Source organism: Nannocystis bainbridge (assembly GCF_028368995.1).
Taxonomy (GTDB): domain Bacteria; phylum Myxococcota_A; class Polyangia; order Nannocystales; family Nannocystaceae; genus Nannocystis; species Nannocystis bainbridge.
The window spans coordinates 2,475,313-2,590,655 of the sequence record NZ_JAQNDL010000003.1; the positions used below are offsets into that span (position 1 = coordinate 2,475,313).

Consider the following 115,343-nt stretch of genomic DNA (forward strand, 5'->3'; position numbering starts at 1 on the left):
ACGCCGGCGACGCCGTGAGGCTCGGTGCGTTCGGGTACGAGCGGGCAGACAGAAATTTTCGGGCTCGGCGTGTCCGCCGTGCCGCTCTCGGCTGACGGCGGTCTCGCCGCAGGACCGTCGGCCGCGGGCTCCCGGGGCGGCGGCTCACCCCGGCAGGCGAGCGTGAGGGCGAAGACGGCGGCGCAGATTCTCCTGAGCATTCGGCCTGCTTTCGGGGAACAAGGTTCAGGCGACAAAGGCCTCGATGCTCAATCTTCCATCACGTTCTCGATCGTGCAAGCCCAGGTCAGGTTGTTCGTGCCGATGATGAGTCCCACGGGACGTTTGCTCAGCGACACCAGCAGCGAGCCAGAGTCGCCGGGTAAGGCGAAGGGCCCCAGATTGCCCGTGGGACTTATCACATAGCACGGCTTGAACCGGTAACCGCTGCCGTTCAAGGAGAAGTCCTTGCTCTCATTCACCCCGACGATGACACCCTGACGCACGCCCGAAGTGCCGCCGCTGATCTTCAAGCCCGCGTTGAGGGCCAGCGTCGCCAGAGTTGGATTCAGCGCGCCACGACGGCGACCAGGGCGCCGATTACCTCATGCCGCAATTCGAGCCGATGTGGGTCGGCTGGTGGCTCTACCAGGGCAACCCGACCCCGCGCAATACGACGTGTGGATCGACGAGGTCGCCATCGACGGCACCCGCATCGGCCGCATCCTCTGAGTCGATGATTCACTGTGTCAGACATCACCACAGCTCCCATGTCTCTCCTTTCATGGCACCGCGCGCTCGTGAAGCACCAATCACCATACTCGGCTCCAGTCGCTGTTCGCGGCCGCGACGTCTCGTTCCTCGCGGTCGCCCCGACCATCCGGCCCCGTGCAGGCGTCTGCGCGACAGAACATGCCTTGCGATCCGCCTTGCGCGCCGGACGCGAGCGGGTCGGAGCCGGACGGCAGTCAGCAGCTTGCGCGGGGCGTATCGCACCGTCGCCGTACATCCCCCCGCGAATCTGCCGACGCGTGCGCGCGCGTCTGCGCGCATCGTCGATTAATCCGGCGCATGTCTCCATCGTCATTGTGAGGTGGCAATCGTTCGACTCGGCGCTCGCATCGCACCTGCCCGTTCATGGCGCGCGAAAGCGGCGCTTGCAGCCTTGCGCCGATCCGGTACCCTCGCTCGATGTCTAGCATGCAATCTCGCGGGGGCGTCTCGACGCTCCTGGTGGCGATGACCTTGACCGTCGCGTGTGGCGACCCGGAGGTCCAGGGGACCGGCACCGACACCGGCACGGGTACCCTGGGCACGGTCGGCACCGACGGCACCGACGGCACCGTCGGCCCGACCGACGGCACCGCCTCCGGCACGGTCACCGACGGCACCGACGGCGGCACGGACAGCGGCTCCGACTCGACCCCGACGACCACCCAGCCCGTCACCTCCACCACCGACTCGACGGCCAGCGAGACCTCGGACACCGTCACGACGACCCCGGTGACCTCGACCACCGAGGACACCATCGGCGAGACCACGGTCGACGAGACGACCACGACGACCGACGGCGAGACCACCGACACCACGACCGACGGCACCACGACGACCGACGGCGAGACCACCGACACCACGACCACCGGCGAGCCGCCGCTCGAATGTGGCAACCTCCAGGTCAAGTACCGCGACTTCAAGCCGCTGCACACCGACTTCGGCTGTCACATGAGCGGCAACATGGCCCGCCCGGGCCTCGTGCAGCAGATGCTGGGCGGCGACCAGACCCCCGTCTACAACCCCAACCCGCCGCCCCCGCCCCCGAACTACACCGGCACCAACCCGCAGATCACCTCTGCCGCCTCCTACGACGACTGGTACCACACCAAGGCCGACATCAACTTCGAGGTCGCGGGCGAGCTCGAGTTGACCGAGATCATGCCGGGCATCTGGAGCTTCCAGAGCAACTCGTTCTACCCGCTGACCGGCCAGGGCTTCGGTAACAACGTCACGCCGAACTGGGCGAACCAGACCTTCCCCGACCGCAACGGCTCGTTCACCACCGAGATCCACACCAACTTCATCTACGAGGCCGGTCAGACCTTCAGCTTCAGCGGTGACGACGACGTGTGGGTCTTCATCGACGGCAAGCTGGCGATGGACCTCGGCGGCCTCCACGGCCCCGTCAACGGCACCATCAACCTCGACACCCTCGGCCTCGTCGCCTTCCAGAGCTACACGCTCGACGTGTTCCACGCCGAGCGCTGCGACAGCGGCAGCAACTTCCGCATCGATACCTCGATCAATTGCTTCATCCCGATGTGACCGTTCGCCCTCCGGCGAATGGCCACACCCCGCGGCCGCTCACGCCTCGTCGTGAGCGGCCGCATGCTTTTCCTGCGAACAATCGCCGCAGCTACGGCCCCGCCCGATTCGCGCCTCCGGCCGCCGCGGCGCTTTGCAGCCGCGAGCCCGATCCGCTACCTTCACGGGATGTCTAGCATTCCTTCTCGCGGCTCGCTCCTGATGGTGATGAGCTTCTCGGTCGCGTGCGGCACCCCGGTCACCCAGGGCACCGGCACCGACTCCGACTCCGACACTGGCACCGGCTCGACCGCCTCCACCGACGGCACCGCCACCACCGTCGACCAGCCCACGGCCGGCACCGCCTCTGACGGCACCGACAGCGGCACCGCGAGCGGCACCGAGTCGACGTCGACCAGCACCACCGCGCCGACCAGCACCACCGATCCGTCCGGCACCAGCACGAGCACCACCGACTCCACGACGATGCCGGTGACCTCGACGACCGAGGGCGAGACCACCACCCAGGGCGAGACCACCACCACCGACACGACCGCCGGCGAGACCACCGATACGACGACCACCAGCACCACCGGCGAGCCGCCGCTCGAGTGCGGCAACCTGCAGGTCGTCTACCGCGACCTGAAGCCGATGCACGTCGATTTCGGCTGTCACATGTGGGGCAACGGCGCCCGGCCGAACCTCGTCATGCCGACGCTCGGCGGCGACAACAAGCCGACCTACAACCCGCAGTCGGGCCCGAACCCGCCGGGGTACGGCGGCTCGAGCCCGCAGATCACCTCGGGCTCCTCCTTCAGCGACTGGTACAACACCAAGGACGGCACCAACGTGGAGATCGCCGGTGAGCTGGAGCTGACGGAGATCCAGCCCGGCATCTGGAGCTTCGAGAGCGACTCGTTCTTCCCGCTCACGGATCAGGGCTTCGGCAACAACATCACGCCGAACTGGGCGGGCGAGCTCTACCCCGACCGCAACGGCTCGTTCACCACCGAGATCCACACCAACTTCGTCTACGAGGCCGGTCAGACCTTCAGCTTCAGCGGCGACGACGACGTGTGGGTCTTCATCGACGGCAAGCTGGCGATGGACCTCGGCGGCCTCCACCCGCCCGTCAACGGCACCATCAACCTCGACACCCTCGGCCTCACCGTCAACGAGACCTACTCGCTCGACGCGTTCCACGCCGAGCGCTGCGAGGCCGGCAGCAACTTCCGCATCGACACCTCGATCAATTGCTTCATCCCGATGTGATGCGCCCGCGAATCACCGCACCGCGGCCGCTCATGCCTTGAAGGTCATGAGCGGCCGCATGCGGGCGACGACGTCGCACAGCCCGGCCTCGACCTGGCACGCGACCACCGGGCCGATCGGCTTGTAGGCGGCAGGCGCCTCCTCGATCCGCCGCTCCTCACGGAGGGTGATGCAGTCGACCCCGGCGAGCCCGAGGTCCCCGGTCTCGCGCCCGCGCCGACCCATCTCGAAGCGAGAGGTCGCGCGCCCGGCCCCGTGCGACGCCGAGCCGAGCAATTGCGGCGACCCGCGCCCGACCAGCAGATACGAGGCCGCGCCCATCGACCCGGGGATGATCACCGGCTGCTCGACCCCGGCCGGGCACGCGCCCTTGCGGGTGATCCATCGCTTCGCCGCGCCTTCCACGGGCAGCGTGATGTTGTGCGGCAGGTCGTACACGAGCGGCGCGGCGACCTCGCCGAACAGCTCGCGCAGGCGCTGCCGCAGCAGCTCGGCCAGCAGCAGACGGTTGAGGAACCCGTAGTTCGCTGCCGTCGCCTCCGCCTGCATGTAGCCGGCGACGGCCTCGGGCTGATCCGCCAGCGACAGCGAGAACAGCCCCTCCGGCGGGAACTTCTGGCCCTTCGGCCACAGGCCGCGCGCCCGGTCGCGCCACAGCGCGCCGACGTGCTTGCCGACCCCGCGCGAACCCGAGTGGATCATGATCGCCACCTGCCCTGCGCGCACGTTCCACTGCCACGCGCGGGCCCGGTCGACCACCTCCTCGACCACCTGGATCTCGACGAAGTGATTGCCGCCGCCGATCGTCGCCAGCCCGCCGTCGCGCACCACCCCCTCCTCCGGCACGATGTCCTCGGGCGCCCAGCGCGGATCGCCGTCCAGCCCGCCGCCCAGGTGCACGCGATCGATCTCCCGCTCGAGCTGATCCAGGTCGCACCGCGCCAGCTGCCCCAGCGGCCGCCGGCGCACCGCCGACAGCCACCCGGCCAGCCCCTCGCGGAACAGCCCCTGCATCGCCTCGGCCGTCATCGGCAGGTCGCGCGACGAGAAGAAGTAGTCGCCCTTGAGCCGCTCGACCAGCACATCGCGCTTGGCCAGCAGCTGCTCGGCGGTCAGATCGACCACGTGCAGCCGCATCCCGCAATTGATGTCGGTGCCGACCGCCGCGGGCACGACGATCCCCTCGGTCTCGACGATCGAACCGATCGCCACGCCGGCGTCGCCCGGATGAAAGTCGGGCGACGCGCGTACCGTCGTCACGCCGCCGCCCGCCGGGTGGCGCAGCGCGGCCAGTCCGGCCAGCTGGCGCAGCGCCTTGGCTTCGATCGGGAAATCGTCGGGGAGCAGCACCTCCCCCGCCGGCGCATCGGCGACGTCCTTGAGCCGCACCCGGTACACTCGACCGTCGCGCTCGACATGGAGGCCCTCGCGCGCGAGCGCGGCGAAGACCCGTTGCAAGTTCTTTGGCTGCATAGACACTGGGCTCCTGCGCACGCGTCGGCCCACGCGCGAGCATTGCGTCGCGTCGCCTCTCGCGGCGCGCGACGTGCCTGTGCGACCTGACCCTCGGGGCCGTGTCGTGACGCACAGGTCCAATCCACCCCGACGCGACGGACAGCCGTGCATCAGGGCCCAGAGAATTCCGAGCAGCAGCCGCGGAACGGCGAGGAAGTTACGAGCAGCCCTCCTCGAAGTCAAGCCCGATCGCGGCAGCGCGACCTCGAGCCCGACCACGACCTCTCGCGAATCAATCTGTCCTTCGAGACACATCAAAACCGCGACTCGCCGCTGCCCTCTCACCTTCTGCCTCCGCGTGTCTCACCACCCGACATCGAGGCATGACTCTGCGGCTCGCGCTTCGGCACCAACGACCTCCTCTTCGCCTCAGCGCATCGCGCATGCCCGCGGAGCATCGCTTCCATCCCGCACGACGCGTCACCGCCCCACCGCTTCGCCCCTGCACCAATCAGCCGCGAGCTCTCACCGCGTCGCCTGTCCCTTCGCACACGCCTTCACCAGCTCGGGCGCCGCCGGCTCGCGGCGCCACCACCCGGCCTCGCCCGGGCGCGTGAACGTGTAGCGCCAGAACTGCACCCGCACGTGCGACGGCCCTTCCAGCAGCGGCGTGGCGAAGAAACCCTGCGCTCGCTCCGGCTCCTCGCACAGCGTCGTCAGCAGCCGGCGCACGTACCCCGGCGGCGCACGTCGAGCCCGCAGCCCGTAGAACCACAGCATGAAGTCGAGCCGCGGCTGATGCGGCGCCACCCACGGCGGAGCCCGATCGAGCGGACCCGGCTTGTAGAACATGCCATACGTCCGCCACGCCCCGGCCTCGAAGCCCGCGAACTCCGGCTCGACGCGCACGCGGGTGATCTGCGCGAACAGGTGATACGCGTTGAACACGTGCCACGGGGCCGCGCACCGCTGCAGCGCCGTCGCCCACCGCCCGGCCCCGGCGCCGAGCTCGACCCGCGCCGTCGCCAGCGACAGCGTCACGTACACCAGCGCGAACGCGGCCACGAGCCCGGCGCGCAGCCGCGGCCACGCCGGCGCGCGCACCTCCTCGCGCGGCAGCAGCACCCGCCCCCACACCGAGCGCCCCGGCAGCCGCGCGTACAGCCACAGTAGGTCCGCGTCGCGCAGCATGAAGAGGTGCAGCGTCAGCGCCAGCCACACGAAGAACCCGTAGTTCGCGGTCGCCAGGTTCAGCGCCTGAAACCCCGTCAGCACCACCAGCGCGATCAGCCGCCCGCGCCGGCCGCAGAACAGCAGCACCGGCGCCACCAGCTCGGCCACCAGCGTCGCCCGGCTCTCGAGCGCGTGCCACCAGCCGGGCAGGTGATGGGCGAACCACGCCACTGGCGTCGGCAGCGGCGCCGTCTCGTAATAATAGGACATGGCGCTGCCGTCCAGCCAATCGCCGAGCGGCGAGCCCCACTTGGCCAGGCCTGACTCGAAGTACAGCTTGAACGCCGCGAACAGCAGCAGCAGGTGCGCCGTCGCCTGCGGCCGGTCGCGCGGCAGCAGCAGCGCCAGCACCCCGCACTCGACCAGCAGGCTGTCCCACTGGAACTGCAGGAACGGCGCGCCGACGCTGACGAACGAGAGATACAGCAGCGTGGCGATCGCCAGCCCCACACGCGGCCACACGCCGACGAGCGCCAGCGCCCCCGCGAGCATGCCGACGGTCGCGGCCCCGCGCAGCGCCGCGTCGCTCGTGCCCCACCACAAGAAGATCGTCGGCGTCGCCAACCACCCGCCCGGGCGCGCGCCCGCGACGGCCTCGGCGATCGGCGACAACCCCCCTGTGCCCAGCAGCGGCGCGATCTGTGCGCGCAGCGATCCGAACGCGATCACGAACACCAGGCCCAGCAACGTGTGAAACAGCCGCGCCACCACCGGACCCGAGTCGGGCGAGACCCAACCGATGCAGCCAGTGGGCGCGGCGCGGTCCGTCACCCTTCGACACTACGAGCCAGGGCCGAGCATGACAACCGCGCGGCTTGACCTGCGCCGCGCTTTCGCGTCACCTTTCGACCATGACGCTTATCCGCACTTCCTTAGACCCCGTCCGCACCTCCCTCTTCGTCGCCCTCGGCCTGCTCGCCGCCTGCGCCCCCGGCAAGAACGAGACCGAGACCGACGCCACCTCGCTGTCCGAGACCGGCGCCACCACCGACACCGGCAACACCAGCTCGGTCACCGAGGCCACCACCGATCCCGGCACCGGCAGCGAGAGCGGCGGCCAGACGACCTCGACCCCGACCACCGAGTCGCCGACCTCGACCACCGGCGTGATGCCGTCGCCGGTCTGCGAGGGCACCGTCACCGAGATCGCGCAAGCCTTCGTCGATCCGCCGACGCCCTCGGGCTTCGTGAAGTGCGACGACGGCGTCATCCACCGCCCCGAGCCGCGCGAGTGCCTGTCGCCGAGCACGCCGAGCACCTGCCCGGCCGACGCGTCGCCCGACGGCGAGTGCCTCACCGACGCCGACTGCACCGGCAAGCCGTTCGGCTCGTGCCAGCTCAACCAGGTGTTCGGCGGCATCCTCGCGCCCGGCGATAGCTGCAGCTGCGTGTTCGGCTGCCAGACCGACAGCGACTGCGACACCGGTGAAGTCTGCCGCTGCGCCGGCGACGGCCTCGGCCTCCACACCGAATGCATCCCCGCGACGTGCATCACCGACGCCGACTGCGACGGCGAGCTGTGCGGCTTCTCGCCCGACATCTGCGAGCCCGGCGTGTTCTCCTCGCACTGCACCACCCCCGCCGACAGCTGCGCCGGCGACGGCGACTGCGACAGCCCGCCGTGCAGCTTCGACGGCAGCGCGTGGGCCTGCGCCAACGCGGCCTGCGGCCGGCCCTTCCTGGTCGACGACGAAGCCGTCACCGCGCCCGCGTGCGCGCGCGACGACTGGCGCGGCCTCGTGCTCGCCCCCGTCGCGCTGCCGCCGACGCGCGCGCGCCTGGCCGCGTACTGGCAGCAGATCGGCCTGTGCGAGCACGCCTCGGTGGCCTCGTTCGCGCGCTTCATCCTGCAGCTGCTGGCCGTCGGCGCGCCGGCCGATCTGGTGGAGGGGGCGCAGCGGGCCCTGGCCGACGAGATCGAGCACGCGCGCCTGTGCTTCGCGCTGGCGAGCCTGTACCAAGGGGCAGGTGTCGGACCGGGCCCGCTGATGGCCGCCGACGCGCTCGGCGAGCTCGACCTCGACGCGGTGGTCGCCGCGGTCATCCGTGAAGCCTGCGTCGGCGAGACGCTGTCGGCGCTCGAGGCCCGCGAGGCGGCCCTGCGCGCCGAGGACCCGGCCCTGCGCCGTCCGCTCGAGCGCATCGCCGCGGACGAGCAGCGCCACGCCGAGCTCGGCTGGAGGTTCGTCCAGTGGGCCCTCGCGCGAGCGAGCGCGGATCAGCGCGCGCGCGCCGAGGCGGTGTTCGCCGCCGCGATCGCCGACGCCGAGGCGACGATCGCCACGCTCGCGGCCCAGCCCGGCGAGCCCGAGCTGCACGCCCACGGGGTCATCGACGCCCCGCTGCGCGCCGCGCTGTGGCGCGAGGGCCTGCGCGAGCTCGTCCGCCCGACGCTCGCCGCCCTCCACCACGCCGCCTGAGTTCTCTCTCGACTTAAAGGGAGAGCAGCGGCGCGCCTCGACGCGCCACTGCGGACTCGCTTACGCGCGCTCTTCCACGCGAGCGAGACCGCAGCGGTGCGCCTCGACGCGCCGCTGCGGACTCGCGCGCTCGTCCGCACGAGCGAGTTCGTCGCGCCGAGCTCGCCCGCACGAGCGCCTTCGCCGCCAGGAACTCGCGCTGAGCGGCTCTGCCTCGCGGCGAAAGTGACAGTGCCCGCCGCCCTCATGCGCACCCGCGCCCGATCCGCTCCTGCTGTCCCACACGCGGCCGGCGACAGCGCCTCCGTGACCGGGTTCCCGGCCGACGCGATCGCTGTCACTTTCTCCCCCGCCGACATCGCCCCGGCGTCCGGGTTCCCGCCGCGGCGCACCTGCTTCGCCCGCGACAACGGCCCCTGACGCAGGTTCCCGGGCGAGTTCGTCGCGTGCTGCCCACACATTTTTTCGCGACCCGAGGAACCGCGACCCCGGGCCTCTGTCTGTAGCCGCGTCGACGGTGCTGCGACGGCGAGGCGGGAGGCGGCTGCGAACCAGCCCATCCGCCGCCGCGACGGACCCCCGCGCGGCGAGACGAGCCTGCTCGTCGAGACAGTACCCAAAGAACATGTCCCTTCGGTCATTTCATTTTGCCGAGAAAGTCAGTGACGCCATGACCATCCGCGACCAGCGTAACGAAGTCAGCTCTGTCAACAACGAGTCCGAGGTGCAGGACGGCGGCCGGGTCGCCGAGGTCGTGGCGATGTACAACGACACCGTCCTCGACGTGCAGCACCTCGGCCAGACCCGCGACGGTCGGCGCAGCGCGCCCAAGTGGCTCGCCGTCGGCGGCGCCCTGGTGCTCGGCGGCCTGGCCCTCTTCGGCCACGACGCCGCCCAGGACTGGGACGGCCACGCCGAGGCCATGAAGGCCGCGGCCGAGGTCAGCGCCCCGGCGCCGAAGGCCCCCGGCACCGGCCTCGGCGGCCTCGGCTTCGGCCTGGCGATGCTCGGCCTGATCCCCTTCGGCGTCGCCGCCATGCGCATGCAGGATCGCTCGCGCACCGCCTACACCCTCGGCGAGGGCCACGACGCCGCCTTCCACGTCGTCGTCCCCGGCCACCGCGATCTCCCGATCGTCCTCGGCGACCGCGAGCACAGCCTGCAGTTCACCGCCGACATGGCCGGCGAGGTCCGGATCGGCGACACCCACGTGACCCTCGCGGAGCTGATCCAAAACGGCCTCGCGCGGCAGGTCGAGGCCGGCGTCTACAGCTACCCGCTGGCCGCCGGCGCCAGGGCGCGGATCCGCTGGCAGGGCCTGACCTTCTTCATCCACTCGGTCGCTCCCGGCCGCGTGATCGCTCGCAAGAGCGAGATCGACAAGCCGTTCTGGTTCCACAACGGCCTGTCCGCCGCCGCGATCGGCAGCCTCATCCTGCTCACGCAGATGATCCCGAACGAGGCCGGCGCGCTGGCGCTGCAGGAGGAGCTCGCGGAGAGCCGCTTCGTCGGCTACCTCGCCCAGCCGAACGAGCAGAAGGACGAGGCGCTCCCGACCGACGAGGAGCAGGCCGACGAGCCCGGCGGCGCGGCCGGCGAGCGCCACGTCGGTGACGAGGGCAAGGCCGGCAAGAAGGAGAGCAAGCAGGTCTCCGGTCGTTACGCCATCAAGGGTCCGCCCTCGGCGGTCCCCAAGCTGGCCCGCGCCTTCGACCCTGACATGGACGCGCGCAACACCGGCGTCCTCGGCCTGATGAAGGCCGACTCGGGTCACTTCATGGCCTCGCCCTTCGGCGACGCCTTCGCCGTCGGCAACGACAGCGACGACGTGTGGGGTCAGCTCGTCGGCAAGGACATCGCCGAGTCCAACGGCGTCGGCGGCCTCGGGCTCGTCGGCTCCGGCCGCGCGGGCGGCGGCACCGGCGAGGGCACGGTGGGCCTGACCTCGGTCGGTCTCATCGGCCACAACCGCCCCGGCGACGGCGAGGGCGGCCTGCGTCGCCGCGTGTCCGGCTTCGACGATCGCAAGGGCCGTACCCCGCAGGTCCTCGCCACCAAGGCCGAGGTCATCGGCGGGCTCGACAAGGACCTCATCCGCCGCGTCGTGCGGGCTCACATCAACGAGGTGCGCTACTGCTACAACCAGGGGCTGGCCAAGGACGCCAACCTCAAGGGCCGCGTCGCCGTCCAGTTCACCATCGGCGGCACCGGCAAGGTCACCTCGGCCGTCGTCGGCGAGACCGACCTCAAGGACCGCGCCGTCGGGTCCTGCATCGCCCAGGCGGTCAAGCGCTGGTCCTTCCCCAAGCCGGCCTCGGGCGGCGCCGCGATCGTGACCTACCCGTTCATCCTCCAGCCCGGCTGACCTTAAAGACAGCCCATGCCCGACCGGGCGGCGCCCTCGCGGCTCCGCCCGGTTTTCTTTTTACTCGAGCCCGTCGTTCAGCCCCGCGTCCGGGTCGCGTCGCAGCTTCAAGATCTTCTCGAGCCGCTCGAACAGATCGATGCGGTCGACCAGGTCGTGGAGATAGTCGAGCTTGTCGGTCTCGATCGTCACCGTCTCCGACAGGTCGTAGCGCGAGAACCACGCGTCGTAGAGCTCCTGCAGCCGCCGCAGATAGGCGGTCGGGATCGCCTGCTCCTCCGGCCGCCCGCGCAGCGCGATCCGCTTGCGCAGCGTCCGCATCGAGCACTTCAAATAGATCATCAGGTCCGGCGGCGGCAGCTGGTGGACGATGGCCTCGTACAGCTCGCGGTAGGTCTGATAGTCGCGCCGCGTCATCTGTTTGCGGCGGTACAGGTTCTCCGCGAAGATCTCCGCGTCCTCGTAGATCGTGCGGTCGCCGATCACCGGCTGCGTGGCCCGGATGAGCTCCTGGTGGATGCGAAACTTCTTGGCCAGGAAGAACACCTGCGAGTGGAACGCCCACCGCGGCATGTCCCCGTAGAAGTCGACCAGGTACGGGTTCTGCTCGTTCGGCTCGAAGTGCGGCGTCAAACGAAACTGCCGCGCGAGGAACGTGACGAGCGTCGACTTGCCGACGCCGATGTTGCCGGCGACGGCCACGAACCTGCGGGGGCGGGCAGCGTTCACCCAGGCCGGGTACCGCGATCGCGTGCCCATGTCGAGTGCGCGAACCCGCGCGATCGCCTCCGCGTGCCGCCGCCGGCCCAGCCGTCGCCCCAACCGCCGCCATCGACTCGTCGGCCCCGCAGATCTGCCACGCCATCGCTCGCAGCGCCGACGTAGCGAGGTGCCCGTCGCATCGACCCTCCGATCGTCCTCAGCGACGAACTCGCCGAGCCACGACTCGCCAGCCGAGCCCACATCCCTCGACTCGCCTCACCGTCCGGGCCCGGGCCATCGGCGGCCGACACGCGACGGCCCGGAGCGGCGCCTCGCTCGATGACGCGCCGGACCCGTTTGTTTTCTCGTATCATCCGCGCCCGCATGCCCGCTGTCGACGACCCTGCCGCGCGCCCGTCCGGGCCCGAGCCATCGGGGTCGTCTGCGCCGGAGCGGCCCGTGCGGCTCGTCTTCGCCGCCCTGCTGATCCTCGCCTTCCATCTCGGGTGGTTCGCCTATTTCGTCCCGCTCGAGGTCTGGTGGACCGACACCCCGATCGCCGGCGTCGACTTCGAGACTCACGTCGGCCAGACCTGGCGCTTCATCGAGGCCATGGACGGCTGGGGTCACAGCTGGATGTACGACCCGCGGCTGCTCGCCGGCTACTTGCAGGGCGTCATCTTCGACGCCGACAACAAGGGCTGGGAGGTCTGGACCTGGCTCTTGAGCCATGCTGGTCTGTCCGCCGGGTTCGCCTTCAACCTGTTCGCCGCCCTCGCCCACCTCGGCGTGCTGCCGGTCGTCTACGCCTCCGCGCGGCTGTTCGACCTCACGCGCCGCGGCGCCTTGCTCGCCGCCGGCCTCGCCTCGGCGCTGTGGTTCTTCGACTCCTTCTCGCACTGGTGCTGGTGGATCGGCATGGTCGCCTACGCCTTCTGCGCCTACCTCGCGCTGCTGCCGCTGGCGCTGTTCTACCGCTGGACCCGCGAGCGCAAGCCGTGGCAGGGCGTCGCCGCCGGGCTCACCCTCGGCCTCGCCCACCTCGTCCACCCCTACACCTTCGTCATCCTGGTCGCGCCGATGCTCGCGCTGTGGCTCCGCGAGCTGCGTCGCCTCGGCGCGCGCGGCCACTTCGCCGTGCTGGCGATGGTCGTCTTCACCCTCGTGCTCAACACCTGGTGGCTCGCCGTCGCCGCCCGCTTCTGGCACTACATCCTCGACTCCGGCTTCTTCGGTCAGTCGGGCCCGCAGTGGCTGCTCGCCGACTACCTCGGCCTCGTGCTCGACACCGCCACCTCCGGCCTGCTCGGCACCCGCACCGGCTTCCGCTTCCTCGTCCTCGGCGCCGCGCTGGTCGGCCTGTGGCGCTGGCGACGGGCCCGCGACCCGCGGACCTTGCCGCTGGCGACCGCGGTGGTGGCGATGCTCCTGCTCGCCTACGCCGCCGGTTACATCTGGCTCTTCAGACAGATCCAGCCGTACCGCCACGTCCTCCCGCTCGCCTTCCTCGCCGTCATCCCCGCCGCCGCCGCGCTCGAGTCGACCCGCCTGCGCGCGCTGTGGCGCGAGCTGACCCCGCCCGCGCGCCTGCTGACGTTCGCCCTCGCCCTGCCGGCCGGCCAGCTGCTGCTGCGCGACATCCTCTACTTCACGCCCGCGCACCTGCCCGAGGTCGCCCCGCTGTACAGCGGCGAGAAGGTCCTGCTGGCCGCCAGCGGCTACCCGGCGCACCCGGACTACCGGCTGTTCGCCGCCCGGCCCGAGCACGGCGAGATGACGAAGTGGGTCCGCGAGGTCGACGACGGCCAGAGCCGCTTCCTGGTCGAAGAGCCAGCCGTGGGCGAGCGGCTGCACTGGCAGACCGACGCCCAGATCATCGGCGGCTTCCGCTTCCGCAACCTCGAGCACAGCATGGCCAACCTCTACCGGCGCCACAAGTTCGGGGTCGCCGGCGAGGACCAACTGCGCACCTACTTCGAGACCTACGCGGTGCGCTGGGTGATCGTCACCAGCAACGCGACCTGGTGGAACCAGCGGCCCGACCTGCTCGTACCGGCCGGCAAGGTCGGCCACCACCGGATCTTCCGCACCACGATCGAGCCGCACCTGATCCAGCAAGGCGGCGGCACGGTGGTCGCGGGGCCCAACCTGCTCCGCGTCACCGGCAGCGACCCGAACATCGACCTCGTGCTGCGCTTCCACTGGATGGAGTACCTGGTCTGTGAGCCAGGTTGCGAGCTCCGGCGCGAGAAGATCGACGACCTCGACCACGTCGGCTTCATCCGCGTGCCCGCGCCGCACCCCGCCGACCTCGACATCGTCAATCGCTACGGAGAGGCCCCATGATCGCGGCGCTGCGGATCCTCTTCAACGTCGCGCTGTACCGGCTGCGGCGGCTCGAGATGGCCAACATGGGCGGCGCGCTGCTCATCATGCTCGCGCTGCGCTTGTCGCCGCTCGACGTCGTGGTCCGGCTCGGCTTCGCCTTTTTGCTCAACCTGCTCGTCTACCTCAACAACGACTACCTCGACCTGCCGACCGACCTGCGCTCGCCCGAGCGCGACGACGCCAACACCCGCTACCTCCGCGACCACCGGCGCGCGGCCCTCGGCGCCCAGCTCGGCCTGGTCGGCGCGCTGCTGGTCGTCGCCTTCGCCTGGGACCTCGGCCTGCTCATCCCGCTGGTCGTCGGCGGCGGCGTGTGCTGGCTGTACTCGGCGCGGCTCAAGCACGTCGCCGGGGCCGACATCGCCGCGATGATGGTGTGGGGCGCAGCGATGTTGACGGTCGCGTTCCCGCCGACGCACGCGCTCGGGTGGGCGCTGGCCGGCCTGCTCGCGCTCGACTCGGCGGTGTTCGAGACGATCCAGGTCATCCGCGACCACGACGCCGACCGCGACACCGGCGTGCGCACGACCGCCGTCGCGCTCGGCGTCCCGCGCACCCTCGCGCTCGCGCGCGGCCTGCTGGTCCTCGGCGCTGGCGCCGCCGCGCTGGCGATCCACCCGCTCGTCGCCCTGCCGCCGTTGATCGGCGTCACCCTGCCGCTCGGTCGCCCGGAGCGCTACTGGAACCTCATCCGCGTGCTCCTCGGCGTCGCCTTCTTGTTCGCCGCCGGGTGGGTCTACGTCCACGGCGCGACCGCGGGTCTGCTGGTCCGCTGCGCCCTGGACGGCTGTACGGCGTCACCTGGCCTTTCGGCCATGTCGCAATAATCGTGTGGCGAGCGGTCGCCTTCCGCCGACATCTGGGGCCGCCCTGCTCCATTTTCCGACCTAGGGTGTGTAAAATCTCCTGAAGGTTTTTCGTTGAACTGGACGACCCCGTCCCATATGCTGAACAGCGCTTCAGTCTAGCGAAGTTTTGTCGGAGCGGCCGCACATGTCCCAAGAAGCACGTTATGACACCCACTTCTCGAGCCCCGCGGACGTCGAGGAGTTCGTCTCGGTCCTCGAGCGGTTCGAGCGCGGCGAGATCTCGTCGGAGGACTTTCGCACCTTCCGCCTGAAGCGCGGCGTCTACGGGCAGCGGCAGATGGAAGTGAACATGCTGCGGGTCAAGTTCCCCGGCGGCATCATGAGCGCGGCCCAGCTGCGGACCGCGGCTGGCGTGGCCCGCGAGTACACGCAGTTCCACAAGGGCCACATCACCACCCGGCAGAACATCCAGTTCCACTTCGTCAAGCTGGCCGACATGCCCGAGGTCATGGGCCGCTTCGACGTCACCGGCGCGACCACCCGCGAGGCCTGCGGCAACACCGTCCGCAACGTCACCGGCTGCCCGTACGCCGGCGTCAGCGGCACCGAGGCCTACGACATCACCCCGTACATGCACGCGCTCGTGCGCATGTGCCTGCGCGAGGAGTGGGCCAACAACCTGCCGCGCAAGTTCAAGATGGCCTTCGAGGGCTGCACCCACGAAGACCACGCGCAGACGGCGATCAACGACGTCGGCTTCCGCGCCAAGAACAAGGACGGCGTGCGCGGCTTCGAGGTGTTCGTCGCCGGCGGCCTGTCGACCAGCCCGCGCCCGGCCTATCGCCTCCACGACTTCATCCCGGCCGACGAGATGCTGGCGCGGACCGAGGCGATCATCCGCGTGTTCGACAAGCACGGCAACCGCAAGAACCGCGCCCGCGCCCGCCTCAAGTACGTCATGAAGGCGCTGGGCGAGGCGGGCTTCGTCGCCGCCTACGAGGAGGAGGTCGCCAAGCTGGTGGCCGCCGGCACGCTGCAGCGGCCGATCGAGCTGCCGCCCGAGGAGACCGCGCCGGCGTGGAACGACCGCGCCCTGGCCGGCCCGCGCGCCAGCGACGACGACCCGCAGTACAAGGAGTGGCTGCGCACCGTCGACCCGCAGAAGCAGCCGGGCTTCGCCGCCGTGACGATCAAGCTCGACCGCGGCGACATCGCGGCCGACCAGTTCGACCAGCTCGCCGAGCTCGCCGAGACCTTCACCGACGGCACCCTGCGCGCCGGCAACCGCCAGAACCTCATCGTCCGGTGGGTCCGCACCGAGTACCTGCCGCACCTGTTCGTCGCGCTGCAGCAGATCGGCGTCGCCGACCTCGGCTCCAACACGATCCACGACGTCGTCAGCTGCCCGGGCGCCGACAGCTGCAACCTCGCCGTCACCCACAGCATGAGCCTGGCCAAGCACCTGACCCGCTTCCTCAAGAACGCGGGCCAGTCGGCGGACAGCGTCGAGCTCGCGCGCACCGCCGACATCAAGATCTCCGGCTGCCCCAACTCGTGCGGCCAGCACCACGTGGCGGCGATCGGCTTCCACGGCACCGTGCGCCACGTCGGCGACGGCAAGCAGGTCCCCGAGTACCAGCTCCACCTCGGCGGCGGCTTCGACGCTGACGGCGTCCAGTTCGGCCGTCACATCGTCAAGATCCCCGCGCGCCGGGCCGGCGAGGCCCTCCTGCGCCTGCTCGACCTCTACCGCGACGAGCGCGAGGACGGCGAGGAGGCCCGCGCCTTCTTCCGTCGCGTCGCCAAGGAGGACGTCGTCGCGGCGCTCGGCGACGCCCTGCTCGACAGCCAGTTCACCAACCTGCGCGAGGACGACGTGTTCGACCTCGGCCAGGAGCGCACCTTCGACGTGGCCATCGGCCGCGGCGAATGTGCCGCCTGAGTTCGCCCCCCCCGCTCCGCACCGACCGACCAAACTGGCGACAGGCTCCCGGGCCTGTCGCTTTTTTATGTCCCGACACCGCCGCGCGGAGTCACATGTCCATCCGGACATGTCCTCGAAGACAGCAATGAACGCTCACTCGATGTCGAGCGGCGGCTCGACCTGCACCGGCGCCGACCACGGCTCGGGCGGCGGCGGGGCCAGCCAGCCGAACAGCTCGCGCTGCGGCGGGTACCTCCGCGGCAGCCGGCGCTCCAGCTCGCTCGCGCAGAACTCGACCGACGCGTCGGAGTAGGCGAACACCACCGCCTTGTCGAAGCAATAGGCGAGCGCCTGCGTGGCGAGGTCTTCGTCCGGCCGCGTGTAGTCGCGGAGCGCCCCGCAGTAGGCCTTGATCGCCTGCTCGGAGCCGAGGCCGCGGGGCACCTCGGCGGCCAGCAGCGTATCGACCTGCGCCTGCGCGACCACGGCCACCCGGGCCGCCGCCGCGAACCCGCCGCGAGCGCTGCGCCTGAGCTGCGCGACCTTCTCGTAGCGGCGGGTCAGGTCGTTGGCCTGCTCGCGGGCCTTCCCCCAGTAGTCGAGGAAGCGCCGCCGCGAATCCTCGTTCTTGCGCCTCTGCTCGGCGTACTTCTTGCGGTCGCGTGGGTCCGCCGAATATTGAAGGATCTCCTCGACCGTGAAGTTCATGTCCGCGGGCGGTCGCACTGTCAGCGCCGCCTCGAGCTCGCGGTCGGCGATCAGCAGCTCCGCCAGGTCGAGCGCCTCGCCGACCTTCAGCCGCAGCCATGGGTCCTCGACCGGCGGCAGCGCCTGGCCGAGCTCGACCACCTGTTGCAGCCGCCGCTGCGCCGACTCGGCCAGCTTGCGATCGCGCGGGTGCACGGTCACCGCCTGCGCCGCCGGCCCGGCGCACGTCAGCGTCGGCGGCTTGCCGCGCTTCGGCGTATCGATCGGCGCCGGCTTCGAGGTCACGCACAGGTCCATAAGCCCGCCCTGCTGCTTGCAGGAGCGCCGCCACTCGATCGCCGCGTACGTCACCTCGGCGACGATCCGCCGCCCCGGGCCGCCCTTGCTGCCGTGGCGCGTGAGGTAGTCGAGCGCGTGCTTCTGTCGCGCCTGGTCGTCGGGCAAGGTCTTCGGCAGCAGGTCGGCGCGGGCCCAGTGGACGATCGCGCTGCGCAGCGGGTCCTTGGCGCCGTAGAGCTTCTCGACCTTCTCGAACAGCGCCAGCGCGCGCGCGTCCTGCCCGAGCTGCGCGCGCAGCAGGCCGGCCTCCTGCAGCAGTTCGCTCGCCTCGGCCTCGCCGGGGTAACGCTCGGCGAACCGCTCCATCGCCGCCGCCGCCCGCTCGAACGCCAGCGTCGCCCGCAGGTGACGCACCAGCGCCAGCAGGGCCACGCGAGCCACCGGCAGCCCGGGGAACTTCTCGATCAGCCGCTCGCGCGTCGCCACCATCGCGTCGTACTCGCCCGCGGCCTCGTGACAGCGCGCCGCGTACTCGAGCGCCTCGGCGGCCCGCTCGTGACGGTCGCCGAGCCGCGCCGCCAGCTGCTCGAGCTGCTCGGCGCAGGCACGCCCGCGGGCCGGGTCACCGGTCTGCGCGGTCGCTACCCCGTCTTGAAGGATCTGCGCGTCGGTCGGTGACAGCGGCTCGCCCGGGGCCATCGCCGCCAGCACGCCGACGCCCACGCCCAGGCAACGCAGCCATGAGCTCCAGCGCCTCGCCATCGCCCCTCAACGCCGGCGGCGCCGCGCCAGCAGCACCAATCCGGCGAGCAGCCACGAGCTGTCTCGAAGGACAGGTTGACCCGAAGCGCAGGAGCAGCCGCGCTCGGCCAGCTCGCCGCCGTCGGCCCCGGCGCTGTCGTCGTCGCCGCTGTCGTCCCCGCCGTCGCTGCTGCTGCCCGGATCGCTCGGCCCCGGGGGCTCGGGCTGCGGCTGCGGCTGCGGCTGCGGCTCGGGCTGCGGTGGCGGCGGTTCGGGCTCGGGTTGCGGCGGCGGCGGCTCGGGCTCGGGTTGCGGCGGCGGCGGTTCAGGCTCGGGCTCCGGCTCCGGCTCCGGCTCGGGATCAGGCCCGGGGAACGGTCCCTGGCCGAACGGCTCGCCGCACATGGCGCTCCAGCCCCCTGTCAGCGTCGTCGAGCAGCCGTCGCCCCACGTGCTCTGCGGGTCCATCAATTCGCCCGGGAACCCGCCGCAGTTGGCCGTCGGCGTCCAGTTGCCGTCGATGTCGAAGCACGGCGAAAGATCGACCCCCGCCGCTTGCTCGAGCCAGGCCATGTGCGGCCAGAACATCTCGTAGACCGTCCCGAACCCGCACACTTCCTCGTTGGGGCCCGGCGGCGGATCGTCGAGGTGCAGCGTCGAGGCTGCGCCGAGCAGGCGCCACGTGCCGTCGCCCAGGCGCAGGTACGCCGGCCCGCCCGAGTCGCCGAAGCACCCCCCGTGGTCGGGCCCGACCATGATGATGTCGTTGCCGTCGAGCGACACCTCGATGACGCTCTGCTGCGTGAACCGCTTGGTGCCCCCGCCGATCGGCTGCGGGTTGCCCTCTCCGTCGAGCACGGCATTGGTCGCGCCGAAGCCGACGATCGTGACCTCCGAGCCCACCAGCGGCGCGATCTCGCAGCCCATGATGAGCGGCACCATCGGCACCCCGAGCACCGCCTGCTCGAGCGTGCAGAACGCGAGGTCGTTGACCAGCGCGCCCGGGTCCCACTGCGGATGCGTGAAACACTCGGCGACCGGCACCTGGCGCACCGGCGCTGCGACGTCCTCCCCGAACATCACGCTTCCGGGCACGGCCCACGACAGCAGCGGGTCCATGCAGTGCGCCGCGAACACGACGACGTTGGGATGGACCAGCGAGCCGGTGCAGAAGAAGCCCTCGGTGTCGCGGTCGAGCATCGCCACCGCGCTCGGGAAGTCGCACTCGCCCGCGACCTCACCGTTGAAGATCGGCTGCGGCCGCGAGCTCGGGGCGGCCAACTCGAAGGCCGACGCCTGACCCGTAACCAGCGCCACGAGCCCGCCGACCGCCACCGCCGCGAATGCACGCATGCGGCCGAGGCTCCCATTCCGGCCGGCCGCGCGCAAGCGTGAACGGGTATCATCGCGCGCGTGTACGCCCCCCTCCTCGCGCTCGGACTCGCTGCCGCAGCCCCCGAGTCGGTCACGAGCCGCGACCGGGCCGCGCAGACGCCCGACCCCGACCAACCTCTCGTCGACACGACCGACGCACCAGCGTCACCGCCGGAGATCGAGCCGGCGACGTCGACCCCCGTCAGCGCGAGCGACGAACCCGTCACGACCGAACCCGCCGCACCGCCCGTAGCGATCGAGCCCGCCACACCCGCGCCCCCCGTCGCAGCTGCACCGCCGCCGCCGCCCGCAGACCCGCGCCCGCGCTGGTGGGGCCCCGACCCGCGCCCGAAGGTCAGCGGCTACGGCGGCCCCGCCCTGCGCCTGTCCGGCCTCAACGGAGCCTTCGCGGCCTTCGTCGGGCTCGAGGGCGGCATCAACATCCTCCAGCGCGTGACGATCGGCGCCTCGCTGCAGTGGCTGCTCAACCCCGTCGACGCCGGCCCGTTCTCCCGCGGCGCCGCGACCCGGATCAACATCAACTACGGCGGCCTCGTGGTCGACGTCGCCTACGTCCGCGGCAAGCGGGTCGCCGGCACCGTCGGCGGCCTGCTCGGCGGCGGCGGCGGCTGCGTGCAGAACCCCGAGAACGGCCGCTGCGCCGACCGGACCGCCTTCTTCGTCGGTGAGCCGCGCGCCGGCCTGCGCGTGGTCCTGGCCCCGATCGTCCGCCTCCACCTCGCGCTCGGCTACCGCCTGGTCGCCGCCCGCACCTGGACCGGCCCGGCCAACCTCGGCGGCCCGACAGGCACGATCACGCTCGAGTTCGGCTGGTTCTGAAGGCATGTCCTCGAGGACATTTCTTTAAAGAAATGTACTCGAGAACATTTCCCTACGAACATGTCCTCTCAGACTTGTCCACGGACGGGCGCTCCGTGGTGAGCATCGATCTCTCGCCCGATCTACCCGCTGCACACACGTCAGTCTGCAGGAAAGGCGCGACCAGGCTCCGATCCCGGTCGACGCGGACCGCCGCGATCACCAGGCGGGTCGAGCTGCGGCCGCTCGCGCATGCACCACGTGGCCCGGAGCACGACCTCGCAGCGGCCGCTGCCTGGCCACTCGCCTCACGCCCCGGCCTGGCTGGCGTAGAGCTCGCGGGCCTCGGCCCGCTGCAGCTCGCCGCCGATCGTGCGCGGCAGGGCGCCCACCGGCACCTGGACCAGCGCGGCGACGCGGAGCCCGAGCGCTGCCTGGATCCGTCGGCGCAGCGTCGCGGCCATGGTGTTGAACACCGCCCGGTCGACCGCGCGGCCCTCTGCCACCACCACCAGCTCGTCGCTGAGCTTGCCCGGCCGCGCCAGCGCGACCACCTGGCCCGCGCAGATCCCCGGCACCCGCGCTGCCTCGCGCTCGATCGGCTGCGGATCGTAGCTACAGCCCTGGACCACGATCACGTCGATCGCCTCCGCTCCGGTTTGCTCGCCGCGGGCGAACGCCACCTCGCCTGCCCCGTCCTCGCCGCGGAAGCGCCACACGATCACCCCGCCCGCCGGCGCCAGCGTCGAGCCGGGCTCCGCGTGCGCCGGTGACAGCGGCGTGCGCCGCTCCCTGCCGATGCTCCACGGCCCGCTCGGCGCGCGCACGACCGGCCTCGCGCTCCCGGACATGTCCTCTTCGCCATGTCTCATCGACCAGCCGATCGGCTGCGCCGGCGACACCGTGGGACGCGACATGTCCTTTACGCCAGGTCCGCGGCTCGCCGCCGTTGGCGTCGAAACGCCCGTCTCGCCGGGCCCGCGGCTCGTCGTCGTCGGCGCCGACATGTCCTTTACGCCATGTCCCATCGCACCGCCGCTCGAGGCCCCCGCGCTGGCCGTCTCGGCCGCGGTCGCCGACATGCTCGCCTCCACCGCCACCGTCGCCGCACGGACCTCCGCCTGCGCCGTGTCCTCCGCTCGGGGCTCCGTCCCCTCGCCCGTCGCCGCCAGCTTGCGAACCACCGGCACCTCGTCGTGGGCCAGCACGCGCACCCCTGGGAGTTGGGCCCGCTTGTCGGCCCGCAGGAGCGTCGGCCGCTCCGCGATCGTGATCGTCGCTCCGAGCTGATCGACGAGCCGCAGCCAGCGGCCCGCGTCGAGGCGATCCGGGCGGGCGATCACGAACGGCAAACGCGCTCGCAGCGGCGCCAGCACCCCGGAGACGAGGCCGCGATCGAGGCCCACCCACGACAGCAGCTTGTCGCTCGCCTGCGTCTCGCCGAGCGCCGCCTCGGCCGCTTCGGCCAGCGTCGCGTGGGTGTAGCTGGTCGCCTGTGCCGCTCCCGTGCGGTCCATCGTGCACGCGACCAGCGCCAGATCGTCATCTTTAAAACTCGCCGGGTTGGCCAGGAACACCGGGCCCAGCGGGTGCTCGCCGAGATCGTCGACCGCCACCTCGCGCAGCTCTCCGAGCAGCGGCATCGACCCTCGCACGGACGGCCGGATCACCCGCTGCGCCTCGCTCGCGCGCATCACCTCCATCACACCGGCGCGCCACACCTCCGCCGTCTGGCCGTGCGGATCGGTGAGCACCACCGGCACCAGCCCTGCGCGCAGCGCCCCCAGCGTCGCGACGACCAGGTACTCCGGGTCGGGTGCAGCGATCGCCACTCGCTCGCCGCGTCGGACCCCGCGCGACACCAGCCGGGCCGCGAAGCCCTCGACCGCCACCACCAGCTCACCGTAGCTGCGGGTCCGCGTCGCCCCGTCGTCGCCGACGATCACGAGGCCGGGGAGAGCGCACCCGCGGAGAGCCACGAGCGAATGAACCAGAGTCGCCACGCTTCATTGTGCGACATGACGGGCCGACTCGGATGATCGCCGCGCATACAACCATCACAATCGTCATGGAGCCGCGGCTCCTCGGTCCCCCGACGAAGAACTGCGCCCCCCGCCGATCCGGGTGATCGCCTCGAGGTCGCACTGCCGTGGACACAGGCGGCGGAACCGCCGCCCGACGACGACGACGACGACCTCGACGCCTCGACCCGCGCTGCCGTGGCTGCACCTGCACCTCTCGCCCGACGCCGATCACCGCGACGACCGGCTCGCCCGATCGCTGCGCCGGCGCCGCGAAATCAGCCGTGGGATCGGCACGATCGCTGAGCCTGCCCCCTATGGCGTCGTGTATGCCGCTCTGCGAGCCCGCGGCGTCGACCTCGTCGAAGGCCCTGATCAGCACTTGCAGGCGATGGAGTTCGATCGGCTCGCGGCGCATCGGGTTCACACCGACCAGCCTAGACATCACCGATCTCGCTGAGGTTCGAGGCCGCGGCGACCTGCCTCGCGCAAGCATATCGACTGGCGCCACCGCGTCGCCGGCCCGATCGCCGCGCCGCGCAGCCGGTTTCACTCCCGCCACCCGGCGATCGTGCGGACGCTCGCTGCTCTCCGACAACCCCGTCACCGGCACCTGCTGTCCGCCGAGACATGCCCTTGAGGACATCCTCTTGAGAACCGCGGCGCCGGCGCATCCGGGCGAGAATCACTTTTGAAAGATCGCCTCCCTGGGGTCCGGGGTCGTCACTCCTTGCGACCGCAGGGTCCAGCGACCTCACACCTATCCCTTAACACATGTCTTCTTGAACATGTCTCATGGAACATCGACGTCATCCAGGTAAAACTGCCCCGACTTCACCAGCACCGCTCGTCCCGTGATCAGCACCCGGTCGCCGGCCAGCTCGCACGTCAGCTCGCCGCTGCGGCGCGACACCTGGCGGGCCCGCAGCCGCTGCTTGCCCAGGCGGTCCGCCCACAGCGGCGTCAGCGTGCAGTGGGCCGAGCCCGTCACCGGGTCTTCGGGGATCCCCTGCGCCGGCGCGAAGCAGCGCGACACGAAGTCGACATCCGCGTCGGGCTCGCCGCCGGGCGCCGTGGCGATCACCGCGAACACATCGGGCAGGCGCAGCATCGCCGCGAAGTCGGGGCGCAGCGCCCGGACCTCCGCCGCGCTGGTGAACACCGCCACCAGGTCGCGCGCCACCAGCACCTCCGCGGGCCGGCGGCCGAGCGCCGCGAATAAACCTTCGGACATGTCCCCGGGGACAGCCGGACGCGACAGCAGGTCGAGCGTGAACGCCTCGCCGGTGCGGGTCACCGTGAGCGGGCCTGACATCGTCCAGAAGCGCAGCCGGTCCGGCGCGTCCGCGCGCACGTGCGAGTGGACGAACGCCGCGGCCAGGGTCGCATGACCACACAGATCGACCTCGACCTCCGGGGTGAACCAGCGCAGGTCGAAGTCGTCCGTGCCGGGGCGCGGCGCGTAGAAGGCCGTCTCGGACAGCGCGTTCTCGGCCGCGATCTGCTGCAGCAGCGCATCGGGCAGCCACGCCTGCAGGGGGCACACGGCGGCAGGGTTGCCGGCGAAGCGGCGGCTCGTGAACGCGTCGACGTGGAAGCAGGCGATCTCGGTCACGCGGGTCAATCTACCGGAGCGCTGACGGACCGTCATACTGAGGAAGTGGAATCCCGTTCGCCCATGCGGATCGCCGTCGAGTCGCTCGCCGAGGCTCGCGCCGCCGCCGGCAGCGGCGACCTCGAGCGCGGCCTCGACCTCGTCGACGACGGCCTCGCGGCTCTCGGGCCGCACTACCAGCGCTCCGGGCTCATCGACGACTCGGGGCTCAAGCTGACCCTCGCCGCGGTGCGTCGGCGCCAGGGCGACGCCGCCGGCGCGTTCGCGGCGATGGAGCGCGTGCTCGAGGATCGCATCGCCACCTACGAGGGCCGCAGCGGGGACGTCTCCTGATCGCCGCCTCGCGGCATCTGTGCTGTCATCGCCGCATGTCCGCCGCGCCGCCGTCCCCGAAGCGCTCGCGCCTGTCCATCGCCTCGGCCACGCTCGCGACGATCCCGTTGCTCGCGTTCGGCATGCGGCTCGCGCTCGCCGAGCTCGCCGCCATCTCCAGCTCGAGCATCACCGGCAACATCCTCTCGTCGACCTTCGAGCTCAGCCTGCTGTGCGTCCCGCTGGCCCTGCCCATCGGCCTGGCCGCGCTGTGGCGTCACGCCGGCGGCCCCTCGCGCCCGGGCATCGGCCTCGCGCTACTCGGCACGCTGCTGTCCGGCGCCGAGTTGGTGCTGCTGTTCATGATCGCCAACGCCGAGTTCTGAGGCGACCTCGGCTCGCGCCTCACCGCGCCTCGAAGCAGTCGCGGCCCGACGCGCAGCTCTCGGGCACGCTGAGGCCCCCGTCGGGGCCCGTCACGAATTGCGTGCGCAGGCAGTGGTAGTGGCTCGACCGGCTGGTGCTGAACGCGTCGGGCGTCTCGCGCCCGTACACGTGCATCGCCTTGGTCCGCAGGTGGCGGCAAACGGGCTGGTCGGGGTCGAACACGCGCAGAAACGTCGGCATGGCGGGCTCGCTTTCTCTCACTCTGGCAGCGGCACCCCGGCGACCCGGTGCAGCACCTCGCGGAGCAGCCCCTGGGTCAGCGGGATCTTGTAGGCGTTGTCGCGCAGCGGCTTCGCCCCGGCCAGCGCCGCCTTCGCCGCCTCGGCGAACAGCGCCTCGCTCGCGGGCTTGCCCTCGAGCACGGCCTCGGCCTCGCGGCTGCGCCAGGGGATCGGCGCCACGTGGCCGAGGGCCACGCGCACGTCCTTCATCACACCTGACTCGAGGGACATCCTGACCGCCGCCTCCGCGAGCGGCCAGTCGTGCGACTGCTTCTCCTTGACCGCCGCGTAGCCCGAGCGCTGCCCGGGCGACGGCTTCGGCAGCAGCGCCCGCACCAGCACCTCGCCCGGCTGCAGCGCGTGCTCTCGCTTCGCGTCCTGCTTCGGCGTCACGAACAGCTCGGCCAGCGCCAGCGTCCGCGGCTCCGGCCCGCGGATCTCCACCTGCGCGTCGAGGGCCGTCAGCGCGCACGCCAGCGTCGAAGGGTGCACGATGAAGCTCGGACCGCCGCCGAGGATCGCGTGGAATTTGTTCTCGCCGCCGACCGCCAGGCAGGCCGAGCCGCCCTTCTTCAGGCACACCAGGTCGGCGTGGCGGAAGTACCAGCAGCGCGGCCGCTGCAGCAGGTTGCCGCCGAGCGTCGCCGCGTTGCGGATCGTCGGCGTCGCCGCCGAGCCGGCCGCCTCGCGCAGCGCCACGTGGGCCTCGCCGAGGCCCTCGTGGGCCGCCAGCTGCGCCAGCGTCACCAGGGCGCCGATCTGCACGCCCTCGCCGTCGGGCCCGAGCGCGCGCATCACCTCGCGGTCCGCCTCGCCCAGCCAGCGCAGCTCGATCAGCCGGGCCGGCGCGTCGAGGCCCTCCTTCATGCGGTCGATCAGATCGATCCCCCCGGCCCGCAGCGCGCTGTCCTGCGGGCGCGCGCGCGCCAGGTCACCGGCGTCGACCAGGGTCTTGGGGCGGCTCAGCACGAACGGTTGCATGGTCTTTCCATCATGGTTGAAAGGACATGTCCCGAAGGTAACCTCGGAGGTCGGCCCTCAGCTGGCCCCGCGGGTCGGCACCGCGCCGAGCGCCGCGAGCACGCGGTCCGGGGTGAGCGGGAGGTCGCGGACGGCCACGCCGAGCGCGTCATGGACGGCGCAGGCGATCGCGGCCGCGGTCGGGATCGTCGACGGCTCGCCGATGCCGATCGCCCCGGTGTTGTTGGCGCCGGTGTCGACCGGCGTGAACACCACGTCGATCTCGCGCGGCACGTCGCGCACGCCGGCGATCTTGTAGCTCTCGAGGTTGGGGTTCAGCATCACCCCGCGCACGCGGTCCATGATCCGCTGCTCGGTCAGCGCGTAGCTGGTGCCGAGGATCACCCCGCCCTGCACCTGCGAGCGGGCCGTCAGCGGGTTCATCACCTTGCCGCAGTCGTGGATCGCCAGCACCCGCTCGACCGCGACCACGCCGGTCCAGGTGTCGACGCGGACCTCGGCGAACTGGACCCCGGCGATCTGGTAGCTGCTGCCGCCCATGAACTTGACCGGGTAGGCGCCGTAGGTGTCGGGCCGCGTGCCGGTGGCGACGACCGCCTCGCCCTCGATCTTCTTGCACAGCTCGGCCCACGCGATCGCCTTGGTGCCGGCGCGGACCTGGCCTTCGGACCAGGTCAACTCCTCCGGCTTGCGCCCGAGCTGCTTGGCCGCCAGCGCCGTCAGCTGGGTCTTGACCGCCTCGGCCGCGGCGCGGACCGCCGGGGTCACGCTGGCCGTGGTGACGCTGCCGCCGCTGCCGACCGACGGCCCGAGCTCGCTGTCGCCGAGGCGCACGCGGACCGCCTCGACCGGGCGCTGCAGCACCTCGGCGACCACCTGCGCGACCACGGTGGTGATGCCGCCGCCGATGTCCTGCAGGCCGTTCTTGACCTCGACGCTGCCGTCGCGGGCCACGCTGACGGTGGCGACGACCGCCTTGCCGCGGCCGAAGTCGCCCCAGATCGACGCGGCCACGCCGAAGCCGCGGCGCACCCGGGTCTGCCTGGTGCGCAGCGCCGCCGCCTGCTTGCGCCCGGCGTCCCAGCCGAACTGCTTGCGCCCGAGCTCGAACTGATGCCGCCGCACCGGGTGCTCGTCGTGCTGCAGGCGCAGGTCGAGCGGGTCGAGCTTCAGCTTGGCCGCCAGCTCGTCGAGCGCCAGCTCGAGCGCGAACGCCCCCTGCGGGTGCCCCGGCGCGCGCATGGCCGTGGCCGGCCCGCCGTGGGTGAACACGTCGTGGCTCTCGACCAGGATGTTGGGGCAGCGCGAGTAGATGCCGAACGCGTTGCGCCCGACCCCCGCGCCGGTGCCGATGCCCGCGGTCCCGTGGGCCTGGACGTGGATCGCCGTCAGCTTGCCGTCGGCGCCGGCCCCGAGCTTGACGCGCTGGCGCGAGTCGGGGCGGTTGCCGGTGCACAGGTGCTCCTCCTTGCGATCGAGCAGCAGCCGCACCGGCGCGCCGGCCTTGCGCGCGAGCTCGCCGGCGATGAAGCCCATGCGCGAGCCCGGGGCCGAGGCGCCGAACTTGGCCCCGAAGCCGCCGCCGAGGAAATCGGTGTGCACGCGCACGTCGGCCGGCTTGAGCTCGAACACCTCGGCGAACTCGTCGCGCACGCTGAAGATGCCCTGCGTCGAGCACCACACCGTGGCCTGCTTGGGCCCGTCCCACTGCACGACGATGCTGTGGGTCTCGAGCGCCGAGTGCGTGTGCACCTGCGTGGTGTACGTCGCCTCGTGCGAGACCTTGGCCATGCGCAGGCCCTTGTGCGCGTCGCCCTTCTTCATCGACGGCGTGGTGCGGACGTTGCCGCGCTGGCCCGCGCTGCCGCCCGCGCCCGGCTCGTCGCCCTCGGTGCTGCGCTCCTGGACCTTGCCGCGGTGGACCTGCGGCGCGCCGTCCTGCATCGCCGCCGCGGTGTCGACCACGAACGGCTCCGGCTTGTACGTGACAGCGATCGCCCGCAGCGCCGCCTCGGCCTGCTCCGGCGTCTTCGCGGCCACGGCGGCGACGTCCTGACCGGCGAAGATCACCCGCTCGCCCGGCTTGACCAGAGCCAGCGCCGCGCTCACCCCGGGCTGCGCCCGCGCCGGCTCGACGTCGATCGCCTCGACCACCGCGCACGGGTGCGGGCTGCGCAGCACCGCCGCCCACAGCGCGTTGGTCGGCACGATGTCGTGGGTGTACTTGGCCGCGCCCGAGACCTTGAGCGGCGCCTCGACCCGCGGGTGCGGCTTGCCGATCACCTGCAGCTCGCTGCGTGCGTCCCACGGCTTCGGCTCGCCCGCCGGCAGCTGCACCTCGATGTCGCGCAGCTGGTCGGCGAACCCGACCCTGAGCGTTACCTTGCGATCGTCCGGCACGGCTACGCGCTCCCTTTCGCGGCGTCGAGCACCGCCGCCACGACGTTGGGGTAGGTCCCGCAGCGGCACAGGTTGCCGGCGATCGCGGCCTCGACGTCCTCGCGCGCCAGCTGCTGCCCGCGCGACCGCTCGAGCAGGCCCTGGCACGACATCAACATGCCCGAGGTGCAGAACCCGCACTGCAGCGCGTCATGGCGGATGAACGCCTGCTGCAGCACCGACAGCTTGCCGCCGCTCGCGAGGCCCTCGACCGTCGCCACGGTCGCGCCGGCGACGTCGTGCGCCAGCGTCATGCAGCTGTTGCGCGCGACCCCGTCGATCAGCACGGTGCAGGCCCCGCAGGCCCCGCGGTCGCACACCACCTTGGTGCCGGTGAACCGCAGCTGCTCGCGCAGCGCCGCCAGCAAGGTGACGTGCGGCGCGACCTCGAGGGTGCGCGCCTCGCCGTTGAGCGTGAAGCTGACCGGCGCGGGCCCCGGCCCGAACGCGGCCTCGCCGTGCCCCGGCCCGGCGGCGTCGCCGTGCTCCTCGGTGGTGGTGGGCGGCCGCTCGCCCGGCTTGCAGCCGGCGATCAGTCCCGCGGTGCCGATGCCGCGGAAGAGGCCGCGACGGGTAATGCCAGCCCGATCGGACATCAGGCCCACGGTACCACGCCGCCCGGGCCGCGTATACTCCCGCCTGCTGCATGCAGAACGACCCCTCGCTGCAACCTCTGAAGCCGCTGCTCGATGCCCTGGCGTTCACCACCGAGTTCGGCCGTGAGCTCGGCGAGCTGGCGCCGACCGAGGCGCTGCGGGCCGGCCTGTCTCTCGGGACATCCACGCCGCTGCCGCCGGCCGACGACCGCGTCCGCGCCGCCGTGCGTGACCTGCTGCGCAAGGCCGGCTTCAAGCCGACCGGGCGCTCCAAACCAGCCTCGGAGTACCTGCTCAAGGCGGCCGGCGACGGCTCGCTCGGCAGCATCAACGCCGCGGTCGACGCCTGCAACGTCGCCTCGCTCCACAGCGGCCTGCCGATCAGCGTCGTCGACCTCGACCGCGCGACCGCCCCGCTGGCGCTCGGCGTGCCGGCGCCGGGCACCAGCTACGTGTTCAACGCCAGCGGCCAGGTCATCGACATCGGCGGCCTGGTGTCGCTGCTCGACGCCGAGGGCCCGTGCGCCGGCCCGGTCAAGGACTCGCAGCGGACCAAGACCCACCCCGGCACCCGCCGCACCCTCTCGATCGTGTGGGGCACCACCCAGCTGCCCGGCCTCGCCGCCGCCACCGCCGCGTTCTACCGCGAGCTGCTGCACGGCCTCGGCGCGACCACCGAGACGGTCACGTTCGAGTAGCCTCTCGGGACATGTCCTGTAGAGCATGCCCTCACGGACATGCTCTTGAGAGCATGCCCCTCAGGGCACCTGGATCCCCTGCACCCCGGCGAGCACCGTCAGCTCGGCCTCGGTCTCGACCCCGGAAGTCTCGGCCTCGATGGTGTCGACGATGCGGAAGCGAGCCCGCATCTCGGTGCGAGTGAGGTCGATCGTGACGTAGCCGCGCGAGTGGGCGTTGAAGTATTTAATTTGGGGGATCGTGCTGACGAGCTGCTCGATGGTCTCGGGCGGGACGTCGGTCTCCGAGCTCGAGGTGATCGAGGTGGTGACGATCTCGACCGCGACCACCGGCGCGTTGGTGTCGCCCGCGGTGGCGTTGAGGTCGGCCATGCCGCCGACGTGCAGGTCGCCGGCCAGGATCACCACGTTGCCCAGCTCCTCGGCGGCGAGGAAATCGAGCATGCGCTGGCGCGCCTTCGGGTAGCCGTCCCACTGGTCCCAGTTGATGAGCAGCCCGCTGAAGTCGACCTTTGAAAACACGATCTGCTGGGCGATGAGCTTCCAGATCGCCGGCGACGCCACCAGCCCCGCGGTCAACCACGCCTCCTGCTCCGGCCCGAGCATGTCGCCGTCCTCGGTCTCGAGCTCGCCGCAGTCCTCGCCCGGGTCGTCCATGCAAAGCTGGTCGGTGCGGTACTGGCGGGTGTCGAGCAGGAACAGCTCGGCCAGGTCGCCCCATGCGAAGCTGCGGTAGATCGTCAGCCCCTCCGGCGTCGGCGGGGCCACGCGGATCGGCATGTGCTCGTAGAAGGCCTGGTAGGCGGCGGTCCTGCGGGCCAGGAATTCGGGATCGTCGACCGCCGAGATGTCGGCCACGTAGTTGTTGTCGACCTCGTGGTCGTCCCAGATCACCGCCCACGGGAACCGGTGGTGCGCCGCCTGCAGCTGGGTGTCGCCGCGGTACAGCGCGTAGCGATTGCGATAGTCGAGCAGCGTGCGGCACTCCTCGCTCATGTGCGAGCGCACCGGGCCGCTGTCGCCGTTCTCGTAGATGTAGTCGCCGAGGAACAGCACCAGGTCGAGCTCCTCGGCGGCCAGGTGAGCGTAGGCGGTGTAGTAACCGGTGGTGAACCGCTGGCAGCTTGCCGAGGCCAGGCGCAGCCGCTCGGGCGCGCTGTCCGGGGCCGGCAGGGTGCGCGTGCGGCCGACCGGGCTGGTGAATTCGCCGACGTGGAAGCGATAGAAGTACCAGCGGTCGGGCTCCAGGCCGGACGCGTCGACGTGCAACGAGTGGGCGAAGGTCGGGTCGGCGATCGCCTCGCCGCTGGCGACGATGTCGGCGAACGCGTCGTCGGTGGCGACCTCCCATGCGACCGCGAACGCGACTTCGGGCATGCCGCCGCCAGTCCGCGGATCGGGCGCGAGGCGGGTCCAGAGGATCACGCGATCGGCGAGCGGATCTCCCGACGCGACCCCGAGCGTGAACGGCGGCCCCGGCAGCGCCGGCTCGCCGGTGGTGCCGGTCGTCGTCGGCGCGCTCGTCGTCGGCTCGCCCGCAGTGGTGCTGCCGCCGGTGGTCGAGCTGCTGTGCCCGCCGGTGCCCTCGGTGCCCCCGGCGACCCCGCCGCACGCGCTCGCCGAGGCCGCGGCGACCACCTGCCACAGGAATTCACGGCGCGTCGGCGCGGTGCGAGGTCGCGGGCGGGGCGGGCGCGGCGGAGAGCTCATGCGCCGCCAGGATAGCGGAACGCGCGCCCCGCCGGTCCCGGGCGCGTCGCGGCCGCGTGACAACCGCGAGCGCGCCCGCCTCGCTGCCTCGGTACACTCGCCCGGCATGCGTGTCTCGCCGCTCCTCCTCGCCCTCGCGCTCGGGGGCGCGTGTGCGACGGCCGTCGCTGCCCCCGCGCCGACGTCCGCCGAGTGGTCGGCGCGCGAGCGCAAGCAATTGGTGCAGTACGAGGTGGCCCTCGCCGCTCCCGAGTCGCGCTGGCTCGAGATCGTCATGACCGTCGAGCAGCCTCGCGGTCGTCGCAGCGACGTCGCCCTGCCGGCGTGGATCCCCGGCTCTTATTTGATCCGCGACTTCGCCCGCAACCTCGACGGGATCGAGGTCACCGACGTCGCCGGGGTGTCGCTGCCGGCCGAGCGCCTGGACAAACAGACATGGCGCATCGGACATGGCGGAAAGAGCTTCCGCGCCCGCTACCGGGTGTGGGCCGACGAGCCCGGGGTGCGCACCAGCGTGGTCGACGACCGCCACGCGACCCTCAACGGCGCCGGCCTGTTCCTCTACCTCGTCGGCGAGACGGCGCGCCCGGCCGAGCTGCGCTTCACCGGCCTGCCGAAGGACTGGACCGTGCACGCCGCCCTGCCGCAGCCGACCCCTGGCACCCTGCGCGCGGCCTCCTACGACGTCCTGGTCGACTCGCCGCTCGAGCTCGGCACGCCGGTGGTCCACGCGTGGGACGAGGGCGGCGCGCGCATCGAGCTGGTGTTCTCGGCCCCGGCCGGCAGCAACGCCGACCCCGAGCGGCTGGCCCGCGAGCTCAAGCCGCTGGTCCACGCCTTCGCGGTGGCGATGGGCGGCCTGCCGACCTCGCGCTACGTGTTCTTGATGCTCGCCGACGAGAAGGGCGACGGCGGGCTCGAGCACGCCGACAGCACGCTCATGCGTGTCCCGAGGGACATGTTCCAGGACGACGGCGGCTACCGCCGCGCGCTCCACCTCGCCGGCCACGAGTTCTTCCACCTGTGGAACGCCAAGCGACTGCGCGACGCGGCGCTGGTGCCCTACGACTACGCGCGCGAGGATTACAGCCGGCTCCTGTGGTTCCACGAGGGCTTCACCGAGACGATCGAGAACCAGATGCTGGTGCGCGCCGGGGCGACCACGCCGGACGAGTTCTTGCGCGAGCTCGCGGGCGCGTGGACGGCCTACTTGCAGAAGCCCGGGCGCAACCACGTGCCGCTGACGCAGGCCAGCGTCGAGGCGTGGGTCAAGCAGTACAAGCCGTCGCCGGGCCACCACGACACCACCATCAGCTACTACGAGAAGGGCCACCTCGCCGGCGTCTGCCTCGACCTCGAGCTGCGCCTGCGCTCGCATGGCAAGGGCTCGCTGGTCGGGCTGTTCCGCCGCCTGATGACCAGCCACGGCGCGCGCGGCAAGGGCATCACCTTCGACGACGTCGTCGCCGCCGCCTCGGCCGAAGCCGGCAGCGACGTGCGCGACTTCTTCCGCCGCTACGTCGAGGGCACCGACGAGCTTCCGCTTCCCGCGCAGCTGGCGCGAATGGGTGTCGAGGTCGAGATTCGCGCGCCGTCGGCGAGTGAGTCATCGCCGCTGGCGGCCCGCCGCAAACAGGGCTGGTCCGGGCTCCTCTTCAACGACAGCGGCATCCGCAGCGTCGCCCTCGGCTCGCCCGCAGCGCTCGCGGGTCTGCTGCCCGGCGACGAGATCGTCGCCGTCGCCGCCCGCCGCACCCGCACCGCCGAAGAGGCCGCCGAGCGCCTGATGGACCACGCTCCCGGCCAGTCGGTCGAAGTCGCCCTCTTCCGCGGCGGCCGCCTGCTGCAGCGCACCCTCACGATCGCCGAGGACCCACGAAAGCTGGTCCGCTTCGCCGTTTCACCGACAGCAGAGTCTGCTGTCCGCGCCCTCCGCGACGCCTGGCTCTCGACTTCGCCGAAGTGACGCGCGCTCCCGCCAGCGATCACCTAGGGGCGCGCGCGTGAGGTGTGCTTCATGATGTCCCAAGAGACATATCATGACAATCGCCGGCCCTGCGGCCGCGGTGATTCTGCGATTACCATGATGGTATGGACAGCGCGCATCCCGGGGCCCCCGGAGAGCTCGAGCCCTTGCTCTCGCCGGCCGACCGGCGCGACCCCACGCTCCGCCTCCGCAGCTGCCTCCGCGCCGACGACCTGATCGGTCGCTCGCCGCCGATGGTCGAGCTGCTGCGTCAGCTCTCGCAGCTCGCCCCGCTCGACGTCTCGGTCCTGCTCACCGGCCCCTCGGGCACCGGCAAGACCCACATCGCCCGCGTCATCCATGCCTCGAGCCCGCGCGCCGCCGCCGGCAAGTTCGTCGAGCTGAGCTGCGCCAACCTGCCCGACAGCCTCGTCGAGAACGAGCTGTTCGGCGCCGCCCCCGGGGCCCACTCGACCGCGATCAAGGCCGTCGAGGGCAAAGTGTTCGCCGCCCACGGCGGCACCCTGCTGTTCGACGAGATCGCCGAGCTGTCGCTGCCGGCCCAGGCCAAGCTGCTGCAACTGCTGCAGTCGCGCGAGTACTACCCGCTCGGCGCCAGCCGCCCGCGCGCCGCCGACGTGCGGGTGATCGCCGCCACCAACTGCGACCTCAAGGCCCGCGTCGCCCGCCGCGAGTTCCGCGAGGACCTCTATTATCGCCTCCACGTGGTGCCGATCCGCGTGCCGTCGCTGACCGAGCGGCGCGACGACATCCCCGAGCTGGCTCAGCACTTCTGCGTGCGCGCCTGCGTGCGCCACCGCCTGCCGCCGCTGCACCTGTCCCAATGGACACTCGTGTCGGCCCAGGCCGCCTGCTGGCCCGGCAACATCCGCGAGCTCGCCAACGCCGTCGAGGCCGCCGTCATCCGCGCCGCCGGCGAGGACTCGCGCGAGGTCGAGACGCGCCACCTGTTCCCCGCGCGCGAGCACGACCACGAGTCCGCCGGCCCGCTCAACTATCGCGAGGCCCTGCGTTGCTTTCAGACCCAGCTGGTCCGCGGCACGCTCGTGGACAGCAATTGGAACGTGGCCGAGGCGGCGCGCCGCCTCGCCGTCACGCGCGCGCACATGTACAACTTGATGCAGACGCTCGACATCTCGCGGCCGTGATCGCCGACCTCGACGCCGCGGCGTGACGCCGCGAACTCGCGCCGACGCGCGTGACGACCGTGTCGGCGAACTCCATGCGGCCCTCGATCACCGAGCTCGACGATGCGACGACGCTCGTCGCTAGCTGCCGCGCGCATGGATCCGTGGAGACCCTGTCCAGGCGACATGACATCCTCACGACCAGCACCTCGCCGCGGGCGCGTCCGCGCGGCGATTCGCCCCACCCGTCCCCGCGGGACCCCGCGACCCCGCTCGATCCTGCGGAGATCCAGCAGATCGGGCCGAACCCTGCGTCCACTCCGCTGGACACCCGCGGACGCCTGTCGTCACCGGCTCTGGACAACGAACCCGCGCACGACCGCGAGCGCGTCGTCGCCGGCCTGGAACGTGTTCTGCACTCCACTCTGCCAGGCCGTCATGCGTCACCGTGCGACCCTCAGTTCACCTGTCCCTTCGACCAGATTCTCAGTGCGCGAGCGAGACCTCCGCGGCGAGCCGGTCGACCTCGACGCCACGCCGTCGGCGGTGCGCGTCGAGCTGCTCGGCGGAGCGCGCACGTTCGGCGTCACCGTGGTCCCGGCCGAGGCCGAGCCGGCCGCGGCGACGCTGACGGGCGCCCACCGGGCCGCCGCGCTGCGCGACCTCGACGCCGCGCCCGGGACCCCGGAGCTGGCGCTGCTCCTCTATGTGGCGCTGCAGCGGGCGCGGATCTGGCGGCGCACGGCGGTGGTCAGCGCGGAGCCGTCGCTGGCGGCGGCGCCGATGCAGCTGTCGGCGCTGGCGCTGCGCGGGCTGCGAGCGGCGCCGCTCGACGAGGCCATGCACCGCCTGTTCGCCGCCTGCGACGACGACGGGCGCGCGCTGTCGACGGGTCGCTTCGGCGCCGAGGCGACCGCCTGCCTGTCGCGCCACGCCGAGAGCTTCGCCGAGAACGCCTGGTGCCGGGCCGTGCACGCCGGCCGCCTCGCGCGCGAGCAGTACGTCGCCACCCTCGCCAACACCCATCAGTACGTCCGCTACACCCCGCGCCTGCTGGCCCGCGCGATCTCGGTGTGCGACGACGAACCGCTGCGCGACCACTTCACCCGCCACTTCCGCGGCGAACAGAAGCACGACCGCCTCATCGAGGCCGACCTCCGCTACCTCGAGGCCGACGTCGAATTCGTGCTGCGCGCGATGGTCCCGTGGGGCCCGACGCTCGCGTTCATGAGCGTGCAAGAGAGCATGGTCGCGTTCCACCAGGACCTCACCTGCTTCCTCGCCGCCCCGTTCGTCGCCGAGGGCCTGGCCGCTCGCGTCGGCCCGCTCGTCCTCGACGACCTCGCCGGCAACATCCGCCGCTGGGGCTACCGCGAGCCCGCCCGCGCGACCCGCTTCCTCGTCAGCCACGCGCGCGAGGACGGCGGCGACGATGGCCACTGGAGCGCCACGCTCGCCGTGCTCGCCCGTCAGCTGCGCGACGACACCACCCAGCAACGCTTCCTCGCCGCTCTTCACCTGGCCGCCGACGCCTTTACCGCCAGCTATGACGCCTATGTCGAATATCTCACCCTCTTCACCCCACCCCTCCTCGCTGACCCTTGAAGCCTTCTGCGCCGCCGAGCGCCCCGACCTCGCCGAACTCTATTGCCTCGGTCAGGTCGAGAGCTACCGGCGCCACCCCGGCAGCGTCGCCGCGCTGTGGACCGTGCAGCTCGCCGAGGCCTTCGTCGTGCTGGCCCGCGCCCGCGACGGCACCGCCGCCGGCGGCATGCGCGTGCACCTGCGCCGGCCCGGCTCGCCGCTGCCGGTCGAGCAGGCCCTCGCGGCGGCCTGTCCCATCGAACAGGCGGTCGCGCGCGCCCGCGGCCCGCTGGTCGAGCTGTGCGGCACGTGGGTCGCGGCCGCGTGGCGCCGCACCGACCTCGCCGCGGCCCTGACCGGCGCCACCCTGGCGGTCGCCCGAGCCCTCGGGGCGGCGCAGATCGTCGGCTGCGCCCACCAGCACGTCATCGACCTCTACCGCCGCTTCGGCGCGGTCGTCGACGAGACGCTCGGCGTTCACGCCTACCCCGACCCGCGCTACCAGACCTGCGTGTTCTGGGCCGACCCGTTCGCCTGTCCCGAAGGCCAGCTCGTCGCGGCCTGGTCCGAAGCCCTGCGCGCCGGCCCCAGCGTCGAATTCGCGCCGCTGCCGCTCGCGGCCTGAACGCCTGCGCCGCGCTGCGAGCAGCCCCTCGCAGCGCGGCGCACACAAAGATCGGCGAGATGACTCTCGCAGGCCGACGCTCGCCGCAGAGCGACGGAAGCTTCCGCAGGCGGCGGGATGCCTGTCGCAGGGAGGCGAAAGGACGCCTCCCGAAGAGCGACGCGCGCCGCTCTCGAGGCAACAGCCCCGCGGGGCCAACAGAGTCTACTGACTCTCACGACATGTCCTTTACAACATGTCCTTTACAACATGTCCTTTACAACATGCCCTTTATAACATGCCCGTTCGGACATGCCCCATGCAGCATGTCCGAACGGTCACGCGCGACGCCACGCCGGCCCGGCCTCCGCGGCCTCAGGCGTCGTGCTCGACGCGGCGGATGAACGCCTCGAGGATCGCCGACACCTCGGCCGCCTGCTCGCGATGGGCCCAGTGGTTGGCGTCGAGGCGGTGCACCTCGAGGTCCGCGGCCACCTCGGAGATGTCGTCGTAGACCTCGGGGCGCAGCGCGAAGTCGTGGGTCGGCACCATCAGGCAGGTCGGCACCTCGACCGGGCGCAGCTGCGGCCGGCGGATCAGCACCTGGCGGTACAGCGCCAGCGGCGTCAGGGCCGCCTTGCGCGTGCCCTCGGCGTCGAACTCGCGCAGCAGCGGGTCCTCCTTCGGCACCCCGCCGGCGCGCAGGGCCCGGACCCACGCTTTGGGGAACTGGCGGCCGATGACCTGCTCCGGCAGCCACGGCAGCTGGAAGAACAGGATGTACCAGCTGCGCCGCAGCTGATCGAACAAGAACCCGAGCCGACGCGGCGAGCGGGCCGCGCGGATCAGGCTGCGCTGAAACAGCCCCGGGTGCGGCCCGGCCAGCACCGACAGCGAGCGCAGCCTTCGGGCGTAACGCGGCTCCTCGGCGAACATCCACGCCAGCGCCCCGCCCCAGTCGTGCGCCACCAGGTGGACCTGTCCTTCGGGACCGGCGACCTCGTCGATCACCGCCTCGATGTCGGCGAGGTAGCGCGCGAACGCGTAGCTCCCGGCCCCCGTCGGCGCCGTCGAGCGCCCCACCCCGCGCTGGTCGAACGCCGCCACCGGGTGCGTCTGCCCCAGCGAGGCCATCTGCAGCGACCACGTGTCGGCCGTGTCGGGGTAGCCGTGCAGGAACAGCACCGGCGTGCGGCGCTCGCCGCGATCCTCCGCGCGGCTGCGCACGACATGGAGCGAGACGTCGTCGTGGGCCACGAACACGTGCTCGAGGCGAGCGAGCTCGGCATGAGAAGCGGCGCGGGCGTGGTCGTCGTCGGGGCGTCCTGACATGGCCGCGCAAGCTTACACACCCCGGCGCGGACTTGCATGCCGGGCCGGTCGGGCCAAAGCTCGATCCCCGATGACCCATCCGGCCCGCTACTGGCACCGCGAGGGCGAGCGCATCGTCTGCACCGCCTGCCCGCGGCTGTGCACGATGTCCGAGGGGCAGCACGGCTTCTGCTACGTGCGCAAGCACGAGGACGGCCGCCTGGTGTCGCTCGCCTACGGCAAGCCCAACGCCGTCGCCGTCGACCCGATCGAGAAGAAGCCGCTGTGGCACTTCTTGCCCGGCACCACGATCCTCAGCATGGGCACCGCCGGCTGCAACCTCGGCTGCCGCTTCTGCCAGAACTGGGACCTGTCGAAGGCCAAGTCGCACCACAAGCGCGCGCTCGAGCTGAGCCCCGAAGACGTGCCCGTGCTGGCCCGCCGCGAGGGCGCCGCCTCGGTCGCCTTCACGTACAACGACCCGACGATCTACCCCGAGTACGTCATCGACGCCGCGCGGGCCGCTCGCGCCGCCGGGGTCGCGGCCGTCGGCGTCACCGCCGGCTACATCTCCGACGCCGCGCGCGCCGACATGTACCCCGAGCTCGACGCCCTCAACATCGACCTCAAGGGCTTCAGCGAGCGCTTCTATCACAAGCTGACCTTCTCGCACCTGCAACCCGTGCTCGAGACCATCGAGTGGTCGGTCAAGCGCGGCCTGTGGGTCGAGCTGACCACGCTCGTGATCCCCGGCCACAACGACGACCCCGAGGAGCTGCGGGCCCAGTTCCGCTGGATCGCCGACCACGTCGGGCCCGACGTCCCGCTCCACCTCACCGCCTTTCACCCCGACTACAAGCTGCAGGACATCCCGGCGACGCCGCCCGAGACCCTGATCCGCGCCCGCGACGAGGCCCGCGCGTTCGGCCTGCGCTTCGTCTACACGGGCAATATCTGGGACCGCGTCGGCTCCGTCACCGCGTGCCCGGGTTGCGACCTGCCGCTGATCGAGCGTCGCTGGCATGCCGTCACCGCCAACCGCGTCAAGGCCGACGGCACCTGCCCCGGCTGCGGCGCCAAAGTCCCCGGCGTGTTCGACGATCGCAGCCAGTCGACCTCCGGCGGCCGCCGCTATCATTTGCTCTGAACTCCAAGCCATGCCCCACCTCGAGCCGCACCGCCTGCCCGCCGTCGCCGACCGCTTCTACCCCGGAGACCCGCGCGCGCTTCACCGCGAGCTCGAGCGCTGCCTCGTCGCCGCCGTCGCGCCGGCGCCCGCGCGCATGATCCTCGCCCCGCACGCCGGCTACGTCTACAGCGGCGCCCTGGCCGGAAGGACATGGTCGCAAGTACATGTCCCGGAGCGCGTGATTGTGCTGTGCCCCAACCACACCGGCCGCGGCGTCCGGCGATCGATCTGGCCCGGCGGCGCCTGGGACACCCCGGACGGCCCGGTGCCGATCGCCGCCGACCTCACCGACGCCCTGGTGCGCCACGCCGGCCTCCAGCCCGACACCGCGGCGCACTTGCGCGAACACGCGATCGAGGTCCAGCTGCCGTTCCTGCGCGCCCGCAACCCCCGGGCCGAGATCGCCGCGGTGTGTCTCGGCGGCCTCGACCTCGTCGAGTGCCAGGCCGTCGGCCTCGGCGTCGCCGCGGCGATCCGCGAGCTCGAGCAGCGCGCCCCCGACTCGGCGCCGCAGGTGCTGCTGGCCGCCAGCAGCGACATGTCGCACTACACGAGCGCCGACGAGGCCGCCGCGCTCGACCGCCTCGCGCTCGACCGCCTGCTCGCGCTCGACCCCGCGGGCCTCTACGAGACGGTCCAGCGCCACGAGATCAGCATGTGCGGGATCTTGCCGGCCACCGTGGCCCTGGTGGCGGCGCTCGAGCTCGGCGCGACCCGGGCCGAGCTGGTCGGCTACACGCACTCCGGAAAAGTCACCGGCGACACCGAGCGCGTGGTCGCCTACGCCGGCGCCGTCGTGCAATGACGGGGCCGCGTTTTTTCTCGAGACACCTGAGCGCCTGATTCTCGGCGCTCGGTGATTGTCGCCTCGAGTGATTCTTCGAAGTACTCGCCCACGTTCGTCTCGAAGGGCGCGCTCTGCTCGAGCTCTCGAAGTATGCGAGGGTCTCCTCGCTCTGGGGAGCTCGATGTCTCGAAGTGCGAGGGTCTCCTCGCCCTGGAGAGCTCGAGGTTTCGAAATGCGCGGGTCAGCTCGCCCTGCGAAGCCCGAGGTCTCGAAGTGCGAGGGTCAGCTCGCCCTGGAGAGCTAACCACTTCGGAGGTTGCACAGCGCACCTCGCCGTCCTGGAGTGACGGCGCCGTCGCGCGTGCGTGGAACAGAACGCCCCGGCAACGGCTTGCACGCGCGTGGGCGCACGAGCGTCGCGAAATAACCGCCTGCACGCGATTCGTTGAGGCGCTGTCATGGCACGCACCCGCGATCTCGTCGCATTGTCCGCCATCCTCATCGCCCCGCTCGCTGCGATCCTCGTCTCGCAGGCGCTGCCCTCGCTCGCGGTCGACGGGACCGAGCCTGCGCCTACGCGGCCGCAACCGCTCGCTGCGCCGATCGTGACCGCCCCGCCTGCGGTCGCCCCGATCGCCAGCGAGCCCGCCTGCCCCGCGCCCCAGGCTGCGCCCGGCGAGCCGCTCAGCCAGCCCAGCTTGCCCGCGGCCGCCGGCCTGTTCGGCGACGCCTTGCTCGTGCGCAAGGAGTCGCTCGTGCTGCACACCGCCGCCGAGCGCCGCTGGGCCAGCGGTCGCCCCGTCATCACGGCCGAGCCCGGCCACTTGCTCGCCACCCGAGCTGTCCATTGGGATAGCCTGCCGGAGGACCTGCGCAGCCTCGAGGACGCCACCATGGTCGTGCACGCCGCTGACGGCAGCACCTGCGTCGCCGCGGTCGGCGAGCCCAAACTCCACCTCGAGCAGATCGGCGACGTCTTCCATCACATCGGCGACGACGGCCAGGAGAGCTTCGATCCGCCCGCCGACAAACGTGTCCTTCGGGACATGGTCAAGCAGCTGTTCGCCGAGACCGACGACCTGTTGCTGCTGGCGCGCCAGCGCGGCGCCTCCGGCCTGTCTTGCGACGGCCTGTGGGCCCGGCGGGCCGACCTCCCGCCCGCCACCGTGTTCGGGCGCCGCAGCCTCGACGACGCCGACGCCGCCGCGCTCACGGCCGAGGCTGCGCCGGTCGTGCGGGCTCAGCCCGAGTTCGCCGCCCTCGCCGGTGAGTACGCCGAGTACCTCGCGCCGATGGACACCGAGCGCCGCGCCGACCTCCCCGCCTGGGACGCCTTTGTCGCCGCCAACCTCAGGACCGAAGCCTGGCGCGAGATCGGCGGCTCGCGCCAGATCGTCAGCGTCCAGCTCCAGTTGCTCGATCGCATGGCCTGCAGCGACGAGTTCGGCGGCACCCTCGCCCTGCTGCTCGAGCGCCGCGACGGCGAGCTCGTCCGCATGGTCCAGCCTGGCTGGCTCGGCCTCTCCGCGCTCATGGACCTCGAGGGCGACGGCGTGCTCGAGGCCGTCACCGACGACGGCTTCGAGACCGTCCTCCACACCCACGCCAGCGACGGCGCCGACCTCCGCGACGCCTACTCGGTGCCCTACGTCGGCTGCCCGTGCTGAACTACGGCGAATCGAGCCGCAGCAGCGACCGCACCGCGCGAGCGTGATTGCGGGCGACCAGCAGCTCTTGCGCGCCGATCTGCAGGCGCAAGTGATAGTGGGACTTCACCCGCAGCAGCTTCAACCCGTCGTAGCGCTGGGCCGCGCGACGGACATGGACCTCACGGGAGTGCCTCAACAGCTGGAGCAGGCGCTCGTGGTTGCTGTCGCTCGCGCCGGTATCGAAGCCCATGGCCTTGCCGGTGAAGTGATACGTCGCGTAGTAGAGCGCCGCGATCGCCAGTCGCCGGCTCGCCTCGGTCGCCTCGGCCGACTGCGCGCGCTCGCAGTGGCCCAGCGCCTCGGCCCACAGCTCCTCGGGCGTGATCATGCGCGCAGCTCCGCGAGCGGGATCTCCGGCCCGTAGACCGTGAAGACCACCCGTCCGATGAGGTGCGACGACCCGCCCGGCACAGCATCGACGGCGTCCAGCAGCGCCTCCTGCAGCCGATCGATCTCCGCGTACGAAGTCGCGTCCGTCCAGTAGTACAGCGCCAGGCGGTCGTGAATCCCGTCGAGCGCCACGATCGAGGCCCTGAACGACGCTACCCGCGGCCCGATCGTCGCCTCGATCGCCGACTGTCGCGCCTGCCAGCCTTCGACGAGCTCGTGCGTGCTCAGGAAGCCCAGCATCGGATGATCCGGGCAGCGCGCCGCGAACCAAACCAGCTCCCCGTGGCGCACCGCCATCTGCGCCGCGATCTCGACGCGGGCCTCGTCGAGCTCGGCCAGCGGGCGGTCGTCGAGGCTCGCCAGGACCCGCCTGGCCTCGGCCACCAGACCGGCGTCACCGAGGCCGGCGGCCAGGTTCAGCGAGATCTCCGGCGGCACTGCCGGCAGCGTCCGCCACAGCTCGAACCCGCGTGCGGCCTCCGCCCGGGCCTCGCGGGCCTTGCCGGCGAGGACCAGCGCGTTGTCGTAGGTCGTCGACGCGATCAGGCTGCGTGGCTCGCCTGCGGCCTCCCGGGCCAGCTCGTGCAGCACCTCGGCCAGGAGCGCCCCGTGGTGGGCCTCGAAGCTCTGCAGGCGTTTGCTCAGCGCGACCGACTTGAGCGCAGGGAGGGCCATGTTCGCCGCAACGTAGCTCGAGCGCATGGGGTCGTCCAGGCGAGCACCGGGCGCCCCGGGCGACGCCTTCGTACGCGCGCGCACCAAGGCGCGTTGGGCATCGCCTGTTTATTGCCTCGTGCTCACCGCAGCACGATGAAGCTGAGCGGCATCTCCGAGTCGACGGCTTCCCAGTCCACGTCGATCGCTGCCACCCGGGCCGAGGGCGGGCCTTTGCGGCACCACTCGATCAGCGCTTCCACCCTGGCGCGGGTGCCCTGGGCGCGCAGCTCGACGCAGCCGTTGGGCAGGTTGCGGACCCACCCGCGCAGGCCGAGCGCCTGGGCCCGGGCTTGCGCGCTGGCGCGGTAGTACACGCCCTGGACGCGCCCGTCGATGCACACGAGCGCCTGGACCACTTCGAGCTCCTGTCCCATCGGCCCTGTCCTCGGTAACCTGTGCGATCGGCCATATCCCGGGGAACATGTCCCCGGGACCAGCCGAATCCTAGTCTTCCAGCGCCCCGCCGGCGATCCACGCCTCGATGAGCGCCAGCTTCGCGTCGTCCATCAGGCCCATCGGCGGCGGCATCAGCGTGCCCGCCCCGCCCTCGTCCTCGAAGCCGCCTGCCAGCTTGAGGTACAGGTAGCTCGCGGCCGGGTCGCTCGGCTCGACCAGGTCGAGGGCGACCGACGGCGACTTGACGTCGACCAGCGCCGCGTACGAGTCGCCCATCGGCAGGCTGAGGTTGCCGTTGGCCGCGCTCGCCGCGGAGAAGTGGCACGAGCAGCTGGCGTCGATGATCGCCTGCACGTTGGCGAACGTCGGCTCGGCTGGTTCGCCGGTGGTGTCGGTCCCGCCGGTGTCGGTGTCGGTGTCTACGCCGCCGGTGGTCGCCGGCCCGCCGCCCTCGAACTCCGCGCCCGCGATCCACGAGAGGATCACCTGGTTGTTGGGGTTCAGGAAGTCGTTGTCGGCCGGCATGCGCGGCACGGTGCGCGTGAGGCCGAGGCTCGACAGCAGCACGTCGGGCAGCATCACGATCGCCAGGTACGAGTTCACGGTGTCGCCGAGGGTCACCAGCGGCACCCCGTTGATCTCGCCGGTGAGGATGCCGTCGATCTCGTCGCCGGCCAGGATCGGCAGCGTCGCCCCGGGCGAGTGACAGCCGGACTTGCCGCAGCTGGCCTCGAGCGCCTCACGCACGGCCGGCGGCACGCCGCCGCCGCCGCTGCCGCCGCTGCCGCCGGTCTCGATCGCCTCGAGCTGGTTGCAGCCCGCGAGCAACGTCGTCGTCGCCAGGGCGAGGGACACGGACTTGAATGTCTTCCGGGACATGTCGTTACAGGCTCCACTTGCGGCTGAGGTTGAAGCCGAAGAAGAAGTTGCCGCGGTCGGTGAACGGGTTCTTGCTCTGACCGCCGGGGGCGTAGAGGTTGGTGTGGATCTCGCGGGTGTTGGTGATGAAGATCTGGAACAGGTGCTTGCCGGTGTTGACCGAGCCGCCGATCGCCCACGAGCCGATGTTGCTGCCGTTCCGGTCGGCGTTGCCGCCGCGGAAGAAGAACACGTCGGCGGGGATCGGCAGGTGGTACTCGAGGTCGATGCCCCAGCGCTTCTTTTGACCGAGCCACACCGTCGAGGCGATGCCGATGCCGAGCGTGCCGCGCTTGTCGCGGACCTTGACCGGGCCGTTCACGGCGTCGTCCGGCAGGTCGACCTGCACGTTGGCCGAGTGGTTGGTGCGCAGGTGGTAGCCGAACGTCAGCTGCGTGCTCCAGCGGTCGAACCACAAGCGGCTGAGCAGCAGCTGGAAGTTGCCGGCCCACGGGTTGGCGGTGTTGCTGGGGAAGTCGCGCAGGTACTCGACCGACGCGTAGCCGCCGAAGCTGAGCTTCTTGCCGTCCTCCTGGCGGATCGGGATGTACTTGGTGCCGAGCTCGTAGCCCTTGCGCGAGTTGGTGCGCCGGATCAGCACGTCCCAGCCGTTCAAGATGCCGTAGGCGAAGCCGTACGAGATGTTGGCGCCGGCGTCGAGGCCGAACGCGCCCCGCTCCGCGCCGACCTGACCGAAGCGGTGGTCGATGCGGAACTCGAAGGTCCGGCGCCCGAGCGTCGTCGTGGTCGGCAGGTTGATCTGGAACGTGCCGTGGAACGGCGGCTTGCCGCGCTCCTTCTCTTGCTTGGGCTCGCCGCCGTCGACGTCGCCCGGGGCCTCGGTCGGCCCGGCGGCGCTGTCCGTCGGCGTCGAGGTCTCGACGACCGCGCCCGCGCTCTGCGAGTCGCCGAGCGCGACGATCCACGAGCGCACGAGTTCCATCTCCTTGGCGCTCAGCGGGTCGTCGCCCATCGGCATGACGTCGCCCTTGATCCCCTTGTGGCCGGGGATCAGCTTGACGACGAGGTAGCTGTTGTCCGGATCGCCGGGCACGACGAAGCGCTTGCCCGCGTCCTTCGACTTGTCGCGCGACAGGTGCCCCAGGTCGCCGACGAGCACGACCTCGCTGCCGCCGGACTCGTGGCAGGCGCTGCACTTGTCGTCGAACAGCTTGCGGACCTTGACCTCGAGGTCGGCCGCCTTCTTGTTGCCGGCCCCGCCGCCGCTGCTGGCCGAAGGGACAGGTGCCGGAGAAGCCGCCGGCGCGGGCGCGGAGGCCGGCTTCATGCCGGCGATCCAGTCCTTGATCGCCTTCTTCTGCGCCGCGGGCATGGCGTCGCCGGGCGGCATCGCATCGCCGGTGATGCCCTTGGCGCCGACGATCTTGGCGTAGAGATAACTGGCGTCGGGATCGCCGGCGACGACCAGCGGCTTGCCGGTCGCCTTCGACTTCACCGAGGTCAGCCGCGCGGGAGAACCCGCGAGCGACACCTCGTCGGCGCCATCATCGTGACAGGCGGTGCAGCTGTCGTCGAAGATCGCCTTGACCTTCGCCTCGAGGTCAGGGGCCGGCGCGAGGGCCGAAACGACAGCCATAACGAGTGGTGCTGCAGGCGCGAGCATGTGCGTCAACCGTGAGTGTTACCACAATGCGCGGCGCCAAACTCTCCGATAAAATCCGCGCCATGCGCCCATCTTTCACCCGGATCGTCCTCGCGTCGCTGACGCTCCTCGCGTGCAACACGAACCCGGAGTCCGCGACGAAGGACGCGCCCGTCGTCGCCGGCAAGACCGACGTCCCGGAGATCAAGGGCCAGCCCCCGGTCGACAACAAGGGCGCCCCGCCGCCCCCGTCGACCGAGACCAAGACGGCTGGCGACCCCGCGACACCTCCGCCGGGCGACGCCAAGGCCGACGACACCAAGACCGGGACCACCGGCGAGGCCGCCCCCCCGCCGCCCGCGGCCGATCCCGCCGCCGCCGCCGAGGCCAACAAGAAGCTGCTCGACGAGGCAAAGGCGAAGAAGACTTCCGATGCTCGCGCCAAGAAGGCGCTCGAGGAGGCCGAGAAGGGCGGCGCCACCGTGCGCGAGCTGGCCGAGTCCGCCAACGCCCGCGGCGAGGCGCTGTTCGACGACCCCGAGCGCGCGGCCGCGTTCTTCACGTGGGCCAGGGACAAGGACGCCACCTACCCCAACCCGGTGTTCAACCTCGCCAAGCAGAGCGCCAACGCCGGCGAGGTGCCGCAGACGGTCGAACTGCTGAAGGAAGTCTCCAAGCGCGGCGGCAAGACGCTGCTCAAGCAGGTCGGCTTCGACCCGACGTTCGAGATCGTCAAGGACGACGCCGAGGTGCAGAAGCTGATCAAATGAGCGCGCGTCCCGTCGGCGTGCTGTTCGTCTGCTACGCCAACATCGTCCGTTCGCCGCTGGGCGCCGCCGTGTTCGCGCGGCTCGCGGACGAGCGCGGCCTGACGGCGCGCTTCCGCATCGACAGCGCAGGCGTGGCGGCCGACGCCGGCAACCCGGCCCACCCCGGCAGCGTCCGCGTCGCCGCCGACCACGGCCTCGCGCTGGTCCACCAGAGCCGGCTGCTGCGCCGCGACGACCTGTTCGAGTTCGACGAGGTGCTCCTGCTCGACCGCCTTGTCGCGTCCGAGCTGCGCCGCCTCACCGCCGGCTCCGCCTTCGGCCCGATCGCCGGCGCCGGCCAGCAGGCGCGCATCCGGTTGCTCGCGTCGCTCGCCGACCCCAGCGCCCGCGGCGCCGACCTCGACGTGCCCGACCCGGTGCGCGGCGGCCCCGAAGGCTTTCTGGCGGCCTACCGGCAGATCGCTCGCGCCTGCGCGGCCCTGGTCGACGAGCTCGCCGGCAAGACCTGACGACACCGACCTGCTTCGAGAGACATGCTCCAACGAGCATGCTCTCCAGGACAGGTTCGATCGAACATGCTCGATCGGGCATGTTCGAGAGGGCATGCCGTGCAGCGCCGGCATGCGGCGAGGAGCTGACCGCCCGCGCGCCCGGCTCGCGCCTGCATCCGTGCCGGGCCCGGGCGCTCGCGAGCAGGCGCAGGCCAGCGAGCCGCGTCGGCTCGGGACCTGCGCCTCACCGCGGTCGGCTCAGTTGGGCAGCGTCGGCGCCTTCTCGGGCGCGGCTGCCGGGGCCGCGGCCACCGGCGCCGGCTTGTCGCCGGCGGCCTGATCGCCAGCGGCCCTGGCGGCGAGCACGTCGGGGTGGATCTCGAGCTCGGCGAGCCCACCCGGGATCAGCAGGTCGGCGACCGGGGTGGCCTCGGCGATCACGCTGCCGTCGCGGCGCTTCAGCACGACCGGCGGGTGGGCCTTCTCGTGGGTCGCGAGCTGCTTGCCGAGCGCGGCCTGCTTCTCCTCGTCGAGCGCGGTCCAGGCCAGGCGGCCGCGGCACTTGGGGAACTTCGAGCAGCCGAGCCACGGGCCGCGCTTGCCCATGCGCAGGTTGAGCGGCGCGCCGCACTTCGGGCACGGCACGTCGACCTCGAGCGCCGGGGGCGTCGGCAGCTTGACGCCCTCTTTCTTGTCGAGGTTGATGACGAACTTCGTGTGGGGGAAGTTGACCGACGCGAGGAACGGGCCGAAGCGGCTGTTGCGGAGCTCCATGTCGGAGCCGTCGTCGGGGCAGACCATGTCGACGCGCTCGGGCAGCAGCGGCCGGCCGTCGCGGGTGATCGGTGCCGCGTAGTCGCACTCGGGGTAGCGCGTGCACGACAGGAAGCGGCCGTTCTTGCCGAACCGGTAGCAGGTCGGCGCCCCGCACTTCGGGCACTTGTAGATCGCCGGCTGGGCCTCGGCCTTGGCGTGCGTCATCGTGTCGCTGGCGATGTCGAGCGAGCGGCGGAACCCGCCGTAGAACCGCTCGAGCATCTTCTGCCAGTCGGCGCCCTTGTCCTCGATCTCGTCGAGCTGGGCCTCCATCGCCCGCGTGTAGCCGACGTCCATCAGGTCCTTGAACGCCTCGACCAGCTTGTCGGTCACGACCTCGCCGAGGTCGGTGGCGTAGAAGCGGCGGTCGAGCTGCTCGACGTACTTGCGCTCCTGGATGACCGAGATGATCGACGCGTAGGTCGACGGCCGGCCGATGCCCTCGGCCTCGAGCGTCTTGACCAGCGACGCCTCGGTGTAGCGCGGCGGCGGGCTCTGGAACTTCTGCTGCGGCTCGATCGAGAACGTCCCGAACGCCTGGCCCTCGCCCAGCGTCGGCAGCGTCTGCTCGTCGGTCGCCTGCACCCCGAGCACCTTGAGGAAGCCGTCGAACGCCAGCGTGCGGCCGGTCGCCCGCACCACCGCGCCGGTCGGCTTGTCGGCGCGCTCGAACATCACCGCGGTCGCGTCCCACTGCGCCGGCGTCATCTGGCACGCCACCGTGCGGGCCCAGATCAGCGAGTACAGCTTGAACTGCTCGTCGGTCAGCGCCTCGCGCACGTCCTCGGGGCGGCGGTTGATGTCGGTCGGCCGGATCGCCTCGTGGGCCTCCTGCGCGTCCTTGTTCGACGACGTGTAGATGTTGGGCTTCTCGGGCAGGTAAGGCTCGCCGAAGCGCGCGCCGATGAAGCCGCGGATCTGCGTCAGCGCCTCGGCCGACAGCGAGACCGCGTCGGTGCGCATGTACGTGATGAGGCCGACCTGGCCCTCGCCCGGGATGTTGATGCCCTCGTACAGCTGCTGGGCCGTCCGCATGCTCCGCTGGGTCGTGAAGCCCATCTGGTTGGCGGCCGCGATCTGCAGCGACGAGGTGATGAACGGCGCCAGCGGGCGCGAGCTGGTCCGCTTGGTCTCGACCGACTTGACGCGGTAGCGCACCGCCGGGTCGACCACGCCGCTGACCGTGCGCAGCGTCCTCTGCGGGCCCTTGCCCTCCGGGTTGTCGCGCGCCGTGATCTTGACGTCGGCGAGGCCGACGGCCTCGACCGCGCGGGCGACGTCGGCGGACAGGTCGCGCGGGGCGGTGGAGACCGCCGTGAGCGCGAACTTCTCGCCGCCGAGCTCGACCAGCTCCGACTCGATCGCCGCGTGCTGCGACATCCAAGTGTTCTGCGCCTTGACGGTCGGGCCCTTGCCCTTCTCGTCGACGGTGGCGAGGTAGGTGGCCCACGCGGCGGTCAGCGGCTGGGCCTGGGCCGGGTCGACGCACAGGCGGACGGTGACCTCCCAGCGCTCGTCGGGCACGAAGGCCGCGATCTCGCGCTCGCGCTCGACGATCAGCTTGACCGCGACCGACTGCACGCGCCCGGCGGACAGCCCGCGCGCGACCTTCTTCCACAGCAGCGGCGACGCCTGGTAGCCGACGATGCGGTCGAGGATGCGGCGCGCCTGCTGGGCGTTGACCTTGTTGACGTCGATCGGCCGCGGGTTGGCGAACGCGCGGTGCACGGCCTGCTGCGTGATCGCGTTGAACACCACGCGACGGGCCGCCTGCGGCGGGATCTTGAGCTCCTCCGCGAGGTGCCAGGCGATCGCCTCCCCCTCGCGGTCAAGGTCCGTCGCGAACCACACTTGCGACGCGTTCTTCGCCAGCCGCTTGAGGTCGGCGACCGTCTTGCTCTTATTGGTCAGGACCACGTAGGTCGGGCGGAAGCCGTGCTCGAGATCGACCCCGGGCACCGGCTGCTTGGCGCCCTTCTCCGATTTGGTCGGCAGGTCGCGGATGTGGCCGACCGACGCCTGCACCACGAAGTTCGGGCCGAGGTACTTGTTGATCGTCTTGGCCTTCGCGGGGCTCTCGACGATGACCAGCTGCTTGCCGCGCGCCGACGCGCCTTCGCTGCCGGCCTCGTCCTCGTCGCCCTCCTCGGGCGCCTCCGCGGGCTCGGCCTTGGCCTTGGGTGCCTTGGCCGCCTTGGGTGCCTTGGCCGCCTTGGGCGTCGCGGCCTTGGCGGCCTTCTTCGCCGGGGCCTTCTTCGCGGCCGCCTTCTTCGCCGCGCCGCCCTCGGCGGGCTCGGCGGCCTTCTTCGCGGCCTTCTTGGCGGCCTCCTTGGGGGCGCCTTCCTCGGCGTCCTCCGCGGCCTTCTTCGCGGCTTTGGGCTTCGCCGGCGAGGCCGCCTCGGTCGCCTTCGCCTTCACCTTGGCGACCTTGCGGGTCTTGGTGGGGGCGTCGGTCTTGGTGCCGTCTGCAGAAGAAGCTCGCGCCATGCGGGTCACGTGTGAGACGAGATACAGGAAGGAAGGGCAAGAAAAAAGCCCCGGACCTGGCGCCGCCAGGTCCACCGGAGCCTACCTCTTTAATAGAAGCCTCACGGCGGCGCCAGCGGGACGGGATGCGACGCACGGGGGCGTCGAGCGCGGTCTGGCGGTCCGAGCGCGAGTTCAGGTCCAGGACGGGAGCATTGCGCCTCTGGGGTGGAGGAGCAAGATCCCGACGCGCGGTTCTGGTCGTGCGATCTCGGCGCGCCGAGATCGTTGCTCGTCGCCCCTGGCGATCTTACGCGCGGGCGCGCGACGCGGCCGCGGCGCCCGAGGGCTTCACACGCCCGGCGCCGCGCCGGTGCAGCGCGGCACGTAGTCCGGGTTCTTCATCTCGCACACGTCCTCGATGCACGGGCAGCCGAGCGCGTAGCAGTAGCCGCGCGAGCTGGCGACGCCGAGCTGCTCGATGCAGTCGATCAGGCTCTTCTGGTCGCCCTGCGAGAAGACCGTGCAGCCCTCGGCGAACGCGTCCTGGTTGGTCGCGTGCTGCGGGCCCCAGCCGGTGCGCTTGGCGACGATGTCGGTGCCGTTGGCCGCGCGCCACTTGCCGTCGACCATGATGCAGTCGCGGGCCGGGTCGAGCTCCTGCGTCTGGCAGCACTGCGAGCCCGTGCAGATCTCGTTGATCGTGGCCGTGTCCCACTTCGGGTTGCACGGCACCGGGCAGCCGTTGATGAGCGGGCTGTCGAAGCCCGTCTTGACGCACATGCCCTGGGTGCTGAGCGCGTTGTTGTTGTCGGAGAACAGCGGCGCCCCGTACCGATCGTTGCTGACCCCGTCCATGTGGTAGTTCGGCAGCTTGCCGCCGACGGTCGCCGGATCGTCCGAGCAGCACGTCTCCTCGCCCGGGCAGCCGTTGTCGCCTTGCTTGGTCGCCTGGGCCGGGTTGCAGCGGAACGACGGGATATCGAGCTCCGGCTCGAAGCACGCGACCGAGGTCACGGCGCCCACGCTAAACAGGGCGGCGTAGGTCAGGGCAGTCTTGAGGAGGTTCAACACGGACTCCTTGCGGCAGCGTCAACGTGGCACATCCGGCCACAGCTTGTAAAGCATCCGTCGCGCCCGCCCGCCTGCGCCACCTCGCACTCGCCGCTCGCCGCCTCGCGTCCGCCGCCATTTGTCCATGTGGCTGCAGCCGCGGCGCCACGCGACCGCCGCCGTGCACGCGTCCCCACGTACACGCGGCGGCCCGAATGGCGAGGACGGCGTGGCGCGTATCGACCGTGTGTCCACTTCTTCACGACCGTCCGCACCGCTGCGCGATGACTTCGCGCGCCCGGCTCAGGACACGCGCTGTCCGCATCCCGGCCAGGCTTTTGGCAGTTCCCCCGCGCCCAGCTATCCTCGCTCCACCATGACAGTACCGCTGGGTCTCGGGGCCTCGCCCCGGCTCGTGCGCGCGCGACCGCTTGCGGTGCGCTGGAGCGCGATTTTCGCCCTCTGTTTCGCCTGCTCGAGCACCCCACCTGCGGATCTCCCCTCCGCACCGGAGCCCGAGGTCCCCACCGGAGCCGCCTCCGGCGCCGTGCCGCGCCGGCCCGACGAACCCACCGCGCCCCCGGCCGCCCTGGTGTTCCCCAAGACCAGCCAGCGCGAGCAGCCCGCGGGCCACGCCTGGGTGTTCGACGGCTCCGGCGGCGAGCCCAAGCGGCAGGAGATCGCCGCGGTCGAGGCCGCCGGCTACACGGTCGTCGACCTCGGCAACGGCTGGGTCCCGTACATCTTCAGCGAGAAGACCGTCGCCGTCGACGACAACCAGCCCAACGACTACCGCAAGCGCTACGTCGACCTCGCCAACAACCGCGTCGACGCCGACGGCGAGGCGCTCGACAAGCACGAGCGCAACTTCCTCGAGCTGTACGGGATCCCGCCGACGCTCCAGGTCGTCGCCGGCGAGTGGCGCGCCGTCGACGGCGAGATCGGCCCGTGTCTCGAGGCCGCCGGGTTCGACCCCGAGGTCCTCCGCGCGTGGACCGGCGGCGGCATCGCTTACGAGACCAAGAAGATGGGCGACGCCCGCCGGGTCGCGCGGCTCAAGGCCGGCCTCGAGAAGGACCTCAAGAAGGCCAAGCTCGACCCGACCGACCTCGAGCAGGCCAAGGGTCACCCCAAGCTCGGGCGCGCCTACGAAAATTGGCGCGCGCTGCAGAGCAAGGTCGACGTCATCGACCACGCCCAGCGCCGGCTCCGCTGCGAGAAGATGTTCCAGTCGGCCGAGGGCGAGGGCACCTACACCAAGGGCGAGTTCGACTCGGCGACCACCCACGCGCTGGCGCAGTTCGAGAAGAAGCACGCCATCATGGGCTGGGGCCACTTCACGCGCGAGAACATCGAGGCCCTGGCGCGCACGCAGGACGAGAGCGCCCACCGCCGGCTGCTGCGGGTCGTCGAGGAGCGCGTCGTCTCGGCCGCGGCGATCGTCGAGGACGGCAGCGCCGCGCGCTGGAAGTCCAAGTTCCGCTGGAAGGACCGCCGCGGCGAGGAGCAGCCGCTGCGCGACCTGGTGCGCGAGTCGGTCGACGCCGCCGTCGCCGCGCTCGACCTCGGCACCCCCGAGAAGGCCCGGCGCCAGCTCGACAAGCTCAGCGAGCTCGGCAGCGGCAACTTCGAGGACCTGCTGGTCGCGATCAAGCTGCCGCCGCGGCCCGACTATTACCTCGAGGACATGACCTTCGAGGTCGTCATCGACCGCGGCGACGTCTGGTACGACTTCCCGTTCGACACCAGCGGCAAGCGCCTCAGCCAGCCGCGCGAGCGCTACCCGCACATCACCGTCTACACCGTCTTCGACGGCCAGAAGATCCCGCTGATCCACTGGCGCACCACCATCGGCTCGTGGCGCAGCGAGCTGTACGGCGGCGGCGAGCACTACAAGTACAAGGACTCCGACGTCGGCCCGCGGGTGTGGAAGGAGATCGTGGCGGCGCCGGTGTGGATCCCGCCGGCGACCACGCCGCCGCGCGAGCTGGTGCGCCGCAAGTGGAAGGACGGCCGGGTCCGCACGGTCGTCAACAACGCCGAGTTCGGGCCCAGCTACACCTCGGCCTACGGGCTCGTCGCGGCCTACCACATCAAAGAGATCAAGAACCCCGACGGCACCCTCAAGGCCGACTTCGACAACTCGATCCGGACCCACGGCAGCGTCGATTACATGTCGATCCTGCGCCGCTACTCGCACGGGTGTCACCGCCTCTACAACATGTCGGCGGTGCGGCTGTTCTCGTTCATCCTCGGCCACCGCCAGTTCATGCGCGAGGGCCAGATCAAGCTGGGGTTCTCCCGCGAGTTCGTGCACGAGAACCAGACCTTCAAGATCGCCCTCAAGACCCGGGGTTACCGTTACAAGCTCGCCCAGCCGATCGCCGTCGATGTCACCGAGGGCCGGATCAAGGGCACGCGGCAGAAGCCGATCGAGGGCTACATCCCCAAGCCGAACGACACGCCTGCGCCCGCTGACGGCCCCGCCGCCGAGACGCCCGGCGCGACCGAGCCCGCAGCCTCCGCGGAGAGCAGCACGCTCAGCCCCAGCTGATGTGGGTTAGCGCACCCACCTGCCAAGTCCTCGCCGCCACGCGCGTGTGCTGCAAGCCTCGCGTGGCGCGCCGGTCTCGTGTTCGCGCTTGCTGAGGCGCCGGCCCGGGCGCAAGATTCCGCGCCGTGCAGCGCAACCTCGAGACCGGCTTCGAAGACAGCTACCGTCGTCACCTCGTCGTCGAGCAACGCAAGGCCGTGCTCGAGACCATCGCCCGCGAATTGAACCCGACGACGACGACGCTCGGCGACATCGTCGACGCCGCGCAAGAGCTCGGTTGGGGCGACGCGATGGGCGAGCTGTCGCTCGGTGAGTTCGCCGAGGCCCTGCTCGGCGGAGAGGTCGCCGCGCCGGCCCTGCCGCCCGCGGTCGCCGACGCCGGCCAGGACGACGACGAGGAGGCCGACGAGGTCGACGACGAGGACGAGGACGACGCGTTCGCCGACGCCGAAGAGGACGAAGACGACCTCAACGAGACCGAGGAAGACATCGCGCCGCCGCCTCCGCCCAAGGCCAGCAAGGCCAAGACCAAGGTCAAGGCCAAGGCCAGCGCCAAGAAGATCGCCAAGGCCGCCAAGGGCAAGAGCGGCCGCGCCGTCCCGACCCAGACCGCGCTGCCCAACATCCCGGCCACCCCGGCCAAGAAGGGCGCCGCCGCCAGCAACAAGAAGCTGAGCAAGAAGGCCGCCAAGAAGGCCGCCATGTACGTCGCTGCCATGCAGGACGACAGCGACGCGATGAACCTCGACCAGGCCGCCAAGCTGCTGGTCCCGATCGTCCGCAAGCTCAAGGAGGCGACCATGCAGGACCTCGAGGAGCAGACCGGCATGGGTCGCCGCAAGCTGCGCTTCCACATCGGCCAGCTGGTCAAGCACGGCCGCCTCAAGCGCCACGGCATGGGCCGCGGCACCTGCTACACCGTCAAGTGACCTGTCCTCCGGGCCAGGTGGAAGTCACCTGGCCCTCGGGACAGTCTGTCCGCCGACCGCGGCGCCCCCGATGTCCCGGCGGCGCCGCTTCGCGCGTCCGGCCTCAGCCCGGCAGCGGGCACTTGCCGGTGCCGCTGGCCGAGTTGTTGTCGACCCGGCACTCGTGCCACGCGTGCATCGGCATCGCATCGTCGACGACCACCCACACCACCGACGACCCGTCGAGCACCGCGGGCGGCGCGTTGGGCAGCAGCAGCGTCACGTCCTCGGCCTCGGCCGGGTACAGCACCTTGGTCGTCAAACCCGAGCCGAGCAGCACGCCGCCGTCGTTCGGGTCGCCCTCGAAGAAATGCACCGGCACGCCGGCCGGCACCGACGCCTCGCCGATGTTGCGCACGCGCCCGACCAGCCCGTACGGGTCGGGCTCGCACGCCAGACGCAGGTCGACGATCAGGTCGGGCGCCGCGAACTCGCCCTCGGGCTGGACGTTCTGGCGGTAGTTGTTGAGCCCGGGCGTGAGCCAGTTGGTCGGCTCGATCGCGGGGATCTTCCCGCCCTCCTCGGTGTTCGTGACGTGATACGCGTGCTGGTTCCACACCCGCCGCGTCCGCACCCACTGGCCCTCGCTGTCGCCGAAGATCCGCACGCCCGTCTGCTTGGTCCCGTCGCAGGTGATGCCCGAGTAGTTGTTCGAGACCGCGACGATGTCCGCGTGGCCGTCGCTGTCCACGTCGGCGATCACCGGGTACTCCTGCAGCGTGCCGGTGGTATTGCAAGTGCTCCACAGCTCCTCGCCGTCGCTGCCGCGGTAGACGCGGAGCCGGATCTCGTCGGAGTAGACCACCTCCGCGCTGCCGTCGCCGTCGAAGTCGAACACCGACGAGCCCGTCGACGCCGACGAGCAGTCGCGCGTCTGCTTGATCCACATGAACGTGTCCGCGTCGGCCACGTTCGGGTCCATCAGCTTCTTGCCGTCGAACACCGCGTAGCCGACCCCGCCCGCGACCGCCACGTCGGGCGTGCCGTCGCCGTTGAAGTCGGCGATCGTCGGCGGCCCGCCGCCGCGCAGGTTGCCGGCCGAGCCCTCCGGGCACAGTTCCGGCGACAGCGCCCCGTTGATGTCGATGCCGGCGCGGAGGATCTGCGCCCCGCCCATCGCCTGCGGGTCGTGGCGCCACAGCAGCAGGTGGTGCGGCACCGTCATGCTGTTGGCGTTCGAGATCACCGCGACCTCCGGCTTGCCGTCGAGGTCGAGGTCGGCGATCGCGGGATAGGTCCCCTCGAGCCCGGTCGTCGCCAGCACCCCGCCGGCCGCGTTGAAGGCCCCGCGCGAGTAGACGATGTCGAGCTGCCCGTCGACATCGAGGTCGGCCGCCATGTTGTGACCGCCGACGCCGAGCATCAGCTTCGTCGCCCCCGTCGCTCCGTCGAGCACCGCGCCCGGCACCAGGATCTCCGGCTTGCCGTCCTGGTCGAGGTCCGCGATCGACACGAAGTTACAGGCCCCGCTGTACGTCGAGGTCCACAGCGGCTGGCCGTCGCCGGTGAACGCCCGCGTCTTGCCGCTCGACGAGCAGGCCACCAGCTCGTTGCCCGGCAGGCCGTCGATGTCAGCGCCGGCCAGCTCGCGCCCGGGCGCGATCGGGTCGACCATGCCGGCGTTGTAGCTCCACTTCTCGACGATCTCGCCGCCGACGATCGAGATCACGCGGATCGTCCCGTTGTCCTGATAGACCCCGCCGACGAACGTCGTGAACGCGATCTCCGGGATGTCGCGCTCGTCGACGATGCTGTCGCAGTTGTCGTCGTCGAGCTGGACCACGATCGGCGTCATCATCACCGTGCCGGCGTCCCAGTGGTACTTGACCGACGGCGTGAACTGGCCCGCGCCCGGGATGTACTGACAGGATGCCAGGCAGGTCGGCGGATCGCCCGGGTCCTCGCCCTCCAGGCACTTCGGCGGCGCCGGCAGGCACTTGCCCGTGGCCGGCACGATCCCGCCCATGCACATCTCGTCGCCGCCCATCATCGCCGGCTCGCCGAGGCTGTACTCGCAGTACTCCTCGTCGGCGCACTCGCTGGCGTCGATGCACGCATCGCCCGGCGTCACGCAGGCGTTGAACGAGCAGATGTCGCCCTGCGGGCAGCACACCTCGCCGCACGCGTGGTCCTCGTCCGGGCAGCACTCGGCGCCGATGCACACGCCCCCCTTCGCCTCGCAGTCGGCCGGGCACACCGCGCCGCCCGTCGTCTCGCTCGTGCTGCCCGTCGTCGGCTCGCCGGTCGTGGTCGACTCCGCCGCCGTCGTCGCCTCGCTCGCCGACTCGCTCCCGCCGCCCTCGCTCGTCGAAGTCGGCGCCGTCTCCGTCCCCGTCGGCGCCGTCTCCGTCCCCGTCGGCGCGCCCGTCCCGGTCGTCGGACCGCCCGTCATCGTCAGCCCCGCGCTGTCCGTCCGCCCGTCGTCCCCACAACCGCTCAGCGCCCCGCACAGCGCCGCTGCCCAGCCGATTCCCCGCAAGCTCGTCGTCATCGGGCGGCAGGGTACAGACGCCCGCGCGAGCCGAGCAAGCCGCCGCGTGCGTCTCGTTGCGCGCCGCGTCCGCTGCGCGGCTCGATAACGATCGACGAAATCCACGTCACGCCGCGACCCCGCGACTTCCTCGTCGCTTTTAACATGTCCTGAAGGACAGGACATGTCCTGCGAATCCGCAGCGCGCCGCCGACCTGTCCCGCGCCGCAGCGCCGACGTAACCGATCGAACTACATGTCCGCAAAGACAGGTCCATCCGCAAGGTCGGAGCCGGGCCGGCGGACCCGCCGCCGTACGATCTTCCGTCGCGCACCCATCCGGACGGTCCCCCCGCGCCCCCTCGCCTCGTCGGGCCCCGACTGGCAGAGAGGCGGCCCTTTCGTAACTTTTGGCGTGCGCAACTGCGCCGCGCGATTCGACGCCGGCGCACGTCTGCTGGTGCCCCGAGACCACACTCTGTTATTGAAGAGGGGTTTCTGGGCGACAGTTCTTTTCGCGGCCTGGCGCCGGCGTGGAGGAGTCATGAAGCGATCCATCATCCGAATCAGCCATCATTGTGCATCTGTCCTTTCGACCATGTGGATAGTGACCGCTTGCGGTCAGGGCGATCCGACGGCCACCGCGGGTGCGACCGACGGCTCGACTACCAGCGAGGTCCAGACCGGTACGACCGCCCCGGCCTCGACCGGCGTCATCCCGACCACCGGCACGCCGACGACGACGACGACGATCGGCATGAGCGGCACCGTCGATCCGACCACCGACGGTCCTTCGACCACGACGACCACCACCACCGGCGAGACCGACAGCACCACCGGCGAGCCCGACCCCGTCTGCGGCGACGGCCAGCTCGACCCGGGCGAAGCCTGCGACGACGGCCCCGACAACGGCGCTGGCAAGCCGTGCAACATGCAGTGTCAGGCCAACACTTGCGGCGACGGCGATCAGGGCCCCGGCGAGGAGTGTGACGACGGCGCCGACAACATGGACACCAATAGCTGCAAGGCCGACTGCACCGACAACGTCTGCGGCGACGGGGCCGTCGGGCCGGGCGAGGGCTGCGACGACGGCAACGAAGACGATAGCGACGACTGTACCAATTCCTGCGCGCTCGCCAGCTGCGGCGACGGTATCGTCGCCCCGACCGAGCAGTGTGACGACGGCAACGCCGACAACAGCGACGATTGCACCGACACCTGCACCGACGCCACCTGCAGCGACGGTCACGTCCAGGACAGCGTCGGCGAACAGTGCGACGACGGCAACGCCAACGCCGACAACGCCGCCTGCACCACCAGCTGCAAGCTCAACGTCTGCGGCGACGGGGCCCTCTACAACACCGGCGACGGCATCGAGGAGTGCGACGACGGCGTCGACAACGGGGCAGGCAAGGCCTGCAACGCCGGGTGTCAATTCAACACCTGCGGCGACGGCGACCAGGGCCCCGGCGAGGCCTGCGACGACGGCGACCTCGATCCGGGCGACGGCTGCTCGGCCACTTGCAAGCTCGAGGAGTGCGGCAACGGCACCCTCGATCCGGGCGAGGACTGCGACGACGGGCAGAACGGCGATGACGACGACGGCTGCACCGACAGCTGCGAGCTCCCCGCCTGCGGCGACGGCATCCATCAGCCCAACGAGGGCGAGCAGTGCGACTTCGGCGGCAGCAACAGCGACAGCGGCGCCTGCACCGTCGCTTGCAAGCTCGCCACCTGCGGCGACAGTTTCGTCCAGGCCAACGTCGAGCAGTGCGACGACGGCGTCAACAACGGCCCCGGCAAGCCGTGCAACGCCATGTGCAAGACCAACATCTGCGGCGACGGCGACAAGAGCCCCAGCGAGGCCTGCGACGACGGCAACCAGAGCAACGACGACGCCTGCACCAACGTCTGCAAGCTCGCCACCTGCGGCGACGGCTTCAAGCAGCCCGGCGAGCAGTGTGACGCCGGCATCGGCAACAGCAACACCGGCGTCTGCACCCTCGCCTGCAAGAACCCGATCTGCGGCGACACCTTCGTCCAGCCCGGCAAGGGCGAGCAGTGCGACGACGGCAACCTGTCCGACAACGACGCCTGCCTCAACACCTGCAAGTCCGCCAGCTGCGGCGACGCCATCGTCCATCAGGGCGTGGAGCAGTGCGACGACGGCAACGCCAACAACAACGATTTCTGCAACAATCAGTGTCTGCTGCCGACCTGCAGCGACGGCGTCAAGAACGGCAGCGAGAGCGACGTCGACTGCGGCGGCTCGTGTGGCAAGTGCGGCCTCGGCGGCTCGTGCCAGAACAACAGCGACTGCGCCCAGCAGGCCTGCATCAACAACGTCTGCGCATTGACCAAGAGCTGCAAGGAGCTCAAGCAGGCCAACCCCGCGCTCGGCGACGGCGACTACACCATCGATCCGGACGCCGGCGGCGCGGTCCAGCCGCTCGTCGTCCATTGCGACATGGACGCCGGCGCCTGCGGCTACACCATGGTCCGCTTCAACGATAACGCGCTCGGCAGCCACCAGGACGCCTACACCAACAAGTGCGCCGCCGTCGGCATGGAGGTCATCGTCCCGCGGACAAAGGTCCACGCCACCGCGATCGTCGGCTGGAACGGCGGCGTCGTGCCCAACCTCTACAACGTGTTCCCCAAGAACAACGGCGCCCAGGCCATCACCAACTGGACCGGCCGCTGCCAGGGCCAGCCGTGCACGTTCTGGATGACCGACAACGCCCAGGGCAACGTCTCGTGCATGGCGCCGCCCTCGTTCGAGCCCAACGGCGACAACAGCGTCAATTATCGCATCTACAAGTGGAACGAGGGCTGCGGCATCGAGGGCGGCTGGAACGACGCCAACGCCTCGGTCATGTACACCGGCTGGGTGGTCTGCTCGACCAACGACTGCTGAGCGTGGGTCGCCGCGCCGCCCCGCTCCAGGGGTGGCGCGGCCTCGATCGAGCCGTGACACTCGACCGCCACGAGCCGACGAATGTCCGCAGTCGCGGCGAACCTTGTCCCCGCAATTACCTGGTCGTCCGCTGACGACATTTGTCCGGCGAAAACCTCGCGCGACCTCGCGCGCCCGGCCGCAGCTTGACCCGGCTGCAGACCCGGGCGCACCCTCGGGCCAGTGCTCTCGCCTCGACTCGCCGCGATCCGTGCGCCGATCCTCGTGATCTGGCTCGCCGCGGCGCTGCTCGCCGCGATCGATTTCCTCCGCGACGTCGAGCCCGCCCACGTGCGGCTGGCCCTCTTCATCGCCACCGTCGTCGTCGAGGTGCTCGCGCTCGTCACCGCGATGGCCGGGCGGCGCGCCCTTCCTCATGACGATCCGACCCGCGGCGCCAGCACGGCGATCTGCCTCGGCCTCGCCCTGCGCGTCGCCGCCGAGCTCCGCCTCGGGCTGATGTACCTCTCGGCGGTCCCTGCGGTCATCCTCAAGCGCCCCGCGCTCGCCGACGCCTTCTTCTACGGTGGCCGCTATTTCTACATCGCCGCCGACCTCGCCCTGCTGCTCGGCGTCGTCCGCACCCTCGGCGGTCTGCGGCGCAGCGGCATCGGCATTCGCCCGCGGCCGCGCGACCTCCTGGTCCTGCTATTCGTCATCCCGCTGCCGATCGCGGTCTATGCATTGCAGGTGGACGTCGATCTCTCGTCGGGCGACACCGGCATCATCACCTTCCGCCTGCTCGCCGCTGGTGTCGGCGCCGTCGTCGGTGGTTATTGCATCGCCCTCGCCGGCGCCGCCTTGCAGCTGGGTGGCACCTGGGCGTGGATCTGGGGCGCCGCCGGCGTCGCCGGGATCGCCCGCGCGCTCGCCTTCGTCGCCGCCGCCGCCGCCGAGAGCGCGCTGCCGCGGGCCGGCTCGATCCTCCTCGAGCAGGGCCTGCTGTGGACATTCGCCTGCGCCTGGCTGCTCGCCACCGCGCTGCACTGGCAGCACGTGCGGCGGACCTGATCGCGCGCCGTCGCCAATCAAAAGCGACTCTCATGATTCGCGCCGCGAGCTCACCGCGGCCTCGCGGACCCACGCTTCAGGTCACGCCCTCGCGCCCGCGAACGCCTCCACGCGCGCTGATACGCGCCCGCGCCTCGCCGCCCCGGCGTTACGATGGCGGCCATGCCACGCCTGTCCGCGCGCCTCGCCTCGGCCTTGCTGCTGCTCCTGTCCTGCGGCGGCGGCGACGGCGGTCCCGTCGACAACCCGCTCACCGACCCGGACGACGGCCCGCCCGCGGGCAACCTCGACGGCGCCTGCGTCATCCCTGACGAGGCCCGGCCCTTCGACACCCGCGACCCCGATCGCATCGTCGGCGACGGCACCGCCGCCAGTTGCACGAGCGACGCCTTCATCGCCGCGGTCGAGCAGGGCGGCGTCATCACCTTCGACTGCGGCTCCGACCCGGTCGTCATCGTGCTCGACCGCACCGCCCGGATCTTCAACGACACCGGCCCCGAGATCGTCATCGATGGCGGCGGCAAGGTCACCCTCTCGGGCGGCGGCGCGCGGCGGATCCTCTATCAGAACACCTGCGACGAGGCCCAGCGCTGGACCACCGATCACTGTGACGACCAGGACCACCCGCGCCTCGTCGTCCAGAACCTCACCTTCGTCGACGGCGACGCCAGGGCCGAGGAGGACGGCGGCGGCGCCATCTTCGTCCGCGGCGGCCGCTTCCGCGCCGTCAACACTCGCTTCTTCAACAACGTCTGCGCCGACACCGGGCCCGACGTCGGCGGCGGCGCGATCCGGGTGTTCGACCAGCACGAGGACCGCCCGGTCTACATCGTCAACAGCACCTTCGGCGGCGCCCCCGAGCTCGGCAACGCGTGCTCCAACGGCGGCGCCCTCTCGAGCATCGGCGTGTCGTACAGCGTCATCAACAGCTGGTTTTCGCACAACCGGGCCATCGGCGACGGCGCCAACCCGGCCGAGACCGGCACCCCGGGCGGCGGCAGCGGCGGCGCGATCTACAACGACGGCAACACCTTCACCCTCTCCCTGTGCGGCACCGAGGTGCGCGACAACCACGCCAACGAGGGCGGCGGCGCGATCTTCTTCGTCAGCAACGACCGCAGCGGCCGGCTCGAGCTGACCGACTCGCGGCTGTGCGGAAATCCCAGCGACGGCTTCGAGACCGCGGGTTTCCCCGGCATCTTCGTGCTCGCCGCCGGCGACCCGGCGGTCACGCGCAGCAGCCTCGCCGAGACCTGCCCCGCCGGTTAGGTCCCGCCGCGGCCACCCGGCCCCGCCCGCGGCGATCGCTCGCGGACCCGCCCCCATCGGCCCGTCCGGGCGCCCCGGCGACCCGCCCTTGCGCGCCGCGGACGAGCCCCGGCATCATGGGCCCGCACGCATGCACAGCCGTCACTTGATGCTCGAGAGCCCCGCCATGGGGCGCAAGGTTCACCTGTGGTGTTATGGCCATTTCGGCCCGCCCGTCATCGTCTTCCCCTCGGCCGCCGGCTTCGCCCACGAGTGGGATCGCCACGGCATGTTCGAGGTCCTCGGCCCGCTCGTGCGCGCCGGCAAGGTCAAGTTCTACTGCCCCGAGAGCAACGTCTCCCAGGTGTGGACTGACAAGGAGAGCTCGATCGCCGCGCGCATGGAGAAGCACCGCGCCTACGAGTCCTTCATCCTCGACACCCTCGTGCCGTTCATCCGCGAGGACTGCAACTGGCCGACCGCGCCGATGACCGCCGTCGGCTGCAGCCTCGGCGGCACCTACGCCGCCCTGTTCGCGCTCAAGTACCCCGAGACCTTCCGCCAGGTGCTGTGCATGAGCGGCCGCTACCTGACCACCGAGCTGACCGGCAAGCACAACGACGCCGAGCTCTACTTCAACAACCCGCTCGCCTTCGTCCCCGGCCTGCGCGGCGAGCACCTCGAGCGCCTGCGCCGCAACACCCACCTCACCCTCGTGTGCGGCCGCGGGGCCTACGAGGAGGGCTGCATCGAGGAGACCATCGCCCTCGGCCAGCTGCTGCGCGAGAAGGACATCCCCAGCGTCACCGACATCTGGGGCCGCGAGTCGCGCCACGAATGGGACTGGTGGCAGCGCCAGGTCGCCGTCCACCTGCCGCGCCTGCTCGGCTGAGCCTGATCCTTCGGGCATGTCCCATCGGACATGCTCCTTCGGACCTGTCCTTTCGCACCTGCTCCTCGGGAACACCCATGCGCCAGAAGCTCGTCGACCTCCTCACCAAGTACCGCTCGCTGCTGCTGGTCGGCGTCGGCCTGCCGGTCGGCTTCGTCTTCGACGCCGTCCTGCGCCTGCGCGCTCGCGCCTACGAGGCGCTCGGCGCCGCCCCCGAGCGCCACGACGAGAAGGTCCGGGACATCCAGGAGCAGGTGCGGCGCTGGGCCAGCCAGCCGGCGGGCGAGCGCAAGCCGATGTGCACCGACCGGCGCACGTGGATGAACCTCTCGACCCGGTTCGAGCCCAAGCACACCTGGCACAAGGTGCGCATGGGTGCCCTGCGCGACGTGCTCGGCCTCGACGAGCAGGCCCGCACCGTCCGCGTCGAGCCGTTCGTCACCGTCGGCCAGGCCATGCGCTACCTGGCCCAGCGCGGCTACATGCTCGCCGTCCACCTCGAGATCGCCGACGCCACCATCGGCGGCCTCGCGCTCGCGGCCGGCATGACCACCCACTCGCACAAGGTCGGCATGTTGTTCGAGACCGTCGTCGCCTACGAGGTCGTGCTCGCCGACGGCAACCTCGTGCGCGTCACGAAGGACAGCCACCCCGACCTGTTCCGCGCCATGGGTTGGTCGCACGGCACGCTCGGGCTCCTCGTCGGCATCGAGCTCGCCGTCGTCCCGATCAAGAAGTACGTGCACATGCGCTACGTCCCGGTCCACTCGCAGCAGGGCTACTGCGACGAGATGTACCGCCTCGCCACCGCCGAGGACGCCCCGCACTTCCTCGAGGCCACCGTCTACGCCAAGGACCGCGCCGTCATCATGTGCGGCGACTTCGCCGACGAGCCGACCGATCCTGGCGAGCGGGCCAAGATCAACCACGTCGGCCGCTGGTACAAGCCGTGGTTCTACAAGCACGTCGAGACCTTCGCCGAGCGCGGCGGCGACGAGTACATCCCGCTGCAGGACTACATCCTCCGCCACAACCGCAGCATCTTCTGGGTCGTCGCGCACATGATCCCGGAGGGCAACCACCCGCTGTTCCGCGCCTTGCTCGGATGGTTGATGCCGCCGCGGATCGCCTTCTTGAAGTTCTCGACCACCCCTGCGGTGCGCAAGATGACCTTCACCATGCAGGTGTTCCAGGACATCGTGCTGCCGATGAGCGCGATGAAGCGGGCGGTCGACCTCGTGGCCGAGAAGTTCGAGATGTTCCCGATCTTGCTGTACCCGTCGCGGGTGTACGACCACGGCGAGGCCGGCGGTCAGCTGCCGCGGCCGTTCCCCGAGGACATCGTGCCGGGCACCGACCACGCCATGTACTTCGACCTCGGGGTCTACGGCGTGCCCGGGCCGATCCAGCGCGGCCTACCGTTCAAGACCGTGCACGCGATGCGGGCCATGGAGGCGTTCACCGCCAGCGTGCGCGGGTTTCCGTTCCTGTACGCCGACACCTTCATGACCCGCGACGAGTTCGAGGCCATGTTCGATCTCCGGCTGTACCGCCAGGTCCGCGAACGCTACGGCGCCTCGGCCGCTTTTCCCGACCTGTACGACAAGATCAAGCCCGAAGTCGACGTCCTGGCCGTCCTGGACGAGGAGCGCGACCTGGACACCACCCTCGCCGACTGACCGGCGGCCTGGGCACCGCCTCGCCGTCCGGAGCCGCCCGGCCGGGCGCCCGGAAGGCCCTGGACGGCGGCCGGCGGCACCGCGACCGCCGTTCGGCGCGGAACTCACGAGCCCGGTCCGACGCTTCGTTGCGCGCCCGCAAACCTCGTGGTATTTCACGCGCGCACAAACGTTTCTGGCACTCGGCTCATTTGCACGCTCGTCCCTGAGTTTGTATCGGCCCTTGTCTGGCGACGCTGACCTCGTGAAGCGGTTCTCACGGCGGTCGGGGTGTGAACACGGGACGCGAGGCGCCCAGGAGCCGCACGCACGAGACGACGCACATGAGCAACCGACTGTTCGTAGGTAACCTGTCCTTCCAGACCACCGAGGAGGACCTCCAGCAAGTTTTCGCAGATTTCGGTGAGATCGCCGAGATCCGCCTCGTCCTCGACCGTGAGACCGGTCGTTCGCGTGGCTTCGCCTTCGTGGCGATGGCCGACGACGAGGCTGCCAAGCGCGCCACCGAAAGCCTCAACGGCCAGATGCTCGACGGCCGCCCGCTCCGCGTGAACGAGGCCGAAGAGCGCCGCGATCGCCCGGGTGGCGGCGGCGGCGGCGGTGGCGGCGGTAGCCGTCCGTTCGGCGGCGGCGGCGGTGGTGGTAGTCGCGGCGGCGGCGGCGGCTTCGGCGGCGGCGGTGGTGGCTTCGGCGGCGGCGGCGGCGGTGGCGGTCGCGGTGGCTTCGGCGGCGGCGGCGGTGGCGGTCGTGGCGGCGGCGGTGGCCGTGGCGGCGACCGTGGCGGTCGCGGCGGTGGCGGCGGCGGCGGTCGCTGGTAGCCAGCCCCGTCCGTCCTCGACACACAGGACGACGACCCCTCGAGACGCGAGCAGGAGCCCAGCTCCTCGCTCGCGTTTCGCGCTCGAGCGCCCTGATTTTCTCGCCCGGACCGGCCAGGAGCGATCTCCCCCGCGACCCGCGCCCGGACGCCCCGATACCTGCGGTATTCTGCGCCTAACGCGTGTCTCCCCGCCGCCTCCGTCACGTCGTCCTCGCGGCCAGCCTCGGCGTCGCGGCCCTCGCCCTGGTCGGCGCCGGCCCGCCCGCGCCCGCCGGCCCGGACGCCCCGTCCGACCAGTTCTCGGCCACCCGCGCCCGCGACGAGCTCGCGCACCTGCTCGGCGACCAGCGCCCGCACCCGGTCGGCTCCGCCGCCAACGACGCCGTGCGCGCCCGCCTGGTCGCCCGCCTGCGCGCCCTCGGCCTCGAGCCCGAGGAGCAGCGCAGCTTCGCCTGCAGCGACGCCGGCACCTGCGCCCCGGTGACCAATGTGATCGCCTGGCTCCCGGGACAGGTCGCCGGCCCGGCCCTGGCGATCACCTCGCACTACGACTCGGTCGGCGCCGGCCCGGGCGCAGCGGATGACGGGCACGGGGTGGCGACGACGCTGGAGCTGCTGCGGATCTTGCTCCCGCTCCCGCGCCATCCGCCGCTGGTGGCGGTGTTCACCGACGGCGAGGAGGCCGGCCTGCTCGGCATGCGGGCCTTCGCCGAGCACCCCCGCGCCAGCGAGATCGGCGTCGTCCTCAACCTCGAGGCCCGCGGCACCACCGGCGCCGCCAGCATGTTCGAGACCAGCGACGGCAACAGCGCCCTGATCGCCGCGTTCGCCGGCGCCGGCGCCAGCGCCCTCTCACTGTCCTACGAGATCTACCGCCGCCTGCCCAACGACACCGATCTCACGGTCGTCAAGCAACACGGCCTTCAGGGCATGAACTTCGCGTTCATCGGCGGCGTGCTGCGCTACCACACCCCGCGCGACGACCTCGACCACCTCGACCTCGGCAGCGTGCAGCAGCAAGGCGACGCCGTCCTCGCCACCGCGCGCAACCTGCTGGCCGCCGAGCTGCCGCCGCCCTCGCCCCACAACGCCCACTACGTCGACCTGCTCGGCCTCTTCTTGCTGCGCTGGCCCGCATGGGTCGACGTCCCGCTGGCCGCCGCCGCCCTGCTCGCCCTGCTCCTCACCGCGTTTCGCCGCCGCCGCGAGCTGACCCCGCGCGCCGTCCTGCTGGCCCTCGCCGCCCCGTTCGTCGCCGTGCTCGCGGCCGCCGTCGCCGCGACCGGCCTGCTGCGCGCCGCCGAGGCTCTCACCAACCCGCTCGGCCCCTGGCGCGCCTCCACCTCGCTCGCGCTGCTCGGCCTCGCCGCCGCCGCCGTCGCTGCCAGCCTCGCCGCCGCCCGCCCGCTGATCCGCCGCGCCGGCCCGCTCGCCCAGTCGCTCGTCACCTGGCTGCTGTGGACCGTGCTCGCCCTCGTCGTCGCCACCCAGGTCCCCGGCGCCGCGATCCTCCTGCTCGCGCCCGCCGTGCTCGCCGCGATCGCCCCTGCCTCTCGCCTCGCCCCGATCGCCGCCGCCCTGCTCGCCGTCGCCGTGTGGGCCCCGCTCGGCCCGGCCCTCGTCGAAGCCCTCGGCCTCGACCCCGTGCTCGTCGGCGCGACCGTCGGCTGGCTCGTCACCGCCCTGCTCCCCACATGTCCCGAAGAACCTGGTGAAAAGACCCTGTCCCTATGGACATGGTCTTTCGCGCTGGTCGCCCTCCTCGCCGTCGGCGCCGCCGCCCTCGCCCCGCGCCACGACTTCGACCACCCGAGCAAGGCCAACCTCGTCCACCTCACCGACCTCGACCTCGGCCGCGCCTGGCACGTCGTCGACGCCCCGGCCGGCGTGCCCGGCCCGCTCGCCGACGCCCTCGCGTGGGACCAGCCGCGCCCGCTGCTGCCGTGGTCGAGCCGCCCCGTGCCCGCGGCCCCCGCGACCCTGCTGAGCGACGACGGCCCTCGCCTCGAACCGCGGGCTCCGGCCGCGAGCGATCTGCCGGGCCGCCTCGTCATGACCTTGCGGGCTCGCCCCGGCGCGCTCGGCTCCATGCTCGTCATCCCCGCCGGCGCCGTCGCCACCCTCCGCGTCGGCGGTCGCGTCCTCGAGCCGTCGCGGCTTCGACCTGGCCCTTCGGACACCCGCATCGTCACCGTGTTCGGCTCCGCGGCCGAGGGCGTCGAGGTCGTCGCAGACATCACCACCGCCGCCGCGTGGACCCTCGTCGACATCGCCCCCGGGCTCGCGCCCGACGCCCCGAAGCACGCGCGCCCCGAGTGGGCCGTGCCCTATCAATGGGGTGACTGGATCGCCGCGCGTCGCAGCTTCACACCGCCCACCGCGCAATGATTCGCTGCGACCTTTCGCCCGCGGAAGGTCGCCCTGCGCTCTGGAGCGCGCGCTTGCTGGCCGTCGAGCGCCCATGGTAGCGTCGCCGCGCTGGAGGCTTGGAAGACATGAAGAGCTTGAGATTGATCTTTGGTTTGACGACTTGCGCGTGGTTGGCGGCTTGTGCCGACTCGACCGCCGTCACGACCGACACTGCGAATACCGACACGATGACCGACAGCGCGACGACGCAGCCGACTACCACGGGCGTCCCGACCACCGGTCCTGACCCGACCACCGGCGTCCCCACCACGTCGCTGCCGACCACCACCAACCCGACGTCGACCACGACCTCCACCGACACCACCGAGACGACGACGCTCACCACCGGGCCGGGCACCACCGACACCACCACCACGACCACCGACGGCGAGACCGACACCGACACCACCGCCACTACCGGTCCGGTCGCCGAGTGCGGCAACGGCATCGTCGAGGAGGGCGAGGCCTGCGACGACGGCCGCGACAACGGCCCCGGCAAGGCCTGCAACGCCGACTGTCAGAGCAACGCCTGCGGCGACGGCGACGTCGGCCCCGGCGAGGAGTGTGACGACGGCGCCGGCAACGGCGACATGAACAGCTGCAAGGCCGACTGTACCGACAACGTCTGCGGCGACGGGGCCGTCGGTCCCGGCGAGGGCTGCGACGACGGCAACGACGTCGACGGCGACGACTGTACCAACGCCTGCGCCCTGCCGACCTGCGGCGACGCGATCGTCGCGGCCACCGAGGAGTGCGACGACGGCAACGACGACAACACCGACCTCTGCACCGACACCTGCACCAACGCCGCCTGCAGCGACGGCTTCGTCCAGGAGGGCGTCGGCGAGCAGTGCGACGACGGCAACGCCAACGCCGACGACGGCGACTGCACCACCACCTGCAAGGACGCCCTGTGCGGCGACGGCCACGTGTGGAGCAGCGGCAGCGGCACCGAGGAGTGCGACCTCGGGGCCGAGAACGGCCCGGGCAAGGCCTGCAACGCCGAGTGTCACTTCAACGTCTGCGGCGACGGCGACCAGGGCCCCGAAGAGGCCTGCGACGACGGCAACCTCGACAACGGCGACGGCTGCAACGCCATCTGCGGGCTCGAGGAGTGCGGCAACGAAGTCCTCGATTTCGGCGAGGAGTGCGACGACGGGGCCAACGGCGAGCCCGACGACGGCTGCACCGACAACTGCGCCTTCCCCGACTGCGGCGACGGCTTCGAGCAGCCGAGCCTCGGCGAGCAGTGCGACCTCGGCGCGGGCAACAACGACACCGGCGCCTGCACCCTCGCCTGCCTCGCGGCCGCCTGCGGCGACGGCCTGATCCACGCCAACGTCGAGCAGTGTGACGACGGCGCCAACAACGGCCCCGGCCAGGCCTGCAAGGCCGACTGCTCCGCCAACTTCTGCGGCGACGCCGACGTCGGCCCCGGCGAGGCCTGCGACGACGGCAACGCGAGCAACAACGACGACTGCACCAACGTCTGCAAGTTCGCCACCTGCGGCGACGGCTTCGAGCAGGGCAGCGAGCAGTGCGACCTCGGCGACGCCAACGACAACGTCGGCCAGTGCACCCTCGCCTGCAACCTGCCCGACTGCGGCGACGGCTTCGTCCAGCCCTCCAACATGGAGGAGTGCGACGACAGCAACATGTCGAACACCGACGCCTGCCTCGACACCTGCAAGGGCGCTAGCTGCGGCGACAGCCACGTGTGGGCCGGCAACGAGCAGTGCGACGACGGCAACCAGATCGAGACCGACGACTGCCTCAATAGCTGCAACGACCCGACCTGCGGCGACGGCCACGTGTGGGCCGGCAACGAGCAGTGCGACGACGGCAACGACATCGACAGCGACACCTGCACGCACCTTTGCAAGCCGCCCGCCTGCGACGACGGCATCAAGAGCGGCGCCGAGTCCGACGTCGACTGCGGCGGTGGCACCTGCGCCAAGTGCCCGGTCGGCGACACCTGCGTCAGCCCCGGCGACTGCACCACCGGCAACTGCGCCCTCGGCGTGTGCGCGCCGGCGCAGTCGTGCAAGCAGCTCCACACCGGCAACCCGGCCCTGCCGAGCGGCAAGTACATCATCGACCCGGGCCTCCTCGGCGCCCCGCCGTTCGAGGTGTGGTGCGACATGGACACCGACGGCGGCGGCTGGACCGTGTTCCACGGCATCAGCGGCGCCGACGGTGAGCGTACCCTCGTCACCAACACCGAGAACCTGAACGGCAACCCGCTGAACTTCCAGCACTACAGCATCAACCAGCTCAAGAAGGCCGGCCTCAGCCTGATCTCGACCGAGACGATCTTCGTCCGCAACAACGGCACCTGGCTGCGCGTCAACAAGCCGGCCTTCACCCCCGCACTCATCCAGCCCGACGCCTCGTGGAAGGGCTCGGTGGTCATCACCGCCAACAACGGCGCGACCGCCAACGCCTTCATGGGCTGGGCCAACCTCCCCGCCAAGATCCTCAAGGGCGGCGACTTCGGCATCACCTCGACCCCTGACGGCCAGATCAACTGCTCGAACAAGGCGACCACCCAGGGCTTCACCAACGAGACCGCCAGCGCCTTCATGCTCAACGGCTGCTGCGATTTCCACTACCTCTACAGCTATTCCGGGGTCGACAACGACGCCGACGCCGGCTACGACGTCAAGGTCCCGCTCGGCACGTGGGCTGCCACCCCGGAGTCGGCCGGCACCTGCGAGCTGACGCGCCCCGAAGGCGGCGCGATCAAGTTCTACGCCGGCATGCGCTGAGCCGCAAAACCCGCTTCGGGGCGTGCAGCGATTACACGCCCCGAACCAGAGAACGATCGCTCGGCCGCCTGAAGGTGGCCGCGCGGCTTTAAGGCTCCTTGATCACATCCCCCGGCGCTTCGGGGAGGCGCTTGAACCCAAACGCGACGGTCCCGGGTTCGTTCACCGGCGCGAGGAGCCGAAGCGAGTGCCGCCCGGGACGCAGCGTGGTCCACCGCGGAGTCCCGCCCTTCTGCGTCTCCATGAAGCCGGTCGAGCAAGCACCACACGGGAAGATCGACACGGCGGTGTTGGGTTGATCGAACTTCACGTGTATGTCCGGCACGAACGTGGCGAGCTGCTCGTCACCCGCCAGACGCAGCTCGTAGAAGCTCGTCTCATAGATGTCGAAGGTGAACTCGACGCTCATGCGCCCGTCGTAGGGGCCGATCGTGTCGGCACGCGAGCAGTCGATCTCGGACTCCATCTCGAAGTATTCACCGTTCCACGGGATCGCCGGCGCGTTGCACTCGCTCAGCAACGCGTCGAAATTACAATCGCTCCATGGATTTGTCAGATCCTGAAACTCAGCGACGCTCTCAGCCAGGGACACGCCCAAGCCGTCGTGAAAGTTTTGATCGATCTGCTCGATCGTCGCATCTGCCGCGACCTCCGAGTACAGGCGAATAAAATCGTCGATGCCATGCCGCCCGATGAGGTACCCGGCGAACTGTCCCACGACGGGATAGGCTCCGGAGAAGCCGGCCAATTCGCTGTGAGACAGCTCCAACAGATCGAAGATCTCGATATCGTGTTTGGCATCCTCACGGAACAGTCGACCATCATAGCCTTCGAAGGCAACGGCAGCTCCCTCGGTGAAGAACGGTCGCGGGTGCCTGTCCTTGATCCTGTAGGTGATATTGTGAATCAGTTCATGGTTCAGCGGCGCCATCGTGGATGCCGACCTGCCGCCGCCCTGCGCACACCCCGACACGTCGGGAATGCTGCAGTGCTCTTTCAGCGTCTCCGAATCCTTCACCCAGGTGTATCGAATGCGGTCATCTCCGACCGGCGCCTGGACCCCGAAGCGCATGGAAGCTTGCGAGATGAAGCTGTCCATGTGCTGCATCGTCCCGCCGCACAGTTCGAGCCCCTCGTCGGCGATCACCACGACATGCTCGCCCTCGTAGGAGGGCTGCTCTTGCTCGCCCGTGCTCGGCTCGGGCCCCTCTGTCGACGGCATGTCGTTGCTCGTCGTCGACTCCGTCCACCCCGCCTCACTCGTGAGAGCTTCCGAGGTCCCCGAGGTGCTCGACGCGCTCGAGCTCGTCGTGAGAATTTCAGAGCCCGTGGTGCTCTGTTGCGCGACTTCCTCGCCGGCGCAATGCGCCCCGGCGATGCAAACGGCGACCATCCGGACCGAGACAGAGATACGCATCGAGCTCCAGTAGAGTGCGTAATTCCGGGCGCCGTCAACGTCCTCGTCGCACGATCGCGACACCTTCAAGCCCTGAAACTCGCAGCCCCTTTGAACAGCCCGCGAGGTCAGCTCTCCGAACCGGGATCCTCGCCCCGTCGCCGCAGCGCCAGCGCCCCCGCGGCCGCGAGCAACGCCCCGGCCCCCGACCCCCCGTCCGCCGTGCAGCCGCATCCGCCGTCGTCGTCCAGCACCCCCCCGCCGCCCGAGTCGGTCGCCTCCGCGTCGGTGCTCGCGGCCGTCGTGCTCACGCCCGTCGTGCTCACCGCCCCGCTCGTCGGCGCCGCCCCGGTGTCCGAGCTGCCGCCCGACTCCGTCTCCCCGCCGGTCGTCTCCGGCAGCGGCTCGAACTCGGGGAACGGCCCGCGGATCGCCACCGTCAGGTGGTCGAACATGAGGTTGACGAACATCGTCTTGCCGTCGGGCGAAAAACACACCCCGGCGAATTCGCTGTCACTCTTGGCATTGCGGGCAAAGTCGAACACATGCCCCTTGGCGTCGAGCCCACGCACGTAGTTGTCGCCGTTGCCGTCCTCCGCCATGAACAGCTCGCCCCACGGCGCGACGGTGATGTTGTCCGGATGGTCGAGCACCTCGAGGTCCTCCGAGCGCGCCACCAGCTCGAGCGTCCCCCCGTCGGGCCCGTCGACCAGTTTGAAGATCTGACCGCCGCCGACCGGCCCCCCGTTCGTCGAGCACACATAGACCGCGCCCTGCCAGTAGACGATGCCCTCGCCGCGCTTGACCACCGCCGCGCCCTTCGCCTGCGCCTTGGCCCGCACGCTGTCGTCGTTCGGCGTCGGCTCGTCGACATCGACCCACGCGATCGCCACCACCTGGCCGACCTCCATGTCCGTCGTCGCGAATCGATCGACCTCGACCGCTCGCAGCGCCTGCAGCTTGCCGGTGAACGGGTCGGCCTTGTCGTCCGGCACGAACCGATAGAGGCAGCTGTCGCCGCGATCTTCGGTGAGGTAGGCGACGAACGTGCGCGGATCGATGCAGGCGGCCTCGTGCCTGTACCGCCCATAACCGGCGATCTGTCGCGGCGGCTGCACGCTCGTCGCCTCCGTCGAGCACAGGTAGGTGTAGCCGTGCTTGCCGTCGACGGTCTCCTCGCACGACAGCCAACCCCACGGGCTCATGCCACCGGCACAATTACGCAGGGTGCCGAACAACACCAGGTTGCTCGACTTCAGCTCGAGCGTGTCGTTGTCGATCACGAGCCGCGTGACCCCGCCCGACGCCCCCGGGTTGTAAGCCTCCGGCGGCACCGGCTGCTCGGGGTAGAGCGGCGTGTGCAAGATGTCGAGCACGCCGAGCTCATGGTTGCGCATGAGGATGATGGTGCCGTCCGGCCCGGGGAACGCACCCATGGCGTCGGGGAGCCCAGGAGAGCGATAGCCGTCACTCAGCGGATCGAACAACCGAGTCAAAATTTTATAGGAGAAGCCGGGCGGCAGATCGAGGATGCCGTCCGGGTCGGACACCAGGTCGCCGTATTTCGCAGCCCGGGCGATGCGGTGATAGGTGAACGTGAATGGCAGCGCCGCCGAGCCCGCGATCGCCGCCCCGCCGCGCAACAGCCCCCGCCTGCCGAACTTCATGCACGCCCATGATCGCCAGCTCCAGCCCCCTCTTCAAGCCCGGCACCGTGACGATCATCACCGCCGCCGCGGCCGGGCTCGCTCCCATACCTGACCTTTGCGACAGCCTCGTCGGCCGGCTTCGCCACCTGTCCCTTGCGACATCCGGCGCCGCCCCCCGCCTCGTGCGGGCGGTGCTATAGTCGCGCCCGTTTGCCGCCTCTCGGCCGCACCAGCCTCCTCGGCACGCTGCTCGCCTACGCCGGCCTCACCCTCGGCGTCTGCATCCTCTCGCGCGCGTCGGCCTGCGCGGGCGCGCCCCAGCCCGCCAGCCACGGCACCGCCGCCGAGGAGACCGCCCTGTGGGCCTTCTTCGGACCTGTCGCTCCGGGCATGTCGCTCGGGACATGGTCCATCGTACATGTCACTCCGCCGCGCGGCGGCTCGGTGATCTTCACCCTGCGCGCCGCCGGCCTCCCCGACCTCGAGCTCGCCGTCACCCGCCTCGTGCCCGACGGCCCGCGCCCGCTGGCCCGCACCGCTCACCTGGCGCTGTACCTCGCCCGACCTGACCCTTCGGACAGCCCTACCCCATCCGCGACCCTCGCCGCCGCCACCGCCCTCGCCGAGGCCTTCACCGCCCGCGAGGCCGCCATGTCCCCGCCGCTCGCGCCCCTCACCCCCTGAACGAGCGGCCAGCTCGCTCTTACAACCTGTCTCTTCGGACATCCTATCCGGCACCTCAGCCAGCCCCTCCGCCTCTCTCTTCCACATCCTCGACTGGCCCTCTCCGCTCACCGAACCACGCCCTGTCCGCTCGACCAGCATCGCCCCTCTCGTCCACATCCTCGACCATCGCTCACCGCTCCTCGAACCACCGCCTGACCCATCGGCCAGCCTCGCCCGCCCTCCCCGCGCATGAAGTCCTCCGCTCGCCTCGCCGCGCCCGCGCTGCTCGTCGGTCTCGCCGCCGTGCACCTCGCGCTCGCGTGGCCCGGCGCTGGCGAGCGCGGCGTCATCGCCGAGGAGATCACGCCCTACCTGGCGCGTCACCCCGTCGTGCTCGCCAGCGCCGACGGCGGCGGCGTCCGCCTGCTCCCGCCGCACGATCGACCCGAACATCGCGGCTGGGTCTCGACCGCGCAATGGCCCAACCTCGCCTACGTCGGTGACAGCCGCACCTGGCCGCTGCTTATTAAAGGCCACCAGAGCGCCCTCGGCACCTGGTATGGCATCGCCGCCGCGCCCGTCCTCGGCGACGGCATCGCTGGCGTCCGCCGCAGCTCCGTCCTCCTCGGCCTCGCCCTCGTCGGCCTCGTGTTCGCGCTGGCCCGTCGCCTCGGTCTCGGCCTCGCGCTCGCCAGCGCCGCCGCGCTCGCGTGCGTGCTCTCGCCGGGCCTCCTGTTCTTCGCCCGCACCGGCTACGGCTTCGAGCTCGCCAGCCGCGTCGCCATGCTCGCCGCGCTCGTCATCGCCGCGCGTCCGCTCACCACCGCGCGCAGCCTCGCGCTCGGCCTCGTCCTCGCCGCCGCGATCCTCTGCCGCGCCACCATCGCCGTCACCCTGGTGCCCGCGCTGCTGCTCCTGCTGGTCGCCCGCGGCAATTCCGTGCGCCGCCCCGCGCTCGCCCTCGGCCTCGGCGCTGCCATCCCGCTGCTGTTCGCGCTCGTCGTCCAGCTCGCGATCCCGCTGCACGAGGGCACCGCTCCCGCGGCCAAGCTACCGCTCGCCGACCTGGCCCATAGGACAGCCGCCGCCCCGGCCACCCTCGCCGCCCAGCTGGCGTGGATCGCCGATCCCAACACGATCCTCCTGCCGCTCGTCGCCGACCTCGCGCGCTCGCCCCTCCTCGGCCTGGTCTTTGGGACAGCCGTCCTCGCGCTCGCCCTGGCTCGCTGGTGGCGCGCTCGCGCCGGCGACGGCGAATGCATGTTCGTCGCCGCGATCCTCGGCAACGCCCTGTGCGGCGCCTGGCTGTACGGCGACCCGCAGCAGTTCCAGCTCGGCATGGCCCTGGAGCCCCTGTTCGTGCTCGCCGTCGCCCACCAACTGCACTCCCTGCGCTCGCCGCGGATCGCCGCGCTCGCGATCGCCGCCCTGCTGGCCGCCCGCGCCTGGCAATGCGGCGTCCTCCTGGCCGCCGAGCGCACCGTCGGCAACCCCATGCTCAGCGGCGCCGCCCAGCGCCAATTGACCGCCGCGCTCCTGGGCCACCACCCCGGCCCCGGCGACATCGTCACCACCACCTACAATCACGTCGGCATGCTCGAGGCCTGGGCCCCGCAATCACCACACCCGCCGATTCACGCCTATCGCGCGCTCCGCCGCGGCCGCGACGACGCCGCGGCGATCTCCGCCTGGACGGCGATCCTCCGCGCCTATCCGGCCCGCTTCATCGTGGTGTCCACCGGCCCCAATCTCTTCGACGGCCCCTTCACCGACAACGCCGCCACCGAGCGCGCCCTCCACTCCGCCCTGCCCGCCGCGGCCCGGCGAATCGTCGCCCGCCGCGAGTTCGCCTGCGAATCTGGCCGCCCCTGCCTCGCATTGCTCGAGCTCTCGCCGCCGCCGTGATTGTGCGTAGCCCGCACTCGCATTCGTGACTCGGCGCGAATCGTCGGTCCACGCATGCAGAAGGGGCGGCTTCGCGCAGCTTTTTATTTGACTGCGGGCGCGCCCTCGCGCTTTGATGCGCACTGGAGTGTCTTTTTCTCATGCGTAGCAGCGTGCTGTCGTCTCTGGCCTGTATGGCCGTCCTCGCCCTCCCCGGCCTCGCGCACGCCAACGTCGGCGTCGCCTTCGTCCACGGCACTGGCAAGCAGACCAATGCCCTGGCCGACTATTGGACGGCCCCGTTCGTCGATTCCGTGCGCCAGGGGCTGCCCAACCCCAGCAATTACGTCGTCATCAATTGCGACTTTGAACAGTACATGTTCGATCCGGAGGCTGCTGGCTGCCTCGCCGGTCAGCTCACCAGCTTCATCAACACCAAGAAGATCACCTCGATGGTGGTGATCACCCATTCCAACGGCGGCAACGTGATCCGGTGGATCCTCTCCAACCCCACCTACGATAGTCGCTACCCCAAGATCATCAACACCATCCGGTGGGTCGACGCCCTCGCGCCCTCGAGCCTCGGCACCCCGCTGGCCGACGCCGTCACCGCCGGCAACAGCTTCGAGAAGTCGCTCGGCTGGCTGCTCGGCTACAAGAGCGAGGCCGTGACCATGCAGCAGACCAGCCACATGGCCTTCTACAACAGCAACTACCTCTACGGCACCGCCGGCCGGCCCGCGCTCCCGCGCGAGCTGTGGTCCATCGTCGGCACCGACGTCGACTCCTCGCCCCTCGACAACGACTCCTACTGCGGCGGCTACTCGCTCAACGTCGGCCTCGAGACCACCCAGAACTGGCTCGACGCCTGCTCCGACGGCTTCCTCGAGTGCAGCTCGCAGGCCGGCGCCGGCTACGTGTGGTTCTACGACACTGAATTCGCGATCGGCGGCGAACCGCTGAGCCACGCCCAGAGCCGTCGCAATTGCTTCGGCCTCGACGTCGTCCTGCGCAACGACGTCTGATCTGTCTTCTCCTTCGCCGCCCGCTCCTTCACGAGGATCTTCCGTCATGCTGACCCGCCTCTGTCTCCTCTCGCTCGGCGCCGCCCTGCTCGCCGCTCCGACCGCCGCTGCCGCCCCCGCCGCTCCCGACGTCCGCCTCTCCGCGCCTGTGGCCGGCGACATCGCCGGCGACCGCCTCGCCACTGAGGTCCCCGCCGTGTCCGCCGCCATCGATCGCGCGCCCGTGGCGATGAGCTGGCCGATCGACCAGGCCGCCGACGACCTCCAGAGCCGACCTGCGGCCCACCGCGCCGAGAGCCGCGTCTGGTGGCGCCGCTTCGAAGTCGCCGCCCTCGCCAAGGGCGTCTCGCTGCCGATCAGCGAGCCCGGCGCGCTGCTCAAGCTCAGCCCGCAGGACGGCGCCAGCATCGGACTCGACGCCCTCGAGCTCGTCGATGCGCAGGGCCGCGTGCTCGCTGGCGCCGACGCCCTCAAGCCGCTCGTCGACCCCAGCCACCTGCGCAGCGCCGGCGCCCCCTTCGCGCCCGGCACCGCCATGTTCACCCTCCGCCCCGACCTCGGCGTCGGCGCCTTCGTGCTGCGCGCCCGCGTGCGCTCCGCCGTGCTCGTGCACGTGCTCGAGCGCGACGCCGGTGCTTACCTGTCCCTCGAGCCAGACGCCGACCTCGCGCTGGTCGGCGGGCGGCTGCAGGTGCGCGCGCACCTGCGCGACGGCGAGGCTGTCCTCAAGGCCAGCTCGATCAAGGGCGAGCTCATCGCCCCCGACGGCGAGATCACCCGCTTCGACCTCGCCCGCGCCGCCGACGGCAGCTATCGCGCCGAGCTCGCCGCCCCGCGTCGCGCCGCCGCCCCGGGCGCCCTGCACACGCTCCAGGTCCACGCCGAGGGCGTCACCGCGCGCGGCGTCCCGGTCCGGCGCACGGTCACCAATGCGGTCTCCATCGCCGCGCCCACCGCCCGCTACACCGGCGGCGTGACGGTCGAGGACAGCGGCGACGGACGTCTGCGCATTCGCCTCCAGGTCGAAGTCGGCGCCGCCAGCCGCTTCGGCGCCGCCGCGGTCCTCCACGGCACCAATCGCGGCGGCAAGCTCCAGCCGCTCGGCGTCGGTCAGGCCGCGGATTGGCTCGAGCCCGGCCCCGGTGAGCTCGTGCTCGAATTCGACGAGGCCACGCTCAAGGCCGCCGGCCTGCGCGGCCCCTACGAGCTCCGCGACCTCCGCCTCGTCGATCAGGGCCGCCTCGCCACCGTCCATCGTCAGGCCCGCGCGCTGGCGCTCCCGACCGCGCGACGCTGATCTGTCCCAAGGGACATCTCACCGGACCTCCTGTGTGGTCCGGCGCTCGCCGAGTCGCCGGACCGCACGACGACTCGGCCGCTCGGACAGTTGCGCCCGTCAGCGCGATCGGTAAGCTGGGCGGCTATGAGTTCAAAATGCCTCGCCCTAACTCACGCCTTAATCGCCGTCCAGCTCGCCGCCTGTGGTGAGCCCGTGACCCAGGGCGACACGGGCAACATGAGCGACGGCTCGTCGACCACCGACGGCAACCTGACCGCGACGACCGTCCCGACCACCGGCCCGACCGGCAGCGGCAGCGAGACCGGCACGAGTGACAGCGAGGGCAGCGGCAGCAACAGCGACACGCAGGCCACCACCTCGACCAGCACCACCGACCCGCTCACCGGCACGAGCGCGACCGACAGCACGGCGACCACCACGCCCGGCACGACCACGCTCGACACCACCACGCTCGACACCACGACGACCACCGACTCGACGACGTCGACCGCGAGCACCACCGGCGAGACCGCGACCGACACCACCGACGGCACCACGAGCACCACCGATGGCGGCACCACGGGCGACCCGGTCGGCTGTGGTGATTCGCTGACCGCGGTCATCCGCGACTTCAAGCTCGCGCACCCCGACATGGAGGATTACTGCTGCGGCCAGGTCGACGGCCTCGTCCAGCCTACCCTCGGCCCCGACAAGAAGCCCGCGTTCAAATCGGTCGGCAACCCCAAGATGCTCACCGACGCGCCGACCTTCGCGCAGTGGTACAACGACGTCGCCGACGTCAATCATAAGACCCAGATCTCCCTGAACCTGGTCGAGATTCAGCCCGGTCTCTACTCGTACACCAACAACGATTTCTTCCCGGTCGACAATATGTTGTGGGGCAACGAGGGCCAGAACCACAACTTCCACTTCACGACCGAGATCCACACCAAGTTCCAGTACGCCGGCGGCGAGACCTTCACCTTCCAGGGCGACGACGACGTGTGGGTCTTCATCGACGGTGACCTCGTCATCGACCTGGGCGGCGTCCACGGCGTCGCCAGCGGCACCGTCGACCTCGACGACCTCGGCCTCCAGCTCGGCGACATCTACAACCTCGACGTCTTCCACGCCGAGCGCCACACCGTGCAGTCGAACTTCCGCATCGACACCACGATCTGCGCCGTCCCGATGTGACCGGCCGCTGAATCCGCCCGCGACCTCGCCCTCGATGACCGAGCGCGAGGTCGCGTCGCGACTGCGACCGACCCTCGCGCGGATCAGCGCCGCCTCTCGAGCACGAGTTGAACTCGAATGAGAGCGATATCGAGGCGCGCGGGGCTGCCCGCCCCTTGCCATCGCCCGCCGAGGGACCATCTTCGCACATGCGTGGTCCTCGTTCGCGAGTCCGCGGCCCCGGCGTCCGGGCCCAGCGATACGGCTCGATACATTCCGATTCATTAGGATAGGAAATCGCCCCAGCTTCTCCCCGAGGTTCGCAGGCAACCTGTTGAAATCATGCATGTTGGCCACCCGATTGACGGCTGGCCTGTTGCGTGCTCAAGTGGGGTCAAGGACCTGCGTCATGGCACCGATCGCCGTCACCACGAAAGATACGCACCAGCCCGTCGCCAGAGATGCGATGGGTAAGCGTATTCAAACGTGGCGACGTGGTCGCGGGTGCTGAAGCAGAGCACTGCAACCGTCCGCGACCACGAAGTCGGCGAGCGTCCAACTGGCGGCAAAACGAAGCGCCGCCAGACGCTCAGTTCGCGGCGCGTCGATCGTTCGTCTCCTCCGCGAGCTTCTTCCAGGTCGCCCTCGCTTCCGGGTTCGGAAGACCGGGGCCACACCTCGGGCCTGCGTCGAAAGACGCTGGCATCGGCCAACTCGGCCGGATTCGCGTCGTCGACGCGCGTTCTTTTACAACTGAATCGTGGAAGAGGAAGAGAAGATTGCGTCGTCGGGCGGCCCCGACCCTCGGCTCTGACCCGAGGCTTGCTGGATCGACACCAGCCGGCGCAATTTCAGTCGCAGGCCCGACCTATCGTCGGCCTGCGCAATCGAGGTGCCGTGGCCGAGTGACAGGCAGCGCTCTCATAAGGCGCCATACGCAGGTTCGTTACCTGCCGGCACCATCCTCGATGACAAATTGGGCTGCGAGCGAAGGCGCTGGCGAACCCTTGCAAGGTTCGTGTTACATCGGGGGCGGTACCCGAGCGGTCCATACGCGGCGTAACGGCGCCTGTTACGTCACAGCGAGCGTTCTGCACACACACGGCGGTCGGAGCCGTGCTCGCACCGACAACCTGGAAGCGTCGTCCAATGGTAGGACAGCAGACCGTTAATCTGCCTGGGCAATCGCCCACTCGATGCAAGTTCGATCCTTGCCGCTTCCGCTCCTGGGCCGATGGGACAGATGGATGTTCAGCGGGTTCTTACCCCGCCTCAGGCTGGATCGTTACCAGCTCGGCTCGTATCTCTTATTTATTCTATAATCATTAGCAAACTGGGCTCCGGCCAGGACGGGAATGGGGCGGACTTTTAATCCGCATGCCGGGCGCTTGCGCTCGACCGAGTTCGACTCTCGGGGAGCTCTTATATCTTCAATAACACTCTCGTTCGCGGCTCGAATGGGCCGCTCTTGCCGCCGTAGGGGAGTTGGAGTCTCCGCCTCGTTGTCAGCGAGGAGATCGCGGGTTCGAGTCCCGCCGGTGGCGTTGTTCATTGATATCGATATCTCGGCCCGTACGGGCCGATTTGCCGCCGTAGGGGAGTTGGAGTCCTCGCCTCGTTGTCAGCGAGGAGATCGCGGGTTCGAGTCCCGCCGGTGGCGTCGATCCATCTCTGCCAGCAGGGCCATTCTTTGCCGTCGTAGGGGAGCTGGAGTCCCCGCCTCGTTGTCAGCGAGGAGATCGCGGGTTCGAACCCCGCCGGTGGCGCTCGAGCAGGGGCGCGCGTGGTGTGCTACGCGAGGCTTTGAACCTCGTAAGGAGAGTTCGAACCTCTCCGCCCCTTACCCCTCGGATTTATCTTCGACTCTGATGAATCTTCCACCCGACGTGATTCGTATCTGAATCATCGAACATTCGCCGATGTGGCCTAGTGACTGGGCGTCACCCTTCCAAGGTGAAGACGCGGGTTTGATTCCTGCCATCGGCTCTCTGTGAACCTCTGCAGTTCAGGTCTTGTCAGTGAGACGCGTGGTTGCCTACCACGAGGGCCCGGTGCGACCCCGGGGAGCTGCTCTACCGTGAATAGCCCTTGCTCCAAGGGGGCGCGCTGCTTGGTATGTAGCGATGTCCGGGAGCGTTACCCGGCGAGGGCTTTTGAATCTTGCCCCCCAAGCATCAATGGTGATGCGCCGCCCTCGTAGCGCGGAATCGCCGGGTTCGATCCCCGGGAGGGGCTACCTTTTGAAAGGCCGGTCCACGAGCTCCCCGGTCGAGCGCCTGCCTGACATGCAGGAGGTACGAGGTTCGATTCCTCGATGGACCACTCGTTTCCAGTCTGGACAATCTGCTCTCGTCGTCTAATAGATAGGGCCCAGGTCTACGGAGCCTGCGATGGTGGTGCGATTCCACCCGAGAGTACTCATTTTGATAAAGACAATGGCCTCGAAGTGTATGAGATTGCACGCGACCGTCCGAAGGTCGTGGACCGGGTGCGACTCCCGGCGGGGCTGCCGGGCCTGCTTGCGGGTCACGCTCGCGTAGCTCAGCTGGACGAGCATTGGTCTTCTATACCATCGGACGCAGGTTCGAACCCTGCCGCGAGTATCTTCGTTCGTTTGAATCGTTCATCCAGGGGAGAGGTGTTGATGGTGACATGCGGGACTCCAACTCCTGCGAACCGGGTTCGAGTCCCGGCTCCCCTGTCTTGCATGGGCCCGGTGCTTCCGGGCCGTGGAGCCCGTTCTGGTGGAACGTCGCGGCGCTGCCGCGGTCGTCGGTTCGAGTCCGGCGGGGCTTCTTTGGGCTAAAGCTCGTGAGAAGAGCGGTGCTCTGTGACAGCACAGGAGAGGGGGCGGAACCCTCTAGCCCACCCGCGCGCCAACCGGCGCGCACGCCCGCGTAGCTCAACGGAAGAGCGGCGTTCTCACACATCGCAGGTCGGGGGCTCGACACCCTCCGCGGGCAACGAACGTCTTCGTAACAACCTGGCCCTGTAGTTCAACGGCAGAACCCCGCGCTCTCTACGCGGAAACCGGAGATCGTCACTCCGCAGGGTCATTCGTACGAGGTGAAGGCTTGATGGTAAGCCGCATGCTCGGGGAGCATGAGATTGTGCGTTCGACTCGCACCACCTCGATTGTTTTTATTTCAACAATCATCGGAGACGGATCGCGGAGTGCGAGGCGTGTTTCGGGAACACGTAGGCGGGGTGCGACGCCCCGGTCTCCGACCAACCCCTGCCCCGGGCCGCGGCCAAGCGCTGCGGCCCGGGCTCTCTCCCGCGTCCGTGGACGGTGCCACACCTCGTCTGATAAGCGAGCCCTTCGGAGTTCAACTCTCCGGGCGCGGATTTCGATTCTCTTCCTCATCCACGATCCGCGTCGTGCCCCGGGCTCATGGCCCGGGGCGCGGCGCCAGGTAGCCGCCGACGAGGGCGATGAGCTCCTCGACGAGGCGGGGGTCGGACAGCCGCTCGGGCTGCTCGAGCACGCACGTGAGGATCACCCACTCGATCGCGCTGACGATCACGAACGCGGCCAGCTCCGGGTCGACCGGCCGCAGCTCGGCGCTGCGGGCGATCAACGCGTCGCGCAGGCGCTCGCGGCCCGCGTGCACGTGGGCCCGCAACGCCTCGACGCGACCGACCCGCGGCACGTGCAGCAGCACCGCGCGGAAGAACTCCAGATCGCCGCGGTAGAGGTCGATCGCGGCGCGCAGGCCGTCGCGCATCTGCTCGGCGAAGGAGCCGCCGTCGGGCGCCGGGACCTCGAACACGCGCTCGATGCCGCGGGTGAACTTGCGGTCGAGCGCCGCCGCGAGCATCGCCTCCTTGCTCGGGAAGTACTGGTAGAGCGAACCGACGCTGACCCCGGCGACCCGCGCGATCTCGTTGGTCGTCGTCGCCTCGAGGCCGCGCTCGCCGAGCACGCGGACGGCGGCGTCGAGCAGCGTATCGACCATCTGCTGGCTCCGCGCCTGGCGCGGCTGCTTGCGCGGGGTATGGCGAATCGGCGAAGTCATCGGATCGCCCCTCGCACCGGGAGCACGGTCATTCGCCCTGCTCCGCGCTCTCGCGCGTCGGCGTCGGCGTCGGCTCGGCGGCGACGGCGGCGGGGGTCGCCTTGACGATCAGGTAGCGCAGCGGCGCGTCGTCACGCTCGTTGCGCAGCTCGAGCGTCGACCGGAACGGCAGGAACACCACCGAGCCGGGGCCGAACGGCAGCGCGTGGCCGTCGACCCGCGCCTCGCCGCAGCCCGTCAGGCCGATCACGATCTCCGAGTCGCGCTGCTGCACGTGGCGCCCCACGTGCCCGCCCGCCTCGAGCACGCACGAGAGCACCGACGTGAACGGCGGCGCGGGCTGGCCCGCCAGCAGGTCCCAGACGAGCACCTCGCCGTGACCGCCGAACATCGCCTGTCGCCGCGAGGGTGGGCCGTGACCGATCTGCATCGGCCCATGATACCACGCCTCGCCCGCCATGACGGACGAATCCGCGCCCCGCCAGCGCCGTCGCCCTCACGAATGGCGGCACGGAGCGCTGTGTCCACGCATTCGAGCTATGATCATAGCTCGAGCGTGGCCCCGAGACCCAGGAAGCGCGTGCGCTCCTCCAGACCCGCGGCTGCGAACGCGCGGTGCAGCTCGCTCTCCGGCTGCTGGAAATGCGCCCAGCCGGTGCGGTGGATCGGCAAGATCTGCCTGGCATCGACCATGCGGCAGGCCGCGATCGCCTCGGCCGCGTCGAACGTGAAGCGGGCATGGCGGAAGCCCGGCGCGTGCGGGAAGCCGACGGCGCCGCAGTGGACCACCGCGAGGTCGACGGGGCGCTCGCGCCGGAGCTCGGACAGTTTGGCCGCGAGCGCCGGAAACATCACCGTGTCGCCCGAGATCCACACGCGCGGGCCGTCGTCGACGTCGATCACGAAGCCCGTGACCTCGTGGACCTGCGGCGCGTAGCTCGGGCCGTGGCGGGCCACGATCGCGGTGATCGTCAGCGGCCCGACGCGTGTGCGAGCGCCCGGTGCGAGGCCGATCGCGCGCTCGCCGAGGCCGAGGCCGCGGCCGGGCGCGTCATGGTTCGCCGGCGAGCGGGCCAGGCGGCGCGCGCTCGGCACGGTCGTGATCACCTGCGCCACGCGGGCCTCGTCGGCCACCAGCGCGCGGCCGGAGAGATCGAGGTTGTCGGCGTGATGGTCGTGGCTGAGCAGCACCGCGTCGAAGCGGCCGAGCGACGCCGGGCTCACCGGCGTCGTGTAGCGCTTCTCACTGGCGAACCACGAGCGCGGCGTGAACCACAGCCCGAAGTCGTAGGTGCTGCCCATCGCATCGAACACCGGGTCGGTCAGGAGCCGCGTCTCACCGACGCGGATCGCCAGCGTCGCGGTGCCGAGGTACGTCAGCTCCATGGCCGGCTCACGACGCCGCGCGGCTCTGCAGGAACGCCAGCAGGTCGGCGTTGATGCGGTCCTTTTGGGTGGTCGGCAGGCCGTGGTCACCGCCCGCGTAGACCTTGAGCTGCGAGCCCTTGACCAGCTTGTGACCGGCGTGCGCACTGGCGCCGATGGGCACTATTTGGTCGTCGTCTCCGTGGATGAACAGCGTCGGCACGTCGACCTTCTTCAGGTCCTCGGTGAAGTCGGTCTCGGAGAACGCCTTGATGCAATCGAGCGCGTTCTTGAGGCCGGCCTGCATGCCCTGGCGCCAGAAGCTGTCGCGCACGCCGTCGGACAGCTTGCCGCCGGGGCGATTGGCGCCGTAGAACGCGGTCGGCAGGTCCTTGAAGAACTGCGAGCGGTCGGCCGTGACGGCGGTGCGGATGCCATCGAACGCGTCGAGCGGGATGCCGCCCGGGTTGGCCTCCGTCTTCAGCATCAGCGGCGGCACCGCGCCGACCAGCACCAGCTGGGCGACCCGCGACGTGCCGTGGCGACCGACGTAGCGGGTCGCCTCGCCGCCGCCCGTCGAGTGGCCGATGAGCGTCGCCTGCTGCAGATCGAGGTGCTCGATCAGCTGCGCCAGGTCGTCGGCGTACGTGTCCATCTCATTGCCGTCGTACGGCTGGCTCGAGCGACCGTGACCGCGACGGTCGTGGGCGATGCAGCGATAGCCGCGCGCCGCGAGGAACACCATCTGGTCCTCCCACGCGTCGGCGGTGAGCGGCCAGCCGTGGCTGAACACCACCGGGCGACCGGCGCCCCAATCCTTGTAGTAGATCTGCGTTCCATCCTTGACGGTGATCGTGGCCATGACGGGTCAGTCCTTTCTCTCGTTCGCCGGCGCGGCGGCGGGTTGGTCGAGGCCCAGCGCGCGGGCCACACCGGCACCGTACGCGGGATCGGCCTTCGTGCAATTGGCGACGTGGCGGCGCTGCACCTCGAGCGACGCGCCGCCGAGCGAGCGGCCGGTGTTGGCGAACAGCGCCTGCTGCTGCGCCGGTTTCATCAGGCGGAACAGGTTACCCGGCTGCTCCCAGTGGTCCTCGTCGACGCGGTGGTCCCAGTGGGCCGCGTCGCCCGGGGTCGCGAGCGGCGGCTCACCTGCGTCGGGGTTGTCGTTCCATTCGCCGTGGCGGTTGGGCCAGTAGTGCTTGGTCGCGCCGAGGTTGCCGTCGACCCGCATCGCGCCGTCGCGGTGGAAGCTGTGGAACGGGCACTTCGGGGCGTTGACGGGGATCTGATTGAAGTTGACGCCGAGGCGGTAGCGCTGGGCGTCGCCGTAGGAGAAGAGGCGCGACTGCAGCATGCGGTCGGGCGAGAAGCCGATCCCGGGGACGATGTTGGCCGGCGAGAACGCGGCCTGCTCGACCTCGGCGAACACGTTGTCGGGGTTGCGATTGAGCTCGAGCACGCCGACCTCGATGAGCGGGTAATCGCCGTGCGGCCACACCTTCGTCAGGTCGAACGGGTTGTGCTTGTGCGTCTGCGCCTGCGCCTCGGTCATCACCTGAATGCAGAACTTCCAGCGCGGGAAGCGGCCGGCCTCGAGGCTCTCGAACAGGTCGCGCTGGCTGCTCTCGCGGTCCTTGCCGACCACCGCCTCGGCCTCGGCGTCGGTGAAATTTTCGATGCCCTGCTGGCTTACGAAATGGAACTTGACCCACACGCGCTCGTTGGCCCCGTTGATCAGGCTGAAGGTGTGGCTGCCGAAACCGTGCATCGTGCGATAGCTGCGCGGCAGGCCGCGGTCGCTCATCACGATCGTCACCTGGTGCAGCGCCTCCGGCAGGCCCGACCAGAAATCCCAGTTGTTGTCGGCGTTGCGCATGCCGGTCCGCGGGTCGCGCTTGACCGCGTGGTTGAGGTCGGGGAAGCGCAGCGGATCGCGGAAGAAGAACACCGGGGTGTTGTTGCCGACGATGTCCCAGTTACCCTCTTCGGTGTAGAACTTGACCGCGAAGCCACGGATGTCGCGCTCGGCGTCGGCGGCCCCGCGCTCGCCCGCGACCGTCGAGAAGCGCACGAACACCGGCGTCTGCTTGCCGACCGCGCCGAACAGCTTGGCCCGGCTGTAACGCGTGACGTCCTGCGTCACGGTGAAGGTGCCGTAGGCTCCCGAGCCCTTGGCGTGCATGCGCCGCTCGGGGATCACCTCGCGGTCGAAGTGCGCGAGCTTCTCGAGCAGCCAGATGTCTTGCAAGAGCGCCGGGCCGCGCGGACCCACCGTCTGAATGTTGACATTGTCGACCACGGGCGCGCCCGTCGCGTGCGTCAATTTGGGCTTTTCGGACATCAGTACCTCCGGTGTATCGCGAGCATGCCCGAAAGCGAAAACCCGACCAAGGTCGGGTGACCGCGTTCGGCCCGTTTCGCGGTCGGGCCGGATCGAGGCTCGCTATCCTCGATCGTCACGGCGCCGTGACGGCAGCGACGATCCGGAAAAGCCCCATCAGGTCTTCACGCCCGCAGCTCCTCGAGCGCGAACTGAAACGTCGCCCCATGGGTCTCGTTGGCGGTGGCCCACAGCTTGCCGCCGTGGCGCTCGAGGATCGAGCGGCTGATCGAAAGACCCATGCCGAGGCCGTGCTCCTTCGTGGTGTAGAAGGCGTCGAAAAGGCGCGCGCGGTCGGTGCCGGCGCCCAGGCCGACGCCGACGTCTTCGACCGCGACGTGCACGAACGAGCCGCTCTGACGCCGCTCGACGAACGAGTGGATCACCACGCGACGGCGCTCCGCCGGCATGTCCTTGCACGCCTCGCCGGCGTTGAGCAGCAGGTTCAGCACCACCTGTCGCAGCTGCACCGGATCGCCCTCCACTCGCGGTAATTCGGGCAGCAGCGCCTGATGAATCTCGATGTGGTGCCGCGTCAGCTGCGGCGCCACCAGCGGGACCACCTCGCGGATCACGTCGTTGAGGTCGCACGCGAGGTGCTGCGGCGACACCCGCGACAGCAGCGAGCGGATCTGCCGCAACACCTGGGCCGCGCGCCCGCCCTGGTCGATGATCACGGCCAACGACTCGCGCACCTTCGCCAGCGCCGGCGGCTCGGCGGCCGACCAGTTGAGCGCCGCGCTGGCCTCGGCGATGATCGCCGTCAACGGTTGATTGACCTCGTGGGCGATCGAGGCCGCCAGCTCGCCGAGAGTCGTCACCCGCGAGACGTGGGTCAGGGCCGCCTGCGCCTGCTGCAGCTCGTCGGCCGCGCGGCGGCTGGCGGTGATGTCGGTCGCAGCGCCGACGAGCTCGAACTCGCCGGCGGCGCTGGTGCGCGAGCGGCCGAGCACGCGGACCAGCTTGACCGCGCCGTCGTCCATCACCAGGCGATGCTCGTGGTCGAAGTCGCCGCCCTCGCGCAGCGTCCGGCGCACGAGCTCGACGACGCGCTCGCTATCGTCGGGGTGGATGCGCTCGAGCAACTGGGCGAGGTCGGGCCGCGGCGTCCCGGGCAGGCCGACGATCTCGCGGATGCCCTCGGAGAAGTCGCATTCACGGGTGCGGAGGTTGACGCCGAAGCTGCCGGTGCGACTGAGGCGCTCGGCCTCGACGCGATACGCCTCGCTGCGCCGCAACGCTTCCTCTGACTGGCTGCGCTCGATCGCCAGGCTGGTCACGCGGGCGCACCACTCGAGCAGCTCGAGCTCGCTGGCGGTCGGGCCGCGCGGCTGGGCGGCGTAGATGCCGAACGTGCCCAGCACCCTGCCGTCGGTCGAGAACATCGGCAGCGACCAGCACGCGCGCAGGCCGTGGGCCAGCGCGTGCTCGCGGAACAGCGCGCCGAGCGGGTCGGTCTCGATGTCGGTCACCACGACCAGCTCTCTCCGCCAGGCCGCGGTCCCGCACACGAACGCGTTCGGCCCGATCGGCGAGCCGTCGATCGCCGCGGTGAAGCTGCGCGGCAGGCTCACCGCGGCGATGTGGCGCACGGTGCCCGCTTCGGGATCGAGCAAAAGGATCGACGCTCGCGCGCCCGGGGTGCCTTCCTCGACCAGACGGACCACGCCTTCGAGGAAGCGCGAGGCCGGTTCGCCGCGCGTCAGCATCTCGAGCAGGCGCTGCTCGCCGGCGGCGCGCGCCTGCGCTTGCTTCTGCTCCTCGATGTCGCTGCCGAGGCCCCACCACTTCGCCACCTCGCCGCGCTCGTCGAGCAGCGGCACCGCGTGGATCTGGAACCACCGGTAGCGACCGCACGCGCGCTTCAGACGGGCCTCGATGCGCCCCTCCTTGCCCGACGCGAGCAGCCGCGCCCACGCTTCGATCACCGCGGCGCGGTCGCTCGGATGGACCAGGTCGGTGGTCACCCAGGCCCAACCTCGCAGCTCCGGCTCCGCCTTGCCCGCGTACGTCTGCCAGCCCCGGCTCAGGAACTCGAGCGAGCCGTCGGCGCGGGCGCTCCACACCAGGCCGGGCACCGCGTCGATGACCGCGAGCAGCTCGTCGACCGCACCGCCGCCGTCGCGCAGATCGAGCAACGTCGGCGCGATGTGACCGTGCGTTGCCCAGGCAACCGCGCATCGCTGAAGATCGGCGAGGACCTGGCTAGCCGTCGCGTACCCGACTTCGTCGCGCTCGACGAGCCGCGCCACGATCTGCTCGAGCGCCCGCGGCGACCCGTCCGTCGCGCCGACCAACATCTCGTGCAGCACCGCGCCGCAGCCGCGGAGGTCGCAGCGCACGTCGACGGAGCGATCGGTCACGACCGCGCCGAGCCGCGCCGCCGCGCCGAAGCCGGTCAGCCAGCACTCGCCGGTGGCCGGCTTCGTCAGCACGTTGCTCGCGCGGAAGTCGTTGTGCGCCAGGCCTCGCGCGTGCAGCCGCACCAGCGCGGTGACCAGCCCGATCGCCACGCGCAGGAACGCCGCGATGTCCCACGGCGCGCCGAGCAGCTCGCCGAGCGGCCGGCCGCCGGGATCGGCGAATGTCAGCGACACGCTGTCGCCGTCCCGCTCGATCGTCAGCGGGCGCAACGCCGCCGATGGATCGAGCTCGTCGCGCAGCGACCACTCGTGCTCGAGCATGGCGACGCCCCACGCGTCGCTGCAGGTCCGCACCAGCCGCGACGCGCTCCCGCCCGCTCCATCGACGCGAATGTCACTCACGGGCGCGTGCAGAGTGAGACTCATGGACCGCCCGACTATAACCGCTTCTGCTTTTCGCACGAACCGGCTTTCGGAGGTCCCCAGCCCGCACGCGGACGTTCCGCCCGACCCGACCTTGGTCGGGTTTTCTGCGCTTGCGATCGCGGCGATACGGATACGACTCCCACGCCTGCGCGGTCGGTCTCTCACGCTGAACCTCGCGCTGCGTGAGTCCGCCTCCAATCGGAAGGAACGTCGAGATGAAGCAAGAGAAGTTCGCAGCCAACGACGGCACCCAGATCCACCTGCGCTCGTGGCAGCCCGCCGACCCGCGCGCGATCCTGGTGATCGTCCATGGGTTCAAGGCGCACGGGGGCCTTTACGAGTGGGCCGGCGGCCAGTTCGCCGAGCGTGGGTTCGCCGTCTACGCGCTCGACCTGCGCGGTCACGGCGTGTCCGAGGGCGACCGGCTCGAGGTCGGCAAGTTCGGCGACTACGTCGGCGACGTCCATACCCTCGTCAAGCTGGCCAAGGCCCGCAACCCCGGGCTGCAGGTGTTCCTGCTCGGACACAGCGCCGGCGGCGTGATCTCCAGCATCTACACGCTCGAGCACCAGGAAGAGCTCGCGGGCTTCATCTGCGAGAGCTTCGCCCACGAGGTGCCGGCGCCGGACTTCGTGCTCGCGGTCCTCAAGGGCCTCAGCCACATCACGCCGCACGCCCACGTGCTCAAGCTCGAGGACGAGGGCTTCTCGCGCGACCCCGCGGTGGTGGAGGCGATGAAGAACGACCCGCTGATCGAGCGCCAGGGCTACCCGGCGTATACGGTCGCCGAGATGGTCCGCGCCGACGAGCGGCTCAAGCGCGAGTTCCCGCAGATCACCCTGCCGGTGCTCATCCTCCACGGCACCGCGGACCGCGTGACCCTGCCGAAGGGCAGCCAGCGGTTCTTCGACACCGGCGGCTCGCAGGACAAGACCCTCAAGCTGTACGAGGACCACTACCACGACCTGCTGGCCGACTACGGCAAGGAGACCGTGCTGGCCGACATCCTGGCGTGGATCGTGGCGCGCATCCGCTGAGCGTCGACTGCCACCATTCAGGTCAGGCCCGGCCGCGCCACGCGCGAGCCGGGCTGCTGTGTTTGCCCTGCCTCAATGATCATAGCATCCGGTGAGCCCGAGGCGATGGACAGGTTCGGCACGTCGCGCCGCAGCCGGCGCGGGACCGCGCCGGCTCTCCATCGACTAGTCCTTCAGGACATGTCCCTCAGAACACGTGGCCGACGTCGACGTAGAAGCCCTGCGTCTTGTCGGTCGGCGAGTACGCGCCGTCGAAGCGGACCAGGAACGTCTCGCCCCAGCGCACGCGCAGGCCGCCGCCGGTGCCGAGCTTGAAGGTGCCGCCGTCGATGCCCTGGCCGCCGAGCTCCGTGCGGCCGAAGTCGGCCCAGATCCGCGCGGCGTCGAGGAACGCCACCGCGCCGACCGTGAAGTGGTTGTTCTTGATCGTGAACTTCCAGAACATGCTGCGGAGCTCGAGGTTCTGGATCAGCTTGATCTTGCCGGCGTAGCGCTGGCGCGGCACCCCGCGCAGCGACCACCCGCCGCCCGGGCCGTCGCGGGGCATCAGCGCGCCGAAGCGCGTCAGCTCGTAGAACGGCGCGTCACCGACGATCACGTCGGCGACCCCGCGGATCGCAAACGACAGCCACTCGCCGAGGAACGCCTTGTACCACGCGCTGTTGAGGCTGAACGCCGCGTAGCGCAGGTTCTGCTGGACCCCCGGCGAGGCGCGGACCGTCAGCTCGGTGAAGGTCCCGCGGGTCGGCGTGTACTCGTGGTCGCGGGTGTCGAACAGCGCGCCCGCGCTGAGCACCACGAGCGCGTGCGGATCTGTCCCCTGGAGCAGGTTGCCGAGCGCCTTGCCGTCGGGCGTGCCCGACGCCTTGAGGGCGATGTCCTGCTCGAGCAGGCTGCCGGCGTACGGCCGCACGATGTTGTAGGTCGTGTTGAGCCCGACCAGCGCCTCGATGCGGCGCCGCTGCTGCACCGTCGAACGGTCCCACACCTTGATGCGGGCGTTGAAAAGCAGCAGTGGGTAGATGTGATCGAAGCGGTGGTAGCGGCGCGCGGCCTGGTAGGCCATCAACTCCTGGTCGGGGTCGATGCCCTCCCACGGCTCGGTCGCCGCCGAGTCGTTGCCGAACCCGTAATAGCCGGTGTTGGCGAACTTGCGGAAGCCGACGCGCGCGGTGATCCGCAGGCGGTCGCCGGCCAGCCCGGGGAAGTCCATGTTGAGGTAGTCGTCGTGGAACGGCACCTCGATGCCGCGGCCCGGCGCGCGCTTGGCGTTCGCCGACAGCAGCAATTCGAGGCGCCAGCGGTACGGGCGATAACCCGGCGAGAAGCGGGCCACGCTGGCGATCAGGCCGAAGCCGAGCCCGAGGTCGCTGTCGTAGCTGAGGGCCGGCAGCGCCCCGATCTCGATGCGCTCCGGCTTCGGCGGGCCCTTCGGCTTCTTCGGCTGCTTCGGCTTCTTGACCCGATCCTTGGCGGCCGCGGCCACAGGCACAGGCGCAGCGATCGCGCAGACCACCAATGCCGCCAGCAGCGCGGGCAGCCGGCGCCGGCACAATGCATATATGTCCCCAAAGACAGGTGACGCCCGGGCTCGCTGTGGTAAGGTCGCCGCGTGTCGAGCTCGCCCTTGAAGCGCCCCCTGCTCCTGGCCTACGCCGCGGGCTCGATCGGCTCGGGCCTGTTCAGCACCGTGCCCGGCCTGCTGCTGCTGTTCTACTTGACCGACACGCTCGGCGTGGCCGCGAGCCTCGCGGGCCTGGCGATCCTGATCCCGCGGATCTGGGACATCGTCACCGATCCGCTGGTCGGCGCCTGGTCCGACCGCACGCGCTCGCGCTGGGGCCGGCGACGGCCGTTCTTGCTGGCCGGCGCGCTGCTGCTGCCGCCCGGCTTCATCGCCCTGTTCTCGGCCCCGGTCGGCGATCCGTCGCTCAGCTTCGCGTGGGTGCTGGTCGCCTTCGTGTGGGCCACCGGCGCCTTCACCCTGTTTCAGATCCCCTACGCCTCGATGCCGGCCGAGATGACGGCCGATTACCACGAACGCACGCGGGTCGTCGCCCATCGCATGGCCTTCCTGCCGATCGGCATCCTCGCCGGCGGCGCGCTGGCGCCGATGCTGATCAAGGCCAGCGGCGGCGGCCCGGCGGGTTATCGGGTCATGGCCGTCACCCTGGCGATCATCGCCGCGGTCGCCATGTCGGTCGCGTTCTTCGGCACCCGCAGCGCCCCGCAGCTGCCGGCGCCGAGCGAGTCGGCCGGGCTGCGCGAGCAGATCCGCGTGGCCCTGTCGCATCGGCCGTACCGCCGCCTGCTGCTCGGCTTCGCCGTGCAGAACATCGGCATCGGCGCCGTCCTGGCCGCGGTGCCCTACTACTGCCACTACACCCTGCGCGGCGGCGAAGCGGCGGTGACCGTCCTGTTCGTGTCGCTGGTCGGGCCGGCGATCGTCGCCATGCCGCTGTGGATGGCGGTGTCGCGGCGGTTCGGCAAGCGCGTCGGCTACATCCTCGCGACCGTGCTGTTCGCCGGGTGCGCGCTCAGCCTGCTCAGCGCCGCGCCGGGTCGGCTGGCCTTGGTGGCCGCGCAGGTCGGCGTTCTCGGGGTCGGCTTCGCCGGCCTGCAGGTGTTCCCGTTCGCCATGCTGCCCGACCTCGTCGACGACGACGCGGCCGTGACCAATCAGCGCCGCGAGGGCATCTTCACCGGGCTGTGGTTCGTCGGCGAGAAGGGCGGCCTGACCCTCGGGGCATGGCTCGTGAGCCAGGTGCTCGCCACGACCGGGTTCGTCGAGCGGCGCGCCGGCGAGCTCGTGACCCAGCCCGAAGCGGCGCTCGTCGGCGTGCTCGTGGCCACCGCGGTGGTCCCGGCCGCGTGCGCGCTCCTCAGTCTCCCCTTGCTGTTTCACCACGTCGAATCTGCCAGGAACCGAGCGACCTGACCATGAAGCTGCCCGAGACCGGATGGACCCGCGACCAGATCTTCACCGCCCTCGCCGAATTGCGTGCGGGTGATTTGCCCACTGAAGGCGGTGCCGCCTTCGCTTACGTCTACGACTCGGGCGAGCGCGCCGCGAGCGAGCTGGCGGCCGAGGCGTTCCGCCTGTTCCTCGGCAGCAACGGCCTCGACCCGACGGCCTTCCCCAGCCTGCTGCGGCTCGAGAACGAGGTCGTCGGCTTCGCCGCGGCGCACCTCGGCGGCGGGCTCGAGGCGGCCGGCTCGTTCACCAGCGGCGGCACCGAGAGCCTGATGCTGGCGGTCAAGACCGCGCGCGAGTGGGCCCGCGAGCATCGGCCCCACATCACCGCGCCAGAGATGATCGTGCCGGCGACCGCTCACGCGGCGCTGCACAAGGCGGCCCATTATCTCGGCGTCACGCTGGTGCCGACGGCGATCGACCCGATCAGCTTCCGCGCCGACGTGGCCGCGATCGCGGCCGCCATCACCCCCAACACGATCCTCCTCACCGCCTCGGCCTCGAGCTACGCCCACGGCGTGGTCGACCCGATCGCCGAGATCGGCCAGCTCGCGCTGCGGCACGAGCTGCTGTTCCACGTCGACGGCTGCATCGGCGGGTTCTTGCTGCCGTACTTCCGCCGCCTCGGCGCCCAGGTGCCGGCGTTCGACCTGTCGGTCCCCGGCGTCACCTCGGTGTCGATGGACTTCCACAAGTACGCCTACGCGCCCAAGGGCGCGTCGGTGATCGTCTACCGCGACAAGGCGCTGCGCCGGCACCAGATGTACGCGTGCGCCGGCTGGACCGGCTACACCGTCATCAACCCGACGGTCCAGAGCACCAAGTCGGGCGGGCCGCTGGCGGCCGCGTGGGCCCTGCTGCGCGCCATCGGCGATCAGGGCTACCTCGACCTGGCCCAAAGGACACTCGATGCGACGCGCGCGATCATCGGCGGCCTGCGCGAGATCGAGGGCCTGCGCGTGCTCGGCGAGCCGGAGATGAGCCTGGTCGCCTTCACCGGCGCGAGCCCCGAGTTCCCGCTGTTCGCCCTCGCCGACGCGATGAAGCTGCGCGGCTGGCTGGTCCAGCCGCAGTTCTCCGGCTTCGGCTCGCCGGCCAACCTGCACCTCACGATCAGCGCCGCTCACCTCGCGGTCAAGGACCGCTTCCTCGCCGACCTCCGCGCCGCCGTCGCCGAGGTCCAGACGAGCCCGCCCGACCCGGGCATGGCGCTCCTGCTGCAGGCCGCCGCCGCGCTGGACTTTTCGAACATGTCCGAAGAGACATTCATGCAGGCGCTCGCGCTCGCCGGGGTCCAGGGCGGCCGCCTGCCCGACAAGATGGCGGCCATCAACGGCCTGCTCGACGCCCTGCCCGCGCCGGCCCGCGAGGCGGCGATCGTCGCGTTCGTCAACGACCTCTACACGCATGCCTAGGTCGCGCCGGCGCCGGCAGCGGCGCTGGCCTCGGCCGGATCGAAGTAGATGCCCCGCAGCCAGCGCGGGCCGGTGAAGCCGGTCCGCGCGTGCAGCGTGCGGTGGTTGTCGTAGACCAGCCAGTCGCCCGGCTGCAGCCCGACCAGCACGTGGTGCTGCGGGTCGCGGACCAGGCGGATGAAGCGGTCGTGCGCGCGGTAGAACTCGCCCATCTGCGAGAACGGCAGGCGGTGCGGCGCGAGCGTGAAGTAGGAGCAGCGGACCAGAAAATCACGGTCGCCGCGGCGAGCGACGATCGGCGACTCGACCACGCGGGCGAAGTTCTGCTGCTTGCGATCGAAGCGGACCGGCACGGTCGCCAGCAATTCGGCCGCGCGCGCGTCGTGGGCCTCGAGGTGGCGGAACGCCGCGCGCGCGTCGGCCAGCAGGTTGTCGCCGCCCTGGTCGGCCGCGCGGATGCACTGCAGCACCTGATAGCGCGGCGGACGCTCGAGGAACGGCTGGTCGGTGTGGAGGTGGATCGGCGCGTCGGTGTAGCCGAGCTGGTCGGTGTTCTGGTTGGTGGTGTTGTCGGTGCGCAGGTCCTCGATGCGCCCGAAGTGGGTCGCCACCGCGCGCAGGCCCGCGGCCTCGAAGGCGGTCACGATCGCCTCGGTCTGCGCCTCGGGCGGCGTGCTGTCCGAAGGGTCATGTCGCACGACCGCGGCTCCGCGCTCGCGCACCCGGGCCAGCGCCGCGGCGATCTGGCGCCCGAGGGCGACGTCGGCGGCGGACACCTCGAGCGCCGCGAGGTCGGCGGACGGCGCCGGCACGTCGACGCGGCCGCGCGCGTAGGCGTGGGTGTCGAGCCAGGTCAGCGGGTACAGGCTCTCGTGGCCGTCGGGCTCCCACACCACGAACAGCGCGTCGCCGGCCAGCGAGGCCACCCGCGGGCGCACGTCGTCGGCCAGCTCCGACGAGCAGCGCGTGCGCTCGCGCGTGAGCGGGTGCCGCTCGCGGTCGCAGTTGTGGCGCAACCATCGGTAGTGAAAGTCCGCCGTGTGCCCGTCGCCCAGCGGCACGCGCAACCAGTCGCCGTGGAGCTCGACCGCGTCCCGGGGTGCATCTTTCATGCTGAAGTGAGTTTCAGCAAAATGGAGAAGGCCGTCAAGGGCCGAATTCGCGGCCCTCAGCCCCAGGGCGGCGCGACCGGCAGGGTGGCACGGCGGACCAGCGACGGCGCCCCGGTCTCGCGGTCGCGGCGGATCATGTACACCCCGCGGTCGCTGCCGAGTCGGGCGTGTCTCGGCTCGTCGCACGCGTCGAGCTCGATCGTCCTCGGCTCGCCCGGCCCGCCGAAGCCCCACGTGCGCGACTGGATGCAGCCCACCGCCTGGTCCTGGGGGGTGCACACCGACCATGAGCCGATCGGGTTGCCGTTCGGCGCCGCGTCGACGACCCCCGTCGCCGGCCCGAAGTGATTCCCCGGCAAGCCCCTGGCGACGACCCCTTTCACGCTCTCGCCGGTCGCCAGCTCGCAGCTGCCCATGATCGCCTCCTCGCCGTCGAAATGCTCCGAGCCGTCGAACAGCACGCGCGTCTCGGTCGTGGCGAGGCGCCCGCCGCCACACGCTGTCTCGACCCGGTTCGCCCCGTCCGGATCGACGAGGGTGACGAGCGGCCCGCCGAGCGCCAGCCGATCGCCCACGGCGTCGATGAGGTGCACGAACAGCGGCCCCTCGAAGTTCGCCAGCAGCTCCCCGGTCCACGACAGCGTGGTCACCCTCTCGTAGTCCGCGAAGCTCACCCCCACCGACGTGATCGCCATGTCCCGCGACGCGTCCGCCTTCGCCACCAGCAGCGGCTCCCCGATCGGCCCGTCGATGCCCGCCCGCACCAGCATCAGCGTCCCGCCCGGCAGCCCGCCGAGCACGCCGACCTCGTCGTGCGCCCGGTTGACGTGAAACGCGACCACCCACGCGTCCGCCAGCGCCGTGAAGTCGACCTTCGTCACCTGCCCCGACGGCTCGACGCGCTGCACCACGACCCCACCCGCCTCCGACTCGCCGACCACCCACGCGCGCTGCGAGTGCGCCAGGTCGAAGCCCAGCACGTCTTCCATCGGCGTCAGCGGGGCGCTCCACGCCAGCGGCGGCTCGACCGGCGAGGTGCACGCGGCGGTGCACGCGTCGCACTCGTCCTCGCCGTCGTCGCACGCCTCGCCCGGATCGACGACCCCGTCGCCGCAGCGGCCCGTCGGCACGTCGAGCCCACCGCTGCTCGTGCCGCCGGCGTCGCTGCTCGTGGCGCGCGTACTGGCGCCCGCAGTGTCGTTTTGCGGCTCGGGGCCGCACGCACAGATGATCGCCATCACCCACCACGGACCGCGCATCGGAGCAGCGTATCACCCTCACGCGGGCGTGCGCCACGACCTCGGGCCTGCTTCCAGCGAGCCGGCCCGATCGCCCCGACCCGATCGCCGGCCGCCCAGCCGCGTGAGGCTCGCCGTCAATCGTCGTGCTCGTCCTCGACGTGGACGATCGCCCCGGTCTCGCCGTCGACCTCCACCTCCTTGCGCGGCTGGCTGCGATCGTCCGGCTGGATCTCGATGCTGTAGATCCACCGCCCGCGCTCGCGCTCGAGCTCCGCGTCGATCACCGTCCCGGGCACCCGCTTCAGCGCCGTCGCCTGCGCCGCCTCGAGGCTGATCTTCGGCGTCGTCGCCTCGCGCGGCGCCGTCGCGGCGGGCGCCGTCGAGGCAGTCGGAGTGGCGGAGGTCGCCGCGTGCGAGCAGGCCGGCGCGAGCGACAGGAGGAGGGACATCAGCAGGAAGTGCATGCTCGCAGCATGCCGTCCGTGGCCGCCCACGGCCCGTTAAGCCCTCGTGAAGCCGCGGCGTCGGCCTCGCGCTTGACCGCCATCGTTTCGCCCGCGAAAGTTTGACGCGTGGACCTCGACGCCCTCGTGCGACCGATCCTCGACCTCCTGCGGCGGGCCGACGCGCGCGACCCGAGGATCTCCGACCTCGCCGGCCCCGACGCTCACGCCGACGCCTTCGCCGCGCTCGGCGTGCCCCTGTCTCTCGGGCCAGGTGAACCGCCCGTCGATCCCGCTGCCCTCGCGCGGACGATCGAGGCCATCATCGCCCGCTCGGTGCGGACCCTGCACCCGCGGTTCTTCAACCAGAACTTCGCTGGCGCCGACCCGATCGCCGTCGTCGGTGATTTCCTCGGCGCCGCCCTCAACACCACCATGGCCACCTACGAGGCCGCCCCGGTGTTCACCTTGATGGAGCGACAGGTCCTCGCCCGCCTCGCCGCGCTCGCCGGCTGGAGCGCGCACGAGGGCCTGTTCGTCCCCGGCGGCTCCTACTCCAACCTCTACGCCTTGCAGCTCGCGCGCCTGCGGGTCGACCCCGACGCTCGCGAGCGCGGCCACGACGGCGCCGCGCGGGTCGCCTTCACCTCGGCGCACGGGCACTACTCCCTCGAAAAATCCGTCGTGCTGCTCGGCCTCGGCCGGCGCGCCTTGATCAAAGTCGCCTGCGACGAGCGCGGCCGCATGCGCCCTGACGCCCTCGCCGCGGCGATCGACGACGCCCTCGCGCGCGGGCAGCGGCCGTTCTTCGTCAACGCCACCGCCGGCACCACCGTGCTCGGCGGCTTCGACCCGTTGCCCGCGCTGGCCGACCTCGCCGAGCGCCACGGCTTGTGGCTGCACGTCGACGGCAGCTTCGGCGCCTCGGCCCTGTTCTCCCCCGCGCAGGCCCACCTCATGGCCGGCGTCGAGCGGGCCGACTCGCTGGCGTGGAACCTCCACAAGATGCTCGGCGCCACCCAGCAGTGCGCCGCCTTCCTGGTCCGCGGGACAGGTGCCTTGCGGCCCGCCTTCGCCGCCGGCGCCGACTACCTGTTCCAGCCCGACAAGCCGTTCGCCGAGCTCGACAGCGGCGACACCACCTTTCAGTGCGCCCGCCGGGTCGACGCGCTCAAGGCCTGGCTGCTGTGGAAGGCCCGCGGCGAGCCCGGCTTCGCCGCCCGCATCGACCACGCCGTCGCCCTCGCCGACAGCTGCGCCGCGCGCATCGCCGGCGACCCGCGGTTTCGCCTGGCCGCCCCGCCCTCGTGGGTCAACGTGTGCTTCTGGTGGCTGCCTCCGGCCCTACGGCCCCTGCCCGCGCGCACCGCCGACGTCGACGCCGTCCTCCATGATCTCGCCCCGCGGATCAAGGCCGCCATGCTGCGCCGCGGCGAGGCCATGCTCGGCTTCCAGCCGGTCGACGGCGGGCCCAACTGCTTCCGCCTGCTGTTCATCAACCCGGCGACCACGACCGCCGACATCGAAGCGACCCTCGAGCTGCTCGACGCCTGCGGCCGCGAGGCCTCGGCCGCAGGCGCGTGACATGTTCGTAGCGCCATGCCCTTCAGGGCATGCCCTTCGCTACATGCTCGAAACGACATGCTCCACGAGACATGTCCGCCCGTCCCCGAAGGACCTCGCAGTCGGCGCCGCGCCCGCGCCGCTCGAGGGCCGCATCGGCGACGCGCCCATGCCCGGGTTCACTCCTGGGCCAGGGCCCGGCGGCACCTGTCTTCAAGGACAGACGGACCCCGGCCCGCGCTCGTCCGCGCGCGACGTGGCGTGAGCCACGTGCAGCGGCCCGGCGAACGCGACCCGAACGGTGGTCTCCTCGCGCCGCGGCCCGAACCGCCGCGGGCGCGCGTGTGGCCGCGCGGCGCACAGCATGACGATCGCGCAAGCCGGCGCACGAGGCCGCGGAGAGCTGATAGAACTGTGTCCGTGTGGACCCGTGGCGCGGCCGCTCCGGGTGTGGCCCAGGAAACAATCTGACGCTGCGGATCGGCGCTATCGCGACGGACATGGAAGAACGCCAACACCACGAGCCTTCTCCGCCCCGCGCCCCGCTGTGGGCGCGGTTGTTCGGCCCGGTCGACATCGCCTCGCTGGTCTGCTTCCGCGTCGCGTTCGGCGTGCTGATGATGGCCGAGGTGGTCCGCTACATCCCGCGGATCGCCCGCTACTACATCGACCCGCCGCTGCACTTCTCCTACTACGGCTTCGAGTGGGTCCGGCCGTGGGCGGGCGACGGCATGTACGTGCACTTCGGCGTGCTCGGCCTGGCCGCCCTGTGCATCACCATCGGCCTGTGTTACCGGCTCGCCGCCGCGGTGTTCTTCCTCGGCTTCAGCTACATGTTCCTGCTCGAGCAGGCGCGCTACCTGAACCACATCTACCTGCTGTGCCTGATCGCCTTCATCATGATCTTCGTGCCGGCGCACCGGGCCTTCTCGGTCGACGCCTGGCTGCGGCCGAAGCTGCGCCGTGACACCGCGCCGAAGTGGGCGCTGCGGCTCGTGCAGCTGCAGATCGGCATCCCCTACGTCTACGGCGGCCTGGCCAAGCTCAACCCCGACTGGCTGCGCGGCGAGCCGATGCGCATGTGGCTGGCCGAGCGCGCCGACCGGCCGATCGTCGGCCCGCTGATGACCCAGGAGTGGGTCGTCTACTTCTTCAGCTACGGCGGCCTGCTGTTCGACCTCTTCATCGTCCCGGCGATGCTGTGGCGGCGCACCCGGCCGTGGGCGTTCGTCGCGGCGCTCGGCTTCCACTTCATCAACGGCAACATCTTCACCATCGGCATCTTCCCGTGGGTGATGGCCGCGGCGACGCTGATGTACTTCCCGCCCGACTGGCCGCGGCGCTTCCGCGACCTCCTCGGCCGCCTGCTGCGCCTGCCGCCGGCCGCGGCAAAGCCCGCACTGCCGCCCGCGCCGCTGCCGACCCGACTCGGCCGCGGCCAGAAGTGCCTGCTGACGTTCCTCGGCGTCTACACCGCCTGGCAGCTGCTGTTCCCGCTGCGGCACTGGCTCTACCCCGGCGACGTCGCCTGGACCGAAGAGGGCCACAAGTTCTCGTGGCGCATGAAGCTGCGCGACAAGGGCGGCAGCGTCGCCTACCACGCCACCGACCCCACGACCGGCGAGTCGTGGAAGATCGACCTGCGCGGCAAGATCAAGCGGTGGCAACTGTCCGAGATGACAGGCCGACCCGAGATGATCTTGCAGCTCGCACATTACCTGGGCGAACAGCTGCGCGCCGAGGGCATCCCCGATGTCGAGATCCGTGCTCTCGCCCCTGTTTCGCTCAACGGTCGCGAACCCGAGTTCCTGATCGACCCGGAAGTCGACCTCATGAAGGTCGAACGAAGCTTGCTTCCGGCAACCTGGATCCGCCCCGAAGCCCCGCTCGAGCCTGCGGCCGAGGCGCGTCTGTCAGAGATGTAATCCGCGGTTAATCGACCCGGAAACACTGTTGCCGCTAATCCACTGGGCAGCGCGGACGATCGACCTCGTCCGCCCACGCCCAGATGCTTGGTTGGCTCATCCATCAATCGATCCAGCTCCGTTTGTTGATGCTGGGTCTCCTGCTGACGCTCCTCGTGGGCGGCGGCCTCGCTGCGCGCAACCTCCCGATCGACGCGCTGCCCGACATCTCGACGATCCAGGTCAGCGTGCTGACCGAGGCGCCAGGCCTGTCGGCGCCGGAGGTCGAGCGCAACGTGACGTTCCCGATGGAGAACGCGCTCAACGGCGTGCCCGGGCTCGAGGAGCTGCGCTCCGTGTCCCGCGCCGACCTCAGCGCGATCACGGTGGTGTTCCGCGACGGCACCGACCCGTGGTTCGCGCGCCAGCTGGTGTTCGAGCGCATGTTGCAGGCGCGCGGCGACCTGCCCGACGGCCTGCCGACGCCGCAGCTGGCGCCGCTGAGCACGGGCCTCGGCGAGATCTATCAGTTCGTGGTCCGCTCGCCGGTGCACTCGCGCAAGCAGCTGCGCACGCTGCTCGACTGGGAGATCGTGCCGCGCCTGCGCGGCGTGCCCGGCGTCATCGAGGTCAACACCCAGGGCGGCGAGCTCAAGCAGTACCAGGTGGTCGTCCAGCCCGACCGCCTGGCCGCCTACGGGCTGACCCTGCGCGAGCTCAGCGAGACGCTGTCGTCGGCCAGCGCGATCATCTCCGGCGGCTACATCGACCGCACCGCCGAGTCCTTCACCCTGCGGGCCGTCGGCACCTACACCGGCGTCGAGGACCTCGAGAGCGTGGTCCTCAAGGTCGCGCCCGACGGCACGGCGATCCTCGTCAAGCACGTCGCCAACGTCCGCGACGGCGCCGCCCTGCGCCACGGCATCGTCACCTACATGGGCGAGGACGAGGCCGTCGCCGGCGTCATCATGATGCTGCTCGGCTCGAACAGCCGCGACGTCATCTACGCCGTCAAGGACCGGGTCGCCGAGATCCAGTCCGAGCTGCCGGCCGGCGTCGTCATCGAGGCCGTCTACGACCGCGCCGAGTTCGTCGAGCGCACCCTCTCGACGGTGGTGAAGAACATCCTCGAGGGCGCCGCGGTGGTGTTCCTCGTCCTCATCGTCCTGCTCGGCAGCGTCCGCGGCGCGCTCGTGTGCGTGCTCGGCATCCCGGCCTCGATGTCGGTGGCGCTGTTCGGCATGCACTGGGCCGGCGTCGCCGGCGACCTCATGTCGCTCGGCGCCATCGACTTCGGCTTCCTCGTCGACGGCCCGATCGTCCTGCTCGAGGCGCTGATCGCCACCTTCGCCGGCCAGCAGCTGACCAACCGCGAGCGCGCCGACGCCTACGCCGCCTCGCTGTCCCGCGTGGTCCGCCCGGTCGCCTTCGCGGTGGCGATCATCATGCTGGTGTACATCCCGCTGCTCAGCCTCGAGGGCGTCGAGGGCCGGCTGTTCAAGCCGATGGCCACCACCATGGCGTTCGCGCTGTTCGGCGCGCTGGTCTACTCGGTGGCGTTCCTGCCGGCCTTGCTGGTGCTGTTCGTCCCGCCGGCCAAGCACGGCACCAGCGGCTGGCTGCGCGTCCTCACCCGCGGCTACGAGCGCGCCCTGCCGTGGGCGATGACGATGCGCTGGCCGCTGCTGATCGGCGCCGCCATCGTCCTCTTCATCACCGGCGGCATCTTCGCCGGCAAGGGCGCCGACTTCGTCCCGCGCATCGACGAGGGCGACATGGTGGTCAGCCTGCGCCGCCCGCCCTCGATCAACCTCACCGAGGCCAAGCGGCTCGACCTCGAGGTGCAGAAGATCCTGCTCGGCTTCCCCGAGGTCGACGGCACGCTCGCGTTCACCGGCCGCGCCGAGGTCGCCATCGACCCCGCCGGCAAGGACAAGACCGACATCGTCGTCCCGCTCAAGCCCAAGGACGGCTGGACCACCGCGCACGACCTCGACTCGCTCAGCGTCGTGTTCAAGGACGCGATCGAGTCGCGGGTCCCGAGCACCTTCGTCTCGATCTCGCAGCCGATCGAGGACCGCAACAACGAGATCATCTCCGGCTCGCGCGCCGACATCCAGATCATGGTCCTGGGGCCCGACCTGCTCGAGCTCAAGCGCATCGCCGACTCGATCGCCGCCGCCGTCCGCCCGATCGACGGCACCGGCGACCTCCGCGTCGAGCAGGTGCTCGGCATGCCCGAGCTGACCGTCAAGCCCGACCGCGCCCGCCTGGCCCGCTACGGCGTCGCCCTCAAGGACGCCCTGCTCGCGGTCGAGGCCGCCCGCGTCGGCCTGCCGATCGGCCTGGTCTACGAGGGCCAGCGCCGGTTCGACGCCCGCCTGCTGGTGCCGCCGCGCGAGCCCCGGCCCGAGGCGCTCGGCGACCTGTTCGTCGAGACCGTCGACGGTCACCGCGTGCCGCTGTCCGAGGTCGCGACCATCGAGGAGACCGAGGGCCCGGCGCAGATCCGCCGCCAGGACCGCATCCGTGTCGTGCGCGTCGAGGTCAACTTGCGCGGCCGCGACCTGGTCTCCTGGGTCGGCGACGCCATGGCCGCCGTCGAGCAGAACGTGCCGCTGACCCCGCCCTACAAGGTCACCTGGAGCGGCCAGTTCGAGAACTTCCAGCGCGCCAGCCAGCGCCTCGCCGTGGTCGTGCCGATCTGCCTGACCCTGATCTTCGGCATGCTGCTCTGGAACTTCCGCGACGTCCGCTACGCAGCCGCCGTGTTCGCCCTGGTCCCGTTCGCCCTCATCGGCGGGCTCGCCGGGCTCATCCTCCGTGACATGTCGTTCAGCATCCCCGCCGCCGTCGGCTTCATCGCCCTCGCCGGCGTCGCCGTCCTCAACGGCGTCGTCCTCGCCTCCGAGGTCCGCACCGCGCTCGACGAAGGCCACCGCTTCGACGAGGCGCTGATCAAGGGCTCCTCGCACACCATGCGGGCCGTCCTCACCACCGGCGCCGTCGCAGCGCTGGGCTTCCTGCCGATGGCCCTCGCCACCGGCGCCGGCTCCGAAGTGCAGCGGCCGCTTGCGACGACTGTCGTGTTCGGTATCGGCGCCTCCACCATCCTCACCCTCTTCCTCCTCCCTGCCCTGCTGAGGCTGGTGCTTCGCCGCGAGCGCCGGGCCAGCGAGAACGTGACGGATCTGTAATGTCCGAACAAAAAGCCGCCGTGTATGCTTCCAGACCCATGAAGGCGCTGATCGTCGAGGATGACGTCAAGGTCGCGCTCTTCATCGCCCGCGTCCTCACGGAGGAGGGATGGGTCACCGACCAGTGCACCCACGGCGCCGACGCCGTGCGCCAGGCGCGGTCTGTCGAGTACGACATCATTCTGCTCGACTGGATGTTGCCGGACATCGACGGCCTCGCCGTGTGCCGCGAGCTGCGGCGGGCCGGCTCGGTCGCGCCGATCATCATGTTGACCGCGCGCGGCGAGGTCTCCGAGCGCGTGCTCGGGCTCGAGGCCGGCGCCGACGACTACGTCGTCAAGCCGTTCGAGATCGACGAGCTGCTGGCCCGCGTCAGCGCGCTGCTGCGGCGGACCCAGGGCTTCGGCCGCTTGCAGGTCGGCGGCCTCGAGATCGATCGCCTGCGCCGCGTCGTCACCCTCGAGAACAAGCCGGTCGATCTCACCGGCCGCGAGTACGCGCTGCTGCTGTGCCTGGCCAGCCAGGAGGGCCGCGTCGTCGCTCGTTCGGAGTTGCTGACCCAGGTCTGGGCGACGCACTTCGACCCCGGCTCCAACCTCATCGACGTCCAGATCAGCCGCCTGCGCGACAAGCTCGGCGACTACGCGTGGATGATCGACACCGTGCGTGGCAAGGGCTACCGTCTCCGGCGCGACCCGCCATGAGCCTCCGCGTCCGCTACGTCGTCGCGACCTCGGCCATCACCCTGGTCACGCTCGGCGCCGCGTCGATCGCCGTCACCCTCGCCGTCAACGCCAGCCAGGAGAAGCAGCTCGACCTCGCCCTCATCCGTGAGGCCCGCGAGGAGGCCGCCGAGGCCGACAAGCTCGGCGGCGACGAGCTCGCCATCTCCAACCGTCCGGGCCCGTTCGCCAACGACGTCGGGCCGCTCACCAAGTACGCCGTGATCTACGGCTCCGGCGACCGCGTGATCGCCCAGACCCTGTCGTGGCAGCGCGACCCGCCGCCGCTGTCCGAGCTGCCGCCGCCCGACGGCAACTGCTTCGACCTGTGGTCGGCCCACGAGCACCTGCGGGCCGTGCACGTCGACATGCCCTCGCACGACGGCATCTCGCTGCTGCTCGCCGCCCCGCGCGCCGACCTCGACGGCGACGCCCGCTTCCTCGAGCGCGCCATGGCCACCGGCTTCGCCGTCGCCCTGGTGTGGACCGTGCTCGTCGCCCTCGCCGTCGTCCACCGCCTCACCCGCGACCACCGCACGATCGCCGAGGTCGCCCGCCGCGTCGCCGCCGGCGACCTCGCCGCCCGCATCGACCTCCGCCACGGCGACCGCGAGATCGTCCAGCTGGCCCGCGACATCGACGCGATGATCGAGCGCCTCGGCCTGCTGCTCGGCCTCCAGCGCCGCTTCGTCGCCAACGCCGCCCACGAGCTGCGCTCGCCGCTGACCACCCTCTACGGCGAGCTGTCGCACGCGCTCCGCCGCTCGCGCGACGCCAGCGAGTACGAGCGGGCCATCCGCGAGGCGCTCGAGAGCACCTCGCGTCTGCGCCGCCTGACCGAGGACCTGCTGGCCGTCGCGCGCATGGGCGCCGCCGGCGACGAGGCCGGCGAGCCGGTCGACATCGGCGAGCTCGGGCACGAGGCGATCGGCCTCGTCCGCCACGAGAGCGACGCCAAGGGCGTCAAGATCGAGTGGGACGGCCCGGGCGCCGACGTCGTCGGCCGCGCCCACGACCTCGTGCGGCTGCTCCGCAACCTGCTCGAGAACGCGGTCCGCCACACGCCCGCCGGCGGCACGGTGCGCGTCCACTGCCGGCCCGGCCCGGCCCGCGTCGAGCTGAGCGTGCGCGACGAGGGCCCCGGCGTCCCGCCCGCCGAGCGCGAGCAGATCTTCGAAGCCTTTTATCGAGGCACCCGCGAGCGCGGCGCCAACGACGGCGGCACCGGCCTCGGCCTCACCATCGCCCGCGAGATCGCCCACGCCTACGGCGGCGAGGTCGTCGTCGCCGCCGAAGAAGGCCCCGGCGCCGTGTTCGCCGTCACCCTCAAGCGCGCCCCCGACGACGCCTCCGCCAAGGCGTAGCGGCCCGCCTCGCAAGCATGTCCTCCAGGGCATGCCTCAAAGACAATGCCCCGAAGGACATGGCTTCTCGGTCATGTCCTTTCGAGCATGCCCGAGAGACCATGTCCTCTCGCGCTGGCACGCGATCCATGTCTCTTGCGGCCGCGACGCCGCCTCTCACCGCCGGTTCGCCAGCAGCCCGCCCCACCAGGCTGTCGGGAACGCCGTGGCGACGACCGCGAGCGCGTACCACTTCGGCCCGAACTCCGGCCCCGCGCCCCAGGTGGCGATCGCCCCGAGCGCGCTCAGCACCAGCCCGATCGTCGCCAGCACCGCCACGTGGCGCATCGGCCGGCGCCGGGCCAGCCGCCCGGTCACGAAGCCGCCCGCCACCCCGAAGCCCACCCGGTAGGCCAGCGCCAGCAGGAACAGCCCGTCGGCCATCGGCTGACCCAGCGGCGGAAAGACCCCGCTCGCGTGCATGAAGGCGTCGGTCGCCACCGACAGCACCACCGTCGTCACCAGGCCCGCCAGCACCGGCCCGACCCGCCACAGCGCCCTCGCCAGCGGGCTCGAGTTCTCGTCGGGCGACATTTCAGGGTCTCTCATGGCCGTTCTCCTCGTCCTCACCCTCCACGTCGAAGCCGAACCCGCCGGTTCGACATCACCCCGAAGATTTTTTCGCGCCCCTCGCGCAAACCTCGATCTACCGGTCCGCAGTCACGCCGCGCGCGGTCGCAGCAGCCGGCTGAACCCGTGGGCCAGCACGATCGCCGTGAACTTGAAATTGCGCAGCAGCAGGGCTGGCCACGAGATCGGCAGCGGCCCCTCGTCGCTGCGGGCCGGTCGCTGGCTGAAGCAGCGGGCCAGGCGGTCGCCGAGCCGGGTGATCCACGCCACCGAGCGCGGCGCCTCGTGGATGCCCGCCAGCCAGCGCGGCGGGATCGTCCGCGGCCCGCTCGCCGCCCCCGCCAGCCCGCCGGTGATCGCCGCCACCGTATCGGTGTCGCCGCCGAGGCGCACCGCCAGTTCGACCGCCGCGCCGACGTCCCGCGGCGCGCTCGCCCAGCAATACAGCGCCACCGGCACGGTGTGGTGGATATATCCCGACACCCCCGTGACCTGTCCCAAAGCGCAGGCGAATGTCTCTGCTGGATCTCCGCGCCGCAGGTGCTCCGCCGCCAGCGTCAGCGCCGCCGTCAGCTCGCGATCGTCCGCCGCCTCCGCCAGCGCTGCCAGCAGGCCCGCCGGGTCGTCCGCCGCCTCGTCGTACACGATCGCCGCTGCCGCCCGCGCCACCGCCAGCGCCCCGGCCAGCGCCCGCGGATCGCTATGGGTCATGCGCGTCGAGCGAGCCACGAACGTCGCCAGCCGCACCGGATCGTCGCCCACGCACACCCCGAGGATCGCCGCTCGCATCGCCGGCCCGTTGCCCGCCGACTCGACCCCGCTGCGCTCCGGCGACCAGCCGAGCCACAGCCGCACCAGCGCCCGCAGCGTGCCCCAGCCGATGCTCGCGGGCAGCCCGAGCAGCCACCCACGCAGCCGCCACGCCAGCGAGCGGGCGAACGCGCGCGAGTCGTCGGGCGCCGTCAGCAGCGCCTGCCCCGTCATGCACGCGTGCTCCGTGTCGTCGCTGATCATCCCGCGCGCGCCGATCAGCGCGTGCTGCAGCGGCGCCGCGCCGACCGCCGCGCCGATGCGCGCCCGCGTCAATCCTTCCCACGGCAGGCCGATCGCGTCCCCCACCGCGCCCCCCAGCAGACAGCCCACGATCGCGTCTCTCAACTCCATGCGCACCTCCGGCCCGCCTCACAGCAAGCCGCGCGCCAAACCATCGCGCAGACAGGAAGTCACCGCCGCCTCGCGGTCCCTCGCCGAAGCTTGCCATCGTGGCGCGACGCTCCTCCGCCTCCGTCATGAAGCATCGGCGTCGGCTCGCTGGCAGCGCCGGGGCTGTGGCTGATGCCTCGGCTTCGCCTCCGACGCGCCCGCACGACCTCTTCGTGCGCCTCGCCGTGGCCCGCTGCGGCCGCCTCGTGCTCGCTCGACGCGTCACCCGAGCCCTCGCGCCCGCTGACAATTCGTCGCGCAGGCCCGCCTGACAAATCGTCGACCTCGACGCCGCGACCCGGCCCAACCTGTCAGCACCCCGCGACATCGCGCCGTCGGCTCCAGTCATCACCACCGCGATGTCCTTCGTCGCCCGCGCGCGCGAACGGCCGCGCTCCCGCGCCCGGCCTCGGATTGCGTCCCTGGGCTCGCGCGGGCATCCTCGCGGCTTCAGGAGCGGTTTCCGATGATCGACATCGTATGGGACATGGAGACCGGCGACCCCGACGACTTTCTCACCCTGCTGCTGCTGCTCGGCCACCCGCAGGTCAACCTCAAGGCCGTCACCGTCACGCCCGGCACCCCCGATCAGGTCGGCGTCGTCCGTCGCGCCCTCGAGTGGTTCGGCCGCGACATCCCGGTCGGCGCGCACGACCTCGATCATCAGCCGCGCTCGGTCCGCGAGGGCAACGGCCCCGGCGACGGCCGTCACGGCGCGCGCGGCGTGTGCGTGTCTTCGTGGCACTACAAGGCCTACGGCGACATCCCGCCCTCGCGCGACGCGGCCCCCGGCGGCGAGGTCTTGCACGCCCACTGCGACGAGTCGACCACCCTCGTCACCGGCGCGCCGCTCAAGAACCTCGGCGCCGCCATGCGCCTGCCGAACTTTCGCGTCGGCCGCCTCGTCGTCCAGGGCGGCTTCGCCGGCGAGGGCGTGGTCCCGCCCGAGCGCCAGCTCGAGAAGTTCCGCGGCCTCGTCACCTGCCCGACCTACAACCTCAACGGCGACCCGCGCTCGGCCGAGGCCGCGCTCGTGCACCCTGGCATCGGCGTGCGCCGCTTCGTCGCCAAGAACGTGTGCCACGGCGTCTACTACGACGCCGACATGCACGCCGCCGTGACCGCCGTCAAGCACCGCAGCATCTCGCTGCAGCGCATCTGGCAGGGCATGGAGGTCTACCTCGACAAATCGCCCGCAGGTAAAAAGTTCCACGACCCGCTCGCCGCCTGCTGCGCGATCGACGAGGCGATCGGCGAGTGGGCCGAGGTCGAGCTCTACCGCGCCCGCGGCGGCTGGGGCTCGCGCCTGAGCCCGGGCTCGAACACGTGGATCATCACCGGCCACGACCACGCCCGCTTCGTCCGCACCCTGCTGGCCACCGAGCCACCTGTCTGAAGGGCCAGGCTCGAAGCGGCACCGCGCGCCTCTCCCCTGTCCTCATGGACATGTCTGCTCGCCACCGGCTCACGGGCATCGAGGTCCGCGACCGCCTCGCGCGCGTGGCCTCACGCCCCTCGTGATCCCCGCCGCGCCTGGCGTGCTACAACCCAAGCGCGTGGAGGTCGAGCGCACCCGACACGGGCCCTTCGAGCGGCTGTCCTTCGCCTTCGCCACTGCGACGGGTCGCAGCCAGCACTCCGTCTATCGCCTCGGTGACACCTTGATCGACGCTGGCGGCACCGTCGCCACCAAGGAGCTGCTCGCCCTCCTGCGCGATCGGCCCCCGCGGCGGATCGTCTGCACCCATCAGCACGAGGATCACGTCGGCAACATCGCCGCCATCCGGCGCGCCTTCGGCGACCTGCCCGTGTTCGTCCCCCGGCATCACGTCCCGATCGTCACCACCACGGCGCGGATCCCCGAATATCGCGCCCTGTTCTGGGGCCACCCCGAGCCCAGCGGCCCCGTCGAGCCCTACGACCCCGGGGCTGTCTTCGAGGACAGCTCCGTCGCCCTCGAGGCCGTGCTCACCCCTGGCCACACTCCCCATCACATCACCTTCGTCGCCCGCGACGGCGCCACCACCTACGCCCTCACCGCCGACCTCTACACCTCGCGTCCGCTCGAGGGATGGTTCGAGTCGGCCGCCGACGACATGATCGCCTCGCTGCGCCGCATCGCCGCCCGGACCCCGGACCTGGTCGTGCTGCCGAGCCACGGCCGGATCAAGCCCGACGGCGCACGTGTCCTTTCAGACATGTCCGTCTGGATCGAGCGCGAGGCGACGCGGATCCACCTCGCCGCCGAGCGCCTCGGCACCCGCGACCCGCGGGCCATCGCCGCCGCCGTCTACGCCGACCTCGGCCCCGACCTCGCCGACCTCGGCTCCGGCGGCGAGATCAGCCGCGCCGGCTTCGTCCGCTCGATCCTCAGCCCCAACCGCGGCCTGCCCGTCGACCCCCCGTGAGCCGCGTCATTGCGGCCGCGGATCGCGGATCGAAAGGATCTTGATCCGGTCTTCCTCCTGCATCAGCTCGATCTTCATCAGCCGCACCGACCGCTCGCAGTTCAGGTGGATCAGCGTGCCGCGCACGCTGACGAGGTCGGGCTCGCCGAGCGAGCAATCGCCGTGCTTCGACCGCACGTCGAGCAGGAACCGGCGGATCTTCTCCTCCTCGAACTTCTCGCTGAAGCTGCGGCGAAACAGCGCCGGGTCCCACTGGTCGTACAGCCGCATCACCGCCTCGGCGGCCGCGCGCACCGGCTCCGCGAGCGCGACGCCCCGCGCGGCCATCATGATGCGGGCGATCTTGCCGGTCTCCGGCGACAGCGAGAACTGCACCTCGAGCTGCCCGTGCTCGCACTCGTGGCGGTACCGCACCGCCTCGTCCTTCACCATCATCGGTTCGCCGGCGCCGCACTCGCCCACGCGCGCCCGCAGCCACTGCACCCACTCCTCGAGCCCGACCGAAGGCTTCTCATACAGACCCGCCGCCGCCTCGAGATCGAACGTGTTGAACAGCGCGATCACCTGCGACGCCGCCTGCGCCTGCTCGTGGCTCGGCGGCCGCGGCACCCGCCAAAGCAGCTCGACGAGCCCCTCGGTGAACCCCGCCAGCCGCTGATTCTTTGATGCGGGGGACGCCTCCTCGATGACGGAGCTGCTCCCCGTCTGCGAATCGCCCTCCGCTCGCGGCCCCGCCCCCTCGGTCGTCGAGCCGTCGGCGGTCGACGGCGATCCACCTGCGAAGAACACCAGGCCGATCGCAACGATCAGCGACGCCAGCAAGATCAGTCGTAAGCGCATATCCGCCAGCATAACCGAGCGCCGTCGAACGCGCGCGAGGCGGATCCATCGATCCATGTTCCTGCCCCTTTAGGACAGGATGACCCCGACCCTAAGGCCCCGAGAGCGCCGCCAGCTCGGGCCGCGCGCGGATGATGTCGTCGACCAGCAGCGGCATGTCCGACGCTGCCCTCGCCGCCTCCGCGTGCTCCGCCGCCGCCGTGCGGTCTCCGGCCTCTGCCGCCAGCGACGCCAGGTCCAGCAGCAGCATGCTCGCGCGCAGCGACACCGCCTGATCGGCGCGACGGCACAGCTCGAGCGCCCTACTAAAATCATCGCGGGCCGGCCCCGGTCGCTTCGCCCGTCGCTGCAGCCGCGCGCGCCAGGTCAGCAGGTCGGCCGCGCGCAGCATCGTCGCCGGGCTGCTCCCCGGCGGCGCCAGCGACTCGGGCGCCAGGCTCGACAACATGTCCAAAAAGACAGGTGCCACCCGCGGATCGTCGAGGTGATTGACCCCCGTGTTGCGCCACGCTTCCGCCAGCACGTCGAAGTAGCGCGCCTCCCACATGGCCCGAAGGACAGATCCGACCTCCGCGTGGTACCCTCGCAGCAGTGTATGCAGCGCCCCGCGGGCTGCTGGATCTTCGCTCGCCAGCAGCGCCTGCCACAGCGGCGCCGCCTCGGCCGCGCGCCCGGCCTGGACCAGCAGCAGCGCCTGCAACGCCTGCTCACGCGGCCCCGCCGGCCCCGAGCTCGCCAGCGCCGCCAGCGTCGCCACTGCGTCACCCTCGACCGCCGCCGCCGCGTACTGTCGCGCCGCTGCCGGCCTCGCCTCTGCCTCGTCCTCGACCGCCGCGGCTTGCGAAGCCTCGGCCTGCGGCTCGACGATCCGCGCCCCGCGGATCGCCACCTGGTGGACCTGCGCCGACAGCCACGCCGGCACGTCCCCGCCCGCGCGCAGGATCAGCCGATAGCGCCCTGGCCGCCCGAGCCGCCCCGTCAGCCGCTCGCGCATCGTCCGTGATGCCCCGTCGTCGACATCCGTCAGCGTGCAGCCCAGCTCGCCCAGCGGCGCCACCGCGAACACTCGCAGCCGCCCGCGCGAGCGCACCGCCGGGTCCGCCGGCAGCAGCGGCGGCTCGTGATTGACATAGAACCGCTGCTCTCCGGCCTGACACTGGTACTCGCGCAGCGTCGGCTGCCCGCCGCGGCTGGTCCCGTGCGTCATCAGCCCCAGGCGCAGCACTGGCCGCTCCGGCTCCGCCTCGGGCACCAGCTCGAGCACCAGCGACGCGCTCCACTCGCTGTGCTCGAGCGTCACGTCGAAGCTCACGTCGATCGTCTCGCCGTCCCACTCGAGCGGCAGCTCCGCCAGCGGGCCTGCGCTGGCCGTGCGGACCTGCAGCGTCCCTTCCAGCGGTCTTCGGCGCAGCGCCAGCGCATCTGCGATCGTCCACGCCGGCGCCAGCGGGCGCTCGAAGCCGATGTCGATCGGCGGGTGCTCGTAGGTCGCCCGCACCAGCCGCTCGCGCTGCGTCAGCAGCTCCGCCGCCTCGTCCGCCGCCAGCCCTGGCCGCGTCCGCAGCGACTCGAGCGCGCGCAGGGCCCGGTCGTACTCGCCGAGCCGCAGGTGCGAGCGGAACGCCCCCTGCAGCGCCGCCGTCGCCTCGTCGCCCTCCGCCGCCGCGCGGTACAGCGCCAGCGCGGCCGCGTCGTCGCCCAGCCGCTCGCGCAGCCCCGCCGCGTCGACCAGCACCGCCCGTCGCAGCTCGCCCGGCGGGCTGCGCCGCGCCAGCGCCTCGTACGCCGCCGCCGCGTCGGCCGTCAGCCCCAGCCGCCGCAGCTCGTCGGCCCCGGCGAACGCCCGCCGCAGCCCCTCGTCGCTCACCCCTGACCGATCGGGCATGTCCTCGCGGACAGGTTGCGAGATCGGCAGCTGCTCCGTCCCTGCTCCCAGCAGCCACAGCTCGAGCGCCCCCGTGCGCGCCTGGACCTTCGCCACCAGCTCGTCCGCGCGGTCGTCGTCGACCTGCACCAGCCGCAGCACCTCGATCCCGTCGAGCACCGCTGGCACGAACCCGCCGCGCTCGTCCTGCAGCTGCACGATCGAGTGCCGGACCCCGCGCTCGAAGTAGTGATTGACGAAATCACCGCGCCCGTCGCCGTCGACATCGCCGACCAGCGGCTGCCAGTGGACCCCGTC

At 71.0% G+C, this 115,343-nt stretch carries 84 protein-coding genes and 12 tRNA genes (2 of these 96 only partly in view); 57 read left to right on the forward strand and 39 right to left on the reverse strand.

Annotated features, from left to right (window positions below; all coding sequences use genetic code 11):
• Positions 1-200 carry the 5' portion of a hypothetical protein gene (locus POL25_RS35055; RefSeq protein WP_272090676.1) on the reverse strand. It extends 325 nt beyond the left edge of the window, so 200 of the gene's 525 nt are visible here — the first part of the coding sequence; it begins with the start codon at positions 198-200; its stop codon lies beyond the left edge, outside the window.
• A gap of 48 nt (positions 201-248) precedes the next feature.
• Positions 249-512: a hypothetical protein gene (locus POL25_RS35060; protein ID WP_272090677.1), complete on the reverse strand. Its 264-nt coding sequence runs from the start codon at positions 510-512 to the stop codon at positions 249-251.
• Positions 513-1,218: 706 nt separating this feature from the next.
• On the opposite strand from POL25_RS35060, the gene POL25_RS35065 reads away from it, so the two are divergent.
• Entirely contained in the window at positions 1,219-2,298 is a 1,080-nt protein-coding gene (locus tag POL25_RS35065) for a fibro-slime domain-containing protein (RefSeq protein ID WP_272090678.1), read from the forward strand.
• Between the two features lie 168 nt (positions 2,299-2,466).
• A complete protein-coding gene (locus POL25_RS35070) occupies positions 2,467-3,549 on the forward strand; it encodes a fibro-slime domain-containing protein (RefSeq protein WP_272090679.1) in 1,083 nt (360 codons plus the stop codon).
• A 30-nt stretch (positions 3,550-3,579) separates the two neighbouring features.
• Here the strand turns inward: POL25_RS35070 and POL25_RS35075 are convergent, their stop codons facing one another.
• Both POL25_RS35075 and POL25_RS35080 read right to left on the reverse strand, forming a co-directional pair.
• Positions 3,580-5,022 carry an RtcB family protein gene (locus tag POL25_RS35075; RefSeq protein ID WP_373372126.1) on the reverse strand — a complete coding sequence of 481 codons (1,443 nt, stop codon included), beginning with the start codon at positions 5,020-5,022 and terminating at the stop codon, positions 3,580-3,582.
• Between the two features lie 507 nt (positions 5,023-5,529).
• Complete coding sequence (locus tag POL25_RS35080) at positions 5,530-7,008, reverse strand: lipase maturation factor family protein (RefSeq protein WP_272090681.1); 1,479 nt, start codon at positions 7,006-7,008, stop codon at positions 5,530-5,532.
• An 80-nt stretch (positions 7,009-7,088) separates the two neighbouring features.
• On the opposite strand from POL25_RS35080, the gene POL25_RS35085 reads away from it, so the two are divergent.
• Both POL25_RS35085 and POL25_RS35090 read left to right on the forward strand, forming a co-directional pair.
• Entirely contained in the window at positions 7,089-8,657 is a 1,569-nt protein-coding gene (locus POL25_RS35085; RefSeq protein ID WP_272090682.1) for a ferritin-like domain-containing protein, read from the forward strand.
• 670 nt (positions 8,658-9,327) lie between these two features.
• Positions 9,328-11,022 carry an AgmX/PglI C-terminal domain-containing protein gene (locus POL25_RS35090; protein ID WP_272090683.1) on the forward strand — a complete coding sequence of 565 codons (1,695 nt, stop codon included), beginning with the start codon at positions 9,328-9,330 and terminating at the stop codon, positions 11,020-11,022.
• Positions 11,023-11,082: 60 nt separating this feature from the next.
• Here POL25_RS35090 and POL25_RS35095 read toward each other — a convergent pair whose 3' ends face one another.
• Positions 11,083-11,751: a deoxynucleoside kinase gene (locus POL25_RS35095; RefSeq protein WP_272090684.1), complete on the reverse strand. Its 669-nt coding sequence runs from the start codon at positions 11,749-11,751 to the stop codon at positions 11,083-11,085.
• 432 nt (positions 11,752-12,183) lie between these two features.
• Between POL25_RS35095 and POL25_RS35100 the strand changes: the two genes are divergently transcribed.
• From POL25_RS35100 to POL25_RS35110, 3 genes are all read left to right on the forward strand, one after another.
• Positions 12,184-14,070: a glycosyltransferase family 87 protein gene (locus tag POL25_RS35100; RefSeq protein WP_272090685.1), complete on the forward strand. Its 1,887-nt coding sequence runs from the start codon at positions 12,184-12,186 to the stop codon at positions 14,068-14,070.
• Positions 14,067-14,939 (forward strand): UbiA family prenyltransferase, encoded by an 873-nt coding sequence (locus POL25_RS35105; protein ID WP_272090687.1) that lies wholly within the window; start codon positions 14,067-14,069, stop codon positions 14,937-14,939. The genes POL25_RS35100 and POL25_RS35105 overlap by 4 nt, the downstream gene beginning before the upstream one ends.
• A 166-nt stretch (positions 14,940-15,105) precedes the next feature.
• On the forward strand, positions 15,106-16,863 hold the full coding sequence (locus tag POL25_RS35110; protein WP_272090689.1) for a nitrite/sulfite reductase: 1,758 nt from the start codon (positions 15,106-15,108) through the stop codon (positions 16,861-16,863).
• 135 nt (positions 16,864-16,998) lie between these two features.
• On the opposite strand, the gene POL25_RS35115 is transcribed toward POL25_RS35110, so the two are convergent.
• Positions 16,999-18,594: a tetratricopeptide repeat protein gene (locus POL25_RS35115; RefSeq protein ID WP_272090690.1), complete on the reverse strand. Its 1,596-nt coding sequence runs from the start codon at positions 18,592-18,594 to the stop codon at positions 16,999-17,001.
• A 6-nt stretch (positions 18,595-18,600) separates the two neighbouring features.
• On the reverse strand, positions 18,601-19,926 hold the full coding sequence (locus POL25_RS35120; RefSeq protein WP_272090692.1) for a S1 family peptidase: 1,326 nt from the start codon (positions 19,924-19,926) through the stop codon (positions 18,601-18,603).
• A 60-nt stretch (positions 19,927-19,986) separates the two neighbouring features.
• Between POL25_RS35120 and POL25_RS35125 the strand changes: the two genes are divergently transcribed.
• Complete coding sequence (locus tag POL25_RS35125) at positions 19,987-20,787, forward strand: hypothetical protein (RefSeq protein ID WP_272090694.1); 801 nt, start codon at positions 19,987-19,989, stop codon at positions 20,785-20,787.
• Between the two features lie 287 nt (positions 20,788-21,074).
• On the opposite strand, the gene POL25_RS35130 is transcribed toward POL25_RS35125, so the two are convergent.
• Both POL25_RS35130 and POL25_RS35135 read right to left on the reverse strand, forming a co-directional pair.
• Entirely contained in the window at positions 21,075-22,745 is a 1,671-nt protein-coding gene (locus POL25_RS35130; protein ID WP_272090696.1) for an AMP-binding protein, read from the reverse strand.
• A gap of 835 nt (positions 22,746-23,580) precedes the next feature.
• Entirely contained in the window at positions 23,581-24,402 is an 822-nt protein-coding gene (locus tag POL25_RS35135; protein ID WP_272090698.1) for a PhzF family phenazine biosynthesis protein, read from the reverse strand.
• Positions 24,403-24,465: 63 nt separating this feature from the next.
• Here POL25_RS35135 and POL25_RS35140 point away from each other — a divergent pair, with 63 nt between their 5' ends.
• A complete protein-coding gene (locus tag POL25_RS35140) occupies positions 24,466-24,735 on the forward strand; it encodes a hypothetical protein (RefSeq protein WP_272090700.1) in 270 nt (89 codons plus the stop codon).
• 35 nt (positions 24,736-24,770) lie between these two features.
• Positions 24,771-25,100: a hypothetical protein gene (locus POL25_RS35145; protein ID WP_272090701.1), complete on the forward strand. Its 330-nt coding sequence runs from the start codon at positions 24,771-24,773 to the stop codon at positions 25,098-25,100.
• Between the two features lie 19 nt (positions 25,101-25,119).
• Here POL25_RS35145 and POL25_RS35150 read toward each other — a convergent pair whose 3' ends face one another.
• Genes POL25_RS35150 through POL25_RS35165 form a run of 4 tightly spaced genes read right to left on the reverse strand, consistent with a single transcriptional unit; the run spans position 25,120 to position 29,398 of the window.
• The gene (locus tag POL25_RS35150) at positions 25,120-25,341 is read right to left on the reverse strand and encodes a hypothetical protein (protein WP_272090703.1); all 222 of its coding nucleotides are present in this window, start codon (positions 25,339-25,341) and stop codon (positions 25,120-25,122) included.
• Positions 25,342-25,358: 17 nt separating this feature from the next.
• The gene (locus POL25_RS35155; protein WP_272090705.1) at positions 25,359-26,363 is read right to left on the reverse strand and encodes an FAD binding domain-containing protein; all 1,005 of its coding nucleotides are present in this window, start codon (positions 26,361-26,363) and stop codon (positions 25,359-25,361) included.
• 57 nt (positions 26,364-26,420) lie between these two features.
• The gene (locus POL25_RS35160) at positions 26,421-28,763 is read right to left on the reverse strand and encodes a xanthine dehydrogenase family protein molybdopterin-binding subunit (RefSeq protein WP_272090707.1); all 2,343 of its coding nucleotides are present in this window, start codon (positions 28,761-28,763) and stop codon (positions 26,421-26,423) included.
• Positions 28,764-28,765: 2 nt separating this feature from the next.
• Complete coding sequence (locus POL25_RS35165; RefSeq protein WP_272090709.1) at positions 28,766-29,398, reverse strand: (2Fe-2S)-binding protein; 633 nt, start codon at positions 29,396-29,398, stop codon at positions 28,766-28,768.
• 50 nt (positions 29,399-29,448) lie between these two features.
• Between POL25_RS35165 and POL25_RS35170 the strand changes: the two genes are divergently transcribed.
• Positions 29,449-30,096, forward strand: coding sequence for a hypothetical protein (locus tag POL25_RS35170; RefSeq protein ID WP_272090712.1), 648 nt, complete (start codon positions 29,449-29,451; stop codon positions 30,094-30,096).
• Between the two features lie 60 nt (positions 30,097-30,156).
• Here POL25_RS35170 and POL25_RS35175 read toward each other — a convergent pair whose 3' ends face one another.
• Positions 30,157-31,806 (reverse strand): alkaline phosphatase D family protein, encoded by a 1,650-nt coding sequence (locus tag POL25_RS35175; protein ID WP_272090714.1) that lies wholly within the window; start codon positions 31,804-31,806, stop codon positions 30,157-30,159.
• Positions 31,807-31,912: 106 nt separating this feature from the next.
• Here POL25_RS35175 and POL25_RS35180 point away from each other — a divergent pair, with 106 nt between their 5' ends.
• From POL25_RS35180 to POL25_RS35195, 4 genes are all read left to right on the forward strand, one after another.
• Entirely contained in the window at positions 31,913-33,772 is a 1,860-nt protein-coding gene (locus POL25_RS35180; protein ID WP_272090716.1) for a M61 family metallopeptidase, read from the forward strand.
• A 125-nt stretch (positions 33,773-33,897) separates the two neighbouring features.
• Positions 33,898-34,941, forward strand: a complete 1,044-nt coding sequence (locus POL25_RS35185) for a sigma 54-interacting transcriptional regulator (protein ID WP_272090718.1) — start codon at positions 33,898-33,900, stop codon at positions 34,939-34,941.
• Between the two features lie 468 nt (positions 34,942-35,409).
• On the forward strand, positions 35,410-36,525 hold the full coding sequence (locus POL25_RS35190; protein ID WP_272090720.1) for a hypothetical protein: 1,116 nt from the start codon (positions 35,410-35,412) through the stop codon (positions 36,523-36,525).
• Complete coding sequence (locus POL25_RS35195; RefSeq protein WP_272090722.1) at positions 36,476-37,129, forward strand: GNAT family N-acetyltransferase; 654 nt, start codon at positions 36,476-36,478, stop codon at positions 37,127-37,129. Before POL25_RS35190 ends, POL25_RS35195 begins: the two co-directional genes overlap by 50 nt.
• A gap of 354 nt (positions 37,130-37,483) precedes the next feature.
• Here POL25_RS35195 and POL25_RS35200 read toward each other — a convergent pair whose 3' ends face one another.
• The gene (locus POL25_RS35200) at positions 37,484-38,440 is read right to left on the reverse strand and encodes an alpha/beta fold hydrolase (protein ID WP_272090724.1); all 957 of its coding nucleotides are present in this window, start codon (positions 38,438-38,440) and stop codon (positions 37,484-37,486) included.
• Positions 38,441-38,510: 70 nt separating this feature from the next.
• Here POL25_RS35200 and amrS point away from each other — a divergent pair, with 70 nt between their 5' ends.
• The 3 genes from amrS to POL25_RS35215 all read left to right on the forward strand — a co-directional run bounded on the left by amrS (position 38,511) and on the right by POL25_RS35215 (position 42,062).
• The gene (gene amrS / locus POL25_RS35205; RefSeq protein ID WP_272090726.1) at positions 38,511-39,566 is read left to right on the forward strand and encodes an AmmeMemoRadiSam system radical SAM enzyme; all 1,056 of its coding nucleotides are present in this window, start codon (positions 38,511-38,513) and stop codon (positions 39,564-39,566) included.
• A 10-nt stretch (positions 39,567-39,576) separates the two neighbouring features.
• Complete coding sequence (amrB, locus tag POL25_RS35210; RefSeq protein WP_272090728.1) at positions 39,577-40,413, forward strand: AmmeMemoRadiSam system protein B; 837 nt, start codon at positions 39,577-39,579, stop codon at positions 40,411-40,413.
• Positions 40,414-40,853: 440 nt separating this feature from the next.
• Positions 40,854-42,062: a hypothetical protein gene (locus POL25_RS35215; RefSeq protein ID WP_272090730.1), complete on the forward strand. Its 1,209-nt coding sequence runs from the start codon at positions 40,854-40,856 to the stop codon at positions 42,060-42,062.
• Between the two features lies 1 nt (position 42,063).
• Here the strand turns inward: POL25_RS35215 and POL25_RS35220 are convergent, their stop codons facing one another.
• The 5 genes from POL25_RS35220 to POL25_RS35240 all read right to left on the reverse strand — a co-directional run bounded on the left by POL25_RS35220 (position 42,064) and on the right by POL25_RS35240 (position 46,122).
• Positions 42,064-42,432: a hypothetical protein gene (locus tag POL25_RS35220; protein WP_272090732.1), complete on the reverse strand. Its 369-nt coding sequence runs from the start codon at positions 42,430-42,432 to the stop codon at positions 42,064-42,066.
• A complete protein-coding gene (locus POL25_RS35225) occupies positions 42,429-43,169 on the reverse strand; it encodes a hypothetical protein (protein ID WP_272090734.1) in 741 nt (246 codons plus the stop codon). Before POL25_RS35225 ends, POL25_RS35220 begins: the two co-directional genes overlap by 4 nt.
• Before the next feature lie 122 nt (positions 43,170-43,291).
• A complete protein-coding gene (locus POL25_RS35230; protein WP_272090736.1) occupies positions 43,292-43,585 on the reverse strand; it encodes an acylphosphatase in 294 nt (97 codons plus the stop codon).
• 70 nt (positions 43,586-43,655) lie between these two features.
• Complete coding sequence (locus tag POL25_RS35235; RefSeq protein ID WP_272090738.1) at positions 43,656-44,486, reverse strand: hypothetical protein; 831 nt, start codon at positions 44,484-44,486, stop codon at positions 43,656-43,658.
• 4 nt (positions 44,487-44,490) lie between these two features.
• Complete coding sequence (locus POL25_RS35240; RefSeq protein ID WP_272090740.1) at positions 44,491-46,122, reverse strand: DUF5777 family beta-barrel protein; 1,632 nt, start codon at positions 46,120-46,122, stop codon at positions 44,491-44,493.
• A gap of 89 nt (positions 46,123-46,211) precedes the next feature.
• On the opposite strand from POL25_RS35240, the gene POL25_RS35245 reads away from it, so the two are divergent.
• Both POL25_RS35245 and POL25_RS35250 read left to right on the forward strand, forming a co-directional pair.
• Positions 46,212-46,898, forward strand: coding sequence for a hypothetical protein (locus tag POL25_RS35245; RefSeq protein ID WP_272090743.1), 687 nt, complete (start codon positions 46,212-46,214; stop codon positions 46,896-46,898).
• Positions 46,895-47,407 carry an arsenate reductase/protein-tyrosine-phosphatase family protein gene (locus POL25_RS35250; protein ID WP_272090745.1) on the forward strand — a complete coding sequence of 171 codons (513 nt, stop codon included), beginning with the start codon at positions 46,895-46,897 and terminating at the stop codon, positions 47,405-47,407. Before POL25_RS35245 ends, POL25_RS35250 begins: the two co-directional genes overlap by 4 nt.
• 240 nt (positions 47,408-47,647) lie before the next feature.
• Here POL25_RS35250 and POL25_RS35255 read toward each other — a convergent pair whose 3' ends face one another.
• Both POL25_RS35255 and POL25_RS35260 read right to left on the reverse strand, forming a co-directional pair.
• On the reverse strand, positions 47,648-50,692 hold the full coding sequence (locus POL25_RS35255; protein WP_272090747.1) for a DNA topoisomerase family protein: 3,045 nt from the start codon (positions 50,690-50,692) through the stop codon (positions 47,648-47,650).
• A 330-nt stretch (positions 50,693-51,022) separates the two neighbouring features.
• Positions 51,023-51,742 (reverse strand): hypothetical protein, encoded by a 720-nt coding sequence (locus tag POL25_RS35260; protein ID WP_272090749.1) that lies wholly within the window; start codon positions 51,740-51,742, stop codon positions 51,023-51,025.
• A 529-nt stretch (positions 51,743-52,271) separates the two neighbouring features.
• Between POL25_RS35260 and POL25_RS35265 the strand changes: the two genes are divergently transcribed.
• Together POL25_RS35265 and POL25_RS35270 are read left to right on the forward strand one after the other, a co-directional pair.
• On the forward strand, positions 52,272-54,278 hold the full coding sequence (locus POL25_RS35265; RefSeq protein WP_272090751.1) for a hypothetical protein: 2,007 nt from the start codon (positions 52,272-52,274) through the stop codon (positions 54,276-54,278).
• Positions 54,279-54,403: 125 nt separating this feature from the next.
• Positions 54,404-55,207 carry a hypothetical protein gene (locus POL25_RS35270; protein WP_272090752.1) on the forward strand — a complete coding sequence of 268 codons (804 nt, stop codon included), beginning with the start codon at positions 54,404-54,406 and terminating at the stop codon, positions 55,205-55,207.
• A 103-nt stretch (positions 55,208-55,310) separates the two neighbouring features.
• On the opposite strand, the gene POL25_RS35275 is transcribed toward POL25_RS35270, so the two are convergent.
• Positions 55,311-57,737 (reverse strand): FG-GAP repeat domain-containing protein, encoded by a 2,427-nt coding sequence (locus tag POL25_RS35275; protein ID WP_272090753.1) that lies wholly within the window; start codon positions 57,735-57,737, stop codon positions 55,311-55,313.
• A gap of 576 nt (positions 57,738-58,313) precedes the next feature.
• Between POL25_RS35275 and POL25_RS35280 the strand changes: the two genes are divergently transcribed.
• The 8 genes from POL25_RS35280 to POL25_RS35315 all read left to right on the forward strand — a co-directional run bounded on the left by POL25_RS35280 (position 58,314) and on the right by POL25_RS35315 (position 71,498).
• Entirely contained in the window at positions 58,314-60,632 is a 2,319-nt protein-coding gene (locus POL25_RS35280; protein ID WP_272090754.1) for a DUF4215 domain-containing protein, read from the forward strand.
• Between the two features lie 222 nt (positions 60,633-60,854).
• Positions 60,855-61,682, forward strand: a complete 828-nt coding sequence (locus POL25_RS35285; protein WP_272090755.1) for a hypothetical protein — start codon at positions 60,855-60,857, stop codon at positions 61,680-61,682.
• A 162-nt stretch (positions 61,683-61,844) separates the two neighbouring features.
• Positions 61,845-62,951: a hypothetical protein gene (locus tag POL25_RS35290; protein WP_272090756.1), complete on the forward strand. Its 1,107-nt coding sequence runs from the start codon at positions 61,845-61,847 to the stop codon at positions 62,949-62,951.
• Between the two features lie 130 nt (positions 62,952-63,081).
• Entirely contained in the window at positions 63,082-63,822 is a 741-nt protein-coding gene (locus POL25_RS35295) for an alpha/beta hydrolase-fold protein (RefSeq protein WP_272090757.1), read from the forward strand.
• A gap of 77 nt (positions 63,823-63,899) precedes the next feature.
• Positions 63,900-65,501 carry an FAD-binding oxidoreductase gene (locus POL25_RS35300; protein ID WP_272090758.1) on the forward strand — a complete coding sequence of 534 codons (1,602 nt, stop codon included), beginning with the start codon at positions 63,900-63,902 and terminating at the stop codon, positions 65,499-65,501.
• A gap of 323 nt (positions 65,502-65,824) precedes the next feature.
• On the forward strand, positions 65,825-66,319 hold the full coding sequence (rbp, locus tag POL25_RS35305; protein WP_272090759.1) for an RNA-binding regulator: 495 nt from the start codon (positions 65,825-65,827) through the stop codon (positions 66,317-66,319).
• 182 nt (positions 66,320-66,501) lie between these two features.
• On the forward strand, positions 66,502-68,709 hold the full coding sequence (locus POL25_RS35310; RefSeq protein ID WP_272090760.1) for a M28 family peptidase: 2,208 nt from the start codon (positions 66,502-66,504) through the stop codon (positions 68,707-68,709).
• A 107-nt stretch (positions 68,710-68,816) separates the two neighbouring features.
• Positions 68,817-71,498, forward strand: coding sequence for a DUF4215 domain-containing protein (locus tag POL25_RS35315; protein WP_272090761.1), 2,682 nt, complete (start codon positions 68,817-68,819; stop codon positions 71,496-71,498).
• Positions 71,499-71,586: 88 nt separating this feature from the next.
• Here the strand turns inward: POL25_RS35315 and POL25_RS35320 are convergent, their stop codons facing one another.
• A complete protein-coding gene (locus POL25_RS35320; protein ID WP_272090762.1) occupies positions 71,587-72,915 on the reverse strand; it encodes a hypothetical protein in 1,329 nt (442 codons plus the stop codon).
• A gap of 107 nt (positions 72,916-73,022) precedes the next feature.
• Complete coding sequence (locus tag POL25_RS35325) at positions 73,023-74,561, reverse strand: alkaline phosphatase PhoX (protein WP_272090763.1); 1,539 nt, start codon at positions 74,559-74,561, stop codon at positions 73,023-73,025.
• A gap of 192 nt (positions 74,562-74,753) precedes the next feature.
• On the opposite strand from POL25_RS35325, the gene POL25_RS35330 reads away from it, so the two are divergent.
• From POL25_RS35330 to POL25_RS35410, 17 genes are all read left to right on the forward strand, one after another.
• Positions 74,754-75,227, forward strand: coding sequence for a hypothetical protein (locus POL25_RS35330; RefSeq protein ID WP_272090764.1), 474 nt, complete (start codon positions 74,754-74,756; stop codon positions 75,225-75,227).
• 231 nt (positions 75,228-75,458) lie between these two features.
• Positions 75,459-77,114 carry a glycosyltransferase family 39 protein gene (locus tag POL25_RS35335; protein ID WP_272090765.1) on the forward strand — a complete coding sequence of 552 codons (1,656 nt, stop codon included), beginning with the start codon at positions 75,459-75,461 and terminating at the stop codon, positions 77,112-77,114.
• A 140-nt stretch (positions 77,115-77,254) separates the two neighbouring features.
• Positions 77,255-78,118: a hypothetical protein gene (locus POL25_RS35340; protein WP_272090766.1), complete on the forward strand. Its 864-nt coding sequence runs from the start codon at positions 77,255-77,257 to the stop codon at positions 78,116-78,118.
• A gap of 46 nt (positions 78,119-78,164) precedes the next feature.
• On the forward strand, positions 78,165-79,415 hold the full coding sequence (locus POL25_RS35345) for a DUF4785 domain-containing protein (protein ID WP_272090767.1): 1,251 nt from the start codon (positions 78,165-78,167) through the stop codon (positions 79,413-79,415).
• A 195-nt stretch (positions 79,416-79,610) separates the two neighbouring features.
• Positions 79,611-80,594 carry a fibro-slime domain-containing protein gene (locus POL25_RS44680; RefSeq protein WP_272090768.1) on the forward strand — a complete coding sequence of 328 codons (984 nt, stop codon included), beginning with the start codon at positions 79,611-79,613 and terminating at the stop codon, positions 80,592-80,594.
• 870 nt (positions 80,595-81,464) lie between these two features.
• Positions 81,465-81,535: transfer RNA gene (locus tag POL25_RS35355), tRNA-Met, on the forward strand.
• Between the two features lie 173 nt (positions 81,536-81,708).
• Positions 81,709-81,796, forward strand: a tRNA-Asn gene (locus POL25_RS35360).
• 247 nt (positions 81,797-82,043) lie between these two features.
• Positions 82,044-82,117, forward strand: a tRNA-Asp gene (locus POL25_RS35365).
• 42 nt (positions 82,118-82,159) lie between these two features.
• Positions 82,160-82,233 (forward strand) — tRNA-Asp (locus POL25_RS35370).
• 32 nt (positions 82,234-82,265) lie between these two features.
• Positions 82,266-82,339: transfer RNA gene (locus POL25_RS35375), tRNA-Asp, on the forward strand.
• Between the two features lie 149 nt (positions 82,340-82,488).
• Positions 82,489-82,559 (forward strand) — tRNA-Gly (locus POL25_RS35380).
• Between the two features lie 176 nt (positions 82,560-82,735).
• Positions 82,736-82,808 (forward strand) — tRNA-Thr (locus POL25_RS35385).
• Positions 82,809-82,823: 15 nt separating this feature from the next.
• Positions 82,824-82,895: transfer RNA gene (locus POL25_RS35390), tRNA-Val, on the forward strand.
• Positions 82,896-83,103: 208 nt separating this feature from the next.
• Positions 83,104-83,176 (forward strand) — tRNA-Arg (locus POL25_RS35395).
• A gap of 26 nt (positions 83,177-83,202) precedes the next feature.
• Positions 83,203-83,274, forward strand: a tRNA-Trp gene (locus tag POL25_RS35400).
• 190 nt (positions 83,275-83,464) lie between these two features.
• Positions 83,465-83,536, forward strand: a tRNA-Val gene (locus tag POL25_RS35405).
• A gap of 99 nt (positions 83,537-83,635) precedes the next feature.
• Positions 83,636-83,708 (forward strand) — tRNA-Pro (locus POL25_RS35410).
• A gap of 257 nt (positions 83,709-83,965) precedes the next feature.
• Here the strand turns inward: POL25_RS35410 and POL25_RS35415 are convergent.
• The 6 genes from POL25_RS35415 to POL25_RS35440 form a co-directional block, all read right to left on the reverse strand.
• Positions 83,966-84,592, reverse strand: a complete 627-nt coding sequence (locus POL25_RS35415) for a TetR/AcrR family transcriptional regulator (RefSeq protein ID WP_272090769.1) — start codon at positions 84,590-84,592, stop codon at positions 83,966-83,968.
• Positions 84,593-84,620: 28 nt separating this feature from the next.
• Positions 84,621-85,022, reverse strand: coding sequence for a cupin domain-containing protein (locus tag POL25_RS35420; RefSeq protein ID WP_272090770.1), 402 nt, complete (start codon positions 85,020-85,022; stop codon positions 84,621-84,623).
• Between the two features lie 113 nt (positions 85,023-85,135).
• A complete protein-coding gene (locus tag POL25_RS35425) occupies positions 85,136-85,978 on the reverse strand; it encodes an MBL fold metallo-hydrolase (protein WP_272090771.1) in 843 nt (280 codons plus the stop codon).
• 7 nt (positions 85,979-85,985) lie between these two features.
• Complete coding sequence (locus POL25_RS35430) at positions 85,986-86,819, reverse strand: alpha/beta fold hydrolase (protein WP_272090772.1); 834 nt, start codon at positions 86,817-86,819, stop codon at positions 85,986-85,988.
• A gap of 6 nt (positions 86,820-86,825) precedes the next feature.
• A complete protein-coding gene (locus tag POL25_RS35435) occupies positions 86,826-88,301 on the reverse strand; it encodes a catalase (protein WP_272090773.1) in 1,476 nt (491 codons plus the stop codon).
• Between the two features lie 164 nt (positions 88,302-88,465).
• Positions 88,466-91,129, reverse strand: coding sequence for a PAS domain-containing protein (locus tag POL25_RS35440; protein ID WP_272090774.1), 2,664 nt, complete (start codon positions 91,127-91,129; stop codon positions 88,466-88,468).
• Positions 91,130-91,344: 215 nt separating this feature from the next.
• Between POL25_RS35440 and POL25_RS35445 the strand changes: the two genes are divergently transcribed.
• The gene (locus POL25_RS35445; protein ID WP_272090775.1) at positions 91,345-92,166 is read left to right on the forward strand and encodes an alpha/beta hydrolase; all 822 of its coding nucleotides are present in this window, start codon (positions 91,345-91,347) and stop codon (positions 92,164-92,166) included.
• Positions 92,167-92,353: 187 nt separating this feature from the next.
• Here the strand turns inward: POL25_RS35445 and omp85 are convergent, their stop codons facing one another.
• Positions 92,354-93,652: an Omp85 family outer membrane protein gene (gene omp85 / locus POL25_RS35450; protein ID WP_272090776.1), complete on the reverse strand. Its 1,299-nt coding sequence runs from the start codon at positions 93,650-93,652 to the stop codon at positions 92,354-92,356.
• Between the two features lie 126 nt (positions 93,653-93,778).
• Here omp85 and POL25_RS35455 point away from each other — a divergent pair, with 126 nt between their 5' ends.
• Together POL25_RS35455 and POL25_RS35460 are read left to right on the forward strand one after the other, a co-directional pair.
• Positions 93,779-95,104, forward strand: coding sequence for an MFS transporter (locus tag POL25_RS35455; protein WP_272090777.1), 1,326 nt, complete (start codon positions 93,779-93,781; stop codon positions 95,102-95,104).
• A 2-nt stretch (positions 95,105-95,106) separates the two neighbouring features.
• Positions 95,107-96,555 (forward strand): pyridoxal phosphate-dependent decarboxylase family protein, encoded by a 1,449-nt coding sequence (locus POL25_RS35460; RefSeq protein ID WP_272090778.1) that lies wholly within the window; start codon positions 95,107-95,109, stop codon positions 96,553-96,555.
• Here the strand turns inward: POL25_RS35460 and POL25_RS35465 are convergent.
• The 3 genes from POL25_RS35465 to POL25_RS35475 all read right to left on the reverse strand — a co-directional run bounded on the left by POL25_RS35465 (position 96,552) and on the right by POL25_RS35475 (position 99,372).
• Positions 96,552-97,667 carry a TauD/TfdA family dioxygenase gene (locus POL25_RS35465; protein WP_272090779.1) on the reverse strand — a complete coding sequence of 372 codons (1,116 nt, stop codon included), beginning with the start codon at positions 97,665-97,667 and terminating at the stop codon, positions 96,552-96,554. The two genes, POL25_RS35460 and POL25_RS35465, sit on opposite strands and share 4 nt — an antisense overlap.
• A gap of 56 nt (positions 97,668-97,723) precedes the next feature.
• A complete protein-coding gene (locus POL25_RS35470; RefSeq protein ID WP_272090780.1) occupies positions 97,724-98,926 on the reverse strand; it encodes a hypothetical protein in 1,203 nt (400 codons plus the stop codon).
• Positions 98,927-99,042: 116 nt separating this feature from the next.
• On the reverse strand, positions 99,043-99,372 hold the full coding sequence (locus POL25_RS35475; protein WP_272090781.1) for a PepSY domain-containing protein: 330 nt from the start codon (positions 99,370-99,372) through the stop codon (positions 99,043-99,045).
• 108 nt (positions 99,373-99,480) lie between these two features.
• Here POL25_RS35475 and POL25_RS35480 point away from each other — a divergent pair, with 108 nt between their 5' ends.
• From POL25_RS35480 to POL25_RS35500, 5 genes are all read left to right on the forward strand, one after another.
• Positions 99,481-100,935, forward strand: coding sequence for a pyridoxal phosphate-dependent decarboxylase family protein (locus POL25_RS35480; protein WP_272090782.1), 1,455 nt, complete (start codon positions 99,481-99,483; stop codon positions 100,933-100,935).
• A 479-nt stretch (positions 100,936-101,414) separates the two neighbouring features.
• Positions 101,415-102,839: an HTTM domain-containing protein gene (locus POL25_RS35485; protein WP_272090783.1), complete on the forward strand. Its 1,425-nt coding sequence runs from the start codon at positions 101,415-101,417 to the stop codon at positions 102,837-102,839.
• An 83-nt stretch (positions 102,840-102,922) separates the two neighbouring features.
• Positions 102,923-106,015 carry an efflux RND transporter permease subunit gene (locus tag POL25_RS35490; protein WP_272090784.1) on the forward strand — a complete coding sequence of 1,031 codons (3,093 nt, stop codon included), beginning with the start codon at positions 102,923-102,925 and terminating at the stop codon, positions 106,013-106,015.
• Positions 106,016-106,053: 38 nt separating this feature from the next.
• A complete protein-coding gene (locus tag POL25_RS35495; RefSeq protein WP_272090785.1) occupies positions 106,054-106,719 on the forward strand; it encodes a response regulator transcription factor in 666 nt (221 codons plus the stop codon).
• The gene (locus POL25_RS35500) at positions 106,716-108,101 is read left to right on the forward strand and encodes a sensor histidine kinase (RefSeq protein ID WP_272090786.1); all 1,386 of its coding nucleotides are present in this window, start codon (positions 106,716-106,718) and stop codon (positions 108,099-108,101) included. Before POL25_RS35495 ends, POL25_RS35500 begins: the two co-directional genes overlap by 4 nt.
• Positions 108,102-108,257: 156 nt before the next feature.
• Here POL25_RS35500 and POL25_RS35505 read toward each other — a convergent pair whose 3' ends face one another.
• A complete protein-coding gene (locus POL25_RS35505) occupies positions 108,258-108,689 on the reverse strand; it encodes a hypothetical protein (RefSeq protein ID WP_272090787.1) in 432 nt (143 codons plus the stop codon).
• 111 nt (positions 108,690-108,800) lie between these two features.
• Positions 108,801-109,874: an ADP-ribosylglycohydrolase family protein gene (locus tag POL25_RS35510; protein WP_272090788.1), complete on the reverse strand. Its 1,074-nt coding sequence runs from the start codon at positions 109,872-109,874 to the stop codon at positions 108,801-108,803.
• 505 nt (positions 109,875-110,379) lie between these two features.
• On the opposite strand from POL25_RS35510, the gene POL25_RS35515 reads away from it, so the two are divergent.
• Positions 110,380-111,309: a nucleoside hydrolase gene (locus POL25_RS35515; protein ID WP_272090789.1), complete on the forward strand. Its 930-nt coding sequence runs from the start codon at positions 110,380-110,382 to the stop codon at positions 111,307-111,309.
• A 160-nt stretch (positions 111,310-111,469) separates the two neighbouring features.
• Positions 111,470-112,321, forward strand: coding sequence for an MBL fold metallo-hydrolase (locus POL25_RS35520; RefSeq protein WP_272090790.1), 852 nt, complete (start codon positions 111,470-111,472; stop codon positions 112,319-112,321).
• Positions 112,322-112,327: 6 nt separating this feature from the next.
• On the opposite strand, the gene POL25_RS35525 is transcribed toward POL25_RS35520, so the two are convergent.
• Together POL25_RS35525 and POL25_RS35530 are read right to left on the reverse strand one after the other, a co-directional pair.
• Positions 112,328-113,161, reverse strand: a complete 834-nt coding sequence (locus POL25_RS35525) for a hypothetical protein (RefSeq protein ID WP_272090791.1) — start codon at positions 113,159-113,161, stop codon at positions 112,328-112,330.
• Between the two features lie 91 nt (positions 113,162-113,252).
• Positions 113,253-115,343: the 3' end of a serine/threonine-protein kinase gene (locus POL25_RS35530; protein ID WP_272090792.1), read on the reverse strand. It continues 2,370 nt past the right edge of the window; the window shows 2,091 of its 4,461 coding nt (coding positions 2,371-4,461); its start codon lies off the right edge, out of view; its stop codon occupies positions 113,253-113,255.

Coding starts and splice junctions, on each gene's coding strand:
- POL25_RS35240 (WP_272090740.1), bottom strand. CDS start 46,122: ATGGCTGTCGTTTCGGCCCTCGCGCCGGCCCCTGACCTCGAGGCGAAG.
- POL25_RS35420 (WP_272090770.1), bottom strand. CDS start 85,022: ATGCAGATCGGTCACGGCCCACCCTCGCGGCGACAGGCGATGTTCGGC.
- POL25_RS35235 (WP_272090738.1), bottom strand. CDS start 44,486: ATGTCCCGGAAGACATTCAAGTCCGTGTCCCTCGCCCTGGCGACGACG.
- POL25_RS35300 (WP_272090758.1), top strand. CDS start 63,900: ATGCGCCAGAAGCTCGTCGACCTCCTCACCAAGTACCGCTCGCTGCTG.
- POL25_RS35085 (WP_272090682.1), top strand. CDS start 7,089: ATGACGCTTATCCGCACTTCCTTAGACCCCGTCCGCACCTCCCTCTTC.
- POL25_RS35220 (WP_272090732.1), bottom strand. CDS start 42,432: ATGATCACGCCCGAGGAGCTGTGGGCCGAGGCGCTGGGCCACTGCGAG.
- POL25_RS35105 (WP_272090687.1), top strand. CDS start 14,067: ATGATCGCGGCGCTGCGGATCCTCTTCAACGTCGCGCTGTACCGGCTG.
- POL25_RS35505 (WP_272090787.1), bottom strand. CDS start 108,689: ATGAGAGACCCTGAAATGTCGCCCGACGAGAACTCGAGCCCGCTGGCG.
- rbp (WP_272090759.1), top strand. CDS start 65,825: ATGAGCAACCGACTGTTCGTAGGTAACCTGTCCTTCCAGACCACCGAG.
- POL25_RS35215 (WP_272090730.1), top strand. CDS start 40,854: ATGGCACGCACCCGCGATCTCGTCGCATTGTCCGCCATCCTCATCGCC.
- POL25_RS35430 (WP_272090772.1), bottom strand. CDS start 86,819: ATGGCCACGATCACCGTCAAGGATGGAACGCAGATCTACTACAAGGAT.
- POL25_RS35175 (WP_272090714.1), bottom strand. CDS start 31,806: ATGAGCTCTCCGCCGCGCCCGCCCCGCCCGCGACCTCGCACCGCGCCG.
- POL25_RS35500 (WP_272090786.1), top strand. CDS start 106,716: ATGAGCCTCCGCGTCCGCTACGTCGTCGCGACCTCGGCCATCACCCTG.
- POL25_RS35250 (WP_272090745.1), top strand. CDS start 46,895: ATGAGCGCGCGTCCCGTCGGCGTGCTGTTCGTCTGCTACGCCAACATC.
- POL25_RS35115 (WP_272090690.1), bottom strand. CDS start 18,594: ATGGCGAGGCGCTGGAGCTCATGGCTGCGTTGCCTGGGCGTGGGCGTC.
- POL25_RS35470 (WP_272090780.1), bottom strand. CDS start 98,926: ATGCGCGGTCCGTGGTGGGTGATGGCGATCATCTGTGCGTGCGGCCCC.
- POL25_RS35185 (WP_272090718.1), top strand. CDS start 33,898: ATGGACAGCGCGCATCCCGGGGCCCCCGGAGAGCTCGAGCCCTTGCTC.
- POL25_RS35150 (WP_272090703.1), bottom strand. CDS start 25,341: ATGCCGACGTTTCTGCGCGTGTTCGACCCCGACCAGCCCGTTTGCCGC.
- POL25_RS35460 (WP_272090778.1), top strand. CDS start 95,107: ATGAAGCTGCCCGAGACCGGATGGACCCGCGACCAGATCTTCACCGCC.
- POL25_RS35440 (WP_272090774.1), bottom strand. CDS start 91,129: ATGAGTCTCACTCTGCACGCGCCCGTGAGTGACATTCGCGTCGATGGA.
- POL25_RS35140 (WP_272090700.1), top strand. CDS start 24,466: ATGCGGATCGCCGTCGAGTCGCTCGCCGAGGCTCGCGCCGCCGCCGGC.
- POL25_RS35070 (WP_272090679.1), top strand. CDS start 2,467: ATGTCTAGCATTCCTTCTCGCGGCTCGCTCCTGATGGTGATGAGCTTC.
- POL25_RS35065 (WP_272090678.1), top strand. CDS start 1,219: ATGACCTTGACCGTCGCGTGTGGCGACCCGGAGGTCCAGGGGACCGGC.
- amrB (WP_272090728.1), top strand. CDS start 39,577: ATGCCCCACCTCGAGCCGCACCGCCTGCCCGCCGTCGCCGACCGCTTC.
- POL25_RS35425 (WP_272090771.1), bottom strand. CDS start 85,978: ATGGAGCTGACGTACCTCGGCACCGCGACGCTGGCGATCCGCGTCGGT.
- amrS (WP_272090726.1), top strand. CDS start 38,511: ATGACCCATCCGGCCCGCTACTGGCACCGCGAGGGCGAGCGCATCGTC.
- POL25_RS35335 (WP_272090765.1), top strand. CDS start 75,459: ATGAAGTCCTCCGCTCGCCTCGCCGCGCCCGCGCTGCTCGTCGGTCTC.
- POL25_RS35435 (WP_272090773.1), bottom strand. CDS start 88,301: ATGTCCGAAAAGCCCAAATTGACGCACGCGACGGGCGCGCCCGTGGTC.
- POL25_RS35295 (WP_272090757.1), top strand. CDS start 63,082: ATGCACAGCCGTCACTTGATGCTCGAGAGCCCCGCCATGGGGCGCAAG.
- POL25_RS35525 (WP_272090791.1), bottom strand. CDS start 113,161: ATGCGCTTACGACTGATCTTGCTGGCGTCGCTGATCGTTGCGATCGGC.
- POL25_RS35110 (WP_272090689.1), top strand. CDS start 15,106: ATGTCCCAAGAAGCACGTTATGACACCCACTTCTCGAGCCCCGCGGAC.
- POL25_RS35475 (WP_272090781.1), bottom strand. CDS start 99,372: ATGCACTTCCTGCTGATGTCCCTCCTCCTGTCGCTCGCGCCGGCCTGC.
- POL25_RS35445 (WP_272090775.1), top strand. CDS start 91,345: ATGAAGCAAGAGAAGTTCGCAGCCAACGACGGCACCCAGATCCACCTG.
- POL25_RS35165 (WP_272090709.1), bottom strand. CDS start 29,398: ATGTCCGATCGGGCTGGCATTACCCGTCGCGGCCTCTTCCGCGGCATC.
- POL25_RS35315 (WP_272090761.1), top strand. CDS start 68,817: ATGAAGAGCTTGAGATTGATCTTTGGTTTGACGACTTGCGCGTGGTTG.
- POL25_RS35280 (WP_272090754.1), top strand. CDS start 58,314: ATGTGGATAGTGACCGCTTGCGGTCAGGGCGATCCGACGGCCACCGCG.
- POL25_RS35090 (WP_272090683.1), top strand. CDS start 9,328: ATGACCATCCGCGACCAGCGTAACGAAGTCAGCTCTGTCAACAACGAG.
- POL25_RS35510 (WP_272090788.1), bottom strand. CDS start 109,874: ATGGAGTTGAGAGACGCGATCGTGGGCTGTCTGCTGGGGGGCGCGGTG.
- POL25_RS35290 (WP_272090756.1), top strand. CDS start 61,845: ATGCCACGCCTGTCCGCGCGCCTCGCCTCGGCCTTGCTGCTGCTCCTG.
- POL25_RS35155 (WP_272090705.1), bottom strand. CDS start 26,363: ATGCAACCGTTCGTGCTGAGCCGCCCCAAGACCCTGGTCGACGCCGGT.
- POL25_RS35255 (WP_272090747.1), bottom strand. CDS start 50,692: ATGGCGCGAGCTTCTTCTGCAGACGGCACCAAGACCGACGCCCCCACC.
- POL25_RS35245 (WP_272090743.1), top strand. CDS start 46,212: ATGCGCCCATCTTTCACCCGGATCGTCCTCGCGTCGCTGACGCTCCTC.
- POL25_RS35200 (WP_272090724.1), bottom strand. CDS start 38,440: ATGTCAGGACGCCCCGACGACGACCACGCCCGCGCCGCTTCTCATGCC.
- POL25_RS35345 (WP_272090767.1), top strand. CDS start 78,165: ATGCTGACCCGCCTCTGTCTCCTCTCGCTCGGCGCCGCCCTGCTCGCC.
- POL25_RS35325 (WP_272090763.1), bottom strand. CDS start 74,561: ATGAAGTTCGGCAGGCGGGGGCTGTTGCGCGGCGGGGCGGCGATCGCG.
- POL25_RS35485 (WP_272090783.1), top strand. CDS start 101,415: ATGGAAGAACGCCAACACCACGAGCCTTCTCCGCCCCGCGCCCCGCTG.
- POL25_RS35465 (WP_272090779.1), bottom strand. CDS start 97,667: ATGAAAGATGCACCCCGGGACGCGGTCGAGCTCCACGGCGACTGGTTG.
- POL25_RS35120 (WP_272090692.1), bottom strand. CDS start 19,926: ATGCGTGCATTCGCGGCGGTGGCGGTCGGCGGGCTCGTGGCGCTGGTT.
- POL25_RS35230 (WP_272090736.1), bottom strand. CDS start 43,585: ATGGGACAGGAGCTCGAAGTGGTCCAGGCGCTCGTGTGCATCGACGGG.
- POL25_RS35075 (WP_373372126.1), bottom strand. CDS start 5,022: ATGCAGCCAAAGAACTTGCAACGGGTCTTCGCCGCGCTCGCGCGCGAG.
- POL25_RS35275 (WP_272090753.1), bottom strand. CDS start 57,737: ATGACGACGAGCTTGCGGGGAATCGGCTGGGCAGCGGCGCTGTGCGGG.
- POL25_RS35170 (WP_272090712.1), top strand. CDS start 29,449: ATGCAGAACGACCCCTCGCTGCAACCTCTGAAGCCGCTGCTCGATGCC.
- POL25_RS35495 (WP_272090785.1), top strand. CDS start 106,054: ATGAAGGCGCTGATCGTCGAGGATGACGTCAAGGTCGCGCTCTTCATC.
- POL25_RS35320 (WP_272090762.1), bottom strand. CDS start 72,915: ATGCGTATCTCTGTCTCGGTCCGGATGGTCGCCGTTTGCATCGCCGGG.
- POL25_RS35340 (WP_272090766.1), top strand. CDS start 77,255: ATGCGTAGCAGCGTGCTGTCGTCTCTGGCCTGTATGGCCGTCCTCGCC.
- POL25_RS35145 (WP_272090701.1), top strand. CDS start 24,771: ATGTCCGCCGCGCCGCCGTCCCCGAAGCGCTCGCGCCTGTCCATCGCC.
- POL25_RS35415 (WP_272090769.1), bottom strand. CDS start 84,592: ATGACTTCGCCGATTCGCCATACCCCGCGCAAGCAGCCGCGCCAGGCG.
- POL25_RS35225 (WP_272090734.1), bottom strand. CDS start 43,169: ATGGCCCTCCCTGCGCTCAAGTCGGTCGCGCTGAGCAAACGCCTGCAG.
- POL25_RS35490 (WP_272090784.1), top strand. CDS start 102,923: ATGCTTGGTTGGCTCATCCATCAATCGATCCAGCTCCGTTTGTTGATG.
- POL25_RS35195 (WP_272090722.1), top strand. CDS start 36,476: ATGTCGAATATCTCACCCTCTTCACCCCACCCCTCCTCGCTGACCCTT.
- POL25_RS35180 (WP_272090716.1), top strand. CDS start 31,913: ATGCGTGTCTCGCCGCTCCTCCTCGCCCTCGCGCTCGGGGGCGCGTGT.
- POL25_RS35515 (WP_272090789.1), top strand. CDS start 110,380: ATGATCGACATCGTATGGGACATGGAGACCGGCGACCCCGACGACTTT.